The organism is Pectobacterium aroidearum, assembly GCF_015689195.1.
In the GTDB taxonomy this organism is placed as follows: Bacteria; Pseudomonadota; Gammaproteobacteria; order Enterobacterales; family Enterobacteriaceae; genus Pectobacterium; species Pectobacterium aroidearum.
Window position 1 is genome coordinate 1 of record NZ_CP065044.1, and the last position, 115343, is coordinate 115343.

The 115343-nt window shown below is 52.0% G+C and carries 88 protein-coding genes and 3 pseudogenes; 52 read left to right on the top strand and 39 right to left on the bottom strand.

Features of this window, described 5'->3' with window-relative positions:
* From dnaA to gyrB, 4 genes are read left to right on the top strand one after another with little or no spacing between them, the layout of a single operon-like run.
* Complete coding sequence (dnaA, locus tag I2D83_RS00005) at positions 1-1398, top strand: chromosomal replication initiator protein DnaA (RefSeq protein WP_180779437.1); 1398 nt, start codon at positions 1-3, stop codon at positions 1396-1398.
* A 4-nt stretch (positions 1399-1402) separates the two neighbouring features.
* Entirely contained in the window at positions 1403-2503 is a 1101-nt protein-coding gene (gene dnaN / locus I2D83_RS00010; protein WP_039307574.1) for a DNA polymerase III subunit beta, read from the top strand.
* Between the two features lie 49 nt (positions 2504-2552).
* Positions 2553-3638 carry a DNA replication/repair protein RecF gene (gene recF / locus I2D83_RS00015; protein WP_010281217.1) on the top strand — a complete coding sequence of 362 codons (1086 nt, stop codon included), beginning with the start codon at positions 2553-2555 and terminating at the stop codon, positions 3636-3638.
* A gap of 18 nt (positions 3639-3656) precedes the next feature.
* Positions 3657-6074: a DNA topoisomerase (ATP-hydrolyzing) subunit B gene (gene gyrB / locus I2D83_RS00020; RefSeq protein ID WP_205947318.1), complete on the top strand. Its 2418-nt coding sequence runs from the start codon at positions 3657-3659 to the stop codon at positions 6072-6074.
* A 118-nt stretch (positions 6075-6192) separates the two neighbouring features.
* On the opposite strand, the gene I2D83_RS00025 is transcribed toward gyrB, so the two are convergent.
* Positions 6193-7383 (bottom strand): MFS transporter, encoded by a 1191-nt coding sequence (locus I2D83_RS00025; RefSeq protein ID WP_012772751.1) that lies wholly within the window; start codon positions 7381-7383, stop codon positions 6193-6195.
* Between the two features lie 164 nt (positions 7384-7547).
* Here I2D83_RS00025 and I2D83_RS00030 point away from each other — a divergent pair, with 164 nt between their 5' ends.
* Complete coding sequence (locus I2D83_RS00030) at positions 7548-7916, top strand: GFA family protein (RefSeq protein WP_205947319.1); 369 nt, start codon at positions 7548-7550, stop codon at positions 7914-7916.
* A 49-nt stretch (positions 7917-7965) separates the two neighbouring features.
* Here the strand turns inward: I2D83_RS00030 and I2D83_RS00035 are convergent, their stop codons facing one another.
* Complete coding sequence (locus I2D83_RS00035) at positions 7966-9969, bottom strand: methyl-accepting chemotaxis protein (RefSeq protein ID WP_369986884.1); 2004 nt, start codon at positions 9967-9969, stop codon at positions 7966-7968.
* Positions 9970-10253: 284 nt separating this feature from the next.
* Positions 10254-11267 (bottom strand): LacI family DNA-binding transcriptional regulator, encoded by a 1014-nt coding sequence (locus I2D83_RS00040; protein WP_205947320.1) that lies wholly within the window; start codon positions 11265-11267, stop codon positions 10254-10256.
* A gap of 214 nt (positions 11268-11481) precedes the next feature.
* Between I2D83_RS00040 and I2D83_RS00045 the strand changes: the two genes are divergently transcribed.
* The 5 genes from I2D83_RS00045 to yidA all read left to right on the top strand — a co-directional run bounded on the left by I2D83_RS00045 (position 11482) and on the right by yidA (position 16243).
* Positions 11482-11787, top strand: a complete 306-nt coding sequence (locus tag I2D83_RS00045) for a PTS sugar transporter subunit IIB (RefSeq protein WP_012772755.1) — start codon at positions 11482-11484, stop codon at positions 11785-11787.
* Positions 11788-11803: 16 nt separating this feature from the next.
* Positions 11804-13117, top strand: a complete 1314-nt coding sequence (locus tag I2D83_RS00050) for a PTS sugar transporter subunit IIC (RefSeq protein WP_180779433.1) — start codon at positions 11804-11806, stop codon at positions 13115-13117.
* The gene (locus I2D83_RS00055) at positions 13107-13433 is read left to right on the top strand and encodes a PTS lactose/cellobiose transporter subunit IIA (protein ID WP_180779432.1); all 327 of its coding nucleotides are present in this window, start codon (positions 13107-13109) and stop codon (positions 13431-13433) included. Before I2D83_RS00050 ends, I2D83_RS00055 begins: the two co-directional genes overlap by 11 nt.
* A 32-nt stretch (positions 13434-13465) precedes the next feature.
* A complete protein-coding gene (locus I2D83_RS00060) occupies positions 13466-14908 on the top strand; it encodes a 6-phospho-beta-glucosidase (protein ID WP_205947321.1) in 1443 nt (480 codons plus the stop codon).
* Positions 14909-15427: 519 nt separating this feature from the next.
* The gene (gene yidA, locus I2D83_RS00065) at positions 15428-16243 is read left to right on the top strand and encodes a sugar-phosphatase (RefSeq protein ID WP_012772759.1); all 816 of its coding nucleotides are present in this window, start codon (positions 15428-15430) and stop codon (positions 16241-16243) included.
* 145 nt (positions 16244-16388) lie between these two features.
* On the opposite strand, the gene I2D83_RS00070 is transcribed toward yidA, so the two are convergent.
* Positions 16389-17285, bottom strand: coding sequence for a LysR family transcriptional regulator (locus tag I2D83_RS00070; RefSeq protein WP_012772760.1), 897 nt, complete (start codon positions 17283-17285; stop codon positions 16389-16391).
* 142 nt (positions 17286-17427) lie between these two features.
* Here I2D83_RS00070 and I2D83_RS00075 point away from each other — a divergent pair, with 142 nt between their 5' ends.
* The 7 genes from I2D83_RS00075 to I2D83_RS00105 all read left to right on the top strand — a co-directional run bounded on the left by I2D83_RS00075 (position 17428) and on the right by I2D83_RS00105 (position 25717).
* Positions 17428-18978: an ABC transporter substrate-binding protein gene (locus tag I2D83_RS00075; RefSeq protein ID WP_181830462.1), complete on the top strand. Its 1551-nt coding sequence runs from the start codon at positions 17428-17430 to the stop codon at positions 18976-18978.
* Between the two features lie 69 nt (positions 18979-19047).
* Entirely contained in the window at positions 19048-19932 is an 885-nt protein-coding gene (locus I2D83_RS00080) for a dihydrodipicolinate synthase family protein (protein WP_012772762.1), read from the top strand.
* 101 nt (positions 19933-20033) lie between these two features.
* Positions 20034-20987 carry a nucleoside hydrolase gene (locus I2D83_RS00085; RefSeq protein WP_205947322.1) on the top strand — a complete coding sequence of 318 codons (954 nt, stop codon included), beginning with the start codon at positions 20034-20036 and terminating at the stop codon, positions 20985-20987.
* Between the two features lies 1 nt (position 20988).
* The gene (locus I2D83_RS00090; protein WP_205947323.1) at positions 20989-21996 is read left to right on the top strand and encodes a nucleoside hydrolase; all 1008 of its coding nucleotides are present in this window, start codon (positions 20989-20991) and stop codon (positions 21994-21996) included.
* Positions 21996-22973, top strand: a complete 978-nt coding sequence (locus I2D83_RS00095; RefSeq protein ID WP_012772765.1) for an ABC transporter permease — start codon at positions 21996-21998, stop codon at positions 22971-22973. The genes I2D83_RS00090 and I2D83_RS00095 overlap by 1 nt, the downstream gene beginning before the upstream one ends.
* The gene (locus I2D83_RS00100) at positions 22970-23878 is read left to right on the top strand and encodes an ABC transporter permease (RefSeq protein ID WP_012772766.1); all 909 of its coding nucleotides are present in this window, start codon (positions 22970-22972) and stop codon (positions 23876-23878) included. The genes I2D83_RS00095 and I2D83_RS00100 overlap by 4 nt, the downstream gene beginning before the upstream one ends.
* Positions 23879-23917: 39 nt before the next feature.
* Positions 23918-25717 carry an ABC transporter ATP-binding protein gene (locus I2D83_RS00105; RefSeq protein ID WP_205947324.1) on the top strand — a complete coding sequence of 600 codons (1800 nt, stop codon included), beginning with the start codon at positions 23918-23920 and terminating at the stop codon, positions 25715-25717.
* Between the two features lie 36 nt (positions 25718-25753).
* On the opposite strand, the gene I2D83_RS00110 is transcribed toward I2D83_RS00105, so the two are convergent.
* Positions 25754-26053: a helix-turn-helix domain-containing protein gene (locus I2D83_RS00110; protein WP_180779427.1), complete on the bottom strand. Its 300-nt coding sequence runs from the start codon at positions 26051-26053 to the stop codon at positions 25754-25756.
* The gene (locus tag I2D83_RS00115) at positions 26040-26426 is read right to left on the bottom strand and encodes a type II toxin-antitoxin system RelE/ParE family toxin (RefSeq protein ID WP_180779426.1); all 387 of its coding nucleotides are present in this window, start codon (positions 26424-26426) and stop codon (positions 26040-26042) included. The genes I2D83_RS00110 and I2D83_RS00115 overlap by 14 nt, the downstream gene beginning before the upstream one ends.
* A 215-nt stretch (positions 26427-26641) precedes the next feature.
* Here I2D83_RS00115 and I2D83_RS00120 point away from each other — a divergent pair, with 215 nt between their 5' ends.
* Positions 26642-27139 carry a GNAT family N-acetyltransferase gene (locus I2D83_RS00120; RefSeq protein WP_205947325.1) on the top strand — a complete coding sequence of 166 codons (498 nt, stop codon included), beginning with the start codon at positions 26642-26644 and terminating at the stop codon, positions 27137-27139.
* Positions 27140-27338: 199 nt separating this feature from the next.
* Here the strand turns inward: I2D83_RS00120 and bhsA (I2D83_RS00125) are convergent, their stop codons facing one another.
* The 5 genes from bhsA (I2D83_RS00125) to I2D83_RS00145 form a co-directional block, all read right to left on the bottom strand.
* A complete protein-coding gene (gene bhsA / locus I2D83_RS00125; RefSeq protein ID WP_012772768.1) occupies positions 27339-27596 on the bottom strand; it encodes a multiple stress resistance protein BhsA in 258 nt (85 codons plus the stop codon).
* Between the two features lie 172 nt (positions 27597-27768).
* On the bottom strand, positions 27769-28569 hold the full coding sequence (gene ssuB, locus I2D83_RS00130; RefSeq protein WP_205947326.1) for an aliphatic sulfonates ABC transporter ATP-binding protein: 801 nt from the start codon (positions 28567-28569) through the stop codon (positions 27769-27771).
* Positions 28566-29360: an aliphatic sulfonate ABC transporter permease SsuC gene (gene ssuC, locus I2D83_RS00135; protein ID WP_180779424.1), complete on the bottom strand. Its 795-nt coding sequence runs from the start codon at positions 29358-29360 to the stop codon at positions 28566-28568. The genes ssuB and ssuC overlap by 4 nt, the downstream gene beginning before the upstream one ends.
* A gap of 10 nt (positions 29361-29370) precedes the next feature.
* Positions 29371-30513, bottom strand: coding sequence for an FMNH2-dependent alkanesulfonate monooxygenase (gene ssuD, locus I2D83_RS00140; protein ID WP_180779423.1), 1143 nt, complete (start codon positions 30511-30513; stop codon positions 29371-29373).
* Between the two features lie 58 nt (positions 30514-30571).
* Entirely contained in the window at positions 30572-31594 is a 1023-nt protein-coding gene (locus I2D83_RS00145; RefSeq protein WP_205947327.1) for a sulfonate ABC transporter substrate-binding protein, read from the bottom strand.
* Between the two features lie 512 nt (positions 31595-32106).
* Between I2D83_RS00145 and I2D83_RS22535 the strand changes: the two are divergent.
* Positions 32107-32238: pseudogene (locus I2D83_RS22535) on the top strand (hypothetical protein); the annotation flags it as partial.
* Between the two features lie 40 nt (positions 32239-32278).
* On the top strand, positions 32279-32458 hold the full coding sequence (locus tag I2D83_RS22270) for a hypothetical protein (protein ID WP_241007253.1): 180 nt from the start codon (positions 32279-32281) through the stop codon (positions 32456-32458).
* A gap of 102 nt (positions 32459-32560) precedes the next feature.
* Here the strand turns inward: I2D83_RS22270 and bhsA (I2D83_RS00160) are convergent, their stop codons facing one another.
* Entirely contained in the window at positions 32561-32818 is a 258-nt protein-coding gene (bhsA, locus tag I2D83_RS00160; RefSeq protein WP_205947328.1) for a multiple stress resistance protein BhsA, read from the bottom strand.
* A 701-nt stretch (positions 32819-33519) separates the two neighbouring features.
* Here bhsA (I2D83_RS00160) and I2D83_RS00165 point away from each other — a divergent pair.
* The 5 genes from I2D83_RS00165 (at position 33520) to I2D83_RS00185 (ending at position 41903) form a co-directional block, all read left to right on the top strand.
* The gene (locus tag I2D83_RS00165; RefSeq protein WP_205947329.1) at positions 33520-36309 is read left to right on the top strand and encodes an HD domain-containing protein; all 2790 of its coding nucleotides are present in this window, start codon (positions 33520-33522) and stop codon (positions 36307-36309) included.
* Positions 36310-37055: 746 nt separating this feature from the next.
* Positions 37056-38501, top strand: a complete 1446-nt coding sequence (locus tag I2D83_RS00170; protein WP_205947330.1) for an MFS transporter — start codon at positions 37056-37058, stop codon at positions 38499-38501.
* Between the two features lie 336 nt (positions 38502-38837).
* Positions 38838-39161, top strand: coding sequence for a PTS sugar transporter subunit IIB (locus I2D83_RS00175; protein ID WP_012772774.1), 324 nt, complete (start codon positions 38838-38840; stop codon positions 39159-39161).
* Positions 39158-40480 carry a PTS cellobiose transporter subunit IIC gene (locus I2D83_RS00180; RefSeq protein WP_012772775.1) on the top strand — a complete coding sequence of 441 codons (1323 nt, stop codon included), beginning with the start codon at positions 39158-39160 and terminating at the stop codon, positions 40478-40480. The genes I2D83_RS00175 and I2D83_RS00180 overlap by 4 nt, the downstream gene beginning before the upstream one ends.
* 25 nt (positions 40481-40505) lie before the next feature.
* Positions 40506-41903: a glycoside hydrolase family 1 protein gene (locus tag I2D83_RS00185; RefSeq protein WP_194431339.1), complete on the top strand. Its 1398-nt coding sequence runs from the start codon at positions 40506-40508 to the stop codon at positions 41901-41903.
* 165 nt (positions 41904-42068) lie between these two features.
* On the opposite strand, the gene bhsA (I2D83_RS00190) is transcribed toward I2D83_RS00185, so the two are convergent.
* Positions 42069-42326 (bottom strand): multiple stress resistance protein BhsA, encoded by a 258-nt coding sequence (gene bhsA, locus I2D83_RS00190; protein WP_012772777.1) that lies wholly within the window; start codon positions 42324-42326, stop codon positions 42069-42071.
* A 236-nt stretch (positions 42327-42562) separates the two neighbouring features.
* Between bhsA (I2D83_RS00190) and I2D83_RS00195 the strand changes: the two genes are divergently transcribed.
* Positions 42563-43843, top strand: coding sequence for a YidR family protein (locus I2D83_RS00195; protein ID WP_205948115.1), 1281 nt, complete (start codon positions 42563-42565; stop codon positions 43841-43843).
* Positions 43844-43878: 35 nt separating this feature from the next.
* On the opposite strand, the gene I2D83_RS00200 is transcribed toward I2D83_RS00195, so the two are convergent.
* Positions 43879-44289, bottom strand: a complete 411-nt coding sequence (locus I2D83_RS00200; protein WP_180779420.1) for a YceK/YidQ family lipoprotein — start codon at positions 44287-44289, stop codon at positions 43879-43881.
* A 384-nt stretch (positions 44290-44673) separates the two neighbouring features.
* Between I2D83_RS00200 and ibpA the strand changes: the two genes are divergently transcribed.
* The 8 genes from ibpA to I2D83_RS00240 all read left to right on the top strand — a co-directional run bounded on the left by ibpA (position 44674) and on the right by I2D83_RS00240 (position 54345).
* Positions 44674-45087 carry a small heat shock chaperone IbpA gene (ibpA, locus tag I2D83_RS00205; RefSeq protein WP_205947331.1) on the top strand — a complete coding sequence of 138 codons (414 nt, stop codon included), beginning with the start codon at positions 44674-44676 and terminating at the stop codon, positions 45085-45087.
* A gap of 155 nt (positions 45088-45242) precedes the next feature.
* Positions 45243-45692, top strand: a complete 450-nt coding sequence (gene ibpB, locus I2D83_RS00210) for a small heat shock chaperone IbpB (protein WP_205947332.1) — start codon at positions 45243-45245, stop codon at positions 45690-45692.
* A 177-nt stretch (positions 45693-45869) separates the two neighbouring features.
* Positions 45870-47528, top strand: coding sequence for a putative transporter (locus I2D83_RS00215; RefSeq protein WP_012772781.1), 1659 nt, complete (start codon positions 45870-45872; stop codon positions 47526-47528).
* A 584-nt stretch (positions 47529-48112) separates the two neighbouring features.
* The gene (locus I2D83_RS00220; protein ID WP_012772782.1) at positions 48113-49525 is read left to right on the top strand and encodes an anion permease; all 1413 of its coding nucleotides are present in this window, start codon (positions 48113-48115) and stop codon (positions 49523-49525) included.
* 190 nt (positions 49526-49715) lie between these two features.
* Entirely contained in the window at positions 49716-51344 is a 1629-nt protein-coding gene (locus tag I2D83_RS00225; protein WP_180779418.1) for a sensor histidine kinase, read from the top strand.
* The gene (dcuR, locus tag I2D83_RS00230; protein WP_010281107.1) at positions 51337-52059 is read left to right on the top strand and encodes a two-component system response regulator DcuR; all 723 of its coding nucleotides are present in this window, start codon (positions 51337-51339) and stop codon (positions 52057-52059) included. The genes I2D83_RS00225 and dcuR overlap by 8 nt, the downstream gene beginning before the upstream one ends.
* A gap of 116 nt (positions 52060-52175) precedes the next feature.
* The gene (locus tag I2D83_RS00235) at positions 52176-53081 is read left to right on the top strand and encodes a hypothetical protein (protein ID WP_205947333.1); all 906 of its coding nucleotides are present in this window, start codon (positions 52176-52178) and stop codon (positions 53079-53081) included.
* Positions 53082-53451: 370 nt separating this feature from the next.
* Positions 53452-54345 (top strand): hypothetical protein, encoded by an 894-nt coding sequence (locus I2D83_RS00240; RefSeq protein WP_205947334.1) that lies wholly within the window; start codon positions 53452-53454, stop codon positions 54343-54345.
* 363 nt (positions 54346-54708) lie between these two features.
* On the opposite strand, the gene I2D83_RS00245 is transcribed toward I2D83_RS00240, so the two are convergent.
* Positions 54709-55113: a MoaF-related domain-containing protein gene (locus I2D83_RS00245; protein ID WP_205947335.1), complete on the bottom strand. Its 405-nt coding sequence runs from the start codon at positions 55111-55113 to the stop codon at positions 54709-54711.
* Positions 55114-55156: 43 nt separating this feature from the next.
* A complete protein-coding gene (locus I2D83_RS00250; RefSeq protein ID WP_205947336.1) occupies positions 55157-55711 on the bottom strand; it encodes a flavodoxin family protein in 555 nt (184 codons plus the stop codon).
* A gap of 104 nt (positions 55712-55815) precedes the next feature.
* On the opposite strand from I2D83_RS00250, the gene I2D83_RS00255 reads away from it, so the two are divergent.
* Positions 55816-56214 (top strand): winged helix-turn-helix transcriptional regulator, encoded by a 399-nt coding sequence (locus I2D83_RS00255; protein ID WP_012772786.1) that lies wholly within the window; start codon positions 55816-55818, stop codon positions 56212-56214.
* Between the two features lie 37 nt (positions 56215-56251).
* Here I2D83_RS00255 and I2D83_RS00260 read toward each other — a convergent pair whose 3' ends face one another.
* Positions 56252-57595, bottom strand: coding sequence for a 2-hydroxycarboxylate transporter family protein (locus I2D83_RS00260; RefSeq protein ID WP_180779415.1), 1344 nt, complete (start codon positions 57593-57595; stop codon positions 56252-56254).
* A 1400-nt stretch (positions 57596-58995) separates the two neighbouring features.
* Here I2D83_RS00260 and dppA point away from each other — a divergent pair.
* From dppA to I2D83_RS00290, 6 genes and pseudogenes are all read left to right on the top strand, one after another.
* Positions 58996-60603: a dipeptide ABC transporter periplasmic-binding protein DppA gene (gene dppA / locus I2D83_RS00265; RefSeq protein ID WP_180779414.1), complete on the top strand. Its 1608-nt coding sequence runs from the start codon at positions 58996-58998 to the stop codon at positions 60601-60603.
* A 233-nt stretch (positions 60604-60836) separates the two neighbouring features.
* Positions 60837-61856, top strand: coding sequence for a dipeptide ABC transporter permease DppB (gene dppB, locus I2D83_RS00270; protein ID WP_012772789.1), 1020 nt, complete (start codon positions 60837-60839; stop codon positions 61854-61856).
* A 13-nt stretch (positions 61857-61869) separates the two neighbouring features.
* Positions 61870-62772: a dipeptide ABC transporter permease DppC gene (gene dppC / locus I2D83_RS00275; protein ID WP_205947337.1), complete on the top strand. Its 903-nt coding sequence runs from the start codon at positions 61870-61872 to the stop codon at positions 62770-62772.
* Positions 62773-62785: 13 nt separating this feature from the next.
* Complete coding sequence (dppD, locus tag I2D83_RS00280; RefSeq protein WP_181830475.1) at positions 62786-63766, top strand: dipeptide ABC transporter ATP-binding protein; 981 nt, start codon at positions 62786-62788, stop codon at positions 63764-63766.
* The gene (gene dppF, locus I2D83_RS00285) at positions 63763-64773 is read left to right on the top strand and encodes a dipeptide ABC transporter ATP-binding subunit DppF (protein WP_180779413.1); all 1011 of its coding nucleotides are present in this window, start codon (positions 63763-63765) and stop codon (positions 64771-64773) included. Before dppD ends, dppF begins: the two co-directional genes overlap by 4 nt.
* A 171-nt stretch (positions 64774-64944) precedes the next feature.
* Positions 64945-66055, top strand: a pseudogene (locus tag I2D83_RS00290) (IS3 family transposase).
* Positions 66056-66251: 196 nt separating this feature from the next.
* Here I2D83_RS00290 and I2D83_RS00295 read toward each other — a convergent pair.
* Positions 66252-66668 carry a hypothetical protein gene (locus I2D83_RS00295; RefSeq protein ID WP_205947338.1) on the bottom strand — a complete coding sequence of 139 codons (417 nt, stop codon included), beginning with the start codon at positions 66666-66668 and terminating at the stop codon, positions 66252-66254.
* A gap of 17 nt (positions 66669-66685) precedes the next feature.
* Positions 66686-67750, bottom strand: a pseudogene (locus I2D83_RS22465) (RHS repeat domain-containing protein); the annotation flags it as partial.
* Here I2D83_RS22465 and I2D83_RS22285 point away from each other — a divergent pair.
* Entirely contained in the window at positions 67681-67860 is a 180-nt protein-coding gene (locus I2D83_RS22285; protein ID WP_205948116.1) for a SymE family type I addiction module toxin, read from the top strand. The pseudogene I2D83_RS22465 and the gene I2D83_RS22285 overlap by 70 nt on opposite strands.
* A gap of 50 nt (positions 67861-67910) precedes the next feature.
* On the opposite strand, the gene I2D83_RS00310 is transcribed toward I2D83_RS22285, so the two are convergent.
* The 6 genes from I2D83_RS00310 to I2D83_RS00335 all read right to left on the bottom strand — a co-directional run bounded on the left by I2D83_RS00310 (position 67911) and on the right by I2D83_RS00335 (position 77420).
* Positions 67911-68354: a DUF6386 family protein gene (locus I2D83_RS00310; RefSeq protein WP_205947339.1), complete on the bottom strand. Its 444-nt coding sequence runs from the start codon at positions 68352-68354 to the stop codon at positions 67911-67913.
* An 8-nt stretch (positions 68355-68362) separates the two neighbouring features.
* Positions 68363-72718, bottom strand: a complete 4356-nt coding sequence (locus I2D83_RS00315) for an RHS repeat-associated core domain-containing protein (RefSeq protein WP_241007254.1) — start codon at positions 72716-72718, stop codon at positions 68363-68365.
* 11 nt (positions 72719-72729) lie between these two features.
* A complete protein-coding gene (locus I2D83_RS00320) occupies positions 72730-73137 on the bottom strand; it encodes a DUF1795 domain-containing protein (RefSeq protein ID WP_181847325.1) in 408 nt (135 codons plus the stop codon).
* A gap of 8 nt (positions 73138-73145) precedes the next feature.
* A complete protein-coding gene (locus tag I2D83_RS00325) occupies positions 73146-74999 on the bottom strand; it encodes a type VI secretion system Vgr family protein (RefSeq protein ID WP_205947340.1) in 1854 nt (617 codons plus the stop codon).
* A 90-nt stretch (positions 75000-75089) separates the two neighbouring features.
* Positions 75090-75608, bottom strand: coding sequence for an Hcp family type VI secretion system effector (locus I2D83_RS00330; RefSeq protein WP_012772797.1), 519 nt, complete (start codon positions 75606-75608; stop codon positions 75090-75092).
* A gap of 561 nt (positions 75609-76169) precedes the next feature.
* Positions 76170-77420, bottom strand: a complete 1251-nt coding sequence (locus tag I2D83_RS00335; protein WP_012772798.1) for a valine--pyruvate transaminase — start codon at positions 77418-77420, stop codon at positions 76170-76172.
* A gap of 393 nt (positions 77421-77813) precedes the next feature.
* Here I2D83_RS00335 and I2D83_RS00340 point away from each other — a divergent pair, with 393 nt between their 5' ends.
* A complete protein-coding gene (locus I2D83_RS00340) occupies positions 77814-79022 on the top strand; it encodes an aldose 1-epimerase family protein (RefSeq protein WP_205947341.1) in 1209 nt (402 codons plus the stop codon).
* 163 nt (positions 79023-79185) lie between these two features.
* Positions 79186-80097: an EamA family transporter gene (locus tag I2D83_RS00345; RefSeq protein WP_180779079.1), complete on the top strand. Its 912-nt coding sequence runs from the start codon at positions 79186-79188 to the stop codon at positions 80095-80097.
* A gap of 73 nt (positions 80098-80170) precedes the next feature.
* Here the strand turns inward: I2D83_RS00345 and I2D83_RS00350 are convergent, their stop codons facing one another.
* Together I2D83_RS00350 and I2D83_RS00355 are read right to left on the bottom strand one after the other, a co-directional pair.
* Entirely contained in the window at positions 80171-81616 is a 1446-nt protein-coding gene (locus I2D83_RS00350) for a tagaturonate reductase (protein ID WP_181847333.1), read from the bottom strand.
* Positions 81617-81629: 13 nt separating this feature from the next.
* Positions 81630-82652, bottom strand: a complete 1023-nt coding sequence (locus I2D83_RS00355) for a zinc-binding alcohol dehydrogenase family protein (RefSeq protein ID WP_181847335.1) — start codon at positions 82650-82652, stop codon at positions 81630-81632.
* Positions 82653-82793: 141 nt separating this feature from the next.
* Between I2D83_RS00355 and I2D83_RS00360 the strand changes: the two genes are divergently transcribed.
* From I2D83_RS00360 to ggt, 3 genes are all read left to right on the top strand, one after another.
* The gene (locus I2D83_RS00360; protein WP_012772803.1) at positions 82794-83708 is read left to right on the top strand and encodes a GntR family transcriptional regulator; all 915 of its coding nucleotides are present in this window, start codon (positions 82794-82796) and stop codon (positions 83706-83708) included.
* 213 nt (positions 83709-83921) lie between these two features.
* Positions 83922-85271 (top strand): MFS transporter, encoded by a 1350-nt coding sequence (locus I2D83_RS00365; RefSeq protein WP_012772804.1) that lies wholly within the window; start codon positions 83922-83924, stop codon positions 85269-85271.
* Positions 85272-85535: 264 nt separating this feature from the next.
* A complete protein-coding gene (gene ggt, locus I2D83_RS00370; RefSeq protein WP_012772805.1) occupies positions 85536-87314 on the top strand; it encodes a gamma-glutamyltransferase in 1779 nt (592 codons plus the stop codon).
* Between the two features lie 116 nt (positions 87315-87430).
* Here the strand turns inward: ggt and I2D83_RS22290 are convergent, their stop codons facing one another.
* From I2D83_RS22290 to eat, 6 genes are all read right to left on the bottom strand, one after another.
* Positions 87431-87757, bottom strand: a complete 327-nt coding sequence (locus I2D83_RS22290; RefSeq protein WP_241007255.1) for a zinc ABC transporter substrate-binding protein — start codon at positions 87755-87757, stop codon at positions 87431-87433.
* 71 nt (positions 87758-87828) lie between these two features.
* Positions 87829-88293, bottom strand: a complete 465-nt coding sequence (locus I2D83_RS00375) for a DUF4279 domain-containing protein (RefSeq protein WP_205947342.1) — start codon at positions 88291-88293, stop codon at positions 87829-87831.
* Entirely contained in the window at positions 88293-93380 is a 5088-nt protein-coding gene (locus I2D83_RS00380) for a DUF637 domain-containing protein (RefSeq protein WP_205947343.1), read from the bottom strand. The genes I2D83_RS00375 and I2D83_RS00380 overlap by 1 nt, the downstream gene beginning before the upstream one ends.
* A gap of 39 nt (positions 93381-93419) precedes the next feature.
* Entirely contained in the window at positions 93420-95102 is a 1683-nt protein-coding gene (locus I2D83_RS00385) for a ShlB/FhaC/HecB family hemolysin secretion/activation protein (RefSeq protein WP_205947344.1), read from the bottom strand.
* A gap of 265 nt (positions 95103-95367) precedes the next feature.
* A complete protein-coding gene (locus I2D83_RS00390) occupies positions 95368-96711 on the bottom strand; it encodes an aspartate aminotransferase family protein (RefSeq protein ID WP_205947345.1) in 1344 nt (447 codons plus the stop codon).
* A gap of 32 nt (positions 96712-96743) precedes the next feature.
* Complete coding sequence (gene eat / locus I2D83_RS00395; protein WP_012772811.1) at positions 96744-98105, bottom strand: ethanolamine permease; 1362 nt, start codon at positions 98103-98105, stop codon at positions 96744-96746.
* 258 nt (positions 98106-98363) lie between these two features.
* On the opposite strand from eat, the gene I2D83_RS00400 reads away from it, so the two are divergent.
* Together I2D83_RS00400 and qhpR are read left to right on the top strand one after the other, a co-directional pair.
* Positions 98364-99371 carry a phosphotransferase enzyme family protein gene (locus I2D83_RS00400; protein WP_205947346.1) on the top strand — a complete coding sequence of 336 codons (1008 nt, stop codon included), beginning with the start codon at positions 98364-98366 and terminating at the stop codon, positions 99369-99371.
* Positions 99372-99543: 172 nt separating this feature from the next.
* Complete coding sequence (qhpR, locus tag I2D83_RS00405; protein ID WP_180779095.1) at positions 99544-100602, top strand: AraC-like transcriptional regulator QhpR; 1059 nt, start codon at positions 99544-99546, stop codon at positions 100600-100602.
* A 5-nt stretch (positions 100603-100607) separates the two neighbouring features.
* Here the strand turns inward: qhpR and bcsC are convergent, their stop codons facing one another.
* The 6 genes from bcsC to bcsR all read right to left on the bottom strand — a co-directional run bounded on the left by bcsC (position 100608) and on the right by bcsR (position 111244).
* Complete coding sequence (gene bcsC, locus I2D83_RS00410; protein ID WP_205947347.1) at positions 100608-104102, bottom strand: cellulose synthase complex outer membrane protein BcsC; 3495 nt, start codon at positions 104100-104102, stop codon at positions 100608-100610.
* Positions 104084-105199 (bottom strand): cellulose synthase complex periplasmic endoglucanase BcsZ, encoded by a 1116-nt coding sequence (gene bcsZ, locus I2D83_RS00415; RefSeq protein ID WP_205947348.1) that lies wholly within the window; start codon positions 105197-105199, stop codon positions 104084-104086. The genes bcsC and bcsZ overlap by 19 nt, the downstream gene beginning before the upstream one ends.
* 6 nt (positions 105200-105205) lie before the next feature.
* Positions 105206-107524: a cellulose biosynthesis cyclic di-GMP-binding regulatory protein BcsB gene (bcsB, locus tag I2D83_RS00420; protein ID WP_205947349.1), complete on the bottom strand. Its 2319-nt coding sequence runs from the start codon at positions 107522-107524 to the stop codon at positions 105206-105208.
* A gap of 74 nt (positions 107525-107598) precedes the next feature.
* Positions 107599-110298, bottom strand: a complete 2700-nt coding sequence (gene bcsA, locus I2D83_RS00425) for a UDP-forming cellulose synthase catalytic subunit (RefSeq protein WP_205947350.1) — start codon at positions 110296-110298, stop codon at positions 107599-107601.
* Complete coding sequence (gene bcsQ, locus I2D83_RS00430) at positions 110295-111032, bottom strand: cellulose biosynthesis protein BcsQ (protein WP_012772820.1); 738 nt, start codon at positions 111030-111032, stop codon at positions 110295-110297. Before bcsQ ends, bcsA begins: the two co-directional genes overlap by 4 nt.
* Positions 111033-111034: 2 nt before the next feature.
* Positions 111035-111244: a cellulose biosynthesis protein BcsR gene (bcsR, locus tag I2D83_RS00435; RefSeq protein ID WP_012772821.1), complete on the bottom strand. Its 210-nt coding sequence runs from the start codon at positions 111242-111244 to the stop codon at positions 111035-111037.
* A 330-nt stretch (positions 111245-111574) separates the two neighbouring features.
* Here bcsR and bcsE point away from each other — a divergent pair, with 330 nt between their 5' ends.
* The 3 genes from bcsE to bcsG are packed head-to-tail and all read left to right on the top strand — an operon-like array spanning position 111575 to position 115057.
* Positions 111575-113179, top strand: a complete 1605-nt coding sequence (gene bcsE, locus I2D83_RS00440) for a cellulose biosynthesis protein BcsE (RefSeq protein WP_205947351.1) — start codon at positions 111575-111577, stop codon at positions 113177-113179.
* The gene (bcsF, locus tag I2D83_RS00445) at positions 113176-113394 is read left to right on the top strand and encodes a cellulose biosynthesis protein BcsF (RefSeq protein ID WP_012772823.1); all 219 of its coding nucleotides are present in this window, start codon (positions 113176-113178) and stop codon (positions 113392-113394) included. Before bcsE ends, bcsF begins: the two co-directional genes overlap by 4 nt.
* A gap of 1 nt (position 113395) precedes the next feature.
* Positions 113396-115057, top strand: coding sequence for a cellulose biosynthesis protein BcsG (gene bcsG / locus I2D83_RS00450; RefSeq protein ID WP_205947352.1), 1662 nt, complete (start codon positions 113396-113398; stop codon positions 115055-115057).
* Positions 115058-115343 lie beyond the last annotated feature (286 nt).

A 115343-nucleotide genomic window follows, 5' to 3' on the forward strand; every position in this document is an offset into this window, starting at 1 on the left:
GTGTCACTTTCGCTTTGGCAGCAGTGTCTTGCCCGTTTGCAGGATGAGTTACCTGCCACAGAATTCAGTATGTGGATACGCCCGTTGCAGGCGGAGCTGAGTGATAACACTCTGGCGCTCTACGCCCCCAATCGTTTTGTGCTGGATTGGGTTCGTGATAAATACTTAAATAATATCAATGTCCTGCTGAATGATTTTTGCGGGATGGATGCCCCTTTACTGCGTTTTGAGGTGGGCAGTAAACCGCTGGTTCAGGCCATCAGCCAGCCCGCGCAACCGCATCATAAGCAGGTCAGTGCTGCGCCTCAGCAGCAGGTACGCTCAGCGCCAGTACGTCCAAGCTGGGATAACTCACCCGCGCAGGCGGAGCATACCTACCGTTCCAATGTGAACCCCAAACATACGTTTGATAACTTCGTTGAGGGTAAATCGAACCAGTTAGCACGTGCGGCGGCGCGTCAGGTGGCTGATAATCCAGGTGGTGCTTATAACCCGCTGTTTCTTTATGGCGGTACCGGCCTGGGTAAAACGCACCTGTTGCACGCAGTGGGGAATGGCATCATTGCCCGTAAACCCAACGCGAAGGTGGTCTACATGCACTCCGAGCGTTTCGTGCAGGATATGGTGAAAGCGTTGCAGAACAATGCGATTGAAGAATTCAAACGCTACTACCGTTCTGTTGATGCGCTGCTGATCGATGATATTCAATTCTTTGCTAATAAAGAGCGTTCGCAGGAAGAGTTCTTCCATACCTTCAATGCGCTGCTGGAAGGCAACCAGCAAATCATTCTGACGTCAGACCGCTACCCGAAAGAGATTAACGGCGTGGAAGATCGCCTGAAATCCCGCTTCGGCTGGGGGTTAACAGTCGCAATTGAACCGCCAGAGCTGGAAACCCGCGTGGCGATTCTGATGAAAAAGGCAGATGAAAATGACATTCGCCTGCCTGGTGAAGTAGCGTTCTTTATTGCCAAGCGCTTGCGTTCTAACGTGCGTGAGCTGGAAGGCGCACTGAACCGCGTCATCGCGAACGCCAATTTTACCGGTCGCTCCATCACCATCGATTTTGTGCGCGAGGCGCTGCGCGATTTGCTGGCGTTGCAGGAAAAACTGGTTACTATCGACAATATTCAAAAGACCGTGGCGGAATACTATAAAATCAAGGTAGCCGACTTACTGTCTAAACGTCGTTCCCGCTCGGTGGCGCGTCCGCGCCAGATGGCGATGGCGTTGGCGAAAGAACTGACGAATCACAGCCTGCCGGAAATCGGCGATGCCTTTGGCGGGCGTGACCATACGACGGTGTTGCATGCCTGCCGCAAGATTGAGCAGTTGCGTGAAGAAAGCCACGACATCAAAGAAGATTTTTCCAATTTAATCAGAACTCTATCGTCATAACACTATGAAATTTATTGTTGAACGCGAACGTCTGTTAAAGCCATTACAACAGGTCAGCAGTCCGCTGGGCGGCCGACCGACTTTACCGATTCTGGGCAACCTGCTGATTCAGGTGACGGAAGGCGCGCTGTCGCTGACCGGTACCGATCTGGAAATGGAGATGGTGGCGAAAGTGGCGCTGACGCAGCCGCATGAGCCGGGTGCCACGACTGTCCCTGCCCGCAAGCTGTTCGATATTTGCCGGGGGCTGCCGGAAGGCGCGGAAATCACCATTATGCTGGATGGCGATCGCATGCTGGTGCGCTCTGGCCGCAGCCGTTTCTCGCTGTCTACGCTACCTGCGGCGGATTTCCCTAATCTGGACGACTGGCAGAGCGACGTTGAATTCTCGCTGCCGCAGGCGACGATGAAGCGTTTGATCGAAGCGACGCAGTTTTCGATGGCGCATCAGGACGTACGCTACTACCTCAACGGTATGCTGTTTGAAACCGAAGGCGAAGAGCTACGCACGGTCGCGACAGATGGTCACCGTCTGGCTGTCTGTTCTATGCCGGTTGGTCAATCTCTACCATCACATTCGGTGATCGTACCGCGTAAAGGCGTGATGGAACTGGTGCGTCTGCTGGATGGCGGTGATACGCCGTTGCAGCTGCAGATCGGCAGCAACAATATTCGTGCACACGTCGGCGATTTTATTTTCACGTCGAAGCTGGTCGATGGGCGTTTCCCTGATTATCGCCGCGTATTGCCGAAAAACCCGGATAAAACGCTGGAAGCCAGCTGCGATTTACTCAAGCAGGCCTTCTCCCGTGCGGCGATTTTATCGAATGAAAAATTCCGCGGTGTGCGTCTGCACCTGATTCAGAATCAGCTCAAAATTACTGCCAACAACCCAGAGCAGGAAGAAGCGGAAGAGATTCTGGATGTGCAGTACGACGGCACCGAGATGGAAATCGGCTTTAACGTCAGTTATGTACTGGATGTGCTGAACGCGCTGAAGTGCGAAGGTGTACGTTTACTGCTGACCGATTCCGTTTCCAGCGTGCAGATCGAAGATAGCGCCAGCCGGGCGGCGGCCTATGTCGTTATGCCAATGCGGTTGTAGAATTATCGGGCAAGTTTACTTGCCCTTTCATTATTAAGATAACTGCAACATGGCTCTCACTCGTCTTCTCATCAAAGATTTCCGCAATATCGAGGCGGCCGATCTGGCGCTGGTTCCCGGCTTTAATTTTTTAGTGGGTGCCAACGGCAGCGGTAAAACCAGCGTGCTGGAAGCGATTTATACGCTAGGGCACGGGCGGGCGTTTCGTAGCATTCAGGCGGGGCGCGTCATTCGGCACGATCAGCCGGAATTTGTGCTGCACGGTCGTATTGACGGTACGGAAACAGAGCGATCTGTCGGGCTAAGCAAAAACCGTCAGGGCGATAGCAAGGTGCGGATCGACGGCAGCGATGGGCACAAAGTCGCTGAACTGGCGCAACTGCTGCCGATACAGCTGATCACCCCGGAAGGGTTTACCCTGCTCAACGGCGGTCCGAAATTTCGTCGCGCCTTTCTCGACTGGGGTTGTTTCCATAATGAACCTGGCTTTTTTGCAGCCTGGAGCAATATGAAACGCCTGCTGCGCCAGCGTAATGCAGCGCTGCGCCAAGTGAGTCACTATGGGCAACTGAGAGCCTGGGATCAGGAACTGGTGCCGCTGGCGGAACGTATCAGCGAATGGCGTGCGCAATACAGTGCGGCGATTGCCAATGATATCGCCACGACCTGTACGCAATTTCTGCCTGAATTTTCTCTCAGTTTCTCTTTCCAGCGCGGCTGGGATAAAGAAAGTGAGTATGCCGAACTGCTGGAACGGCAGTTCGAACGCGACCGTATGTTAGGTTATACGGCGCTGGGGCCGCATAAAGCCGACTTCCGCATCCGCGCCAGCGGCGTGGCGGTTGAGGATATGCTGTCCCGTGGTCAGCTCAAGTTGCTGATGTGCGCGCTGAGGCTGGCTCAGGGTGAATTTCTCACCCGTCAGAACGGACTGCGCTGTCTGTATCTGATCGATGATTTTGCTTCCGAACTGGATAGTACCCGCCGCCGTTTGTTAGCCGAACGGTTGAAAGCCACCCATGCACAGGTTTTTGTCAGCGCGGTCAGCGCCGAACAGATAGAGGACATGGTTGGTGAAAAGGGCAAGATGTTCCGCGTAGAACAGGGTAAAATAACGGTTCAATCACAGGACTAAAATGAGCGAGAAACGTTGATGTCGAATTCTTATGACTCCTCAAGTATCAAGGTATTGAAAGGGCTGGATGCGGTACGTAAACGCCCAGGTATGTATATCGGCGATACGGATGACGGTACCGGCCTGCATCACATGGTATTCGAGGTTGTGGACAACGCTATCGACGAAGCGCTCGCTGGCTATTGTAAAGACATTATCATCACCATCCATGCCGATAACTCGGTGTCGGTGCAGGATGATGGCCGTGGTATTCCGACGGGGATTCACCCAGAAGAGGGCGTGTCTGCGGCTGAAGTGATCATGACCGTTCTGCACGCTGGCGGTAAGTTCGATGATAACTCGTATAAAGTCTCCGGCGGCCTGCACGGCGTAGGGGTTTCCGTGGTTAACGCCCTGTCAGAAAAACTGACGCTGATTATCCACCGCGACGGGAAGCTTCACGAGCAGACTTATAAACACGGCGTGCCGCAGGCACCGCTGGCAGTGACGGGTGACACCAACAGAACCGGTACCACGGTGCGCTTCTGGCCGAGCCATGAAACGTTCACCAATGTGGTGGAGTTCGAATATGAAATTCTGGCCAAGCGCCTGCGTGAGCTGTCGTTCCTGAACTCCGGCGTTTCTATTCGCCTGATCGACGAGCGCGAGAAAGATAAAGCCGATCATTACCATTATGACGGTGGTATCAAGGCATTCGTTGATTACCTGAACCGTAACAAGACCCCGATTCACCCGAACGTGTTCTATTTCTCGACGGTGAAAGATGACATCGGCGTGGAAGTGGCGTTGCAGTGGAACGATGGTTTCCAGGAAAACATTTACTGCTTCACCAACAACATTCCACAGCGTGACGGTGGTACGCACTTGGCCGGTTTCCGTGCCGCGATGACCCGTACGTTGAATACCTACATGGATAAAGAAGGCTACAGCAAGAAGGCCAAAGTCAGCGCCACCGGTGACGATGCGCGTGAAGGGTTGATTGCCGTGGTTTCCGTGAAAGTGCCGGATCCGAAATTCTCCTCGCAGACCAAAGACAAGCTGGTTTCTTCCGAAGTGAAAACCGCCGTCGAATCGCTGATGAACGAGAAGCTGGTGGATTATCTGATGGAAAACCCGTCAGACGCCAAAATCGTGGTCGGTAAAATTATTGATGCTGCACGTGCCCGTGAAGCGGCGCGTAAAGCGCGTGATATGACACGCCGTAAAGGCGCGCTCGATCTGGCTGGTCTGCCGGGCAAACTGGCGGACTGTCAGGAACGCGATCCGGCGCTGTCCGAACTGTACCTGGTGGAAGGGGACTCAGCGGGCGGCTCTGCCAAGCAGGGGCGTAACCGTAAGAACCAGGCGATTCTGCCGCTGAAGGGTAAAATCCTGAACGTTGAGAAAGCCCGTTTTGACAAGATGCTTTCCTCGCAGGAAGTCGCGACGCTGATCACCGCGCTGGGCTGCGGCATTGGCCGCGATGAATATAACCCGGACAAACTGCGCTACCACAACATCATCATCATGACCGATGCTGACGTCGATGGTTCGCACATCCGTACCCTGTTGTTGACCTTCTTCTATCGCCAACTGCCTGAAATTGTTGAGCGTGGCCACGTTTATATTGCGCAGCCGCCGCTGTACAAGGTGAAAAAGGGTAAGCAGGAACAGTACATCAAAGATGATGAGGCGATGGATCAGTACCAGATCATGCTGGCACTGGACGGCGCGACGCTGCATACCAATGCACAGGCTCCAGCGCTGGCGGGTGAACCGCTGGAGAAGCTGGTTTCTGAACACTATGCCGTACAGAAGCTGATTGGCCGTATGGAGCGCCGTTTCCCGCGTGCGTTGCTGAACCGTCTGATCTATCAACCGACGCTGTCAGAAGCCGATTTGAACGAACGTGAAAACGTGCAGGCGTGGGCGGAGTCACTGGTTAACAGCCTGAACGAAAGCGAATTGCACGGCAGCACATACAGCTTTGTCATTCATCATGATGAAGAACGTGGCGTATTTGAACCAGCGCTGCGCGTGCGTACGCACGGTGTGGATACCGATTATCCGCTGGGGGCAGGCTTCGTAGCGGGTAGCGAATATCGCAAATTGAATCAGCTGGGCGAAAAACTGCGTGGCCTGATTGAAGAAGATGCATACATCGAACGTGGCGAGCGTCGTCAACCGGTTGCCAGCTTTGAGCAGGCGCTGGAGTGGCTGGTGAAAGAATCCCGCCGTGGTCTGACCGTACAGCGTTATAAAGGTCTGGGTGAAATGAACCCGGATCAGCTGTGGGAAACCACGATGGATCCAAACAGCCGCCGCATGCTGCGCGTGACGGTGAAAGACGCCATTGCTGCCGATGAGCTGTTCACAACGCTGATGGGTGATGCCGTTGAACCGCGCCGTGCGTTTATCGAAGAAAACGCCCTGAAGGCGATGAATATCGATATCTGATTCGGTTTATGTTGCTATCGTTACCTGAGCCAGCTCCCTGCGGAGCTGGCTTTTTTTATGGTGAGCTTCCTGCCCGCCACCCTTTGGGCCGTCGCGAGTGACGTTGAAAAACGTTTTATCAGGCTAATGCACGGCGTTTGGCGCTGCGCATTTCCTGTAGCAGCGTGATAAAAGCGGTAATCAGCATAAATATGACGGCAGACCAGAAAATAGCGTGAGGGTGACCGTGATCCAGCAGCCAGCCGAACAGCACGGGTCCCGCAGCACCGCCGATGTTGAAGCCAGTAGAAACAATCCCAAAGACCCGTCCTTCCGCCCCTGGCGGTGAGGCAGCGCGTACCAGCATATCCCGGGAAGGGGCGATCATACCGGAGAGGAAACCAGCGGCGGCCAGCAACGGCACCAGCACGATAGTCGGTAAGGAATACATGGCAACAATACTGACGAGCACAGCGGTCACGGCCAACGCCGCCGTCGCTACCAGCCCGTGGCGTTTGGTTTTATCCGCCAGTGAACCACCAGCCAGTACGCCAAAGGCGCTGGCGAACAAGAACGCGGTAAGCGCCACGTTAGCCTGCGACAGCGACAAATCGTAGCCCGTGACCAACGCCGTCACGGAGAAATTCTGGATTGAACCCGTACTTAAATTCAGCAGCAGGAACAGAATCAGCAGCGCCAGAATCGGCAGCGTGAACACGGGGGCGCGCGATTTGCCCGGCTGGGTGCCTGTTGCCGCTGCAGGTTTCACTCGGCTAGGTTCATCGCGATCCGTCAGAAGCAGCGGTATCGTCAGTAAGCCGATGACGCCGGAAACGATGAAGGCGCTATTGATGCCGGAAAAGGCGGCGATGGACAGCAAAATACCGGGCGCAATGGCCGTGCCCAGAAAGCCGGAGAAGGTATGCACTGAGAACGCGCGGCCCATGCGTTTTTCATCAATCCCGCGCGACAATAAGGCGTAATCCGCCGGGTGATAAACCGCATTTGCCACGCCAGCCAGCCCCATCGCGGCAACCAGCCAAACATAACTGTCTGAGAAACCGAGCGAGAGAAAACAGAGGCTTCCGAGTGCTAAACCTGCGGTTAACGTACGGCGCGCGCCGATGCGATCCACCATAAAACCAATTGGCGTCTGCACACAGGCGGAGACAATGTTGAATACGCTGAGTGCAAACCCGAGCTCGACAAAACTGATATCGCGCTGAGCTGACAGCAGTGGAATAAGTGCAGGCAGCACCATCATATGGAAGTGACTCACCAAATGCGCTGATGAGATTTGCGCCAGTAGCGGTAATTTTATGAATTTCATATTATCTTTGCAGCTTACGGGTCTGTAGATTTTATTATCGTGAGAGCTGGCGCAAGAACAGGGCGTCACTCCCTGGCAAATGGATCATAAGGTTAGCATATTACTTATATCATCGATGGCGAATATTGATACCCGCCTTTTCGGCAGAATAGGGAGAGAACGGAGTGACGATAAAATCATATTTGGGCGGGTGTTTATGTGGTCAGATTCGGTTCAGGGCTTCGGGCGAACCGGGCAATCCACATGCCTGTTCCTGTTCTTTTTGCCAGCAGCATTCCGGTGCGCCAACGCTGTTGTGGGTTGAGTTTCCCCGGTCGGCAGTTGAATGGATTGGTGAAGGCGGAGAACCCGCGCGCTATCGGTCGTCTGATTACTCCAGCCGGGCTTTTTGCCCGCACTGCGGCAGCACGCTGGGCGCGATTGATGATGAGCCAACCATTGCGCTGACGATTGGAAATTTTGATGAGAAAAACAGCCCGGAGCTGAAGCCAACGTCACATTCGTTCGAGGACTGCTGCCCGTGCTGGGAATAATGCACAGGCCGTTGCCGGCCCGTGCAGGGGAATGGATGAAGAATGATGATTACGAGAGCTTGAATACCAGCACCGTTTGCGCGAGCTGTCTGGCCTGTTCTTCCAACGAGGCGGCAGCCGCTGTGGCTTCCTGCACCAGTGCGGCGTTCTGCTGGGTAACGCCGTCCATCTCGTGAACGGCCTGCGTCACCTGACTGATCCCGCGCGATTGTTCATCCGATGCTGAGACGATCTCATCCATGATGTCTTTAACCGACGTGACAGCACGCAGCATGTCCTGCATGGTCTCGCCAGCGCTCTGAACCAGCGTGACGCCGCTGTCGACGCGGCTGGCGGATTCCGTTATCAGCGCGGTGATATCTTTTACGGCACTGGCGCTACGCTGCGCGAGGTTGCGCACCTCGTTGGCAACCACTGCAAAACCGCGCCCTTGTTCGCCCGCTCTGGCTGCTTCTACCGCCGCGTTGAGTGCCAGAATATTGGTCTGGAACGCGATACCGTTAATGATGCTGGTAATGTCGGCAATCTTCTTCGAACTGTCGTCGATCTCACTCATGATGTGAACAACCTGACCGACAATCTTGTCACCTTTCTGAGCGATGTGGGCCGCGTTCTGCGCCAGCGTTGTGGCGTTATGGGCGTTATCCGCATTTTGTTTCACCGTCGCCGTAATCTGTTCCATGCTGGCGGCGGTTTCTTCCAGCGCCGCCGCTTGTTGCTCGGTACGGGAGGCTAGATCGGTGTTGCCTGCCGCAATTTCTGTTGCACCGTGGCTGACGGATTCGCTGGTGCTAATCAACTGTTCGGCGATGTCTCGCAGCTGTGACTGCATGGCGTTCATAGCGTAAAAAATACTGCTATCGTCTTTTGGCTGCACAGGAATGGTCTGCGTTAAATCCCCCTGCGCGACGGACAGCGCGATCTGTGCAGCCTGAGCCGGTTCCCCACCGATAGGCCGAGCGACTTTGCGGTTAAAGATGATGCCCAGTACGCCAGAAACCACCACGATACTCAGTACCATAAGCAGTAGCCCTATGTTGCGCTGCCGCACCGTTTCCGCCATCACCACATTAACGGGGGCGGACAGGCCGAGCATCCAGGGTGTACCGGTATTGCCGATGGTGACTGGCACATACACGTTAAACGCTGGCGTGTTCAGCACTGCATTATCACGTTCAATCTGATAAGGCTGCCCTGTGGTGACATGCTCAAGCAGCGTCGGGTCGTTTTCAATTTTTTTAGTCACCCGGGCTTTTTCGGGGTGAGAGATGTAGGCGCCGGAGTGCGACAGCAGCTGGGCGTAGCCCGTACCCTCATAGGGTTTGATGTTATTGGTGAGCTGTTGCAGCGTATCCAGCGAAAAATCCGCGGTGACGGAGCCGTAAAACTTATTGTTGATAATGATAGGCACGGCAATGGAGGTCAGCAGGACATCGACACCGTTGTAAGGGTAGCTATACGGTTCCAGAATCACTTCTTTCTGGAGTTTCTTCGGCAGCAGGTAGTAATCGCCGCTACCGGGCGTTTCATAATCCACCAGATTATGCAGAGCAACGTTGCCTGCGGTATCTCGGTCGACATAACGGACGAAGCGACCTTGCGGGTCCTGATCGGGCTGACCAGCGTACTCCCGATCTTTGCCGTCGAACGCATCAGGTTCCCATGCCAGCGACATCGAAAGGAAATCGGGGTGGCTCTTCAGCGCATTCTTCAGCAGCGTTTCTGCGGTTTTCCGATCGGCATTGCCTGCTTCTTGCAGACTGACAACGCTCTGCACCAGATTGCGCGCCGCATGTAGCGCGACATCCAGCTTTTGCTGAATAAGGTAGCTGTTGGTATACGCTGTTTGCTCAAGATAATGCTGTGCGATGGTCTTTTGTTGCTGGCCGGATTGCCAGATCAATAGGCCGATAGTGAGAATAAAACCGAGTGCGATAGTGCTAACGCCCGCCAGGAGCATCAGCATCCGTGTGCTGAGTTTTCTTTTTGACGCGGTTGGTGAGGAGTGAATGGATGGATTGCTGTGGTTAACCGGTAACAGTGTTGTAGACATATGCGTAATATCCCCTGGGATATAAGCGCCAATACCCGTCGATTTAGGGTATATAGGTGCTTTTTTCATAAAAGAATCAATTGATTGTCTTCCTTTCTGTTTTATGGGCATTCCCTTTCGCGACTCACCCTTATTTGTGATGTAAGTCACAAATAAATTATCGGCGGGAAACACTACCTCTTTAGGCTATTCACGAAAATGTCACAAATCGGCGCGGTCATAAACCGCATCAGTGTGATAGCGGATGAGATATGAGGCATGACGCCTCACCGTGTGAACGAGGGTTAAGCGGCAGGGCCTTTGCTGACTGAATCGCGGATAATCAATTCGCCCTTGAAGTCAGGCGCAGGCTCGACGGTTTCACCCTCCAGCCGGCACAGCAGTTTCTCAAGGGTATAGTTGATCATTTCGGCGACCGGTACGTGCACGGTAGTGAGCGGGGGATAGAACCATGAAGCCATCGGTAAATCGTCGAACCCCAGCAGCGAGACATCCTGCGGAATCGCAAGGCCGTGTTCGCGCAGCGCTTTTGCCGCGCCAATCGCCATGTCGTCATTGCTGGCGACCAGTGCACTGAAAGTGGTCGACCGCTGAAGCAGGGTTTTTGCTGCCGAATAACCACTGTCATGCGTCCAGTCGCCAGGCGCAACCAGACTGTCACTATAGGGAATTCCGTTTTCCTCCAGCGCCTGACGGTAGCCCACAAGTCGGCTCGTGCCGGTGGGTGAATTCGGCGATCCGCAGATAAACGCGATATCACGATGACCCTGCGTAATCAGGTAATTGACGGCATCATGGCAGTGTTGCTGGTGGTCAGCACAGATACCGTTGTCACCGTGCCGATGCAGCGTGCGGTTGACGACCATAATCGGCTGTTCATGCTGTTCGATAATGCTTTCCAGCGCATCGATAGAAAGAAAGCGTGGATAGATAATGACGGCATCGCAGCGTAAATCGAGCAGGAACTGGATCGCTTCTCGTTCTTCTTCCGCACTGTGTTTGCCATCCGCCATGATGAGCTGCCGCCCGTATTTTTCCGTCATCGTCGCCGTTTGGAACAGCAATTCGCTGAAATAGGGGCCGCTGTATAGCGTGTTGGTCACGACCAAGCCAATGATTTGCGATTTGCTTGTGGCGAGCTGGCGCGCCAGCAGGTTGGGCCGGTAGCCAATCTCTTCAATCGCCCGGAATACCCGATCCCGCGTGGTTTTACTGACGTAGTTATTCCCTGTCAGCACGCGTGATACGGTGGCTTTGGAGACACCGGCTTTTTTCGCTACATCAAGCATGGTTACCATCGTACTTTCCCGTTCTCCTTTTGCGCCGCTTTATGCCGTCATTATAGGGAAAAATCCTCCTTTTTTATCACCAATAACGCGTGTAGGGATAAAAATATTCCCCGATTGTGCTATTTATGATCGCCTTCAAAAAACAGTAAAAACAATATGAAACCGGTTGCATATTATTTTTCGTCTTGCTTGAATAATAAAAAAACAGACGGTGAGGTGCAGTATGAATAAGATTTTACTCTGTTGCGCAGCAGGAATGTCTACCAGCATGCTGGTACAGCGGATGGAAAAGGTTGCCGAGCAAAAGGCGATCGCTGTTGAGATAAAAGCCGTAGGTTTTGAAGAGTTTAGTGAACTGATTGATGAATATGACTGTTGCCTTTTGGGGCCGCAGATTAAGTATAAACTGCCTGAATTCAAAGTGATAGCTGACGAGAAAGAGAAGCCGATTGCGGTTATTAATATGGTTGATTATGGCATGATGAATGGGGAGAAAGTCCTTAACGATGCCCTGGCGATGATCGCGTAATATAACGGGAGGAATAATGAGTAAATTAACCGAGTCATTATTCAGCGTTATCGAAAACCGTATTAGCCCAATCGCGGCGAAACTTTCCAGTCAGCGTCATGTTGTTGCCATTAAAGATGGGTTCATTGCGTCAATGCCCTTTTTAATTGTCGGCTCTTTTATGATGTTATTCGCTCATCCGCCTTTTAGCCCGAATAGTGAATGGGCTTTTGCCCAGTGGTGGCTGGGGATGGTGGAACGCCACGGCGAACAAATCATGATGCCCTACAATATGACGATGGGCATTATGGCGGTGTATATCACCAGCGCTATCGCCTATAACCTGGCACAGAGCTATAAAATGAACGGTTTTATGGCCGCCAGTCTGGCGCTGATGTCGTTTATGGTCGTTGCAGCGCCGCAAATCGATAAAAGTCTGCCGGTTGGGTCGCTGGGTGGCGAGGGGATTTTTACCGCGATTATCGTGGCGATCTATTCGACGGAGCTGATGCATTTTTTGCAGAAGCACAATATTGGCATTCGCCTGCCAGAACAGGTACCGCCGAAAATCCGCCAGTCTTTCGATCTGCTCATCCCGATTCTTGCCATTTTCCTGACGCTGTTCCCGCTTAGCCTGTTCATGCAGAGCCAGTTCGGCATGCTGTTGCCGCAGGCGATCATGGCCGTCTTCGCGCCGATTATCTCGGCATCCGATTCGCTCCCTGCCATCTTGATCGCGGTGCTGCTCTGCCACCTGCTGTGGTTTGCCGGGATTCACGGCGCCGTTATCGTCGGCGGCATTTTGCAGGCGTTCTGGCTGACCAACTTAGGAATCAATCAGGAAGCGTTTAACGCGGGCGCACCGATCACCAAAATTTTCATTGAGCCCTTCTGGCAGTTCTTCATTACGGTGGGGGGATCGGGGGCGACCATGGGGCTGGTCTTTCTCTATCTGCGCAGCCGTTCTGCTCACCTTCGCTCCATCGGCAAGCTGGCCGTGGTGCCGAGCATGTTCAACATCAACGAACCGGTGATTTTTGGTTCACCCGTCGTGATGAACCCGCTGCTGTTCATCCCATTTATTACCGCGCCGCTGGTGAACGCCACCCTTGCCTATATCGCGTTAAAAACCGATTTGGTGCATCGCGTCATTTCGCTTGCGCCCTGGACAACGCCGGGCCCGATTGGCGCAGCCTGGTCTACGGGATGGGACTGGCGTGCGGTGGTGCTGGTGGGGGTACTGATTGTCGTCTCATCCTTAATCTATTACCCCTTCTTCAAAATGTATGAACGTCAGTTGATCGAACAAGAAGTGGGCACAGCAGAGGAGGCAGTCAGTGATGCTCGATGAAACCACGATAATGGAATTGATTATCTATGCGGGAGAGGCGCGCTCCAGCTCAATGGAGGCGCTGAGCGCCGCCAGAAAATATGACTGGGACAAGGCTGAAGAACTGCTGAACGCGGCTTCTGTGGCGGCGCGCAAAGCCCATCAAATCCAGACAGCTTTGATTGGTGCCGATGAGGGCAGCGGAAAAATCCCGATCAATCTGATTCTGGTTCACGCGCAAGATCACCTGATGAACGCGATGCTATGCCGTGAACTGGTGGAGGAGCTGATTCAACTGCATCGGGAAATCTCCTCCCTGAAACAGCTTATAAATTAATAATATGCAAACCTGAATAAGAAGGAAACAAGATGTCTGTTCAACAATTACCGAAAGACTTTCTGTGGGGCGGCGCGGTAGCGGCGCATCAAGTTGAAGGTGGTTGGGATCAAGGCGGCAAAGGCGTCAGCATCTGTGATGTCCTGTCCGGCGGCGCCCACGGCGTTGATCGTGTGATTACCGATGGCGTACAGCCTGGTGTCAGTTATCCAAATCATCAGGCAGTGGAGTTCTATTCCCACTATAAGCAGGACGTCGCCCTGTTCGCCGAAATGGGCTTTAAATGCTTCCGTACCTCGATTGCCTGGACGCGTATTTTCCCCAATGGCGATGAGCTGGAGCCGAATGAGGCGGGCTTGCAATTCTATGATGACCTGTTTGATGAGCTGCTGAAATACAACATCGAACCAGTGATTACGCTGTCTCACTTCGAGATGCCGCATCATTTGGTTAAGCAGTACGGCGGTTGGCTGAACCGTAAAGTGGTGGATTTCTTTGTTCGCTACAGCGAAGTGGTCATGAAACGTTACCAGTCCAAAGTGAAATACTGGATGACTTTCAATGAGATCAACAACCAGCGTAACTGGCAGTATCCGCTGTTTGGCTATTGCTGTTCCGGCGTGATTTTTACCGATCACGACAAGCCAGAGCAGGCAATGTACCAAACGCTGCACCACCAGTTTGTCGCCAGTGCGAAAGTGGTGAAGCTGGGTCATGAGATTAACCCGAACTTCAAAATTGGCTGCATGCTGGCGCTGGTACCGATCTACCCGTGGTCATGCCACCCGGATGACGTGATGTTTGCACAGGAAGCGATGCGTGAACGTCACCTGTTCGGCGACGTGCAGTTGCGCGGTTACTATCCGTCTTACATCCTGAAAGAGTGGGCGCGAAAAGGCTATCAGATTGATATGCAGCCGGAAGACGAACAGACTCTGCGCGATGGTTGCACGGACTATCTGGGCTTCAGCTACTACATGAGCAGCGCAGTGCAGTTGGCGGCAAAAGGCCAGAAAAAAGAAGATTCAATTACGGGCTTTGACGGCGGCGTGAAAAACCCGCATGTGAAGGCATCGGAATGGGGCTGGCAGATCGACCCGGTTGGCCTGCGTTATACGCTGAATAGCTTCTACGAACGTTATCAGAAACCGATGTTCATCGTCGAAAACGGTTTTGGCGCGGTAGACAAGGTGGAAGCCGACGGCAGCATTAATGATGATTACCGCATCGAGTACCTCAAAGCGCATATCGATCAGATGAAGAAAGCCGTCGTGGAAGATGGCGTGGAGCTGATGGGCTATACCCCGTGGGGCTGCATCGACTGCGTGTCGTTCACCACCGGGCAGTACAGCAAACGCTACGGTTTCATTTACGTGGATAAACACGACGATGGCATCGGCACCTTCAACCGCTCGAAGAAAAAGAGCTTTGACTGGTACAAGAAGGTGATCGCCAGCAACGGTGCCGAGCTATAACGGCGATTGCAGAAAACGTTGGCCATAAAGCCGTGCTTAACCGCACGGCTTTTTCTTGTCGGTGTTAATCTCTTCCCCAAGATGAGCTCTTATACACAAAGAATGTAGTGTGTAAGCGGGGTTGCCGTTATCCCCAGCGTAAGAAATTATGCTGAGGAGGTAGCAGGCTTAGGATGAGCCGCATGGACGCGGCTCAAGCTTGCGCCACGTCAGGAGCGTGTCGCAAGCGTTCCGTTAAGCCTGATGCCGACGAAGGTATCGCGTAGCGACATAATTTAGCGGGCAGCCGGGTTCATAGGGGGCTGGCGCTTGAGCCCCCTATGTCGGGCGCGTGCTATAAAGTAGCATGAGAAGGATGGCATTGTGGCGCACGAAATGACTCCGCGTTTGCAGAGGTAGCCTTCAGAAAGATGGTTCGTTTTGTACTGTAATACGCCTGTCACCCTGCCGTATTTCACTAACGACTTCATCGCTGAATCGCGTTAGCATGAAAACAGATAACTTGATGCTGGAAAAACTATGTCTGTAAAACTGATCGCTATTGATATGGACGGGACGTTGCTGACGCCCCAAAATCAAATTTCACCTGCGGTAAAAGCCGCGATTGCCGCCGCCAGAGAGAAAGGCGTGCAGGTCGTGCTGGCTACTGGTCGTCCTTACATCGGCGTTGAACGCTATTTGATGGAGCTGGATTTGCAGCAGGAAGGCTGTTATTGCATCACCAACAACGGTGCGCTGGTTCAGCGTACGGTCAACGGTGACTGTGTGGCGCAAACGGCGCTGAGCTTCGACGATTATCTCTATTTTGAAGCGCTGGCCTGCAAATTGGGCGTTCATTTCCACGCGTTGGACTTCAATTTCGTCTATACCGCCAATAAAGATATCAGCCCTTACACCATTCACGAATCCCACCTGACCGGAATGCCGTTGAAGTATCGCGCGGTTGAGGAAATGGATCGCAGCCTGACGTTCCCGAAAGTGATGATGATTGATGAGCCAGAGATCTTGGATCGCGCCATCAGCCAGATTCCACCGGAAGCCTTTGAACGCTATACCATCATGAAGAGTGCCGAATACTATCTGGAAATTCTGGATAAGCGCGTCAACAAAGGTGAAGGCGTGAAGATGCTGGCAGAGCACCTCGGTATTCCACGCGAAAGCGTCATGACGCTAGGTGATCAGCAGAACGATCTGGCAATGATTCGCTATGCGGGTATCGGCGTCGCGATGGGTAATGCCATCGACGAAGTGAAAGAAGCCAGCCAGTTTGTCACCAAAAGCAACACGGAAGACGGCGTCGCCTACGCGATCGAGAAATTTGTGCTGAATGCCTGATTATTTACAGATAAAGCCGAATAGCCATCAATGATGGCTATTTTTATATAAGATAATAATCGTGCTATTTATTTTATATAAATCTATTCCCTGATATTCATTATTCAATAAATACATTAATAAAAATAACGACTTCGACTGGAAATTATTTTAATTCCAGACTATCCGCTATTTTTTCTTTCATTACCTGAGTGATGTGATTCACCACCTGGCTGCGGGGAATTTGGGGGGGGTAAACCGCGCAATACGCCATTTTTATATCAGGATTGAAAGGCTTAACGATAACCGGGGAAGGGCTGTTCAGGGCGGTAATAAAATCCACCACGCCGATGCCGACGTTTCTTGACGCCAGTACGCAGCAGTTCGCCATCGAGGTTTCAATGGGGTTATGCAAATAGATTTGTTCTTTTCTGGCGGAGATATCAATCTGCGCCCGCAGCGGCGTGGTTCTGCCGGGCAGAATGGCGCGCGTGCCAGCCAGATCGGCGAGTGTAATTTCATCCGCCGTGGCAAGCGGGTGACCCATCGCTAACACCGCGACAGCACTGGCGTCAGCCAGTGGTTCGGCCTCCAGTCCTTTGATGCCGGGCTGGCCAAAAATAAAACCCACGTCATAGTGATTCTCAGCAATCGCGTCCGTAATACGGCTGCTGCTTTCGATATCCAGAAACAGGGAAAGATCGGGGTATTTCTTGAGTAAGGTAGGGAGAACCTGGTCGGAACAAAGGAACGAGAGCGCCTGAACGGCGGCGATGCGCAGTACGCTGCCCTTGGCGTGGCGAATTTCGTCGGCAATCAGCCCGATTTGATCCAATCCTAAATAAAGACGTTCGACTTCCCGGTATAGCTTCATCGCCTCGGCGCGTGGAATCAGGCCGCGTCCGTCTCTATCAAATAGCTTCAGATTCAGCGCGTCTTCGAAGTCTTTAATGAGCCTGCTGACCGCGGGCTGGGTGATATACATCATGTTGGCGGCAGCGGTGATGCCTCCGGTGAGGATGACTTTATGAAAGGCTTCAACCTGACGGGGATTGATACGCATGCTCGTCACCTTAAAACATAACATTTAGTTATCAATTTAACACAAAATGCAATTTTTCATTATCCAATCTGGCGCATAGACTCACAATCATAAGATTTAATACACTTCATCAGTACTCAATCATGGAATAGAGGGTTAGTGAATGAAGAAATCGACTCTGGCGTTATTGTTTACCGTTTTATTTTCATCTTCACCTTTGGTTTATAGCGCGGACCTGAATATCGGTTTGGCTTCCTCCACCACATCAATGGATCCGCAGTTTTATGTGAGTGGAGCGAATAGCGCAATGGCGCGCAATATTTTTGACGGTTTGGTTGTACAGGATGAAAAACAGCAGATTGCACCTGCCCTGGCAACCAGTTGGAAAGTGATTGACGACAAGACGTGGGAATTTGTATTGCGTCCTGGCGTTAAGTTTCACGACGGCAGTGATTTTACGGCTAAAGATGTGATTGCCAGCATTAAGCGTGTTGCGCTGGCATCGAAAAACAGCCCTAGCTCTTACGCACCTTACGTCAGCGACATTGCTGAAGTAATAGAAGTTAATCCACTAACGGTGCGGATTAAGACAAAAGAGGCTTCGCCACTGCTGCTGAATAATTTAAGTCGGATTTCGATTTTACCGGCCCGACTTGAAAACGTCCCGACGGAAACGTTGAATTCAGGAAAAGATGTGATTGGTACAGGGCCATTCAAGTTTGTTTCCTGGGTGCCGGACGACCGGGTAGTCCTTAGTCGTAATGACGATTACTGGGGAGGAAAAGCAGAGTGGGACAACGTTACTGTCCGTGTATTTAAAAACAGTAGTGCACGTGTAGCAGCAGTATTATCCGGTGATGTGGACATGATCGAAAACGTTCCAACAGCCGACAGCAGTAATATTGAAAAAAATCAGCAGTTAAAAACGATTTCAACACCAGGGAATCGTGTTATTTACCTTCACATGGACCAGCAGCGAGAGGAATCACCGTTCGCCAAAGGTCCTGATGGTAAAAACCCATTACTAAAAAAAGAAGTACGCCAGGCGATGTCTTTAGCTATTAATCGTCAGGCAATCGTCGACCGTGTGATGGAGGGGCAGGCTGTTGTTGCCTCTCAGCTTGTACCGAAGGGGTACCCAGGCTATTCCGCTTCCATTCCTGCGCCGGTTTATAATCCGGAGAAAGCCAAACAGGAACTGGCGGCGGCGGGTTACCCCGACGGCTTCACGCTGACCTTCCACGCGTCGAACGATCGTTATCCTAATGATTCTAAAATTGCTCAGGCCATTGGCCAAATGTTTACACGCGCCGGCATCAAAACCGAAGTCGTTACGATGCCCGGCAGTGTGTACTTCTCACGCGCGTCTCGTCTCGAATTCAGTTTGATTATGGGCGGGGCCGCGATTGAAACCGGGGAAGCTTCTGGCGTATTGGGGCCATTGTTAGAAACCTTTGGCCCTAATGCAGGACAGGGTAATCGTGGTCGCTATTCCAACCCTGCCTTTGATAAAGCGCTAAGTGAAGCGCGTGTCACATTGGATGAAACTAAACGTGATGCGCTGCTGGCTGATGCGATGAACATTGGCATGAACGATCTGGGTGTCATTCCGGTGATGTTCCTGTCCAACACTTGGGCGATGAAAAAGCAGTATACCTATGTGGGCCGTTCCGATGCCTACACGCTGCCGTACTTCGTCCGTTCCGCAAAATAGTTACCTTTCAGTGATGACCCAAAAGGGGTGAGGTTTTCACCCCTTATTACTTATAACAAGGAGAGCGGTGTGAATACGTTTAGCGGTGTTTTTCCCTATCTGGTGTCACCCGTCAGGCCCGATGGTCAGGTTGATAAGCCCGTTTTGGCGCAGCTCACTGAACATCTGATTCAATGCGGTGTACATGGCGTCGTGCCGTTAGGCAGCACCGGTGAATTTGCCTATCTCTCTGCGGCTCAACGTCTGGATGTGGTCAAAACGGTAATTGAGACGACGGCTGGCCGTGTACCAGTTATCGCTGGTGTCGCGTCGACAACGATTCAGGATGCCGTTGAGCAAACGAAACGCTACGTCGAACTGGGCGCGGATGGCATTCTGGCTGTACTGGAAGCCTATTTCCCCCTGAAAGACGAGGGCGTCGAGCAGTATTTCCGCGCCATTGCCGAAGCCGCACAGGGTAAACCGGTGGTGCTTTATACCAATCCTCAGTTCCAGCGTTCCGATTTGAGTTTGCCCGTCATCGAGCGCCTGAGCCATGTCAGTAATATCCGCTATATCAAAGATGCCTCGACCAATACCGGGCGCTTGCTTTCCATCATTGAACGTACCCGTGGCCGGATGGACGTGTTCTCCGCATCTGCCCATATTCCCGCCTGCGTCATGCTGATTGGCGGCGTGGGGTGGATGGCTGGCCCAGCTTGTATCGTTCCCAAACAGAGTATTGCTTTGTATGAAGCCGCCCGCGCGGGTGACTGGAACAAAGCAATGGAGCTTCAGCGCCCGCTATGGCGTATCAATGAAATCTTTGCCCGTTATTCCATTGCTGGCTGTATTAAAGCGGCGCTGCAATTGCAGGGGTTTGCGGTAGGCGATCCGTTGCCGCCTCAACTGCCGCTGGATGAAAAGGCACGTAAGGAGATCGCTGACGTTTTAGCGTCTGTCGATTCCCTTTAACACCAAATAGATTTTTATTTTTCACGCTCTAGAGGTGTGGGGCTTTCTGCACCTTGAAGTTTGGCTGTACCTATTAAAAAGAGAAAAGGAATCATCAAGGGATGAGCGCGTTACCTATTATTATTGATTGTGATCCAGGGATAGATGACGCGATTGCGTTATTAAGTGCATTTGTGGCGCCAGAGTTGGATATTCGCGGCATCTGCACGGTGTGCGGTAACCAACCGTTGGACAAGACGCTGCGTAATGCGCTGCAAATTGCTGAGCTGGGTCAGCGCACGGATATTCCTGTTTTCGCCGGCTGCCATCGGCCGCTGCTGCGCGACCCTATTCATGGCCAGTTTCATGGTGAAAGCGGGCTGGGCCAGACCGTGCTGCCTGCGCCGCAAAAACAGGCCGAAGCGCAGCATGCGGTGAGTTTTATTATTGCGCAGTGCAAGCAGGCGATCGCTGACGGCACGCCGATTACGCTCTGTACGTTAGGGCCGCTAACCAACGTAGCAATGGCGCTGCGTATGGCGCCTGAGATTGCTGACGGTATTGCGCGCATTGTGATGATGGGCGGCGCCTACCGCGAAGCAGGCAACCGCAGCCTGACGTCTGAATTCAATATGATCGCCGATCCACAGGCGGCGAAGGTGGTGTTTGATTCGTCAATCGCCCTTGTCGCGCTACCGCTGGATGTCACGCATCAGGTGATTTTGACGCCGGAATTAGTTGCACGTTTTATCGCGCTATCCGGACGGATTTCCGCGCCGTTGGGTGAAATGATGGCGTTTTGGGATCGTAATGACATCCGTCGCTATGGATCACGCGGCGGTCCGTTACACGATCCGTTGGTCATCGCTTGGGTGCTGGCACCGCACTTCTTCACGACGGAAAAAGCCAGCGTTTACATTGAGCAGGAAAGCGAGCTGTGCATGGGGCAGACCGTTGCCGACTGGTACGGAAAAACTGACCGTCAGCCGAATGTGGATGTGGTGACGGGGGTTGATGCCAAACAGGTTGTTGAGCTGTTTGCTGACCTATTGAGCCGCTATGGAGAGGGTGTCTGACATGGTTCAAGAACGCATTATTATTGATACCGATCCCGGCGTTGACGATGCGATAGCCATCTGGCTGGCGTTGGCTTCGCCCGAGCTGGACGTACTGGGGATTACCGTTGTGGCAGGCAATGTGCCGCTTGCCGCCACGCTATCGAATGCGTGCAACGTGGTGGGTGTGACGGGCAGAACCGATGTGCCCATTTTTGCGGGTGCGTCTCGTCCACTGATCCGCGATCAGGTTTTCGGTAAATACGCTCATATCGGCAAATTTTCTGCTGATTCGGTGCCGGAGAGCACGCTGTCGCCGGAACAGGAACACGCCGTTGATTTTCTGGTGCGGGTGACGCGTCAGGCGGCTGCCGATAATAATCCCATCACCATTTGCGCACTTGGCCCACTGACGAATCTGGCATTGGCGCTGTGCTTCCACCCTGATGTCGCGCGTGGCATCAAACAGATTGTGTCCATGAGCTGTGCCTTTACCGCAATGGGAAATCGCGTACCGTGGGCGGACTTTAACGTCTATGCCGATCCCCATGCGGCGGAAATCGTGTTTTCTTCCGGTGTACCCATTGTCATCATGCCGTTGGATATGACCTTTCAGGCGCTGATTCAGACGGAACAGGTTGATGACATCGAGCGTAGTGGCGGTGCGCCGGGTAAGTCGATGGCAGCACTGCTGCGTATGTTTGACCGTAGCGAAGTGGATCGCTTTGGCCGTGAAGGTGGACCGATTCATGATGCGACCGTCATTGCGTGGTTGCTGAAACCGGAGTTATTCAAATCAAAACGCGCGCGCATCGGAGTAGAAGTTGCCGGTAGAACGGCGGGTTACGCGTTTGCCGATTTTTATCACAAACTGGGTGAACCAGAGAATGCGCTGGTCATGCGGGAAATCGACGAGCAAGGGTTTCTCGGGCTGATTGCCGAGCGCCTGCGCCGCTATGGCTCTGAAGAAATAGAGGGTTCTGAAAAGAAAGATAGCTCCGAAGCACTAAACGGTTCCGGGGGGCGCTGATGATAGCCTACCTGCTGAGCCGAATCGGACAAACGCTGCTGACGCTGGCTGTGATGTCGGTGCTGGTGTTTGTGGGTGTCTATCTGGTCGGTAATCCGGTCGATATGTTGTTGGGCGCGACGGCCACGCCAGCGGAACGGCTGGCGGTGATTCAGTCCTTCGGCCTGGATAAGCCGGTCTGGGAACAGTATGGGTTGTTTGTCTGGAACGCCTTTCAGGGCGATATGGGCAACTCTTTCATCTTTAATCAACCCGCGCTGACGCTGATTTTTCAACGCATGCCCGCCACGCTCGAACTGGCGATGGTGGCGTTTGTGATGGCGCTGATTGTCGGCATTCCGTTGGGGATTTACGCGGGTCTGAAGCCGGACAGTGCGGTATCCAAATCCATCATGACCTTCTCCATCCTCGGTTTTAGCCTGCCCACGTTCTGGATCGGGCTGGTGATGATCATGCTGTTCAGTGTGAAGCTGGGCTGGCTGCCGTCATCAGGCCGGGGCGATGTCCATGAGCTGTTCGGCATCCCGTTTAGCTTTCTGACCCGCGATGGCCTTGAACATCTTCTCCTGCCTGCGTTTAACCTCGCGCTGTTTAAAATCTCGCTGGTTATCCGCCTGATGCGTGCGGGCGTGATGGAGTGTCTGCAACAGGATTATGTGCAGTTTGCTCGCGCGAAAGGGCTGTCGGAAACCCGAATCGTACTGGTACATGTGCTGCGCAACACGCTGATTCCGTTGATTACCGTGCTAGGGCTGGAACTCGGCTCGCTGATCGCGTTTGCGGTGGTGACGGAAACCATTTATGCCTGGCCGGGTATGGGCAAGCTGATTATCGACTCGATCGCCGTGCTCGACCGTCCGGTTATTCTGGCTTATCTGATGATTACCGTCGTGATGTTCAGCGTGATTAACCTGCTGGTCGATTTGCTGTATGTGCTGGTCGATCCGCGCGTGCGGCTGGGAGGAGACAAGGGATGACAGGGAATACCATACACCAGCCCGCCGCCGTGCAAAAAGCCGTACATCCGGTGATGCGCGTGGTGATGGCGCTGATCAACGATCGGCTGGCGCTGTTTGGGCTGATCATGCTGGCGATTTTCGTGCTGCTGGCGCTGCTTGCCCCGCTGCTGTCGCCGCAGAACCCTTACGATCTGATGCAGCTCGATATTATGGATGGCCGACTTGTACCGGGTTCCTCCAGTATGTCGGGCATGACGTATTGGCTGGGAACGGACGATCAGGGGCGCGACCTGTTCAGTGCCATTCTGTACGGCACCCGCATCAGCCTGATGGTGGGATTCACCAGCGCGGTGTTTGCGCTGCTGATTGGCGCCTCGCTCGGGCTGATTAGCGCCTACGTCGGTGGAAAAACGGATGCGACAATCATGCGCATCGTCGATATCCAGCTCAGTTTCCCGCCCATCCTGATTGCGCTGATCCTGTTGGCGGTACTGGGACAGGGGGTCGATAAGATCATTATGGCGCTGGTGGTGACCCAGTGGGCTTACTACGCGCGGACGATTCGCGGTTCGGCACTGGTGGAACGTCGTCGCAGCTACGTGGACGCGGCGCGCAGCATGGCACTGTCCAACCGCCGCATCCTGTTTCGCCATATTTTACCCAACTGTCTGGCTCCGCTGATCGTGGTGGCAACGATGCGCATCGCCTACGCCATCATGCTGGAAGCCACGCTCTCATTTCTGGGGATCGGGCTGCCCGTGACGGAGCCGTCGCTGGGGCTGCTGATCTCGAATGGTTTTGAATACCTGATGTCGGGCGACTATTGGATCAGCTTCTTTCCGGGGCTGACACTGCTGCTGCTGATTGTGGCGATCAATCTGGTCGGGGATGCGCTGCGCGACATCCTCAACCCACGGAACTAAGCCGTGGGAACGCCCATGGGAATAAGGGGTAATGAACACATGACAGCGCCGATTATGTCTGTTTCGCATCTGACCACCGCCTTTCAGGTGAACGGCGAGTGGATGAACGTGGTGCGGGATTTATCCTTCACGATTGGCGAGAAAGAGACGGTCGCCGTAGTGGGAGAATCCGGTTCAGGGAAAAGCGTGATGGCGAAATCCATCATGCGCTTGCTGCCGCCCGGTCAAAGCCGGATTGAAGGGCAGATTCATTTTGGCGACACCGAACTGCTGTCGCTCCCCAGTAAAGCGATGCAGGATGTGCGCGGCAACCGTATCGGCATGATTTTCCAGGAGCCGATGACCAGCCTGAATCCGGTCTTGCCGATTGGCTACCAGATTACGGAAGTGCTGCGTCGCCATCGCGGCATGGGGAAAGCCGAAGCGCGTGCCGAAGCGGTACGACTGCTGGAAAAAGTACGCATTCCGGCGGCCAAATCACGGTTGAACGAATACCCACAAAGCTTCTCTGGCGGGATGCGCCAGCGTGTGGTGATTGCAATTGCGCTGGCTTGCCACCCGAAGCTGTTGATTGCCGACGAGCCGACGACGGCGCTGGACGTCACGATTCAGGCGCAAATTCTGACGTTGATAAAAACCCTTCAGGAAGAAGAAGGGATGTCGGTGCTGTTTATCACCCACGATATGGGCGTGGTGGCAGAAGTGTCTGACCGCACGCTGGTGATGTATCAGGGAGAGATGGTAGAAAATGCCGTCACGCGAGAGATCTTTCATCATCCGCAACAGCCCTACACCCGTATGTTGCTATCCGCGGTGCCCAAACTCGGCTCGATGTCCGGCAGCGCATGGCCACAGCGTTTTCCGCTGATCGATCTCAAAACGGGCGAACGCCAGTCGGTGCCGGACGCGGTGAATACCGTGTCGGGCGAGGAACCGGTGCTGACGGTAAAAAATCTGGTCACCCGATTTGATATCCGATCAGGATTTTTCCGTCGGCTGTCTGGGCGGGTTCATGCGGTGGAAAATGTCTCGTTCGATCTCTGGCCGGGCGAAACGCTCGCGCTGGTCGGTGAATCGGGCTGCGGTAAATCTACCACTGGCCGGTCAATTATTCGTCTCAACGATGCCGTCAGCGGCGATATCCAGCTTCTGGGCAAAAATATCCTGACGGCGGATAAGCGTGAGCTGACCGAGTCGCGGCGGCAGATTCAAATGGTGTTTCAGGATCCGTATGAAAGCCTGAATCCGCGTATGCGGATAGGGGAAGCTATCGCCGAGCCGATGCTGCTGCACGGTCTGGCGACCCGACAGAATGTGAGTGCGCGAGTGAGCGAGCTGCTGGAACAGGTGGGATTATCCGGCGATATGGCTTCGCGTTTCCCGCACCAGTTCTCCGGCGGGCAGCGGCAGCGAGTGTGTATTGCGCGTGCGCTGGCGCTGGAGCCGAAAGTGATTATTGCCGATGAATCGGTGTCGGCGCTGGATGTGTCCGTCAAGGCGCAGGTGATCAACCTGATGCTGGATCTCCAGCAGAAGCTAGGGCTGTCATTCCTGTTTATCTCGCACGATATGGCCGTTGTCGAGCGTATCAGCCACCGCGTGGCGGTGATGTATCTCGGCGAAATTGTGGAGATCGGGCCACGATCGGCGATCTTCGACAATCCACAGCATGATTACACCCGACGTCTGATTTCTGCGGTACCCGTGCCTGACCCGGATACTCGTCCGGTGCGTAATATCACCAATGATGAACTGCGCAGTCCGGTACGCGCCCCTGATTTCCATCCTCCGGTACGCCGCTATAAGCAAGTCGGGGAGGGACATTTTGTTCTTGAGTGAACGAATCGCGTTTACTGAAAATCCTGAACGACTTAATTACAAAGTAAGCGCGATACGCTTACCATCAGGCAAGGTCACATCTAGCGTAAGCTTGCCGCCTAGGGCTGTGACATAGCGTTTCAGCGTTGACAGTTTTGGGTCATTCTCGACCTTCTCCATCTTAACAATAGATGGCTGCTTGACGCCCAGAGCTAATGCAAGCTGAGTCTGCGACATGTTCAGCTCTTCGCGTAGTTTCGCTAAAGTGATTTCCTGACGGATCTCAGCCGTGCGCGCTTCAATGCGGGCGCGGCTCTCCGGTGAACGTTTAGCCATCATTTCTTTAAATGTCGCCATCTTCTTTTACCTCCGGTGATATCAGATGCGATGTAAACTCAGCGTCTGCGATCTTAATCATACGTTCGTAGAACAATTTTTCATTTTCGCCTTTCTTATCTCCCGCACATAAAACAATCGCTTTACGTGTCCGGTCAAACGCGAAGAATGTTCGGAATGGGTGGCCGCCAACCTGAACTCGAAGCTCCTTCATATTTTTGTATTGTGAGCCTTTAATCTGATCAACCTGTGGTCGTCCTAGCTGTGGGCCATCTTCTTCGAGTATACCGAGGTGTGCCAAAACCTCTTCCTGTACCGTTTCGGTTTGCTCATCAAACCACGTATCGAATAGCGCCCGTGTGACAATTTCCCATGCCAATCTGTAAACCTCCATGTCCTGCACTCTGTAAGTACAATATAACCTTAAGGCTATATTAGCAAGCGTTCCTCGTTAGCAATAGTGGGTATATGACTAAGTGAGCTATCCCTAGCCTGGACGAAAAATATTATCTGGTGGACGGCATGGACAACGATGATTTTAAGCTAACGTTCTATTTTACAACGCAATAGTATTATGGGTCTTTTCAAGGTGGCAGGAGGGCTGTAGGAATGGCGACTTTTGCAGTACGTCGTATAAACAATAGCGATCTAGACGATTTCAGGCGAGTAAGGCTCGAAGCACTTAAGCTTCATCCAGAAGCATTCGGTGCGTCTTTTGAAGAGGAAAGCCAGAAGCCAGAAACGTTCTTTGCTGAACGCCTCCGTCTAAACTTAGTTTTTGGAGGATATGACCTTCAAAATAGGCTGCAGGGTATCGTGGGTGTAAGTGGTAACACTGCGCCAAAACTGTGTCATGTGGCAATGATTTGGGGAATGTATGTCCGAGCTGAAATGAGAGGAACTGGCCTGTCTCGATCGCTTTTGGAAGCGGCATTACAGGCATCTCGCAATGCGAAAACAGTGAAACTTTCAGTCGCTGCAACAAACAAATCGGCACAAGCCCTTTATTGTTCTTTTGGATTTAGAGTGTGGGCAATAGATACCGCTGCACTATACATTGATGGTGAATATCATGACGAAATCTTGATAAGGCTTGATATTAATTAGATAAGTCGTAATCCCAGACTTTTTTGCACTGGCTACTACGTACTTGCTAAAACACTCGCGGAGACACTTCGTGCTGCGCCACCGAATGGCCTACGGGATCGTCTCAAAGTGAATTTGGCATTATTATCCCATAAAAAAACGGACTTTCCTTTTTAGTGAGGAAAGTCCGTTTAATTTTTTGATTGTTTATCGGCAACCATTATTTGTAGATAACGGCGACGCCGCGCAGTTGATTATCACCTGTTGCAGACGTGATAGTGAAGGCGCTGGCACCGGCTTTTTCTGCTTTCTGAGCCAACTGTGCTTGCAGTGAGTCCAGGCTACGGGCGGTAGCGCTAACTACGCCAACTTTTTCCAGACCTTGTGCCTGTTGTGAGGACACCTGCTCGGCAGCGAAAGCACCGAAAGACAGGGTAGAAAGTACGACAGCAGCGGCGAAGAATTTTACGTTTTTCATGTGATATATCCTGTTCAATGTTGTTTGGAGTGAAAGGGCATTTCCTTTCGATGAAGAGGATATTACGCCGATGCAGACAGAAGGAAAAACGGAGTGTTTTGAGAATATCTGTCAATATTTTTGATGTTAAATCTGGCGATAAGATGCACAGTCTCGATCGCCAGAAGGAAGGTTATATTGCGGCCTGCTGGGGCAGAGGAGACGAGGCCGGAGCCAGCACGCGTTCCAGCACGCGGGCTTCCAGTTCCGCCAGCTTTGCCGATCCACGACGCCGCGGCCGGGGTAAATCGACTGTAATATCCAGCCCCACGCGCCCTTCTTCAATCAGAATCACCCTGTCAGCCAGCGCAATGGCTTCGGAGACATCGTGCGTCACCAGCAGTACGGTGAAGCCATGCTGGAGCCACAGATTTTCGATCAGGCTTTGCATCTCGATGCGGGTTAAGGCATCCAGCGCACCGAGCGGTTCATCCAACAGCAGCAGACGCGGATGGTGAATGAGCGCGCGTGCCAGCGCGACGCGTTGTTTTTGACCGCCGGACAGCGCTGCTGGCCAGTCGCTGGCGCGATCTGCCAGCCCGACGGAGGCCAACGCCTCCTGCGCTTTCTCACGCCAGTTGCCGCGCAGTCCCAGCCCGACATTATCGATCACCTTTTTCCACGGCAGCAGGCGCGCTTCCTGAAACATCAGCCGCGTGTCGTCTTTCGCACTGCTGAGCGGTGCGGTGCCGGTCAGCAGTTCGCCGCTGCTGGCGGCTTCCAGCCCCGCAAGCAGACGCAGCAGGGTGCTCTTGCCGCAGCCGCTGCGGCCGACAATCGCAACAAACTGCCCGGAAGGAATACGCAACTGCACGTTATTCAGCACGGTGCGGTGGCCGTAATGCTTGGTAATGGCATCCAGCGCCAGCGGCGTCCCCTTGGTGAGTGGCGACGGCGAATGCGCGCGTGTTGCAGAATCGGTAAAAGCGGTCATGATGCGTCCCCCGATGAGGTTTGATAAGCCGGATTCCAGCGCAGCCATATGCGCTCCAGCCCTTGAGCGCTGATATCGGCCAGCTTGCCGAGCAGGGCGTAAAGGATGATGGCGACCACCACCACGTCCGTTTGCAAAAACTCACGGGCGTTCATGGCGAGATAGCCGATGCCGGAGTTGGCAGAAATGGTTTCCGCGACGATGAGCGTCAGCCACATAAAGCCCAGTGCGAAGCGGATACCGACCATGATGGACGGCAGTGCACCGGGCAGCACCACCTGATAAAACAGGCTCAGACCGGACAGCCCGTAGCTGCGTGCCATTTCCAGCAGGCCGCGATCGATGTTTTTAATGCCGTGATAAGTGTTGAGATAAACCGGGAACAGCGTACCCAGCGCTACCAGAAAGATTTTGGCCGCCTCATCAATCCCAAACCACAGAATCACCAGCGGAATCAACGCCAGATGTGGAACGTTGCGGATCATCTGCACCGAGCTGTCCAGCAGGCGTTCGCCCCAGCGTGACAGCCCGGTGATAAAGCCGAGCGTCAATCCGATAGTGCCGCCGATAGCAAACCCAATCAGGGCGCGCCAGCCGCTGATCGCCAGATGCTGCCACAGCTCGCCGCTGTAGATGAGCGACCACCCTGCGGTAATCACGGAGCTGGGGGCAGGCAGAATCCGGTTGGATAGCCAGCCGAACTCGACGGCGACCTGCCACGCGACCAACAGCGTCACGGGGAGCAGGAAAGGTGCCAACCGCTGTGCCAGGGAAGAGAGCGTTCTTGCCATGAGCGGTTCCTCAGCTTTGCGAGACTTTGCGTGGCACATAGCGGTTTGCCACCACTTCTCCCGCATTGTTCACCGCATGCAGCGGCGTGGGCTGTTGCGCCAGATCGAGGTGCGGGAACAACAATTCACCCACGCGGTATGCCTCTTCCAGATGCGGATAGCCGGACAAGATAAAGGTATCAATCCCGAGATCTGCATATTCCTGAATGCGTTCGGCAACCGTCGGGCCATCGCCAACCAGTGCTGTGCCTGCGCCGCCGCGTACCAGACCGATGCCAGCCCACAGATTGGGGCTAATCTCCAGCTTGTCCTTTTTGCCGCCGTGCAGGGCGGCCATGCGCTGCTGGCCGACGGAATCGAAACGCGCCAGCGCCGCCTGTGCGTCGGCGATGGTTTTTTCATCCAGATGGGAAATCAGCCGATCGGCGGCCTGCCAGGCTTCTTCGGTGGTTTCCCGCACGATGACGTGCAGGCGAATACCGAAGCGAACCTCACGCCCCTGCGCGGCCGCTTTGGCACGGACTTCCGCCAGCTTTTCTTTAACTTGCTCAGGTGGCTCACCCCACGTCAGGTAGAGATCGACCTGCTCTGCCGCCAGGTTCTGCGCAGCCTCGGAAGATCCGCCAAAGTAGAGCGGCGGGCGCGGCTGCTGCACGGGCGGATAAAGCAGTTTGGCGTCTTTGACCTGAATATGTTTGCCTGCGAAATCGACGGTTTCGCCTTCCAGCAGCCTGCGCCAGATATGGGTGAATTCCGCCGAAGCTTCGTAGCGTTCTTCATGACTGAGGAACAGCCCTTCGGCGGCCAATTCTTCCGGGTCACCGCCGGTCACCAGATTGAACAGCGCTCGACCGTTGGACAGCCTGTCCAGCGTCGCGGCCTGGCGTGCGGCGATGGTGGGGGAAATCACGCCGGGGCGCAGGGCAACGAGAAATTTTAGCCGCTGTGTCACCGGAATGAGCGATGCCGCAACCAGCCAGGAATCTTCGCAGGAGCGGCCCGTCGGCAACAGGACGCCGCCAAACCCTTGCCGCTCGGCGGCTTGCGCCACCTGCTGCAGATAGCCGTAGTCAACATGACGTGCGCCCTCGGTGCTACCAAGATAGCGACCGTCTCCGTGGGTGGGCAGAAACCAGAATACGTTAAGACTCATGGTGTGAACTCCTTAAACAGTCTTGTTTGAGGTAAACAAAAGGGGGGCGATAGGCGGATTAGTTCGCCTTGGGACGCCAGACGCGCTCTGCGATATTGACCTTCACCGGTACCAGACGGTTTTCATAAAACAGGTCGGCCGTGGATTGCTGTGCCTTGATCGTGGCGTCATCCAGCGGTTCTATGGTGGTCGGCGGGCGATGGTCGAGCGCCGTTTCAATCACTTTTTCCGGCAGCCCTACCGCGTTTGCCAACAGCGTGACGCTTTGCGCCCGGTCGCTGATCGTTAAGGCATCGGCTTTTGTCAGCTCGTCCAGTACCTGGCGAATAAAGGTGCCGTGCGCCTCGGCGTAAGGACGACCAGCCAGATAGAAGGAACCGGTTTTCTCCAGCCCGCTGCTATCGACCAGCACGCGAACGCCGCCTTCCAGCAGCGCGGCGGAATAGTAGGGATCCCAGATTGCCCATGCATCGACGTTGCCTTGCTGGAAGGCCGCGCGCGCATCAGCGGGAGTCAGGTAGGTCGGTTTGATATCGGTGAATTTCAGTCCATCACGTTGCAGCGCCCGCAGCAGCGTGTTGTGTGCGCTTGAGCCTTTCTGGAAGGCGACTTTGCGACCTTTTAAATCAGCAACGGTTTTCACCGGGCTGTCTTCCCGCACCAGAATCACTTCGGCTTGAGGCTTCGGCGGCTCCACGCCGACATACAGCAGGTCTGCGCCAGCAGCCTGCGCAAAAATCGGTGGGATATCGCCAGTGCCGCCCAGATCGATGCTGCCAACGTTGAGCGCTTCCAACATCTGCGGGCCAGCGGGGAACTCAATCCAGCTGATTTTGGTATTGGGGAACTGCTTTTCCAGCAACTGGTGTGATTTTGCCAGCACCAGACTGATCGAGCCTTTCTGATAACCGACGCGTAACTGCGTGGGTACGCTGTCTTGTGCATAAGCCGTGGACATGAACAGCACTGCGCTGGCAGCCAGAAGCGTAGGGATCCGGCGTAGCTGCGTCGCTACGTTTTTCCATAATGGCGTGCGTTTCTCACGTATTTCCGTGACCGATTTTTTCATCATCAATGACATGCCTATGACCTCTCCCTTATAACGAAAAATTAAAATGCGGCGAGAAAATGCAACATCAGGTGATAAACATAACAGGGGGGCGGTGGGCTTTTTAAATCTCAATTTGTCGTTTTTATAGCCAAAAGTAGAAAATGCCTGAAATCAGCACACTAAGATCCTATCCCAATAGGATTTTAGTGATTCCACTTTGTCTTCGATGGGAGGAGTTCCACTGCCCTATCCAAAGCACGTCTGTGTCAACAAGCGAGCAGTAGATCGGCGGCTGGCGATAAGCAATGCGTGCTGCCTGAGACTCAGTTCCGTCACAGAGACGCGTGCCCAAATCTGATTTTTCAACGAAGCCTCACAGACATTGAAAAGTCGTTATCAGCCAGTTTGTTTATTTGGTATAACAACTTTCCATCTTGTCACGCCTTTACCACGTCGTGACGAATCGCTGAGGGCAGTATGTGGCTTTAACAGATTCATCCCGGGACAAAGCGCCTCGGCAGGAACACTCTGACTCTGGGCGGATTTCAGGGCTGGCGCTGCTGGTTGCCAGCGCTTTTTTTATGGAGTTTCTTGATGGAACGGTGATTGCCACGGCTCTGCCAGATATGGCAAAGGCGTTTGGCGTCACGGCGATAGACCTTAATATTGGTATCCGGTTCGATGGTGCTGGCCGTGTTTGCAGGCAATTTGGCGATGAAGCCTGCGACCACGCCGCTAATTCGCTACTTTGGTTTCCGCAAGCTACTAATCAGTAATGGTATTGCCTGCGTATTGACGCTGCTGCTGTGCGCGCTGCTCTATATTGCCGGCGTAGCGTTGGTTGGTGCACTGTCCTACATCGTACTGGTGGGCGAAGTGAAGCGTGTAGGGTAATTCATCTGGGTGTTTAAGGCTTGGGCGAAAGCCATAAAAAAACGGACTTTCCTCTTTAGTGAGTAAAGTCCGTTTAATTTTTTGATTGTTTATCGGCAGCCATTATTTGTAGATAACGGCGACGCCGCGCAGTTGATTATCACCTGTTGCAGACGTGATAGTGAAGGCGCTGGCACCGGCTTTTTCTGCTTTCTGAGCCAACTGTGCCTGCAGTGAATCCAGGCTACGGGCGGTAGCGCTAACTACGCCAAATTTTTCCAGACCTTGTGCCTGTTGTGAGGACACCTGCTCGGCAGCGAAAGCACCGAAAGACAGGGTAGAAAGTACGACAGCAGCGGCGAAGAATTTTACGTTTTTCATGTGATATATCCTGTTCAATGTTGTTTGGAGTGAAAGGGCATTTCCTTTCGATGAAGAGGATATTACGCCGATGCAGATAGAAGGAAAAACGGAGTGTTTTGAGAATATCTGTCAATATTTTTGATGTTAAATCTGGCGATAAGATGCACAGTCTCGATCGCCAGAATACAGTTGGTTTGACTTCTAACGTTTCTTTATTGCTCTTTTGGCTTTTAGGCTAGGGGTGGTTGAAAGTGTCTCTAAATGTCGATATTCTTAATTTTTACAGTTGTGAAAGTGAAGACATAGAAAGATTTTTCTTATACGGCATGGCAATTATCTCAGCGAGATACATGCCCTGATGAATTTTAATATACTTTTTAATAAATGATTTTATTAAAATTTATTCCAATACTTAGTGTGTCTTAAAGTAATGGATGACAAAATTATGATTATATTCTCAAAATTAAAAACATGTTCTATTTTCTATAGAATAGATTGAAGACTTGTGTATCATACATAGATTTAGTGTCCTTGCGTATAAATGAGGCCAGAGCAATTTTTTGCGTGAATATATAAAAGGCACACATGTTCCTAATTTATTATACAGGTTGGCAGAACTTATTAAAATATCAGAGTGTTATTTTTATTCTATGGAATGTTATTTTCAAAAATCTTTCCAATATAAAATTGTCTATTTTTGTTATGAAAGTTAAGGAATAATGATGCGAATTGAACAAAGACTTAAAAAACTAGCGGATGAAAATCCTAATTACTCTCTTTTGTGGGCTCAATGGGAGTTTGATAAAAAACTTCTTTCTAGAGCATTAAATACAATTTCTCGGGATTTTCCACACTATAGTCTTCATGATGCTTCCCATTCATCGACTATCATTACCCAGATTGAAAAGGTTATATCCTCAAATATAGAGAATTTATCGGCTACTGATTGTTGGCTATTACTTGAGTCTTGTTATTGGCATGATGCAGGAATGATTATTACAAGTGAGGAAAAAAAAGGATTATTAGCAAGTGCTTCTTTTTTAAATTACTTAAAAGATCTGTCAGAAACAAACCATGAGCTTTCCACTCATGCCCAATTAATCTTACAAAGTAAAGAAGAAAATGATATAGTCAAAGCTCTTAATATATCTAATTCATTGACATTTGTGATTGCTGACTATTTTCGTAGTATACATGCTGAACGTTCAGGGTTAAATGTCAACGATCCTACAAGAATAAATGTTTTTTCCCCAAGAACATCTTTGATCCCACAGCGACTTTTTAATTTTGTTGCCCAAATAACACAATGTCATGGAAGAAATAGAGAGTCGATCTTAGGTTTAGCTAAATATAATGATGGGATGGATGCTGAAGATTATGCACATCCGCGATATGTAGCTGCTTTATTGAGGGTTGGGGATCTTTTAGATATTGATGATGGTCGTTTTTGTCCAACATTATTACATAATATCGGAGATGTCCCTCAATCATCACTTGATCATCAAGAAAAACATGCATCAATAAGGCATTTATTGATTAATAGTGAGGTCATAGAGATAAGGGCAGAATGTGAGGGGTATGGTGCATACCATGCTCAACAAAGTTGGTTCAACTATATTCAGGACGAATTTGATTATCAAAAGAGGATATGGAATGAGATTGTTCCTGATAGCAACTATAGAGCTCTTCCAACTATAGGGTTACTTTCTTGTGAAATAAAAGGTTATATTGCAATTGATGGAAAAGTTCCTAAATTAACATTAGATTCTCAAAGAGTATATAGTTATATTACAGGAGCTCAGATTTATAGCGAACGATATCCTTTTGTTAGAGAGATTATTCAAAATTCTATAGATGCGACTTATTACAAAGTGTGGGAGGATTTAATCTTTGATAATAATGAATATGAAAATAATGGTAATGAAATACGAGAGATATTTAATGATAAACTTATTGGTTATAGTATTGATGTTTCTCTCCATGAACAAGATCTAGATGATGTAACCCTGAACTCTTTTAAGGTTCGAGATTATGGTACGGGGATGAATCTTAAAGATATTAAGAAAATATTAGTTGTCGGTTCAGAATCTACAGACTCGAGAAAAAAACTAAATCAGACTATGCCTGATTGGGCAAAGCCTTCTGGCTATTTTGGTATTGGGCTGCAAAGTGTATTTAAACTTTGTAGTAAGGTAGTTATTAAAACAAGGATGGTAGAAAACCCTTGTTATGAAATTACTGTGATCAATGATTCTTCTTCTAAATTTTATAATATTGCTATAAGAGAGATTGATGATGTAAGATTTAAAGGTACTGAAATTACAGCTATATTTACCGAGAAAAAATCTGATGCGTTTAGTAATGTCGATATGTCATATAAAATACTACGACAAGGTTTTGATCCCTTAGCAGATACAGAGGTGAGTCTTTTTCGTAAATATTTGATGAATACTTTATCAGACGATTTTGACTGTAGTAATGTAGTCGTAAGATTTGAAGATAAGGCTTTTTTTAATGATGTAAGTAAAAAGAAATTCAATAGTGGAAAAGACAATAATATAAATATTACAGATTATGACATGGGTGTGGATATCAGTGTGGCTATAGATATTGAATCTGATAGTTATTCTTCTATTGATTATAAGTATAAAGGTGTGGAGTTTGATTTGCCAAAACCCATTATGGGTTTATATGGTGAGATAAATATATTCAAATATGATGCAGGATATTGGCTTACTATTGACAGAAAGAAAGGGAGAACCGATCGGGAACCTGAATTGTATCTCCTTAAAAAGGAGATAATTGAAAAACATTCAGACTATTTAAGAAAAAACACAGTGGATAAAAACCAGGCTGATTTTTTAATTTATGCCTATACTGGAAATTCAGTTTCTGACAACTGGAGAGATTTTGAAATAAAAAATATAAAAGTTAGCGATTATCTTGAAGGTCGTAGTGAGTTATTATCTATAATGGATCGATATCCGTACCGTAACAATACAAACCTTGTTAGCATAGATTCACTGCAGATGAACCTCTTGGCTGAAATTTCACGGCGACAAAAAGTAAGTATAGACGTTGATTTTAGCAGTTCAACTAGAAATAAAAAAATGAATAAAAATGTAGGGCAAATATATAATTTTAAGTTTCGCAATGATAAAAAATCTAATTTTAAAGCTAATTATGGCTTGATAAAAAACGAACTTTCTTTGGATAGAATGTATGCTTGGGGACGACAAAGTATCCCTTGTTATTCTGATGATTACTTAGATGTTTCTATTTCAAAGGACATGCTTCCTAATGGTATATATTCATCTTCTTCATTAAATCAATGGGTAAGTAGTCATTTATTTTCTCCTAAACTTTCTCCAAAGGAGGATAAAATAGATGTTGAGAAGGAACTTGATGTTTTATATATGTATTATAAAAAGCTTTCTCTTCTCAAGGTAGATGAAGATGAATTCAAACGAAAATATCTGGAAGTCTGGCGTGATTTAGATTTTATTTAGTGATAAAGAAAAGTTATTTATATCTTTTTTATTATCAGTCTAAAACTGAATTTTGACGGCTTTGTTGTTTATTACAAAGCCTCATTACATATTGTTATTCTTGGGTTTTACATATAAGAACTGGCAGAAAAATACTTTGTCATAGAAGGAACCGGTTTTCTCCAATCTTCAGCATCGTTTAGGGTCTGGGCGGATACGAGCAGCAGGGCGCCGGCGTAGCCGCGCTGTCAGGTTGCTCCATAATGGCGCGCTTTCTCCACGCCCTTCCGTGACCGATTTTTTCATCATCAATGACATGCCTATGACCTCTCCCTTATAACGAAAAATTAAAATGCAGCGAGAAAATGCAACATCAGGTGATAAACATAACAGGGGGGCGGTGGGCTTTTTAAATCTCAATTTGTCGTTTTTATAGCCAAAAGTAGAAAATGCCTGAAATCAGCACACTAAGATCCTATCCCAATAGGATTTTAGTGATTCCACTTTGTCTTCGATGGGAGGAGTTCCACTGCCCTATCCAAAGCACGTCTGTGTCAACAAGCGAGCAGTAGATCGGCGGCTGGCGATAAGCAATGCGTGCTGCCTGAGACTCAGTTCCGTCACAGAGACGCGTGCCCAAATCTGATTTTTCAACGAAGCCTCACAGACATTGAAAAGTCGTTATCAGCCAGTTTGTTTATTTGGTATAACAACTTTCCATCTTGTCACGCCTTTACCACGTCGTGACGAATCGCTGAGGGCAGTATGTGGCTTTAACAGATTCATCCCGGGACAAAGCGCCTCGGCAGGAACACTCTGACTCTGGGCGGATTTCAGGGCTGGCGCTGCTGGTTGCCAGCGCTTTTTTTATGGAGTTTCTTGATGGAACGGTGATTGCCACGGCTCTGCCAGATATGGCAAAGGCGTTTGGCGTCACGGCGATAGACCTTAATATTGGTATCAGCGCTTATTTATTAACTCTGGCAGTGTTGATCCCGGCCAATGGGTGGGTTGCGGAGCGCTTTGGTGCGCGAAATGTATTTACCCTGGCGCTGTGCATTTTCACGCTCTCATCCCTATTATGCGGCCTGAGTCATAACGTCACTGAGTTTGTTCTGATGCGTATCCTCCAGGGGGTCGGTGGTGCCATGATGGTTCCGGTAGGACGTCTGGTCGTTCTGCGTACCACCCCGAAGGATCAGTTGATTAAGGCGATCGCAACGCTAACCTGGCCCGCGCTGGTGGCACCGATCATTGGGCCACCGCTGGGTGGATTCATTACCACCTACGCCAGCTGGCACTGGATTTTCTTTCTCAATGTCCCTCTTGGGCTGATCGCCATCGTGCTGTCATTGCGGATGATGCCTAACCAGTCAGCGAACGAGAGTAGGCCGTTTGATTTCCCTGGGTTTGTCGCTACAGGCGTAACAATGTTGTGTCTGGTCGTAGGGCTGGAAATGCTCAGCCAGCAAAATGTCAGCCTGACCGGAGCCGCGGTCACTATTGCGATTGGCCTTGCCACGTTGGTGTGGAGTGTCCGTCATCTTTTGACCTGTAAAACGCCGCTGATTGGCCTATCTTCGCTTTCGGTGCCTTCATTTCGCATCAGCATGCGTGGGGGATTTATTCTTCGTGCGACGATCAGCTCCGCGCCCTTTATGTTGCCACTGATGTTTCAGGTTGGCTTCGGGATGAACGCGTTTGAAGCCGGTTCGATGGTGCTGGCCGTGTTTGCAGGCAATTTGGCGATGAAGCCTGCGACCACGCCGCTAATTCGCTACTTTGGTTTCCGCAAGCTACTAATCAGTAATGGTATTGCCTGCGTATTGACGCTGCTGCTGTGCGCGCTGCTCACGCCAGACTCACCGCATCTGATAACGCTGACGCTACTGTTCCTCGGCGGGCTGAGCCGTTCCATGCAGTTTACCGGCATCAGTTCGCTGGCGTTCGCTGAAGTTCCGTCGCAAGAGATGAGCTCAGCCAATACACTGTTCAGTACCTCACTCCAGCTCGCCAGCGGCTTGGGGGTAACAATGGGGGCGCTGAGCATACGCTTAGGCAACATCCTCAGCGATGAACTGGGCTATACCGCCGTGCCTGGCATGGGGTTTCGCCTGGGATTTGTGGTCATTGCGATTATTACCGCCTTCGGAGTGTATGATATGACGCGACTCGCACCAAATGCGGGTATCAACGTCTCGCAGAAAAAATAGAGTAGCGTCAGCCAACGGATTGCTTTGCTATTACCTATTAAATGACAACGCCTATCCGGGATAGATTCTTAGTGTAATAAGCGTAGCAATAGCGCGTTTTCCCCCTCCTTCACGTCTGAAACACGTTTTCCATGACCTGCCTCACATTGTTTCCGGCAATGTCTATCATTTCGTGAACCTATTCTCATATCTTGGTTTTTTTCATGGAAAACGGTTTCCGTTGTGTTTCCATAGAGGTGTTTCCAATGGACGTGTTTATTCACGATGCTTTTATTGATGCTGTTTTTTTATTCATAACGCTTTTTATTCATAACGTATGACGACGGGGTACTGAAAATGAAAAGGATCATGCTTTGTTGTTCCGCTGGGATGTCTACCAGCCTTTTAGTGAAAAAGATGAAGGAGGCGGCCAGCACTCGTGGTCTGGACGTTGATATTGCCGCCTACGCTGCCCATGAATTTGATGAGCAGGTCGGGAAGTATGACGTTGTGCTGCTGGGGCCACAGGTGAAATATATGCTGGCGTCCTTTCAGGAGAAAGCTGAGGGAAAAGGCGTGCCCGTGGCAGCGATAGATATGATGGATTACGGTATGCAGCGCGGTGACAACGTGCTGGATTTTGCCTTTTCACTGATCGAAAAATCAGGACAACCGCTATGAGTGGCCTCTATCAGTCGATGGTTAATATCATCGAGCAAAAAATTACCCCGCTGGCGGGTGTGGTGGGACAGCAGCGCCACATCATCGCGATTCGTGATGGTTTTATCGCCGCTCTGCCTTTTATGATCATCGGTTCGTTTATGCTGGTGTTCATCTTCCCGCCGTTCGCGCCGGATACCACGCTGGGGTTCGCCCGCGCGTGGCTCGATTTCTCCGTTGCCTACCGTGAACAGCTGATGCTGCCGTACTACCTCAGTATGGGAGTCATGACCTTCTTTATCTCGGTGGGGATAGGAGCCAGCCTGGGCAAACACTACAAGCTGGATCCCATCATGACCGGCCTGCTGGCACTGATGGCATTCTTGCTGGTGGCCGCGCCTTATCACGACAAGCAAATTTCCACCCAGTACTTCTCCGGAGAGGGGATTTTTACCGCGATCCTGACATCAATTTATGCGGGTGAGGTGTATGCCTGGCTGAAGAAACGCAATATCACGATTCGTCTGCCGAAAGAGGTGCCGACCGGCGTGGCGCGTTCGTTTGAAATCCTCATCCCCGTGCTTGTCATCGTCGCGACGCTGCATCCGTTTAACCTGTTCATCCAGTCTGCGACCGGCATGATTATCCCCGAAGCGATTATGCATCTGCTGGCACCGCTGATTTCGGCGTCGGATTCACTGCCTGCGATTCTGATTTCGGTGTTTATCTGCCAGATTCTGTGGTTTGCCGGGATTCACGGTGCGCTGATCGTCACCGGGATTATGAACCCGTTCTGGATGACCAACCTGGCGCTGAACCAGGCCGCGCTCTCGGCCGGTGCGCCGTTGCCGCATATTTATTTGCAGGGCTTCTGGGATCACTACCTGCTGATCGGCGGGGTCGGTTCCACACTGCCGCTGGCATTTTTGCTGCTGCGTAGCCGTGCCGTCCATCTGCGAACGATTGGCCGCATGGGCGTGGTGCCGAGCTTTTTCAATATCAACGAACCAATTCTGTTTGGTGCACCGATCATCATGAACCCGCTGCTGTTCCTGCCGTTTATTTTCGTGCCGATGGTTAATGCCGTCATTGCCTATACGGCGACGAAGCTCGGCTGGATCGCACAGGTGGTTTCCCTGACACCGTGGACGACGCCGGCACCGATTGGCGCATCATGGGCGGCGAACTGGGCGTTCAGCCCGGTGATCATGTGTCTGCTCTGCATGGTGATGTCGGCCGCGATGTATTACCCGTTCCTGAAAGTTTATGAGCGCACGCTACTTAAACAGGAGCAGGAGAAACAACAGCAGGCCGCAGGCGAAGCCAGCGCCAGCGCATAAATACGAGTGAAGTAGAGAGGAACGTATGCACGATCATCTTCAGAAGGATTTTCGCTTTCCTGCGAATTTTTGGTGGGGCAGCGCCAGTTCGGCCCCGCAAACGGAAGGCGAAAGCCTTAATTATGGTAAAAGCGCCACCGTGTGGGACGAATGGTTTGCCACGCAGCCCGGTCGTTTTCACCAGCAGGTTGGGCCGGCGGATACCTCCACGTTTTATCAGCACTGGCGTGAAGACATTGCGCTGCTGAAGACGTTGAATCACAACACGTTCCGCACGTCGATCTCGTGGGCGCGACTGATTCCCGATGGCGTCGGGGAACCGAATCCGCAGGCGGTGGCGTTTTATAATCAGGTCATTGATGAAATGCTGGCGCAGGGCATCACGCCGTTTATCAATCTGTTCCATTTTGATATGCCGATGGTGATGCAGCGGCTGGGCGGCTGGGAAAATCGGGCGGTGGTGGTGGCCTATGCGGGCTACGCGGCGACCTGTTTCCGTCTGTTTGGCGATAGGGTAAAACACTGGTTTACGTTCAATGAGCCAGTGGTGCCGGTGGAAGGCGGGTATCTGTATGATTTCCACTACCCGAACGTCGTGGATTTCAAGCGAGCCGCGACGGTGGCGTATCACACCATGCTGGCGCATTCGCTGGCGGTGAAAGCCTATCGTGAACAGTCTCAGGGCGGGGAAATTGGCATCATCCTCAATCTGACGCCTTCCTATCCACGCTCTCAGCATCCGGCTGATGTTAAAGCAGCCAACATTGCCGATCTGATGTTTAACCGCAGCTTCCTCGATCCCGCTTTGAGGGGCGAGTACCCACAGGAACTGGTCGATCTGCTACAGCGATACGGCCAACTGCCGAGCTGCCAGCCAGACGATCGTGCGCTGCTGGCCGATGGGGTTGTCGATCTGCTGGGGATTAACTACTACCAGCCGCGCCGTATTCAGTGTCGTGACAGTCTGGTCAATCCTGATAGTCCGTTTATGCCCGAATGGTTTTTCTCCAGCTATGAGATGCCGGGACGAAAAATGAATCCCTATCGCGGTTGGGAAATTTATGAACCGGGTATTTATGACATTCTGACCAATCTGCGGGTGAATTACGGCAATCCGCGCTGCTTTATTTCGGAAAACGGCATGGGGGTGGAGAACGAGCAGCGTTTCGATGCCAACGGCCAGATTCAGGATGATTACCGCATCGATTTTGTCCGTGAACATCTGAAGTATGTCCACAAAGGCATCGCGGAAGGCAGCAACTGCCTCGGCTACCATATGTGGACGTTTATCGATAACTGGTCGTGGTCGAATGCCTACAAGAATCGCTATGGCTTTGTGCAGCTTGATCTGGCAACGCAGAAGCGCACGGTGAAGAAAAGCGGGGAATGGTTCGCGACTATAGCGGCTGAGAATGGTTTTTGACCAAAAGCACACATAAAAAAACGTAAGGAATGTTTTTCAACGTCGCTTGCGACGGCCCGCCATAAAAAAACCGGCTTGCCCTGATGAGGAGGCAAGCCGGAAAGAGGGTAATACGTGATGCTTACAGGATAGCTAACTGGGATAAAAACTCAGGGTAAACAATGATTAGTTGAAGATTACCGCAGAGCCACGCAGCTGATCGTTACCGGTCGCAGACGTGATGGTATAAGCTTTAGCGCCTGCTTTTTCTGCTTTCGCTGCGAGCTGAGCCTGTAGTGAGCTTAGGTCTTGAGCGGTAGCGGTAACGACGCCCACTTTTTCCAGGTTCTGTGTCTGTGAAGGCGCAACATATTCAGCAGCAGAAGCACCGAAAGTCATGGTAGCGAGAACAACAGCAGCGGCGATGGTTTTTACGTTTTTCATGATGTCTTATCCTTTTCTGATTTGATAGGTGAAAGGGGGCTGCCCTTTCGATATGAAGAATGTTACGCCGATGCTAATAAATTAAAAAACGGATGTTATTGAGGTAGTCTTTCTATTTTTTTGAATGACATTTATTGATGTTGTTTGTTTTTTTTAAATTAAAAACAATAAGTTATACATAAAACTGAAATTGATTTACAAAAAATTGACTGATGTTGAATGAGTGGGGTGATGTCTTGTCTGTTGAGGTTCAACTAACGTTTAATGCTGCTGGTCATCAACTTACCAACATTAATTGCTGGTCATGCGATGGGGATTGGCTGGTTTATGACATAAGACCCTATGGATCTTCATTCACAGGGCTGACAATTGAGCGAGTACACCTGACAAGCCGGGAAACCGAGGTGATTTATCGGGCGACAGCGGGCGCACATGTGGGCGTAGTGACCTGTAGCCCGCAGGAGCCGCTACGCTATGTCTTTATCCACGGGCCGGAAAATCCAGACGGCGAGTGGCAGTATGATTTTCACCATCGCCGTGGAACGATAGTGGCGGATTGCCAGCGCGATGAAGCCATCACGCTCGATGCCTTCTCCATTACGTCGCCTTATCAGGCCGGTGCGCTGCGCGGTGGTACGCACGTTCACGTCTTCAGCCCGGATGCCAGCCGCCTGAGCTTTACCTATAACGACCATGTGCTGCATGAGCGCGATCCGGCATTGAACTTGCGCAATGTCGGCGTAGCCGTGCCGCTACAGGCCGTCACCGTTGAGAAACGCCATCCGCGTGAATATGACGGCAGCCACTATTGTGTGTTGGTCAGCCAAACGACGCCGCAGCCACAGCCCGGCAGCGATGAAATCAACCGAGCTTATGAAGAAGGCTGGGTGGGAACGGTGGGCTATATCCGACAGGACGGTTCGCGCCAGCGTTGGGCGCTGGCGTTCATCGGCGATACGCGTGCGGCGGACGGGACAACGGTGCCGGAGATCTTTATCGTCGATTTGCCGGACGCGCTGGAGGATTACGCCAAAGAGGGGGATGCGCCTCTGGCAGGAACGGCAACCTCAATGCCTTCACCGCCAGCGGGTGTGCAGCAACGGCGTTTAACCTTTACGCATTCGCGTCGTTACCCTGGCCTGGTCAATCAGCCGCGCCACTGGCTGCGAGCTTCGCCCGACGGTAGCGAGATTGCTTTCCTGATGCGCGATGAGGCGGGTGTGGTTCAGCTGTGGACGATTTCCCCGAATGGCGGTGAACCAAGGCAGGTAACGCATACGGAACACGGTGTACAGTCTGCCTTTAACTGGCATCCGGATGGGCGTTCTCTGGCGTTTGTGTGTGACAACAGCATCATGCTGTGTGAGGCGAAAAGCGGTGAACTCGTGCGGCTGACGGCGCGGACGGACAGCGCCCCGAGTGCGGATGCCGTGGTTTTTTCCCCTGATGGGAAACACATTGCGTATATGCGAGAGATTGACGGCTTTAATCAGCTTTTTGTTGTGACGAGCGCCTAACCCGTACGAACTGACTCATGCTACATGCAGCGTTATCACAGTTGGTTATGTGGCATGGTGTTGTTATGGGGCATCGTGTCGTTGTGAGGCATAGTGTCGTTATGAGGCATAGTGGCAAGCTGTGAGCTGGCTGTCTGGTTTTGCTCTTCGCTGTGCGAAATGCGTTCGCGCGTCGACATTTTGTTCTTATCGCTGCCCGAGCGATAGTAGTCGTAGGGCAGCAGCACCGTATCGGCAACCGCTGAGAACGGCAGGTCGATCACCACCAGCGGCATCATGGCCCAACTCGTGTCGTCGTCACGCAGCATATCCATGCTGGCGCGCGTGCCGGAATAGTATCCTTGATCGCTTCCGGTATGCGTCATGACGCTGGAACAACCGCTGGTTGCCACCGCGCCGCTACCGGTAATAATGAAAGAGAACAATGCGCTTTTCAGTAAGGTCATATTACCTGTCCATTAATAACCTGCTGCCAGAGCGGGTCAAGAGCCTAATATCGGTCACTTAAGTCCGTTGTTAGGGGAAACGGAGGTTCCCGCAGGGACGCCTCACCCCAGTGATCGCCCCGTGTATCTCGATGCTTAAACGATCGGCACTAGGCCAAAACCTGCCTATCTTGAGTGTATGTGATAACGCTCGAAGTGTGAGTGAATATTGCATGAAACGTAGTGATTTTTCTTTTTTGCCTCTTGAAAGTCTGAAGGGGGTCACCATATTGATAATAAGCCGGAAGAAAACGATACGCCGTCAGGGTATCCGTTCCGGCTGTGAGCCTGTCCTTATAGGAAGGCAAAGAATAAATCCTCGCTGCATGTTTAGGAGGCTGCTTTATGCGTAACCCCGATTTTTCCCCACTGTACCGTTCCGCTATTGGTTTCGATCGTCTGTTCAATCTGTTAGAAACCGGCCAGACCCAGAGCAACGGCGGCTATCCTCCCTACAACGTCGAGCTGGTTGACGAGAACCAATACCGCATCGCGATTGCCGTAGCCGGCTTCGCCGAGCAGGAACTGGACATCACAGCGCACGACAACCTATTGATTGTAAAAGGCGCCCACGCCGGTGAGCAGGTTGCCCGCAACTACCTGTATCAGGGTATTGCCGAGCGCAACTTCGAGCGTAAATTCCAGATGGCCGAACATATTCAGGTAAAAGGCGCCAATCTGGAAAATGGACTGCTGTACATCGATCTTGAGCGCATCGTGCCGGAAGCGATGAAGCCGCGCCGGATTGAAATCAAGTAAATCAATATCAAATTAATGGTGCATTGCCTGAAACGGCAATGCCGTGAATGAACACATCGTCTGCCGCTTGGGGACGACGCCAGCTATTGAATGTGGCTGGCATAAGGTACGCCCGAACGGGCATCTTAATCTCGCTTCTTAGAAGGAGTCATATCATGCGTAACTACGACTTATCACCTTTACTGCGTCAGTGGATCGGTTTCGACAAATTAGCCAGCTCAATGCAAGGCAGCCAGGAACCGATTGATTTTCCTCCGTATAACATCGAGAAGAAAGACGACAACCACTACCGCATCACGCTCGCGCTGGCGGGATTCCGACAGAGCGATCTGGATATAGAAGTAGAAGGCCCTCGCCTGACCGTGAAAGGTAGTCCGGCACCGACCGAGAAAGCCGTGGAATATCTGCATCAGGGGCTGGTGTTTAAGCCTTTCACGCTGAGCTTTACGCTGGCCGAGCATCTGAATGTGTCCGATGCACACTTTGAAAATGGCCTGCTGCATATCGATCTGGTGCGTGACGTGCCGGAAGCCTTGCAGCCGCAGCGCATCGCCATCGGCGGTGGCCGCCCGGCATTGAACCAGCAGCCTGCTGAAGATGCATAATAACGCGACATCTGCGTTATTAACCTGATGATTTCCCGCGCCCGTCTCATTACGGGCGCGGTTTTGTGTTGCCCGCCACGTTTCCTTCCCCGGCATTCTGCCAGAATCAAAATAAACTCGTAATAGAGTGAACGGCAGTGACATTTCCCAATAAAAACGTCCGCAAAGGATACGGGTATGAGTGATATCGCACTTACCGTGAGTATGCTGGCGCTGGTTGCGGTTCTGGGGTTATGGATCGGCAACTGGCGGATTTATGGCGTCGGTTTAGGGATTGGCGGGGTCCTGTTCGGTGGGATCATCGTCGGGCATGTTGCTCATCAGTACCAGATTCAACTGAATGATGACATGTTGCACGTCATTCAGGAGTTCGGACTGATTCTGTTTGTCTATACCATTGGCATTCAGGTCGGGCCGGGCTTCTTTTCCTCTTTGCGCGTATCTGGCCTGCGCCTCAATGCATTCGCCTTGCTGACGGTGTTTCTCGGCTGCGTGGTGACCGTCCTGTTGCATAAACTGCTTAATATTCCTTTGCCTATTATCCTCGGTATTTTTTCCGGTGCGGTGACCAATACCCCGTCGCTGGGTGCGGGTCAGCAGATTTTGACCGATCTCGGTTCGAGCGCGGCATTGGTTAACCAGATGGGGACAGGCTACGCGATGGCGTATCCGCTCGGGATCTGCGGCATTTTACTGGTGATGTGGCTGATGCGTGTGCTGTTTCGCGTCGCGGTGGAGAACGAAGCTAAGCAGTTTGAGGTCAGTAACGGCCAGCACCATGAACAGCTGCACACCATGAATGTGTCGGTGACGAATACCAATTTGCAAGGGCTGGCGATTCAGGATGTGCCAATTCTGAACCGCGACACCATCGTCTGTTCCCGTTTAAAACGCGGCGATGAGCTAATGGTGCCGTCGCCGCAGACGCTCATCCAACTGGGTGACTATCTGCATCTGGTTGGCGCGAAAAACGATCTTGAGCAGGCGCGGCTGGTTATCGGTCATGAAGTGGAGACATCGCTCTCGACGCGCGGTACGGATCTGCACGTTGAGCGCGTGGTGGTGACGAATGAGAAGGTGCTGGGACGCAAGATTCGCGAACTCAATCTTAAGCAAAACTACGATGTTGTGATTTCACGCCTGAATCGTGCAGGCGTTGAGCTGGTCGCCAGCAACCAGGCCAGCCTGCAATTTGGCGACATTCTGAATCTGGTCGGGCGGAAAACGGCGATCGATGCCGTTGCGGATATCGTGGGGAACGCGCAGCAAAAACTCCAGCAGGTACAGATGCTGCCCGTTTTTATCGGCATTGGGCTGGGTGTGTTGCTGGGTTCTGTCCCGCTGATGATTCCCGGTTTTCCCGTCGCGCTGCGGCTCGGTCTGGCGGGCGGGCCGTTGGTGGTGGCGCTGGTTCTGGGACGCATTGGCGGTATCGGTAAACTGCACTGGTTTATGCCGCCCAGTGCGAATCTGGCGCTGCGTGAACTCGGTATTGTGCTGTTCTTGTCGGTGGTAGGGCTGAAATCCGGCGGTGATTTCATTGATACGTTATTGAACGGCGACGGCGTGTGGTGGATTGGTTACGGTGCGCTGATTACCATTGTGCCGCTACTGCTGGTCGGCATACTGGCGCGAACGCTCGGCAAGATGAACTATTTAACGCTGTGCGGCATGCTGGCGGGTTCCATGACCGATCCGCCCGCGTTGGCGTTTGCCAATGGGTTACACCCAACCAGCGGTGCGGCGGCACTTTCTTATGCGACGGTTTATCCACTGGCGATGTTTCTACGTATTATGTCGCCGCAGTTGTTAGCCGTACTTTTCCTTACCCTCTAAATGTTATCAGCTGGATAAAAAATAATATTTTCTCGCTGGAACGTGGCTATTTAATTTCTTTATTTATGAATAGGGAAATACCTGAGTAAATAAATAAGGAATGGATAACTAGCTGTCTGGGAAAGAATTATATTACCACTATTAGGTATAAGGTTTTTTTATCACATCCTCGTCGTTAACTTCGTTAATTTTATGTTCCATAAATGTCAATTATTATTGAATTTAAACGGTTTTTTATCGGGAAATTAAAACCATGACAGTTTCTTAAATAAATTAATGAACCCCTTTAGTAACTAAAGTTACGCTATTTTGCCGGCGCATTATAATACTATCTCTTCATTAATCACTTGATTTGATCAGACGAGAGAAGCACCCTGAACCCTTGTTTTCTCGTCTTTTTTTCCGCAGATGATTCCTGTTGCGTTGTTTTCAGCAGGGTGACGAAGGAAGAATAACGAAATACCCACTCCTCCGCACTGGACATCCGTCGTGAATATCTCCTGAATAATTCGAGAGCTGCACAAACTCGGCTCGAAGTACGACGGGGAATACAGAATTCCGTTTTAATGAAGAGTGGTGTTCTTATGTCTGCGAATAACAGCAGGTTTATAAAGCTTCTAATTATCCTTTGTATTGCCGGTGGCTTATGGTTATTGCCGGTTCCTGATGGGGTTAAACCCGATGCCTGGCATCTGATGGCGATTTTCATTGCCACCGTTGTCGGTCTGATTCTCTCTCCTTACCCGCTTGGCGCGATGGCGATGTTCAGCCTGACCTCGGTCGCTATATTAGGGTTATTGTCCATTAAAGATGTGCTGGCGGGCTTTAGCGATCCCACCATTTGGATGATCGCCTGCGCCTTCTTTATCTCGCGCGGCTTTATCAAAACCGGTTTTGGTCGGCGTATTGGTCTGCTGTTCATCAGCAAGCTGGGGAACAGCTCGCTCGGTCTGGCGTATGGTCTGGTGTTTACCGACCTGCTGTTTGCCCCGGCTATGCCTTCCACATCTGCACGCTGCGGCGGGATTATCACACCGTTGTTCCGCTCGATTGCCGAAGCCTATGACTCCACGCCGGAAAAAGGCACGCAGCGCCGCATTGGTGCGTTCTTGGTGCAATCTATTTTCCAATGTAACGCCGTGACCTCCGCGATGTTCATGACCTCCATGGCGGGTAACCCGATGGTGGCGAAGCTGGCTTCCCAGTTTGGTATTCACATCAGTTGGACGGACTGGGCATTGGCGACATTGCTGCCGGGTTTCCTGTCGTTGGCGCTGATTCCTTATCTGATCTACCGCTTTTATCCGCCTGAATTGAAGAAAACCTCGGAAATGCGCGCCATCGCTGTCGAAAGACTGCGTGAAATGGGCAAAATGACCCGCGACGAGTGGGTGGTACTGGGCGTGTTCCTGGGGCTGGTGACCTTCTGGGTGCTGGGCTCCACACTGAATATCGATGCGACCCTGACCGCACTGGCTGGCCTGAGCGTGCTGTTGCTCAGCCGTGCGCTGAGCTGGGATGATGTGGTGGGTGAGAAAGAAGCCTGGCACACCGTGGTGTGGTTTGCTGTGCTGATGACGCTGGCGGGTCAGCTTAACAAAATGGGTCTGATTGCCTGGCTGGGTGGTCTGGCTGGCAGCGCGGTGAGTGGCATGCACTGGCTGCCGATGCTGGGTCTGCTGCTGTTGGTTTACTACTACAGCCACTATCTGATGGCGAGTGCGATTGCCCATATCAGCGCCATGTATGCGATTTTCGTCTCTATCGCGTTGGCTGCCGGTGCGCCGCCGATGCTGACCGTGCTGGTGTTCGGTATCTTCAGTAACCTGTTTATGTCCACGACGCACTACTCCAGCGGCCCGGCTCCGATTCTGTTCGGTACAGGCTACATGCCGCTGGGAACCTGGTGGAAGATCGGTTTCTCCATCAGCCTGGTCATCATCCCTATCTGGCTGGGTGTTGGTAGCATGTGGTGGAAAGTGCTCGGCTTCTGGTAAACGCAGGTACTGCTGGCTTTCCTGATGCGGGACATGCCTGAGGCGAAAAATGTACCGCAATACGTTAAGCCTGATTCCTTTCTTCACGCCTACGCCCTGTCCCTGTGACGGGGCGTATGCATCACGACACGCGAAACGCGACGAAACAGTATAAGATAACGGTGTGATGATGTTTGTTTCGGAGAGTGACATGGGCAAGAAAAAGGCACCGCTAAAGCTGGGAACATCGGTGTTTCTGATGGTGTCAGTTGTGCTTGGCGCGGTGTTGCTGGTGGTCTATTCCTTGCTGTTTTTTCGCATTAATCAGCTATCAGAAGACCATCTGCGAGAAAAAGCCTTTGCCATTGCTCGCACATTTGCCGCCTCTCCCGTCGTTATTGATGAACTTAAAGGCATTGGCCGACCTGAGGAAGTGCAGATTGCGGCGGAGACGATTCGCCAGCGCAATCAACTGCTTTTCGTCACGGTAACTGACATGGATACGGTGCGCCATAGCCATCCTGAGCCGGAAAGAATTGGCGAGCATTTTGCCGGTCGGGATATCTACCCGGCGCTGCTGGGTATGGAAAATACCGCCATTAATCGGGGAACGCTCGATCCCGCGCTGCGGGTCTTTACGCCGGTTTTCGACAGCAACCATAAGCAGGTTGGCGTGGTCGCGCTGGGGATTGCCTTAACCAGCGTGCAGAAGGTGATTAGCGATAACCGCTGGATGATCCCCTGGACGCTGCTGGCTGGGGCGCTGGTCGGCTGGCTCGGCACGTTGATTTTGGTGAAGGTGCTCAAGCGCATTATGCTGGGATTCGAGCCGTTTGAGATCTCGAATCTGTTTGAACAGCGCAACGCGATGCTCAAACACATCAAGGAAGGCGTTATCGCGGTCGACCAGAATGGGCGAATTACGGTAATTAATGATGAGGCGCGACGGCTGTTCCGGCAGAATAAGCCGCAGGGCAGCGAAACTCCGTCGTCGAAGCCAGCCGAACGCGTCAGTGAGCAGTGGCTGGAACATCTGCACCTGAAACAGGTGCTGGAGAGCGGCACACCACGGCGCGATGAAGAGATTAACTTTAACGGCCACCTGCTGCTGACCAACACCGTTCCGGTTTTTGTGAAGGGCGATATTATCGGTGCGATTGCGACATTCCGTGATAAAACGGAAATCAGCCAACTGCTGCAACGGTTGAGTGGGATGTCGTACTATGCGGATGCGCTACGGGCACAGTCGCACGAGTTTATGAACAAGCTGCACGTCATTCTGGGGATGCTGCACTTAAAGTATTACTCGCAGCTGGAAGATTATATCCTGAAGACGGCCAATAATTATCAGGCGGAAATTGGTTCAATTATTCGTAAAGTGAAATCGCCAGTGATTGCCGGCTTCCTGTTGGGTAAAATCAACCGCGCGCGCGATCTCGGCATTACGCTCTCCATCAGTGAGGAGAGTCTGCTGCCAGATACCGATGATGTCGATGCCACCAATGAATTGATTACCGTATTGGGTAATCTGATTGAGAATGCGATGGACGCGATTGATGGGCAGGAAAACTGCGAAATCAGCGTGAGTTTCCATCATCAGAATGGCCGCCTTCACTGTACCGTGGGGGATGACGGTCCCGGCATTTCGCCGGAGAGTCAGGCGCGCATTTATGAACAGGGATTCTCTACCAAAGGCAGCGGGCGCGGTATCGGCCTGTTCCTGACCAAACAGAGTCTGGAGAAGATTGGCGGCACTATCGAGTTTGAATCAGAACCTGAGGTGTACACCCAGTTTTTCGTTACTATTCCTTATCAAGCAAGGCTGTTTGACCATGATTAATGTACTGATTGTTGATGACGATGCCATGGTTGCAGAGCTTAACAAATCTTATCTGAACCAGGTTTCTGGATTTAGCTGCTATGCGACCGTCCCTACGTTGCAACAGGCGCGAAACCTGCTGATGCAACCTGACTCGGAAATCGATTTGGTACTGCTGGACATTTACATGCAGCAGGATAATGGACTGGATCTGCTGCCGACTATCCGTGAATTCAGTGAAAAGACGGACGTCATCATCATCTCTTCTGCCAGTGATGTGTATACCATCAAAAAAGCGCTGCACTATGGCGTTGTTGACTACCTGATTAAGCCTTTCCAGTTCTCGCGTTTCGAGCAGGCGCTGACCGCCTATCGCGAAGAGGCGAACTTGTTCAAGCACCGTGATTTTGTTGGGCAGTCGGATATTGATAACCTGATTCGCCGCACCAGTAGTAGCACGGTCAGCGAACGTAAAAAATTGCCGAAAGGGCTGACCAGCCTGACGCTGCGTACCGTCTGCGAGTGGATTGAAGGCAACCAGGGCATAGAGTTCTCTACCGAAATGCTGGCGAATGCGATTGGCATTTCCCGCGTATCCTGCCGTAAATACCTGATCTATCTGTCTGACACTGGCATCCTGACCACCAACATCCTGTACGGCTCGACCGGTCGACCGGTTTATCTGTATCGCCTGCTGCCGGAAAAACAGGACTCGCTGCGCCAGTACTGTGAATAAATCGTTGTAAATAGCTAGCGGTGAATGAGGCTGGCAGAAATGAAAACGAGGCGGGAGCGATCCCGCCTCGTGCTATATACAATTCAGTGATGATGAAACCACATGGAGCCGGTTGAGTGGAACACGATAAATTTATGCAATATGGTCGTGGGTTAGGGTTGTGGCGTAACCCACGGGAAAATATTAAGCCCGAACCAATAAATTACTTCAGTGATGACCCGATTTATCTCACGTCCTCAAAAGGAGAATGGGTTAATCAAATTCAAGAGTGCAAGAAAGAAAATAACCCGTTAGAAAACGGTGTATTTATTTGGACAGAAATTAAGGGTACAGGTCACGCCTTTGTCTCTGTACATGAGGGTAATAATGCTTCTGTTTTTACCTATGGCCGCTTTGGTAGACGGTCTGGTGTTGTCGGGGCTGTCGGTGATGGCATCTTAAACTTTTTGCAGTTTGAAGATGCCAGAACATATTACCGAGAAGAGCTGTACAAGATGGAGGCGAAGGCATTCGTCATTACGGATGCAGATCCTACGATTGCAAGGCTGTATTTTGAAAAGTTGTGGCATTCAGGAGGAAAGGCAAAAGAAACTCCATCTATGAGGGAGAGTACCAAAAGAAATGGCCACACAATTGATCAATATGATGTGACAGGCGTGAACTGTACAACCCATGCAACAAAAGGCGTGAAGATTGCGGGATCACAGATATTTGAGGGAGGATATACAACTCACTCTCAGATGCGGATTAATTACGAAGAAGATTTTGCCGTGCCGGTATCGCTACAGCGGTATTTAGAACGAAAAAGCGCTGAATCATCGATGCTTGTTGTTGATATGACCAGTGAGTTTAGAAAGCAGTATCCGAATACTGATAACTACACACCGATAAGTGAAAAAAACCTTGAGATGGTTGTAAATAGAGGCGCTTCTGAAATTGTCTCTGGTGTTGGCAGGGTGTCGCCTTATTCTGGTGGTACTATCGGTGGCGTATTAGAAGGGATGCATGATGTTAACAAGTAAGTGCAAGGCATTTATTCGATGGGTCAGTATTGCCCTTGTCTCTCTATTTTATTATCTACTGGTAGGGGGGGTTGGTGCGATTTCCTTTGATAAGGATATTATGTATTTTTCAGAAAAAACGATATCTGTTGAATATCACAGGGCTAGCCTGGAGATTATGCAGGAACATACTAATGCGGTGTATTTAGCTGCGTTCATAGCTTTCCCCATCTGCGTGGCCCTGATTCTGATCATTTTCAAGAAGGTTAGATAGTGGTGGTAAGCAAACGGAATTGAGTGTCATGTGTGGAATGAGATAAACGAGGCGGGAGCGATCCCGCCTCGTGCTATATACAATTCAGTGATGATGAAACCACATGGAGCCGGTTTAGTGGAACACGATAAATTTATGCAATATGGCCGTGGGTTAGGGTTGTGGCGTAACCCACGGGAAAATATTAAGCCCGAACCAATAAATTACTTCAGTGATGACCCGATTTATCTCACGTCCTCAAAAGGAGAATGGGTTAATCAAATTCAAGAGTGCAAGAAAGAAAATAACCCGTTAGAAAACGGAGTGTTTATTTGGACAGAAATTAAGGGCACAGGTCACACCTTTGTCTCTGTACATGAGGGTAATAATGCTTCTGTTTTTACCTATGGCCGCTTTGGTAGACGGTCTGGTGTTGCCGGGGCAGTCGGTGATGGCATCTTAAATTTTTTGCAGTTTGAAGATGCCAGAACATATTACCGAGAAGAGCTGTACCAAACAGAAGCTAAGGTTTTTCTCATTACAGATGCGAATCCTGCGATTGCTCGATTGTACTTTGAAAAGCTATGGCGTTCAGGGGGCAAAGTGAAAGAAACCATCAAGATGGGAGAAAGCACTAAAAGAAACGGTCGTACAGTCGATCAATATGATGTGACAGGCGTGAACTGTACAACCCATGCGACAAAAGGCGTGAAGATTGCGGGATCACAGATATTTGAGGGAGGATATACAACTCACTCTCAGATGCGAATTAATTACGAAGAAGATTTTGCCGTGCCGGTATCGCTACAGCGGTATTTAGAACGAAAAAGCGCTGAATCATCGATGCTTGTTGTTGATATGACCAGTGAGTTTAGAAAGCAGTACCCGAATACTGATAACTACACACCGATAAGCGAAGATACCGCTTTAAGAGTCGTGTCCGAGGTGGTTTCTGGTATAGGTAAAATTTCACCTTATTCTGGTGGTACTGTCGGTGGGTTATTCGAAGGGATGCATGATGTTAACAAGTAAGTGCAAGACTTTTATTCGATGGTTCAGTATTTGCTTTGTCTCTTTTTTTTATTTGATAAGCATTGCTCTTTTTTCTTTTGGACATGTTCAAGATAAGGAAAGAATGGTTTTTTTATCTGATAAAACAGTGCCAGTTGAATACCATTTTGCGATATTAGCTGATATGCGAGAATCTATGGATTCCATGTATTCAGCCGTATTAATTGGTTTCCCCATCTGCGTGGCTCTAATTCTGATCATTTTCAAGAAGGTTAGATAGTGGTGGTAAGCAAACGGAATTGAGTGTCATGTGTGGAATGAGATAAACGAGGCGGGAGCGATCCCGCCTCGTGCTATTTGTACCGATACTAAAACGGTAAACGCTTACTTGATCTCGATCAGCGTACCCTGACGGCGAGAAATGGAGCCATCTGGTAACACGATGTTGGTATAAGAGACACCGTTTTTGAAGTCGTCGACGTGAACCACGTGTTGCCCTGCACGGCGTGACCAGTAGATCATATACACCCCATCACCGACCTCCGTGGTTGTGATTGCAACATCTGCCTTGTTTTTTCCATCGGGAGACGTGAACGTCATTTCAGAGGGGGATTTGAAATCCAGACGGAATTTCTGATCGCCGAAATCGACGTTATAGGACTTGCCGGTAGCGATGAATTCCGACGCGGTTGCCAGCGGAACGGCATGAGGATCGGTCTGTTGCGCTGAAACCGTTGCGCTAGTGACCAGCAGACCGCTCAGCAATAAAACAGAAAGTGCTTTTTTCATGTTTGGTGACGCCTTTGGTTAGGGTTAGGGTTAGTGTTCGTAATTAGTCTTTGAAGCGGCGTGCAATGTCTGCAACACGCTTGCCGTAGTGTCTTGCGGTATCCAGATCGCCGGAGGGGATCGCCTCTGCGCCTGCATCCGATGGAGATTGCGCAAGAAGGCCGACGGAGCCACCGAGGTTGTTGACATCATTCCGCGTCGCGGCAAGGGTATTTGATGGTGCAAGCCCCAGACTTACCCAAATCCCGCCATGCTGAGACGCCAGGGTTTGCAGGTAAATCAACGTAACTTGCTTATCGCCGTTAAGGCTGGCGCTATTGGTAAAGCCGCCAAAAATTTTGTCCTGCCATGCGCGTGTAAACCACGCTTTGGAAGTCGCGTCGGCAAATTTTTTGAATTGCCAGGGAACGGAACCCATGTAAGTTGGCGCTCCGAAAATAATGGCGTCTGCCGCATTCAGCGTTTCCCATCCCTGTTCATCGACATGGCCATCGTCATCAATCGCAACGAGTACCGCATCAGCGCCTTCGGCAACGTCTTCCGCGATACGCCGGGTATGCCCGTATCCAGAGAAGTAAACAACGGCAACGTTCGTCATGGTGTTTCCTTATTCAGGTTAGGAGTTAACGGCAATAAGGTATATATTAGAAACCAACATAACAAGAAGTTACCTTGAATCTACTAAGTTTACTCGGGTATACCATGACCAAAAATTCAGCGACTGAGAGAAAGGAAACTGAGGCAGGTGAGCAGCGTTATAACGTTTATTTACAAGGCTGTCCGGCGAGAATGGTGCTTGAACGTTTGGCGGATAAATGGGCGTTGCTGATAGTCGGTTTGCTGAGAACAGGGCCGCTGAGATTTAACCAACTGCGGCGGGAAATTGAAGGGGTATCGCAGAAAGCGCTGAGCCAAACGCTGAAGAAACTGGAGCGGGACGGTCTGCTTTCCCGAAAGGCATTCCCGACGGTGCCGGTTACGGTGGAATATGCGCTAACCCCGTTGGGTAAAACGTTATCGGAAGCCGTTGAACCGCTGGCCAGGTGGGCCGAGAAAAATATCGAAGACGTTTTATTGGCGCAGTCGCACTATGATCAATAAGGTTTCCCCCTGATTGGGGGAAACCGTGATACTGAGATTAAGCAAACCAGCCCAGCAGCAGCGTTGCGGCGATGACGGTAGACGCGCCGCCGATACGGGTGGCGATCTGTGCGAACGGCATCAGAGACATGCGGTTAGAGGCGGACAGAATCGCGACGTCGCCTGTACCACCCAGCCCACTGTGGCATGTGGTCACGATAGAAGCCTCAATCGGGTACATGTTCAGGTAAGGCGCAATCAGGAAGCTCACCAGCGCCATAGACAGCACCACAGAACCGCAGACGATGACGTAGCCGACAGAGAAGACCGCGACGACGCTCTCCAGTGGGATATACAGCATGCCAAGCCCGATCATCAGCGGCCAGACCAGAGAGCTGGAAACGAATTTGTAAACGCTGTGCGCGCCGGTTTCCATAATGGCAGGAATAACGCGTCCGTATTTACAGAACACGGCGATCAGAATCATCAACACCGGGCCAGGGATGTGTACCAGTTTTTCAAACAGGCCACCGACGATGAAGAAGGCGCAAATCATCAGCAATCCGCCGCCCATCAGATGAAAATCGACCGGTTTTGGTGCTTCATTGACGGCAAACATCGCGTTGTCTTCATCGCTGCGAACCAGACGGCCTTCGCCATTCAGATCCTTGCGGCGCATACCCAGACGAGACAGCACGCCGGCACACAGAATCGCGAAGATGTTACCGACGACGGCAGCAGGCGCTAACTGAGCCACATACACATCTGGGGTTTGTCCCAGAATGGCAGAGTAGGCGAGAGATAATGGCAGGATGCCTTCACCAATCCCGCCGCCGATGATTGGCACGATAATGAAGAAGAAGGTGTGATAGAAGCTGTAGCCGCACAGTTTACCAACCAGCAAACCGGTTGCCAGTGCTGTTGCCGTGCCGATGACCAACGGGACGAACATGCGCACCATCCCCTGAATCAGGATCTTACGGTTCATGCCCAAGATACTGCCGACCACCAGACAGGCGATGACGAAATACAGGAAGTTCGCCTCTTTCATCAACAGGTGCACAGTTTTCATGGTGTTGTCATTGAATAGATCAAAATACACCATCACGGAAGGCACCATCAGGCACAGAATCGCCGGGCCACCGATGTCTTTGAACACGGGAATGTTGCTGCCAATGTGCGCCAGTAAAAATCCCATGGTCATGATGACGGCGAAACCGCCAATCATGTTTTTAGGCAAATATCCCTCGTAGGCGGCGATAGCGACAATGGCGGCAATCGCCATAAAAAGCGCAACGGGAACGGAGCCGACTTTCTTTTTAAAAAAGCCGCCGATAAACGATTCTTGTGTTTCCAGAGCGAGATTGTTCTCACATAGAATATCAGTTTCAATTTTTTTCATTATATTCACCCTGCTAGGACAGTTGGTACAGAAAGAAATTACATGCCTGCCGCGTAATGTCGCTTCGATATTGATAGTGCATCGTTATCGACGTAGCTGATTGACGTTTTGCTCATCGATATCGGTATGTTTATCGAACGTCGCTAATGCCAATGGCGGCGGGATGTTTATTATCAGAAAGCAGAAAAATACGTTTTTTTGTTTTTTATCAATTAGTAACAAAATGGTAAGGAATGATGGATGTTATTTAACAATGAATCACTTCTGAGGGTAATCTAGCATGATGAAATGTTAAAAATAATACGTTAATTACGTATTTGTGAACTTATCAGCAACTCCAATTTAAATAACTTACGTCATTTTTTTGTAATTAAAATAAATTATTGAGCGCGTTGGAGGGGGATTAAAGGAGGGGGGGAGGTAACTCACAGAATGAAAATACCACTTTATGGGAATAAGTAAATAGCCTACTTTTATTTTAGTGAAAATATTTATTTAATTAAAATAGCCAGTTAATCATTGAGTAATATCATTTTCTCGCAGGTATATGTTTCTGACGACAACGTAACCACTTTGCTCCCACCTCGCCCACGGTAACAGCATCTAGCCTTATGATGAAACCCGTAGAGAAACACGATTTAGCACGCCCTTTTACCAATTGATGTTAGGGACAGCAAAGTTCTTTTATGTAGCGTAGATAGTCATTTATCTGCTTATGGTGACGGGGTAAATATCAGAATTTCTTATTATCCGTCAGGATTTTCACCTGCTGTTAACGTTTTTAACAAAAAATAGTGCTCAAATCTTGGACATGTAAGACCAGATGACTATAGTTTTTTTAATGGTGATAATTTCTTTATGTCCGCAATGTATCGGTTTTTATCGCTGTTTTTTCATAAAAAGGCAAAACATCTACCTTTTGTAAGGTGATGAGCTTGTATTTTCTCTTTTAAGAAAATGTAAGGAAATTTTGTAAATCCTTACTGCTTATATTGACGTCACCGCCATCTGTTGAGAAATTGAGGGCGTCATAGGGATATAAGGAGGAAAGCAGCGGCTTGTCTGAATGATTCTACGTCTTCATCCAGCATCCGTGAGCGGGTTGTGGCGCTTCGAGGTATAGGTTGTAGTTATTATGACTATATCTAACAGTGTGCGACTATCGGTTGTGGTAATCACCATTCCTCTCCCCATTATTTTGATTTTGCCTTCGGGCGACAGGGTACAGACCGCAGCACATAAAAATACAGGTCTGGCCAACCATACCCAATTCATTTCGAGATGCAGGACAGGACATCAGCGTTGTTAACATCTGTGTTTTTAACAACAGTATTAACGCGTATGCAGCTTGGATTCGGGCGGGTATAGCACACAACATCATCCACAATGGAGCATAAGTAATGGAAAAGTCCCTGGTTAAATCAAGGGTGTTGAAGTTCGGTCTTGGCTTGCTCGCCATGTCCGTCGCTGCAGGCGTTCAGGCAAAAACGCTGGTCTACTGCTCAGAGGGCTCCCCGGAAGGTTTTAACCCACAGCTGTTCACCTCCGGTACGACGTTTGATGCCAGCTCTATTCCTATTTATAACCGTCTGGTGGAATTTAAAGACGGCACCACGGACACCGGTCCTGGGCTGGCTGAAAAATGGGATATTAGCGAAGACGGCAAAACCTATACCTTCCATCTGCGCAAAGGCGTGAAATGGCAGGACAGCAAGGATTTCAAACCTTCCCGTGAATTCAATGCCGATGACGTGATTTTCTCCTTCATGCGTCAGCAGGATGCCAACCATCCGTACCACAAAGTGTCTGGCGGCAGCTACGAATACTATCAGGGTATGGGCATGCCAGAGCTGGTCAGCAAAATCGAAAAAGTTGACGACTACACGGTCCGCTTTGTGCTGAACCGTCCTGAAGCGCCGTTCCTGGCAAACCTGGCGATGGACTTCGCTTCCATCCTGTCAGCAGAATACGCGGATCAGATGCTGAAAGCCGGTACACCGGAGAAAATTGACCTGAACCCAATCGGTACGGGCCCGTTCCAGCTACAGCAGTACCAGAAAGATTCCCGCATTCTGTACAAAGCTTTTGAAGGCTATTGGGGCAGCAAGCCGGGCGTTGACCGTCTGGTCTTCTCCATCACGCCAGATGCTTCCGTGCGTTACGCCAAGCTGCAAAAAGATGAATGCCAGATCATGCCGTATCCAAATCCGGCCGATCTCGCGAAAATGAAAGAAGATAAGAACATCACGTTGATGGAACAGCCTGGCCTGAACGTTGGCTATCTGGCTTACAACGTTGAGAAAAAACCGCTGGATAACGTCAAGATTCGCCAGGCGCTGAACTATGCGGTTAACAAGACTGCCATTATCGAAGCGGTCTATCAGGGAGCCGGCCAGGCCGCAACTAACCTGATCCCGCCGACCATGTGGGGCTACAACAACGACGTTAAAGACTACAGCTACGATCCTGAGAAAGCGAAAGCGCTGCTGAAAGAAGCGGGTATGGCTGACGGTTTCTCTATCGACCTGTGGGCAATGCCGGTACAGCGTCCGTATAACCCGAACGCGCGTCGTATGGCGGAAATGATTCAGTCCGACTGGGCGAAAGTTGGCGTGAAAGCCAAGATCGTCACCTACGAGTGGGGCGAGTATCTGAAGCGTGCGAAAGACGGCGAGCACCAGACCGTGCTGATGGGCTGGACAGGCGACAATGGGGATCCAGATAACTTCTTCGCGACCCTGTTCAGCTGCGATGCGGCTAAAAATGGTTCCAACTACTCCAAGTGGTGCTACAAGCCGTTTGAAGATCTGATCCAACCGGCGCGCGCCGTTTCCGATCACGAAAAACGTATTGAACTGTACAAGCAGGCACAGGTTGTGATGCACGATCAGGCTCCGGCGCTGATTGTCGCGCACTCTACCGTGTACGAACCTGTACGTAAAAACGTGAAAGGCTATGTGGTTCAGCCGCGTGGTGTGCATAGCTTCAACAACGTGACGTTGGATTAAGTCAGCCGCTCGATTTTCACGGACACTAAAAACCCCGACCTTGCGGTTCCTCTTCAGAGGAGCCGTGGAGGCGGGGTTTCTTGCCCGTTAAAGTCTTATGGCGGGCTTCCCTGTCCGCCACACAGCGGGCCGTCGCACACGACGTTAAAATCGCATCTGGCGATTTTTTATCTGTGAGCAATGATAAGCCTGATGGCCAATGAGCCAACGGGCATGAATAGAGAGTTCGGGATATGTTGCAGTTCATACTCCGGCGTTTGGGGCTTGTGATCCCAACGTTTATTGGTATCACCCTGTTGACCTTCGCATTCGTGCACATGATTCCGGGCGACCCGGTGATGATCATGGCGGGGGAACGCGGTATTTCCGCCGAGCGCCATGCGCAATTGCTGGCTGAAATGGGGCTGGACAAGCCGCTTTGGCAGCAATACATCCACTATATTGGTGGTGTGCTGCAGGGCGATCTGGGGATTTCCCTCAAGAGCCGCATCCCCGTGTGGGAAGAATTTGTGCCACGCTTTAAGGCGACGCTGGAACTGGGTATCTGCGCGATGTTGTTTGCTATCGCGGTTGGGATCCCGGTTGGTGTGCTGGCTGCGGTTAAACGCGGTTCTATCTTCGATCATACGTCTGTTGGCCTGGCGCTGACGGGTTACTCCATGCCTATCTTCTGGTGGGGCATGATGCTGATCATGCTGGTTTCCGTCCAGCTCAACCTGACGCCCGTTTCGGGGCGCATTAGCGACACGATTTTCCTCGATGACAGCATGCCGCTGACTGGCTTTATGCTGATCGATACCCTGTTCTGGGGTGAGAAAGGCGACTTTATCGACGCGGTTGAACACATGATTCTGCCTGCCATCGTGCTGGGTACCATTCCACTGGCGGTGATTGTGCGTATGACGCGCTCCGCGATGCTGGAAGTGCTAGGCGAGGATTACATTCGTACCGCCCGCGCCAAAGGGCTGAGCCGCCTGCGCGTGATTGTGGTGCACGCGTTACGTAATGCGATGTTGCCGGTCGTGACGGTAATTGGCCTGCAGGTCGGCACCATGCTGGCTGGGGCAATCCTGACGGAAACCATTTTCTCCTGGCCGGGACTGGGACGGTGGTTGATCGATGCGTTGCAGCGTCGTGACTATCCGGTAGTTCAGGGCGGCGTGTTGCTGGTAGCAACCATGATCATTCTGGTTAACCTGCTGGTGGATGTGCTCTACGGTGTGGTTAACCCACGCATCCGTCACAAGAAATAAGGGGAAGGCTAAGATGACACAAGTCACTGAACCTGTTGTAAATAGCGCACCGAAGCCGATGACCCCGCTACAGGAATTCTGGCACTATTTTAAACGTAACAAGGGGGCGGTCGTTGGCATGGTGTATGTCGTGCTGATGCTGGTGATCGCCATTGGCGCCAACGTACTGGCACCACATGCGCCTGCTGAGCAGTTCCGCGATGCGCTGCTGCGTCCGCCGGTATGGCAAGAGGGCGGAAGCTGGCAGTTTATTCTGGGAACGGACGATGTTGGGCGCGATGTCCTGTCCCGTCTGATGTATGGTGCACGCCTGTCGCTGCTGGTCGGCTGTCTGGTGGTGGTGCTGTCGCTGGTGCTGGGGGTGATCTTCGGTTTGCTGGCCGGGTATTTCGGCGGTGTGGTTGATGCGCTTATCATGCGTATCGTCGATATCATGCTGGCGCTGCCAAGCCTGCTGCTGGCGCTGGTGCTGGTGGCCGTCTTCGGGCCTTCGATTGTGAACGCTTCGCTGGCGCTGACCTTCGTAGCATTACCGCACTATGTCCGTTTGACCCGTGCGGCGGTGCTGGTGGAAGTTAACCGCGATTACGTCACGGCTTCACGCGTGGCAGGAGCCGGTTCGGCGCGCCAGATGTTCGTCAACATTCTTCCTAACTGTCTGGCGCCGCTGATTGTGCAGGCGTCTCTCGGTTTTTCTAACGCCATTCTTGATATGGCTGCTTTGGGTTTCCTCGGTATGGGCGCACAGCCGCCAACGCCAGAATGGGGCACCATGCTGTCGGATGTTTTGCAGTTTGCGCAAAGCGCCTGGTGGGTGGTGACGTTCCCCGGTCTGGCAATCTTACTGACGGTATTGGCGTTTAACCTGATGGGGGACGGCTTGCGTGATGCTCTCGACCCCAAACTCAAGCAGTAACAGAGGTAGAGAGATGGCGTTGCTCAATGTAGATAAACTGTCGGTTCACTTTGGTGACGAGGATCTGCCGTTTCGGGCGGTCGATCGCATCAGTTATCAGGTGGAAGAAGGGCAGGTGGTCGGTATCGTCGGGGAATCCGGCTCCGGTAAATCTGTCAGCTCGCTGGCGATAATGGGGCTGATTGACTATCCCGGCAAAGTGATGGCCGACAAGCTGGAATTTAACCAGCGCGATTTAAAGAAAATTTCCGAGAAAGAACGGCGTAATCTGGTGGGCTCTGAGGTCGCGATGATCTTCCAGGACCCGATGACCAGCCTGAACCCGTGCTACACCGTGGGCTACCAGATTATGGAAGCCATCAAGGTGCATCAGGGTGGTAACCGCAAAACCCGTCGTCAGCGGGCGATTGACCTGCTGACGCTGGTCGGGATTCCCGATCCGGCTTCGCGTCTCGATGTGTACCCGCATCAGCTTTCCGGCGGGATGAGCCAACGCGTGATGATTGCAATGGCGATTGCCTGTCGACCGAAGCTGCTGATTGCCGATGAGCCAACGACGGCGCTGGACGTGACCATTCAGGCGCAGATCATTGAACTGCTGCTCGAACTGCAACAGCGCGAGAACATGGCGCTGATCCTGATTACGCACGATTTGGCGCTGGTGGCTGAAGCGGCACACCACATCATCGTGATGTATGCCGGTCAGGTGGTGGAATCGGGCAAAGCGGCGGATATTTTCAGCGCGCCGCGTCATCCGTATACCCAGGCATTACTGCGTGCGCTGCCGGAGTTCGCGGCGGACAAATCCCGACTGGCATCGCTGCCGGGCGTGGTGCCGGGCAAATACGATCGCCCGAACGGCTGTCTGTTAAACCCACGCTGCCCCTATGCGGAGGACCGTTGCCGTCAGGAAGAACCTGCACTGCGCGATATTCCTGGTCGTCAGGTGAAATGTCATACACCGCTGGATGATGCGGGGAGACCGACCCTATGAGTGAACTGAACGCTACATCGCAGCCGTATTTACTGCATGCGATTGATTTGAAAAAACACTACCCGGTGAAGAAAGGCTTTTTCGCACCGGAGCGGATGGTGAAAGCGCTGGACGGCGTTTCCTTTACGCTGGAGCGCGGTAAAACGCTGGCGGTGGTGGGAGAGTCTGGCTGTGGGAAATCCACGCTGGGCCGTCTGCTGACGATGATCGAAACCCCGTCTGACGGCGAGCTGTACTATCAGGGGCAGGATCTGCTGAAACCCGATCCTGAAGCGCAGAAGCTGCGCCGTCAGAAGATCCAGATCGTGTTCCAGAATCCTTACGGATCGCTGAACCCACGTAAGAAAGTCGGACAGATCCTCGAAGAACCGCTGCTGATCAACACTGAATTGTCAAAAGCCGAGCGTCGTGAAAAAGCGCTGGCAATGATGGCGAAAGTCGGGCTGAAAACGGAACATTATGACCGCTATCCGCATATGTTCTCTGGCGGCCAGCGTCAGCGTATCGCTATCGCTCGTGGGCTGATGTTGGATCCGGATGTGGTGATTGCCGATGAACCGGTTTCGGCGTTGGACGTATCGGTGCGCGCACAGGTGCTGAACCTGATGATGGATTTGCAGCAGGACTTGGGGCTGTCTTACGTCTTCATCTCGCACGATCTGTCAGTCGTCGAGCATATCGCTGATGAAGTGATGGTGATGTATCTGGGTCGCTGTGTCGAGAAGGGCAGTAAAGAGGCCATTTTCAACAACCCGCGTCACCCTTATACACAGGCGTTACTGTCCGCGACGCCGCGTCTGAACCCGGATTTACGCCGCGAGCGCATCAAGCTGACTGGTGAGTTGCCCAGCCCGCTGAATCCACCGCCAGGCTGCGCGTTCAACGCCCGCTGTCAGCGCTGCTTCAGCACCTGCACACAGTTCCAGCCGCAGTTGAAAACCTACGGCGAACAGCAGGTTGCCTGCTTCGCTGTCGATCAGGACGAACAAGGCATCGCCGTCGCCTAGTTTGCCTTTGATTCCCCACGCCGCTTTAACGGGGCGTGGGAGCTTTGGTGTTTTGCCCAACCCGTTGAGCGCGAAAGACTGGTGATTGGGACTGTAAGTATCCCGCTTAATCGGACCATTCACATTTAGAGATCTTCCGGCATACTGAATATGTCCCTGGAGGAGATCGCTATGCGCAAAGCACGATTCACCGAACACCAGATCATCGCTGTTCTGAAGTCCTTCGAAGCCGGACGCACCGTTAAAGACGTCTGCCGCGAGTCCGGGATCTCTGAGGTCTCGTACTACAACTGAAAAGCAAAGTTCGGCGGCATGGAATCCTCTGATATCAAAAAGATGAAGGGCCTTGAGAATGAAAACCGCCGGCTGAAACAGATGTTTGCGGACCTGAGTCTCGAGTGCCGCGCCCTGAAAGACGTTATTGAAAAAAGCTTTAAAACCAGCGATAAAGCGTGATCTGGTCAGCCATCTGACCGCGCAGTTTGCCATGAGCTCACGTCAGGCATGCAGGACACTGTCGCTGAGCAGGACGGTATTTCGTTATCAGCCGGATACGCGACGTGGTGAGCCGGTCATTATGGCGCTGACCGTGGCGGCTGAACGCTATCCACGATACGGATTTAAAAAGCTTTTTCAGGTGCTGCGCAGGCAGGGCAATATCTGGAACCATAAGCGTGTGCACCGGATTTACTGCCTGCTGAAACTGAATTTTCGCCGTAAGGGAAAACAGCGCTTGCCGGTGCGTAACCCGGCTCCGCTGGCGACGCCAGAGGCGATGAACCAGAGCTGGTCCATCGATTTTATGCACGATGCGCTGGTGTGCGGCAGATGCTTCCGGACCTTCAACGTGGTGGATGATTTTAACCGGGAAGCGCTGGCGATCGAAATTGACCTGAATATCCCGGCGCAGCGGGTCGTGAGAGTGCTGGACAGGATCGTGGAAAACCGGGGATATCCACTGAAAATGCGGATGGATAACGGTCCGGAGCTAATCTCACTGACGCTGGCACAATGGACAGAAGAGCATGGTGTGATGCTGGAATTTATCAGGCCTGGCAAGCCCACGCAGAATGCCTTTATCGAACGGTTCAACCGGACGTACAGGACAGAAATACTGGATTTTTATCTGTTCAGAACGCTGAATGAAGCACGGGAAATTACAGAGCGCTGGCTGGCTGAATATAACAGCGAGCGCCCTCATGAATCCCTGAATCACCTGACGCCGGAAGAATACCGGCTGATGGCTGAAACCCCGGAAATCTCAAAAAGTGCGTGGAACTAAAACGGGTGCGCTTACAGTTACATTACGGCTTCGGCTATTTATACTGATTTTAAAGTATGAATAAAATTCGTTATCTACTCAGTTCATAGACTAATGCTATGTTTCATAGTTATAGAGGAGAGGTTGGAGTTTATTAATATTTCGTGCAATGAAAAAATGGGAAGTTCTTCCATAGAACTTCCTACTATTAATGACTTTACATGTCATTTAATATTTCATCAAGCCAGCTACTATTCGAACGTTCACAAGTAACATGCCCACCGAAGGAAAGTACACCATTAGATTTTACTTTTCCTTTATATTCGAATTCTGGTAATGCAAAGAGGTAACTTATCTTATCAACATTTTTTTTCTCCAAAAGAAGAGATACTTCAGACGTTATAAAATCAAATTCTTCTTCTAGTATGGTGTTTTTTTTTCTAGAAAGGTCACCTAATTCTCCTTGTTCTTTTCCATACCATATAATAATCGCATGATCGTAATCGATGAATCTTCTTTTTAAATGAAAGTCTCTTTCAAATTTACATTCATTATCATGGATAATAAAATTATCCATGATAGCTTCATAATCATTCGAAATAGAGTACCAGATTGCGTATTTTTCCTTACTCATTATTTCAACACCTATTATTAAAATGGAAGATCAAATGGCCCAAATGGAAGTCGTTTACTAGACCATTTTCTAACGGCATCCAAATAGCTATTAATATCTTTTGCTTTAGCAGAGATTTTAATAAGTTCACTATGAGCTAATGAGGATTGAGTCGTAACACCACCGCTATGTGGTAGAGTATGCGTCCCCATAACACCAAAATCGTCCAAGAACTTGACCTGGCCAGTCGGTGTTCTCCACTTCATATAGTCGTTAAACGAAACACCCATTTGTTTAAATTTGTCAGCTTGAGAGACAGGTAGCCATTCATGGAACCCACCGCCTTTTGAACCACCTGCTTTACGAAGTCGATCCATGATATTTTCTTTAAACTTTGGATTACTCCAAGCGTCCCTGAATTGCTTCTGTGTCGAGTTATTCCAGAATTTTTCAAATCCTGCTTTTCCTCTTCCCCATTCTTTTAGGTACTTACTGCATCCAGCTAATCCTAATGGGTCGATTAATTCATTGGGATTCGGCACGTAAGCGTAGTTATTATCTCCCCCCAGCACCCCTATCGGGTCAGGCGAGACGTAGCATCCACCATTCGGGTCGTAGTACCGAAAACGGTTATAACATAGCCCGCTTTCGCTGTCACGGTACTGTCCGGCAAAGGCAAGTCCCGGGTCGGCAGAGTCTTCCGTGGAGCCTGGTCGCTGGCCCCAGAGGGTGCTTTTCGGTGCCTGCCAGCGCAGGGTGCCGTCGGGTTTGTACAGGGCCTGTGGTTCACCGTTCTGGCTGCTGGTGACAAAATCGGTTTCCCAGCGTCCGTCAGTATTCTGCCGTTGCTGAACCAGCAGCTCCCAGCCGTTGTGTACCCAGTGGCGACGGGCAATCTGTTCACCGTTGCGATAATGCCGTACCTCGGCGATTTGGTCGCCGTCCCACAGGTAGCGGATATCGTCCTGTGTCTGTTCACAGCGTTTGCCGGTCCGTCGCCCGAACGGGTCATAGCGGTAGAACCAGCGTTCGCCTGTCGGAGTATCGACGACTCGGAGCTGGTTACGGCTGTCCCAGCGGTAGTGCCAACCCGCCGTCCGCCATCAACCTCAAGGGCCGCTGGCTTGAAGCGTCGGGGTTTATGACCGAGATGCCTATCGCCATTACTGTTGAGTGTGGGAGACTGGTGATTGAGACCGAGATTAATCTGTAGGCGGCGGATAATAAAAAGCCGGAAGGATCTTTACGATCGCTTCCGGTTTATTATAACCTAAAAGATTTTTTTATATTATTTTTACTTTCTTTTGATAGAGCAAACGATATGTATATATTGTTATCAACTCTCTTAAATTTCACTGCATAATTTTCTGGTAGCAACTTGATAAAAGATCCAGATACACTATTTATATCATCAGGCTCTAGATCGCCACCTGTAGTATCTTCACCTGCCCCAATGAATATATTTCCTGATGGAGCATTAATGTACGCAACACCGTCATAATCATTTAAATATTCAACAATATTTATTAAATATTCGCCATCGCTGCCTAAATTTAAAAAAACAGCGTTACCATTATTGATTTCATCTATTTCATCCTCCTCGATACTCCACCAATCAGCCGTATCCGTAATGCGATGCTTAAGTGATTGTAAATCAAATATAACTATCGTTGCAGTATCCGTGAAAATATTGAAGTTGATATTCATTTCATGCCTCAATTAAATATTATCGCACTTATTTTATCACCAGGTTGAAGTCCTGCTTTTCTTCCTGCATTTTTAAGAGCACTACCAACACTTTTGTTGATGGTTTCATTCAGCATTTGCAATCGCTGTGTTGCGGAACCTCCCACGATTAGATCAACAGGGTGGTCAGCATTTAATTTTGATAGATCCGGTGCTTTACCAAACATTCGTTCGTAACGCTCAGAAACAGCCTTTCTATATGAACTCTGGACAGAGGATATTCTTACATCATGTGTGCCCGGAGACCAAACTAATTCCCCTCTCTTGGCCGCTCTATTGAGTGCATTTTGTTTTTTCATGAACTGGCGTTCTAAGTAATTTCTTTCGGTTGAGGATAAATTACCTTTGCTTAAGATTTTAGGCTTACTTGCACGTAGTATATTTTCACAACCAGCCAACCCCAGTGGATCAACCCACGTATTGGGATTCGGCACATATCCATAGTTGTTATCTCCCCCCGCTATCCCTATCGGGTCAGGCGAGACGTAGCAACCACCGTTCGGGTCGTAGTACCGAAAACGGTTATAACATAGCCCGCTTTCGCTGTCACGGTACTGTCCGGCAAAGGCAAGTCCCGGGTCCGCAGAGTCTTCCGTGGAGCCTGGTCGCTGGCCCCAGAGGGTGCTTTTCGGTGCCTGCCAGCGCAGGGTGCCGTCGGGTTTGTACAGGGCCTGTGGTTCACCATTCTGGCTGCTGGTGACAAAATCGGTTTCCCAGTGTCCGTCAGTATTCTGCCGTTGCTGAACCAGCAGCTCCCAGCCGTTGTGTACCCAGTGGCGACGGGCAATCTGTTTACCGTTGCGATAATGCCGTACCTCGGCGATTTGGTCGCCGTCCCACAGGTAGCGGATATCGTCCTGTGTCTGCTCACAGCGTTTGCCGGTGCGCCGTCCGAACGGGTCATAGCGGTAGAACCAGCGTTCGCCCGTCGGGGTGTCGACAACCCGGAGCTGGTTACGGCTGTCCCAGCGATAGTGCCAGACCTGTGGGCGGTAGCCCGGCTGAACCACCTGTTTACGGATGAGTCGCCCGGCTTTGTCGTACTGGTAATGGGTATCGTCGTGCTGAGTCAGCCTACCCGCCTGCCATTCGGTGAGTCGGGAAGTCTCCTGCGGCAGACCGTTGCGTGTATAGCGATAGGCTTCGTCAGTATCGACCGTGTGCCCTGCGCCACCGCTCAGGACGGACAGCACCCGCCCGGTGGCATCCAGACGGTAGCCACGGGTTTCACGATTGTGGCGAACGCCAGCCAGATTGCCCGCACCGTCGTACAGGTATTCCTTTGTCTGTGTGGCATGGAGTCGACCGTCCTGCTGCTGACCGCTCATCTCGCGCGCCAGCCAGCCCATCACGTCATATTCGCGGTGTTGGACGAACGCCCCGCCTGAACGGGACGATTCCCGTCCGGCGGCATCATGGGCAAGGGTGAGCTCCGCACCGTCCGGCAACTGCACCTGTTGCAGTTCACCTGCCGCGCTGTAGCTGAAGGTGCTGACCAGCGCGTTGTCGCTCTCGTTTTCCCAGACCAGCGTCCGCGTCACGGTGCGTGCGGTATCGTCAAACTGGCGGGTGAGCAGGGTGCCGTTCAGCCACTCCCGCACCACCCGGTCACGGAGGTCATATTCCAACTGGACGTGACTGGTGGCAGAGGTGACCTCGGTCAGCCTGCCTGCGGCGTCATAGCGGTAATACTGGGTATCGTCCGGCGCAGTTTCTTTAATGAGCAGCCCACGTCCGTCATACAGAAAGTGGCGAGTTTCGCCTTCGCCATTACGGATGGCGATGCAGTGGCCGTCTTCGTCGTAGGTATAGTGGGTGTCGGTCCCTGCCATATCCCGCTCACGGATAACCCGCGCATCGGCATCCAGCCACCATTGCCAGCGGCTGCCATCTGGGGCGATAACGGCGACCAGCTGCTGGCTCTCTTTGTCATACTCGTAACGCCAGGTACGCTCCTGTGCATCCGTGCGTGAGGTGAGCAGGTCAAAAGGACCGTAGCTTTGTCGCCATAGTGCGCCGTTGCCGTCCACATAGCTCAGCAGGTTGTTATGCTTGTCGTACTGACGTTTTTCTTCTTTCTCATCAGGACGGACGAGTTGCTCCGGTAGCTTCCAGCTCGCACGACGATAGCCTAGCCTGTATTGTGCGCCGTCCGGCCGCTGCCACTGCACCACTCTGTCCTGCTGGTCATAGCGCAACTGCTGGGTGCGCCCCAGCGCATCGCTGGCGCTCAGCAATCGTTGGCGATGATCGTAACGCAGTCGCGCCTGAACCTCGCCGGCCTGATCGCTTACCTGCGTCAGCAGGCCATGGCGGTTCCAGGTAAATCGGACTTCGCGGGTATCTGGTCCCGTGAGTTTCTCCGGGTTGCCTGTCTCATCGAACGCCCATTGCCAGATGCGCCCCAGCGGATCGGTGATGCCACATAACCGCTGCGCCTCGTCGTAGTCATAGGCCCAGGTATGGCCGCTGCCGTCAGTGAAGGCGCTGACCAGACCGCTATCGTCCAGATACGTGAACTCAACCACCCGGCCAGCTGGGGAAATCTCACGTAGCAAGTTGCCGTGGTCGTCGTAGTCGTAGCGGGTGATGTGCCCTAACGGGGATTTCTCCCAACTCATTAGCGACAGCGCGTTAAAACCAAATTCGCTGCGCTGACCTAGTCCGTCGGTCATCACCACGCGATCGTCGAGATACTCAAAATGCGCCGTCAGGTAGCCGTCGGCACAGGTGGTATAGACGCAGCGGCCTTGATAGTCATATTCGTAACGCGCCCAGGTCTGGTCGTTGTCATGCCAGCGCGTGAGTCGGTTTTCGCTGTCGTAGTCGTAGAACAGGTGATAGGCATGGGCGGCATCGGCTTCGATTAGGCGACCCAGTTCGTCCTGTCGGTATTCAGCCAGCAGGGTTTTCTGCCCAGTATCAATACGCTGTATCTGGTGCAGATATTCCCCTCGCCACACCAACAGTAGCTCGATATCGTCGCTGTGGCGGATCTTGCGCAGATAGCCTTTTGGATCGCGGATCAGGGTAATGCGGTTGTCATGCGGGTCATGTATCGAAGACAGAAGTAGCCGATCGCCCTGAGGCACATCGAATTCACGCCAGGTGAGACTGTCGCGATCCCACAGGCTAAAGCCCTTTGCCCGCCGATACAGGGTAAAAGCCGGATAGAGCGGACAAAATACCGACTGCACATCCTGATGGAACGTAAAATCGATGTCATATCCCTGCGCCAGCGTGATGACAACGTGGGTATTGAGACCATCACGGCTGACTTGCGCTGTTTCGCTCCAAGTGTCATACCAGCCGCGCCCCAGCAACCCGGTATGGGTGGAAGAGGATCGATACGTGCGCTCAAAAAGTAGGGGGAGTGTTTGCCCTAGTTCAATATCCTGACGCATTTCGATGACATCCCCGCTGGGAATGTAGACCGGATCTTTCAGAAAGCCTCGAGTGGCTTCCTTAATGCGCGCTAACCCTTTGTTATTTTTAAAGCCTTTGCTGGCACAGCGAACCGCTTTTCGTAGCCCTACCGCTGTTCTTAGCGCCCCCATCCGAATGCCTTTGAGCACGGCAGTGGGGCCACGGGTAAACAGCTTGCCTAGCCCTTTGAACATGCCCCGGCTTGGCGGCACCAGAAACTCCACCGCGATCAGTAGCGCTTTTTCCCACCAACTGAATTCGTCACTAATCTTCAGGCAGGTTTGCTGTCCGGAACCAAAAAAGACGGTTGATGCTCCTTCCTTGATAGTGGCACCACAGACGGTTTTATCGTCGATACGCGCAGCCGGAGAGCCATTGACGTAAACGGTCTCACTGCCTTGTGCAATCAATTGAGGCGAGTTGTGTTTGGTACAGGCGACCGTGTCAACCTCGGCGCGGGAAATCTTCTGCTTCTCCGCAAACACCGTTCCTGAGCCTGAAGAAACCGGCCCAAACGGCGGGGATCCGCTGTCTACCATGGCGGAAACTTTGCTGGAGACGCTGCTAATTAGCCCTCCCAGTAGGCTGACTGCACCAAACCCCACCGCCAGTTTAACTGCCCCGACAACCAGCGCCGCCCCCATGCCGCCCGTCCCGACAACGGCGACGGCAATCGCTCCTGCGACAGCCGCTGCGGCGGCAAAAACCACCGCAGCAACGACCGCCCCAGCGATAGCGCCGGCCAGCGCGCCGAGAAAGCTTTTGTGCTTGATGGTTTTGCCCGGTGATGTCGGCGCTTTTCCCTGGCCCGGTTGAGGACGTTCGGCAGGCGGCGTCGGGCCTTTGCCTGCGTGCATAGCACCGACGCGGGCAACGCGGTTCAGAATATCACTCAGCATGATGACTCCTTTCAGGTGGCGGCTTTAAAGGTCTCGACCACCGCCAGCATTGCTGTTTTCTGCTCCGCACTGAGCTCGCCTGCTACGGTTACGGTAAACGTCAGTAATAACTCACCGCGTACCTGCATCACGACAACCTGATGCATTGGGCCTTCCGGTGACCGCCAGGTATATTCCAGACCGTGTGCGGGTTTCCCATCCAACGTCAATGTCCAAACGCCACGCTCTTCATACCCTTTCAGGTGTGCCGCAAATTGAGCCAGTGTCTGCTGATAAACCGTTTCTGCCGTCAGACCGAAATCAATCGGGGTGCGGTTGACAACCAGATTGATGGCATCTCCCGGAAGAACAAAAACGTGGAGTGATTCATCGCGCCAATCGGCAGGGATAGCCAGTGTCCCTTCATTCATCTGATACATATTCATCCTTAATTCAAATCGATACGGGTGCCGTTCAGCGTCAGGTTATTCCCGACGATCTCAATATCCCCGCTGTGCTTGATTGATATATAGCCCGCACCCGTACCAATCTGAATGCTGCCATCTTCGGCGTGGATAAAGATGTTGTTCGTCACCCTCAGCGTTTCATTGTCTTCCACGACGGTGCTTCGGTTTTTCTTCACCACCACCGTCTGCTCCCCCTGGATCTCGGTAACCTGATCGGCAATAACAGAAACCGTCTGGTTTTGCTGCACGACGACAGTCTGATCGCGGCCAATGTTTTCGTTGTGATCCACATTCACCGATGTACTGCGGTTATTCAGCACCACGGTGTTCATGTCCTTCTGGGCATGGATAAACACTTCTTCCTGACCGGCCTGATCCTCAAAGCGCAGTTCGTTGAACCCGGCGCCTTTGTGGGTCGTGGTGCGCAGTGTCGTGCGTGTCTTGTTGGCGGGCAGCGGGTAGGGTGAGGGATTGGTGGCGTGGAAGGTTCTGCCCGTCACGATGGGCTGATCCGGGTCGCCTTCGAGGAAGCTGACGATGACCTCATGGCCGATGCGCGGAATAGCGATCAAACCATACTGACCGCCTGCCCAACCCTGGCTGACGCGTACCCAGCAGGAGCTCTGGTCATCGTTTGCGCCATAGCGGTCCCACGGGAATTGCAGTTTCACCCGGCCGTACTGGTCGCAGTAAATTTCTTCACCCGCCGGGCCGACGACGGTGGCGATCTGCGGGCCGTCTACCATTGGTTTGTATGGCAGGTCGGCGCGCCAGGTCGTGCTGGCTTTCACAACTTCAAAGCTGTTGCTGTAGGTGGTCGGTTCGCCGCCGCTTTCCTCTTCCAGCGCCTGCGGCTGTTGTCCGCTGTGGGTGATGGCGACCAACTGCCAGCCGATATTGAGTGCCAGATTGGGGTGTTCGGTTAAGGTAAAACTGCTGCCCGGCATCAGTTCCGCGGCATTCGATTCGCCCGAGCCGGTCATCGCCCCTACTCGCAGTGCATCCAGCCGATAGCCGGTAAAGGCTTTACCGCTCGGATCTTGTTTAAAACGACCGGGGTAGTCGAAGTGTTGGTAACTTTCGCGCTGGTGTTCCAGTTCTCCGCTGATTTTCTGGTGCAACAGGCCATAGGCTGGGGTTTTGAAGCTGTAGTCTTTGAGTGCGACTTCTGCTGTGCTCACCGCCTCGGCATAGCGGAAACGACGCACATATGCGCCTTCACTCAGCCCCTGTGTCGCCAGGTTGAAAAACAGCTCAGGGCCTTTTGCCAATGCACCTGCATCGTCGGCAAAGACGACGCGGTGTTTGCCTTCCTCAAACTCATGGAAGAAGAACAGGCCTTCTTCGGCAGCCAGTCGTGCAATAAAGGCCAAATCGCTTTCGCGGTACTGCACGCAATATTCCCGCACTGCGTGCTCGTTGCGCAGCGCAAAGGCGTAGTCGGTGATGCCCGCTTCTTCCAGCAGGGCGCCGATAATTGCCTCAGGCTTCTGCGCCTGAAATATACGAGCATTGGTACGTAGCCCCAAACGCCACAGGGCCGGACGGACTTCTGCCTGATAGCGCGTGCGGCGAAAGCCGGTATCGCCCTGCGCAAACGCGCTGACAATGCCGCTTACTCGTCTTTGGAGTTCACCTTCGTACCACACCAGGAGTTCGCAGGGCTGGTCGAGAACCGCACCAAAATCGATCCCCGGTAAGGGGCTGGCCAGATTCAGCGACAGGGCAAACGGCTGGTTGAGCGCCTCGCTGAGCTGAAAATCCACCACGGCAAAGGTCGATGCAGGCAATGCGCCGACCTTAACGGTGAACTGTAATCCTGTACTGTTTGCCATCCGTCCTCCTGATGCTGTCATCCACACTCAGGCATGGCGTGGACCATGGCTCAATGCAGAAAACCCGGGCAAGCCCGGGTTAGAGAGAAATTACGCTTCGATCGGCGCACGCCAGTCATCAGAACCGGAGGTACCGGCAACGGTGTGTTCCCAGTCAATTTTGCGGTAGGCCAGTGACACTTCAATCAGTTGGGTGTAATCCAGTTTTGATGGATCCTGGCAGTGTGGCATCTGGCAGTTGATGTCAACGATGGTGGAATCGGTCAGCACGGTAGAGAAGAAGTGCTCCTGCTTGCCTTCAACTGACGTGCGGTACCACTTCAGGGTGACGGTCGGCAGCATTTCACCGGACGCCAGGGCGTTGTACATCAGCGGAACCGCTTTGTTCAGCGCAACGGTGAATTTGAACGGCTTGTGTACGCGCTGGCCGGATGGCTGACCAGACTGCGGGTCGGTTGGTACGGTGACGATGTGTTTGAATTCCTGTACCAGCATTTCGTCTTCGTGGCCTTCCACATAGATGTTGCCGACAGAATCAGACGTGAAAGCACCAGCGGTGATGTTGCCCTGCGTTTTACCTTCGATGCTGATATAGCATGGAGTTGGCATAGTCTTGCTCCTTGTTATTGAACGGAATGAGTAACTTCGCCGTTCACATAGCAATCCGTGTGCCAGAATTTATGTGTTTGTTTTTTAATGAAAATTACTTAATTCAAATTTTACCTAAGCGAAATTTGAGCAAAAAATTGCGCAGACTTTGCGAATCGTTTGCAGACATTGCGTAAAAAGTGATTTTCACCAGAAAGTGAGCAATAAGTTGCGCAGAATGCGCATTTATTCTGAAAATTTTAGTTAGTGTTGAGAGATGGCCGTCTTTTTTGAATGAATCAGCGATTAATCAGGGCATAAACCAATGTTATTACCGATTAAAAGGGAAAAATAATCCCAATAATGAATCGTTAGCCGACTTATGTTGTGGGTGACTGTAATATGGGTGATGGCAATGAGATGGCGAAATCAGGTGAATAAATCGAGGGAATGTCGGTCGCAGATTTGGCACTGCTATCACGACGTGCTGAAAGATAGTCGGTGACAAAATAAAAACAGTGGGGCAAATGTGCCTGTACCCCACCGTATTTCGTTTAATGACGAGTCTATTGTGGCGGCGAATTAGCCTTCCTGCATCGCCTTTTCAACTTCTTCCGCCAGAATCGCAATACCCTGTTCGATTTTCTCCGGTTCCGGCACATAGTTCATGCGCATACATTGATGAGCGTGCGGCCAGCCTTGATCCAGACCGGGGAAGAAATAGTGTCCCGGCACCATGAGGACGCCGCGTTTTTTCAGGCGCTGGTACAGGATTTCCGTCGTGATAGGCAGATCCTTAAACCACAGCCACAGGAAGATTGCGCCTTCCGGTTTATGAATCAGGCACTGCTCAGGCGACAGGTAACGACGAATAATCGCGATCGTTTCCATCACGCGCTGCTGGTAGAACGGGCGTATGACGTCGTTAGATAAGCGCAGCAGATCGCCACGTTGAATCATCTCATGCGCCAGCGCCGGACCAACTGCACCCGGAGACAGACTAATGATGCCGTTCATGTTACCGATCGCGGAAATCACCTTTTCATCCGCAATCACGATACCGCAGCGTGAACCGGGCAGACCCAGCTTGGACAGGCTCATGCACAGGATGATATTCGGGTTCCACAGCGGCGTCGCGTCGGTGAATATAATGCCGGGGAAAGGTACGCCATAGGCGTTATCAATCAGCAAGGGAACCTTGTGCTGCTGCGCCAGAATATCCAGACGCATCAGCTCGTCGTCGGTCAGCACGTTACCGGTCGGATTCGTTGGACGAGATACGCAGACCAGCCCGATATCATCAGTAATCGACAGGTTATCGAAATCAACGTGATATTTGAATTGTCCTTCAGGCAACAGTTCGATCTGTGGGCGAACGGAGACGAACATGTTGTCGTCCAGCCCGGAATCCGAATAGCCAATGTATTCCGGTGCCAACGGGAACAGCACCTTTTTCAGGCTGCCATCGCTGTGGCGACCTGCGAACAGGTTAAATAAGTAGAAAAACGCACTCTGGCTGCCATTTGTCAGCGCAATATTCTGTGGTCCAATCTGCCAGCCTAATTCATTACTCAGCAGTTCGGCCAACGCTTTAAGCAGCGTATCCTTACCTTGTGGGCCGTCGTAGTTGCATAGCGCTTCCGTTAATTTCCCTTGTTCCAGCATATCCTGACACAGCTGCTGGAAGTAGCTATCCATCTCTGGAATGTGTGCCGGATTACCGCCTCCCAGCATGATTGCGCCTGGCGTCCGCAGCCCTTCGTTCAGGTCGTCCATTAATTGGGTGATGCCAGCGTGGCGCGTGAATTTCTTGCCGAAAAGAGAAAAGTTCATAGTTTATTTATCAGTGGTCGTACACAGGTTAGCGGCAACCATAGCGCTTGCGCCAATAGGGTGCAATGTGGTCAAAAAACAATCTGATGATTTTTTATCTCGTCATATAATTGAAATTTAGCATGAATGTCTGAGTTTACCTTCGGCAGGGAAATAGGTTTTATACGACATGATTTATGTTGCTGAAACGATGTCAGCTTTTGCCGATCAATATCTCAATAATTCTGCAACTATAGATTCTATTCATGATGATTTAGTGATGCTAATCAGATAAATAACGCGGCAATGCTGAGCTTTTCCATCTGGTGATAGCTATCACATTCTGACCATCAGCTGATTTGTAGTCTTTAGCTCGCATTAGCTAAAACAATTCAGCAAAGAGGGATGGTTAACATGAAAAAATTACTGGCTATAGGCATTACACTGGCGCTGACATCATGGCAACTATCGGCGCAGACGTTTGTGCTGACAGATGTTGAAAGCAGTGTAGAAAAGGGAAACTGGCAAATTGGTAGTGATGCTCTGAAGATCAAAAATCAGCATTTCAGCATTGAGCAAAAAGTCCTGCACGGCGGACGTCAGGAAGGCAGCAAAGTGATTACGATTACCAGTCAGGACGGTCTGAAAATTGCTCTCAGCCCGACGCGAGGGATGAACTTACTGCATGTGACGGGGAAAAACATCCGTTTGGGGTGGGATTCACCGGTTGATGAGGTCGTAAACCCGAACACCATCAATCTGGAAAGCCGTAACGGACTGGGCTGGCTGGAAGGTTTCAATGAGATGATGGTGCGCTGCGGCTTCGAATGGACGGGGCACCCGGTCGTCAGCGAGGGCATGATCTACACCCTGCATGGCCGCGCAGGCAACACACCGGCTTCAAAAGTGGTGGTGGAAGTCAGCGATAGCGCACCGCATACCATTACGGTGCGGGGCCTGCTGAAAGAAAACAGCTTCAAGAAGTCGAATCTGGAAACCTGGACCGAGCTGCGCTACGTTCCCGGCAGCGAGTCGTTTACCGTGCATGATGTGTTGACCAACAAAGCCGACTACGCGCGCGACTATCAGATTATCTACCACAGTAATTTCGGCACGCCGATTCTGGAGGACGGTGCGCGTTTCATCGCGCCGGTGAAAGAGATTTCTCCGTTTAATGACCACGCTAAAGCGGGTCTGGCAACCTGGCAAACCTACAAAGGGCCGACAAAAGATTTTGATGAGATGGTGTTTAACATTACGCCGTATACGGATGGGCAGGGCAAAACTCTGGCGGCGCTGGTGAACAAGGCGGGAGATAAGGGCGTGTCGATTGCTTTTGATACCCATCAACTGCCGCTGCTGACGCTGTGGAAAAACACGGATACGGAAAAACAGGGCTACGTCACAGGGATCGAACCCGGTACTAATTACGCCTACCCGGTTACGATTGAACGTGAGCAAGGGCGGGTCAAAAAGCTTCAGCCTGGTCAGAGCACGACGTTTGAACTGACATACAGCTTGCTGAGTAGCGCAGAAGCGGTACAGAAAACGGAACAGAAAGTAAAAGCCATTCAGGGTGATAACAAAACCACGCTGACAGAAAAACCGATCGCCATCGAGTAAACGCTCTCTAGACCGGCCACCGATTCAGGTGGTCGGCTGTCCCATGTCATGGTTCCGCTTAGTCATTGTCACGTAACGTCATAATTATCTTTTCTTATCCGTTTTTTCATTTTACGCGTACCTTGAGGAAGGTATTTGTTACGTATTTGATCAGGGGATGAGAATGTCGGTGAAAGATGCGCTACTCGCGCTTTGTGTCGTGGTGTTATGGGGTGTGAATTTTGTGGTGATCAAGGTCGGCCTGAATGATATGCCGCCCTTTTTACTGGCAGGGCTGCGTTTCTCGCTGGTGGCGCTACCGGCTATTTTCTTTGTTCCGTTCCCGCGTATTCCCCTGAAATGGCTGATTGCCTATGGCATGACAATCAGCTTCGGTCAGTTTGGCTTTCTGTTTCTCGCTATCAAGCTCGGTATGCCCGCGGGGATTGCCTCGCTGGTGCTACAGGCTCAGGCTTTTTTTACGCTGCTGGTTGGCGCGGTTTTGCTGTCGGAAAAGCTGCGTTGGAATCACGTTGTTGGGATTCTGGTCGCCGCGATAGGGATGGTGGTGCTGGCAGAAGGGCGCACAGCGCTGCAAATGTCCTCCGGTATGACCACTACCACGCTGCTGCTGACGTTGGCGGCGGCGCTGTCATGGGCGGTCGGTAACATCGTCAATAAAGTGATCATGAGCAAAAACAGCGATGTACGCATCATGTCGCTGGTGGTGTGGGGTGCATTGGTGCCTGTCGTGCCGTTTTTCATCAGTTCCTGGCTGTTCGAAGGCAGGGACGCGATTGTCCACAGTTTAACGACGATCCAACTGCCGACGATCTTGTCGTTAGCGTATCTGGCGTTTGCGGCCACCATCATCGGTTACGGGATTTGGGGAAGCCTGCTGGCGCGCTATGAGACCTGGCGTGTGGCGCCCTTATCGCTGTTGGTGCCGGTGGTTGGGCTGGTCAGCGCCGCCGTTTTTCTTGGTGAATCGCTCTCGCTGCTGCAAATCATGGGGGCGGTGTTGATTATGGCCGGCCTGTTGGTGAATGTGTTTGGCGCGCGGTTACGTTCATGGCTACCTGTGCGGCAGTCATAGCGGTGCAGTTGAACGATTTGGGTATGTATTATCTGAAAGGGAAAACAGCGCCTGGGGGCGCTGCCTATCGTTATTATCCTTGTGCTTTCAACGCCTGACGCATCCCTTGCGTCAGAATATTGCCCAGATCGGCTGCCACCTGCTCCACTAAACCTGAGCGCTGGGTGAGATCCTCTCCCCAGTGTGCGGTGTCTGCGAGTACTTCGTTGACTAACTCATGCACGGTTAGATCGGTCCCCACGCGTGGCCACAGCTGGCGGTAACGGGTGAGCCACTGCTCATCATCCTGTAAAGGATAAGTTTCGCCCGCTCGTTCTCCGCGGTAGAAGGCAATCAGTGCGGCCAGCGCAAACGTCAATCGTGCCGGAAAGCGCGCGTCACGGTGGCCTGCCAGCAACTGCGGCAGAATACGTGTGCGGAATTTAGTCATGCCATTGAGTGCGATGGAGAGCAACTGATGGCGAATATAGGGGTTCTGAAAACGTCCGGTGACGGCATCGGCAAATTCACGCAGCTCATTCGCCGGTAAATCGAGCACAGGGATGATCTCTTGATGTAGCGTATTTTCTACAAAGCGACGTACATCGGCGTCCTGCATCGCTTCACCTACTGTATCCAACCCGCAGAGCCAGGCAACCGGAACCAGAGCGGTGTGTGCACCATTCAAAATCGCCACTTTACGTTCTTTATACGGCCTGATGTCGTCAACAATGCGGATATTAAGCGGGCATTCCGCAAGTTTCAGCTCATCTGCCAGCCAACCGGGACCTTGAATGACAAAGAGATAAAAATGTTCGGCGGTATCCAGAAAGGCATCGTGGTAGCCCAGCTCCTCTTCCTGCGCTGACGACTCTTCACGTGGGTATCCCGTTACGATTCTGTCCACGAGCGTGGAACAGAAGGTGTTGGCTGTCTCAATCCAGTCGAGAAACGCGGGTGAGAGTTGCCATTCCTGAGCATAGCGCAGAACCAGAGCTTTGAGCGCCTCTCCGTTATAGTCGATCAGTTCGCAGGGAATAATGACCCAGCCTTTATCGCTCTCACCGTTAAAATGCGTAAAGCGTTCCAGCAACAGGCGTGTCAGCTTGGCAGGAAAACTGACCGGCGGCGTATCGTTGACGCTGTCGCCTGCGTGATAGCTGATGCCCGCTTCCGTGGTGTTTGAAAAAACAAAACGAATGGCGGCGTTATGAGCCAATGCCAGATAATCGGCAAAATGCTGATACGGGTTAATCTCGTTATTCACCGAACGGATCAGGCGCGCATCGCTGACGGCCTCACCCTGTTTGTTAAGCCCTCTAATGACCGTGGTGTAAAGCCCATCTTGCGTATTGAGCGACGGCGGAAAATCGGTATTAATAGGGCGCACAATCGTCACGCCCGCCTGAAGATCGGTCTTCTCATTCAGCACATCCAACTGCCAGTCTACAAAGGCGCGCAGGAAGTTGCCTTCACCAAACTGAATCACTTTTGTTGGATAGCATGCGCCGGGAAAGTTTTTCCGATTCAATGTCTTCATGATTATTCCCTCATCAGAATGTGATGACGCCTTTGATCAGCTCACGGTTGTTAATGACATCCTTTTCATAGATGTCAGCCAGTGTGGAAAAGGAATAACGGTGCGTCAGCATCATTTCTGCGGTGAGTTTACCTTCAGACATCAAACGACCCACTTTGGCGAAATCTTCCGGTGTGGCGTTACGACTGCCCATCATCGTGGTTTCTTTCTTATGGAAGTCAGGATCGGAGAACTGTAAATCACCTTTAAACAGACCGACAAACACGATGCTGCCACCGTGGCGGATCAGGTTAATGGTGTTGTTCATCGCATGCTGATTTCCCGTGGCATCGATGACTTTTTCTGCCAGTGAACCGCCAAATTCGGCACGTAGCTGGGCCTCAAAATCCTCGGCAGAGGGATCGACGACCGAAAGATTTAGGTGGGCAATAACGTGCTCGCGGCGGGCTGCACTGGTATCTGCGACAACCACGTGAGCGCCGTCTGCTTTGGCGATGGCTGCTGCGCCAAGGCCAATCGGTCCGGCACCGACGACCAGCACCTGTTCACCCTGTAGCACCTTTGCCCGACGAACGGCGTGCGCACTAATGGCGTAGGGCTCGATTAACGCCGCCGCCTGTGGGTCGATCCCTTCTGCAAGCAACACGTTTGTGGCGGGCACCGCCAGATATTCGCTAAATCCGCCATCCTGATGTACACCAATCACTGAAATTTTCTCGCAGCAGTTGGTACGGCCGCTCTTGCAGGCAGGACATTGCTGACAGGCGACATAGGGAATGACGGCAACCTGCTGGCCTTTTTTAAATTGATGTACATTTTTGCCCGTATCGACAACCTCTCCACATATTTCGTGGCCTAATACGCGTGGGTAGCTAAAAAAGGGTTGATTCCCTCCCCAGGCATGAATATCTGTGCCACAAATACCCACAGAATTAATTTTAATTAATGTTTCATCTTCACCCGGAATAGGTATTTCACGTTTTTTCCAGACAAGTTTTTTTGGTTCCTGGCAAATCAATATATTCATTGTTGACATGATTATTCTCTCCTGTTTTTTGTTTTTTCAGATATTGATGAAAAAAAATATTGATGAGAGACAGGAGCTATAAATTGTGAATGCGGACTCATAAAAATGTTTTAAATCGGTTTTTAATGTGCTCAAAAAAGGAGATCTCTCATGAGTCGTTCACAAAATTTACGTCACAATGTCATTAATCAGATTATCGATGATATGGCCCGTGGTCATATTCCCTCGCCTCTGCCATCGCAAAATGCGCTGGCAGAAATGTATAACATCAGCCGCACAACGGTGCGTCATATTCTGGTTCATCTGTGTGACTGCGGTGTGCTTATACAGGTTGGCAGCGATTATGTGATTGCCCGAAAACCCGACCACGACGATGGGTTCACCTGTATTACCGCCCCGATGGCTGAGCAAAACCGCATTTTCGAGCAGGCATTTTTCACCATGATTAACCAGCGTCTGCTACGTGTGGGAGAGACATTTTCAGAGCTACAGCTCGCACGGGATGCGGGTGTAAGTCCGGTAGTCGTACGTGAATATCTTTTAAAATTCGGGCGTTACAATCTGATTCAGAACGAAAAGCGTGGGCAGTGGAGTATGAAAGAGTTCGATCAGGCTTACGCGGAACAGCTGTTTGAATTACGGGAAATGTTGGAGACACATGCTCTGCAACACTTCCTCAATCTGCCGGACGACGACCCCCGTTGGCTAGAGGCTAAAACCTTGCTGGAGCGCCATCGCATGTTACGCGACAGCATTGGCAACAGTTTTCGCATGTTCTCGCAGCTCGATCGTAGTTTTCATGCGCTTTTACTTTCCGCTGCTGAAAATGTCTTTTTTGATCAGTCGCTTGAAATCATCTCTGTGATATTCCATTTCCATTACCAGTGGGATGAAAGCGATCTCAAACAGCGCAATATCATCGCGATTGACGAGCACATGACCATCCTCAGCGCACTGATTTGTCGAAGCGATCTGGATGCCACGCTGGCGCTACGTAACCATTTGAATTCAGCTAAACAATCGATGATTCGCTCAATTAATCAAACAGTGCGAGCTGACTATTAAAAACCAATTAAAAACCGTAAATCATTATCAAGAGCACGGTTTTATCAAAATAAAAACGCCTGAGAAATATCTCCTATCTATGCTCACGAGAAGTCGACTGTATTAATAAAAATTCGTGAGTGGTGATGACGTATTTCATTGCTTTCCGTTTAAAACCATTTTACTCAGCCCTGCGTTGAGTAAAGATAAAATTATAATATCCAGGAGCCAGACGTGGAAAAGAATAATATAACGCTAGACCCGCGTTCTTCGTTTGATACCCGTTCTTCAGCACCGCCAGAGGGAATAATTCAACGCAGTAGTCGCATTAAACGTATTCAGACTACGGCAATGATTCTGCTATTTTTTGCGGCGGTGATTAATTATCTCGACCGAAGTTCTCTTTCGGTCGCTAACTTAACGATTCGTCAGGAATTGGGGCTAAGTGCAACAGAAATTGGTGCATTGCTCTCCGTTTTCTCTCTTGCCTATGGGATTGCACAGCTCCCTTGTGGCCCGTTGCTGGATCGTAAAGGCCCGCGCATTATGCTAGGCCTTGGGATGTTTTTCTGGTCACTGTTTCAGGCACTGTCTGGCATGGTACACAGCTTCACTCAGTTCGTACTGGTCCGTATTGGTATGGGGATTGGCGAAGCACCGATGAACCCATGCGGCGTGAAGGTGATCAACGACTGGTTTAACATCAAAGAGCGCGGCCGCCCGATGGGATTCTTTAATGCGGCTTCAACGATTGGTGTTGCAATAAGCCCACCCATTCTGGCGGCGATGATGTTGGTCATGGGCTGGCGCGGTATGTTCATTACCATCGGCCTATTTGGTATTTTACTCGCTATCGGCTGGTATATGTTGTATCGCAACCGTGAGCAGATCGAACTCACCGCTGATGAGCAGGCTTACCTGAACGCGGGCAGCGTGAACGCTCGTCGCGATCCGTTGAGTTTCATTGAATGGCGCAGTCTGTTTCGTAACCGTACGATGTGGGGCATGATGCTGGGCTTTAGCGGCATCAACTATACCGCGTGGTTATATTTAGCCTGGCTGCCCGGCTATCTACAAACGGCTTATAATCTGGATTTAAAAAGCACGGGTCTGATGGCCGCGATTCCTTTCCTGTTTGGTGCCGCTGGGATGCTGGTGAACGGCTATGTCACGGACTGGCTGGTGAAAAGGGGAATGGAACCAATCAAGAGCCGTAAAATCTGCATCATTGCCGGTATGTTGTGCTCTGCGGCTTTTACCTTTGTTGTTCCACAGGCAACAACCTCAATAGAAGCGGTATTACTGATTAGTATGGCGCTGTTCTGCATCCACTTTGCGGGAACATCGTGCTGGGGGCTGATCCATGTTGCCGTTGCGTCGCGTATGACAGCATCGGTCGGCAGTATCCAAAACTTTGCCAGCTTCATCTGTGCATCATTCGCCCCGATTGTGACTGGCTTTATTGTGGATACCACGCATTCCTTCCGTCTGGCGCTGATCATCTGTGGTTGTGTGACGGTATTGGGTGCGCTGGCCTACGTCTTCCTCGTTCGTCAACCGATTAGCGATCCTCGTAAGGATTGATTCTCCGCCGCCCCGCATCTCTATCCCCTTTCTTCTGCGGGGCGGTTTTTTGTCACCTTGCCTTATGACGGTGCGTATTTATCGTGCAGCGTCGCAAAGATAAGCGGCTATTTTCGCAATTTCTCACGCCTTTCCTACGCTTCTTACTGCTGCTGATGAATCCGTTAAGCCGCGGTCGTTTATTGGCTCGGGCTTTGCAAGTTAGTTTTGCACGAGGGTAGACATAAAAGCAGTGAGTGAAATCAACGGGATAAAGGGGTCTTCATGAAAACAAAAAACACAACATCGGGAAAATGGTTGCTGTCGCTGAGCGTGGCAGCGCTGCTGGTGAGTGGAGCTGTGCAGGCGGCGTCAGCCCCTGCGGTGGAAGCGAAAAACGGTATGGTGGTTAGTTCACAGTATCTGGCTTCGCAGATTGGCGTCGATATCATGAAGATGGGCGGCAACGCGATTGATGCCGCGGTGGCTGTGGGCTATGCGCAGGCGGTAGTGAATCCCTGCTGTGGCAACATCGGCGGTGGCGGGTTTATGACGCTGCATCTGGCCGATGGAAAAGACACCTTTATCAACTTCCGTGAAACGGCACCGGCGGCGGCCAGCGCCAACATGTACCTGAACGCGGATGGGAGTGTGAAAAAGGATGCGAGCCTGTATGGCTATCTGGCCGCTGGCGTACCGGGTACGGTGCTGGGGCTGGATACCGCGCTACAAAAATACGGCAAATTGACGCGTGAACAGGTGATGGCACCAGCGATTAAACTGGCGCGTGAAGGTTTTGAGCTTACGCGGGCAGATACCGATATTTTGGATACTACGGTAAAACGCTTCAAAGCTGACCCTGAAGCGGCGCGCATTTTCCTGCGTCCTGACGGTAGCCCGTTGCAGCCCGGTGATAAGCTGGTGCAAACCGATCTGGCGAATACCCTGGCAGCGATTGCCGCGAAAGGGCCGGATGCCTTCTACAAGGGGGAGATTCCACAGGCGGTGGAGAAGGCGGCAAAGCAGGGCGGCGGCATTTTGACGGCGGCTGATTTTGCCGATTACCGTATTACCGAAACAGCACCGGTAACCTGCAACTATCGTGGCTATCAGTTTGTCTCTTCGCCACCACCTAGCTCCGGTGGCGTCACGATGTGTGAAATCCTCAATATTGTCGAAGGCTACGACATGAAATCGACAGGCTTTAATTCTGCTGCCACCGTTCATGTGCTGACGGAAGCAATGCGTCACGCTTACATGGATCGTAATACGTATCTCGGCGATCCCGCGTTTGTCAGCAACCCTGTCGAGCGCTTGTTGAGCAAAGACTATGCCGCCGAAATCCGCAAACAAATCGAGCCGGAGAATGCGACGCCGTCCAAAAACGTGCAGCCGGGGGTGGGTCCGCACGAGCGACCGGAAACCACGCACTACTCCATCGTGGATAATCAGGGCAATGCGGTGTCCACCACGTATACCGTGAACGGGCGTTTTGGTTCGGTGGTGATTGCGCCGGGAACAGGTTTCTTCCTCAATAACGAAATGGATGACTTTACCGTGAAAGTTGGCGAGAAAAACCTGTATGGGTTGGTGCAAGGAGAGCGTAATTCGATCGCCCCCGGTAAGCGCCCACTTTCGTCCATGAGCCCGTCATTGGTGACGAAAGACGGCAAGGTCTTCATGGTGCTCGGTTCGCCCGGTGGTTCGCGCATTATCACCATCACGCTGCAAACGGCGCTGAATATCATCGACCACGGCATGGCGCCGCAGGAAGCGGTAGACGCACCGCGCATCCATCATCAGTGGCTGCCGGACGAGGTGTATTATGAACAGCGCGGGCTATCTGCCGATACGCTGAACCTGCTGAAGCAGCGCGGCTACAAGATGGTGGAACAAACGCCTTGGGGCGCAGCGGAGCTGATTCTGGTCGGCTTACCGGGTGCGGCGGGTGTGACGCCTGCGGATTCGGGCAATGACTCAGCGGTATCCGGCAAAGTACGCGAAGGTTACCTGTACGGTGCCAATGATATCCGCCGCCCGGCAGGGGCAGCGATAGGGTATTGATTTGAATGCACGTCAGGAGAAGCGGTTTACTTCCCCCTACCTATGGATTATTTTTAACTATTCACAACATCCATGAATTAAACTTCATGGATGTTGTCTGAATTACTCTTAATCTCTTATTTTGGACCTTCCCACAAGAGTTTAGACTTCATTTCTTGTGGAACCATCTCAAAAAGAGATGATATAAGTTCTTTTTGACCGCTATAAGCTATTGAAATTTCATCGCTACAGTTTTCAATATAATACCTTGCTTGATTGTTAAGAAAGTAGATGTCGTGATCTTCAAAGTCTGGCGTCAAGATCGTGTAAGCCAGGTTATGGACAAGTTCTGCTTCATAGTAGCATGAACGATCGGTTCTTCCCTTATGTGACTGTATGTTCCGAATATAAGGGATCGCGAGGAGAAGCATTTTAACGTAGATTTCGTTTTTATTAATTTTCATTTTTTATTCGTTATTTTATTATAAAAATGCCTGGTTGTAAAACCAGGCGTTTTGTCAGTAATACGATTTACTTACTCGTCAGGGAAGAAATAAATATTAAGTGAGCACTCTAGATCTAAATCAGCTAATGCTCTCATTTGCTCTGGCCAGAGAACGGGGCCACCTTCACCATGTGCAGACAACCACACACACCTCAATGTCATTTGTACGCCAGAAGTGCTTTGCAATTCTCGTAATCCAGAATGAGAGGCGCTGAGTTTATCGATGACCCAGTCAATATGCTCTCTTAAATCTTTCGATTTAACATCGTTTTCAGACGAAAGAAACCATGATGATATTTTTACCTTTCGTGTACGTCCAAGGCTATTTGTTATTTCATCACCAACTATAAATTTTTCTGTTGGCTCGATGTTTAGTAATCCACTAATGTTATCCGGGTGCATTTCACCAGGGTAGATTGATAGCATTGCATGGCATTCTAGGCATGTCTGAAAATCAGGATCTACGGTGTTTATCCTTGAGTGGATAGGGTTCATTATAAAAAATCTCCGATGTTTCCGAGTATTTTACCAGTGTGATCAATATAGTCGCCATTGTCTAATATTCTTCCGTGAAAGTTATTATCTAAATTTTCATATTTTTTCAATGCCTCTAGAGCTCTTCCCCATTCTCTATTGGTCAGGTTTTTGTTAAATTCTTTATTTAAACCATTAGCTGTTCTCGCAGCCATTGTGTGTCCGCCAGTTTGTAATACAACGGGCACTCTTCCTGCCGCGCCAACACTTGGTGGAACAGGAAGTGGAAGCCCATTAGCATCCACCCATTTGCCATTCACCAGTCGATTAGCGGTTTCTTTAGCAGATAGTATGCCTGTTTCAGTAAAATATTTACCAATTAAGGGGCTTACAGCTTTCCCAATACCCCAAGAGAGTATCCCACCTAGCAGCTCTTCAGGTAGTTGGTCGGCCCACAATTTTAGGCCACACCCGTAACTCATATCCCCGCCACAGATATTGGCGCGGTCATAAGCATTTTGCCCCATTTCTTTATAAGAATTAGAGAGATCGAAGCCAATCAACCTGCCGAGCTCATCGTAACCTGATGCTTCGGAAATTCCATAAAGCATGTCATTAACACAAGTGGCATTACCTGCTGCTCGGCATCCTTCAAATATCTCTTGGTTCTTTACTGATGTTTGATTCATCTCCTTGCGTACGTTACTCTCACAATCGCTACTGCCTTTACATGCAGCGTATTTTTCGGCGAGTGTTTTTGGCTCATCATGCATAAGAAAGTTATATAGCAGGACACTTTCGGCAGCATTGGCTCCGCTATTAACACCACTGGCTTTGCCGGTAATAGCGGCTCCCGCCAAAGCACCAATAATTCTGCCAGTAGAGGTTATCTGTATTTCTCTTAAGGCTGGATCAACGAAAGTGTTGCCTAAACTGATTGCCGCTAGCTCTGCGGCCAACGCACCGGCCGCAGCCCCTTTAGCATTGCCCCCTCCGATTTCTGCTGCAACACCCGCAATAACCGCATGGCTGATTACTCGTCTAGGGTCATCTATCGGCAAGCCGAGGACTTCTCCCTTATCCCCAATAAATTTTGCCCCTTCAGCATTAATCTGGCTGCCGACGTTACTCAAGAGTGCCGTGGTGAAATTATCTTTGAAGCTACCGCCGTTAATCGCAGTGCCGAGGCTGGAGCTGATCACTGACTGTCCAGCGACACGCTGCGCGACCTTGCTCCAGTCACCGTTGCTGAGCATGGGCAATTTGGCTTTAGCGGGATCGATGGCGGTTGTACCGTTAGCAGCCTTACTAAATTGCATGATTTCATCGAAGCCTGCTAATGCGCCGCCGATCACCATTGAGGTAACCAGAGATTTAACAGAATCGCTGTTGCTCATGGCCTGGATCGTTTTAGACAGGTTGCCTTTGTTATCAACCAGTGCGACTGCCGCCTGTGAAGTTAATGCCGTCATGCCTGAATAAACTGCACCGTTTACTACAGCGATTGTTGTCGCGCTGGCTCCAGTACCCACAGCACCAGCAGCCAACTGACCCGCTGCTGCTGCCAATCCAGATCCTGCGGTCACTGCCGCAACGGCAATGGCAATTACGGCACCCACCACTGGATTCAAACTTTGGGTGGTATGATTCCAATTAGTGTAGGCATCTTGCACCGCGTTCCATTGCACATCTTTACGGGTATTCAACCCTTTTAGCCATGTTGCCCCTGGAGTATTGCTGAGAGTCAGCAACGCATTTTGCAGCGATTGAGCATTGCGTGTTTTTACGTCAGCAGAAATCCCTGTTGCGGCATCAACGGTAAACTGTCCGCCAGCGTGGATTGAGGGTAATAGCCAGGTGTCTTTGGTGTATCCCCTGTCGGAGTTTTTAATGAAGAAACCTTTCGATGAGGTGATGGTCTGTTCGAATGTGGTGTTTTTTACCGCCTTAAAGATGACTTTACCTTGAGTACTGGTGAGTTTAGCGTTCTTACCTGCCTCTATTTTGCTGGCTTCATAGATGCTGTCATCACGGCTCAGCAGATTGATGTCACTTCCAGCGGTAAACTCAGCCACCTTATTACTGACATTGTGGTAGGTCTGTTTACCCTTTTTCTTTTTTCCATACCAGGTACGGCTGCTGGATTCTTTTTCATAGTGGTTGGTTTCTTCCATGGCTTGCGCATACAGAAACCCTCCTTTAGCAGCCACGTCCATTGCGCCTTTTGCAAGTAAACTCGTGGCCTGAAATAAGATGCTGCTGCTAGATAAAAGCGTCAGCACACCACCGCTGTTTAACACGACATTTTGTTGTGTCGTTGATTCATTAAATTCGTTATTTCCTTCTCGCATCGAGTAATTTTTCAGTGCGTTAAATTCCATTTTCCCAAGAGAACTTAACGTCATATCCCCTATTGAGGACAATGAGCTTCCGGATGCAATGAGGGCGCCATTTGTCGCAAGGGTAAGATTTCTTCTCGCATTAATCTGAGTGATAACATGACGGTCGTCTTTATTTTCTTCGTCAGGGGTGGCGATGGCAGAATACGCGGTAGAGAGTAATGAAATAGTACTTCCAGCCAAAAGTGTAATATTACTGGCGGATAGATTTGCTGATTTAATATTAATTTCACCTCCCGAGTTTATCAATAAATCCCCAGTGCTAAGCCGGCTTGATAATGAAGGTGTACGTGTTGATGGCAAAAACTCATTGTAGATGTTACCTACAGTTTTAACATCAATGATTACCATGCCGTTGGCAATTAGATCAATACCTTTTCCGGCAGTGAGGGATACGCCTGATAAGGTAATATTACCTTTTGCTTTGGCAAGGATGTTATAGTCTGTAAATAAATAATTTAGCTTAAAAAAGGCATCATCAAATATTCTTTTATTATTTTCTGGAGTTGTTTCTATTCCTCGTTGGTGGGTAATTAGATCATATATTGAATTGATGATAGTAAGGTCTTTTCCTGCAACAAATACTGTGTTTTTGTTATTTCTAAAATTAACTCCTGACAGTTTTATATTTCCTCCTGCGTTTAGAGAGAGGGTGTCTTCAGCATGGAGTGAAGCATATAATCGATTCCCAGAATTGTTAAATATTGGTAATGACGTCGTTGCATAAACAATGTCTCCTTCACGGCTGTTAAGGTTAATATTCCTTGCTCTAAAAAATGAGGTTGTTGAACCAATAGTAGATGTGGCACTGATATTTATATCATTGCTGCTTGATGAGAAAATTGATTGATCAATAATAACTGAGTTTTTAGATATCAAATTTGCATTGTTTGATGATTCAATTATGCCATTTATTTTTATATCACCTGCACTTAGTAAAACATCATTTCCTTTAATATTTATTGTATCAAGTGACATGGCTGTTGGTGATTGCGGTTGTAGAGTGTTCTCTATTTTTATTAACCTGCCAAAATCGGCAATTACATTCCCAGTTGCCTGTACTTTTGCTGATAGCAGTTGCTCGCCTTTAAATTCGCTCTCTTTGTCTTTGACCCTATAATAAGCAAGGATAAGTGGTGTGCCATCATCCAGAATGGTTGTGCTGGCCGATTGTGGTGTATTAGAACGTCTAACAGCCTGTTCTTGTGCCGTTTCCGAACGGAAATTTGTTGTATGTTCAGTTTGTTTTAACAACGGAGAAATATTTAAAAAATCCTCTCCTGCCAGAAAGATATTTCCAAAGGATTTTAAACTGCTGGCGTTATTCTCCAGCCGTGTAGCATTAATATAGAGGTTTTTTGCTCCGTGAATTTCGGATTCAGACGTGGCAAAATCCCCTTCAAGCTCTTTTTTAACAATTAACGGAGTATACGTTTTCGCATCGGAAATTGAGCGAATTGGTAATTCATTGCCAATATTAAGGTTGGCGTAGGTTAAGTCTTTCTTTTCTTTTACGATGATCTTATCTCTAACGTTTTTAAGTGAACCCGTTCGAATCACCAAATCCCCGGTATTGGTTTTAATCGTCCCCGAGCGGTTTTCGACTTTAACGCCTTTGTTTCCCGTCGCGTCTTTTTGGATCCACAGGTTGTTGTTGGCCTGAATAGTGGCCTGCGTGTTGGTTAGGCTATCATTGAACAGGCGCATATCTTCGCCCGCGATGATATTCCCTCGGTTATTTAATACGGTACTGGCAAGCGTGATATCTCGGTCGCTTTTCACCGCATTGCCAGCAGCAATATCGACCTGCTGTGCGGTCAGATTAAGGTCGGTTTTCGCGTGCACATTACCGAGCTGGATTTTACCTTTGCTGTCCAGCGTAATGCCTTGCTGAGAGCTGGTCAGGTTAGCGACGTTAGCGCCGACTCCGTCCTCGGTTGCCACAAGCCGGATGCGTTCTGCATACATACCGCCGAGCGCTTTGGTATCCACCGCCAGCAGCGGTTTGGCACCTTCTCCGGCGATGGGGGCGACCGTGCCGGTTTTGAAATCGACCCGATTGCTGCCTTGAGTCAGCGTCAGGTTTTTTGCGTTGATTTTGCCGTTCAGTTCAGTTGCCCGGCTGAGGATATCGACATAATCCGTTGCTGAACCGTCCAGGCCTTTTCCACCAATGGTGATGCTGCCTTTTTTCACTTCCAACGCTTCCAGGGCGCCTTGCTGATCCAGCACCGGTTTACCCGTCGTCAGCGTGGCTGAAGGTGTGTTGATGAACCCACATCCATCACAGGTAATGCCATTCGGGTTGGCAATCAATACGTTGGCTTTATTCCCGAAGACTTCGATCTTCCCTTGCAGGTCTGAACGGGTTGAGCCCGTCACCTCGTTGATAATCAGCTCGGCCGCTTTGCCATTGAGGTTGGCGTTAGCGTTTAACTGCCCGGCCAACTGCGATTGGCCTGCGGCAATGCTGTTGTTGAGTACGGCACCGGGCGTCCCGACGCTAAAATCTTTATAGGTATTGTGAGAAACACCCGCTGCGTTTGGCGTCGCGATATTGATGACCGGGACGGCGCCCGCGTTGTTGACCTGCGTGCGTGGGCCGTCTGGTGTGAGTGCCGCGAACGCGGGGTGTAACGGCTGAATCGCGGTCAGATAGATCAGCAGATAGCTAAGTCCGCGTGTGGCGCGGTTATTGAATTTTTCCATGTGACTTTCCTTGTTTTCCTTTTGCTGTGAATAAAGCGCTTAATCAAAAAGTGCCGTAACGGGGAGGGTGACTTGCCAGTAAACAACGGCGTTATCGGGATGGAGATCGTCCGGGAAATGCAGCGGCACGCCGAGCGACACTGACTGGCTTACCCAACGTGAAGATGCAGACAAACCGACGGAAGTTCCGGTCATATTTCCACCATCGACTTTGCCGGTTTTCCCCGCGATCCATCCGCTATCCACTGCCGTTGTGAGTGCGATATCGCCCAGAAACGGCAGGGTGGTGAATTGCCAGTTCAGTTCGTTACGCCAGTAGAAGCCTCGGTTGCCGGTCAGCGTTTGTTCCTTAAATCCCCGGGCGGAATACTCGCCGCCGAGCGAGACACGTTCGCTGGTATACAGGTTGTCCGGCGTGGTCTGGCCATAAAGGGAGGTCAGGAAGGTCAGCGAAGGGGTAAGTGGGTAGAAATAGCTGCTGCTGGCGCTAAATTTGCGGAACTCGCTGCGCGGCAGGTCACGGTTTTCCTTTGTGTCATCCGTTGCGCCCCAACTCCTTAAGCCATGGCTGAGCATCGGGTTGAGCGTAAAATATCCGCCCGCCAGCGTCGTGCTATAGCTGAGTCCGATACTGGCGCTGCTGACCGTCGGGCTGCTGATCTCAAGGCGTTCACCCGCCATCCGGTTCTCGGTACGTCGGCGAGAGAGCGCGCTATCCAGCGCCAGCTTCTGCTTCCCATCTCGATAGAGCGTTCTGTTAAGGCTGAGCCGATGAGTATTACTTTGCCCTTCATAGCGATACGCGCTGCTGCCGATCGGGATCGGTTGGAAAAAGTCATTCCAGGCGTATTGGTAGCCGAGCGTCCAGTAGCCATAAGGCAAAGACATCCCGCCCGATAAGGCTTTGCTGCCGTAGCTATGGCTGAATGCGCTATCGCGACTGGCGGTCAGCCACCAGCGATCGGCGAGCCGCAATGGATTATCGAGGGTGAGGTGGGTGGAAAGCTGCTCGCGGCCCGTGTTTTTTTGTCCGCTGTTGTCAGCGCTGAGAGATAGGGTAGCAGGATGGGCTTTCGTGATGCGCTTGAGATAAACAATTGAACTCCCCGCTTGTTTTCCCGGTTGAATATCAATTGCAACCTGCCGTGAAGGCAGACGATTCAACTGTTCCATCCCTTGTTCGATATCACGCAGATTAAGAATACGTCCTTCCAGCCCGGGGAAGGCCATCTTGATTGAGAGTGGTGTTTCCCCTTCTATGCGAATGGCTTCTATCTTTCCCTCGCTGACGCTGATGATGAGCGTGCCGCTGGAGAGGTCTTGCTCTTGTAAATAGGCCTGACTGGTGACAAAGCCACGGTTGAGGTAGGCGTTGGTGGTTTCTCTCACGGCGTTATGGACTGTGGCTAAATCCAGGCAGCGGTTTTGGTAGCGTTGCTGAATGGCGGTCCGATCTTTTATCGAAAGCGCATCTGCATCGTGAAAGGTAATCCTTTGGATAGGGAAGCAGACAGCATCCTTTGCTGTTGAGGCGGTGACTGTCGGTATTGTTAAGGTGGTGCTGTTTTCCAACGATAAGCGCTGCTGTTTGGCCTGCTCCAATAATGACTTTTGCTGGAGTTCCAGCGCATCCCGATCCGTAGGGCTAATGGGGGTAGCGGCGAAGGTTGAGCTGCAGAGGCTCAAAAAAATAAGGCTTATAAAAGAAAGGGTTTTACACAAAATGAACGCGATCCTTACGTTGATTTACATTTTGCGCTTATATACACAAATGCCTTATTCCATGACTAGGTAAAATCGATACCCGATAGAAATTCGACAGAATGCATTGAGAAATTTAATTTATGAGAATAAAAATGATAGTCATTATCATTTTTATATAAGTAGGCAGGTAACTATATCGCAAGATAGTGTAATCTTGATATTTATCATAGGGTTTCCGCTGTGATGGAAACCCTATGAGGAGGAGAGGAGGAAATTCGCGAAATCAGGCGTGGGTTAGCGCCCCCAGGCAGTCATCCAGTGCGCCGACCAGCCAGTCGATGTCCTGCGTCTGGAACGCCAGCGGCGGGCGTAGTTTCAGCACGTTGCCATAAGGGCCTGCTACCGATGTCAGCACACCGCGATCGCGTAGCGCTTCCGTCAGATTTAGCGCCAGCGTTTTATCCGGCGTTTTACTGTCTCTGTCGCTCACCAACTCAAACCCGATGAAGAGTCCGGCACCGCGCACGTTGCCTACACTGGCGTATTTGTCTTGCAGGGTAGTCAGTTCCGCCAGCAACTGTGCGCCCACGACGCGGCTGTGTTCCTGAAGTTGCTCATCGTGAATCACTTTCAGCACCGCCTGCGCAGCGGCCATCGCCACTGGATTCCCGCCGAATGTGTTGAAGTAGGGGATCTGATCGCTGAAGGCGGCGAGCACATCACTTTTCGCCAGCAGCCCGGAAACCGGGATGCCGTTGCCCATCGGTTTTCCGGTAGTGATGATATCCGGCACCACGTCATGCCGTGCGAAGCCCCAGAAGGCGTCGCCAGTGCGTGCGAAACCGGGCTGGACTTCATCCGCGATGAAAATACCGCCATTGCGGTGAACCACATCAACCACAGGACGTAAAAAGCCGCGCGGATTGGGGTGTACGCCGTCGGAAGAGAAAATGGAATCCGCGAGAAACGCAGCAAATTTGATGCCGTGTGCCGCCATGTCGTCGATCTGTTTCTGGATTTCATTGGCAAACCACACGCCCAAGTCCGGCGTATTAACGCGGTAGGCGTCCGGTGGTGGCACCAGTCGGGTCGTTGCTGCCAGTGGTTGACCGCTGCCTAACGCTGGCGAGGCGCCGGAGGTCAGCTCGCTGGTGCCGTGGTAGGCTTCGCGCGTCACGATCACGCCTGTGCCGCCGCTCCAGGCTCGCGCCACGCGGATCGCCAGATCGTTGGCTTCCGAACCCGTGCACATATACATGGCACGGTTGATCGCCGCGGGTGCGGTGGCGAGGAGCTGCTCCGAATAGTCCAGAATACGCTCGTGCAGATAGCGCGTGTGGGTATTGAGCATCGTCATCTGCTGGTGTACCGCTTCTATCACCGCAGGGTGGCAGTGTCCGATACTGGCGACGTTGTTATACACATCGAGGTATTTCTTGCCGTCGGCATCCCACAGGTATTGCCCTTCGCCGCGCACCAGATGAACCGGTTTGCGATAAAACAGCCGATAGGATTCGCCCAGGATCCGGCTGCGCTTGTCGGTCAGCGTACGGATATCCGCGCTCAGCGCGTCGGCATGTTCGGCGCGGAAGCTGTTGGTATCCATGATGGTTGAACGTGTTGCCATAATCTCTCCCGTTATAAATGTGCGCCGCAGTGTTAGTTGGCATCGGCGACAAGCGGCTCAAGCAGATGTTCCCGTCGTGCTTTGGTCGTCAGGAAATAGAGGTAGCCGAGCAGCATAAAGGTGCAGAACAGCCCACCGATCACCGGGTTGAACCACAGCATCGCAATCAGGCAGATGATGGCGCAGACGAGGGCGAACGCGGGGACGATGGGGTAACCAGGGGCGCGATAGCTGCGTGCCATATTGGGGGCGCTACGGCGCAGGCGGAACAGGCTTAACATGCTCATGATGTACATGACGATGGCGCCAAAAACCGCCATGGTAATCATCGCTGCCGTCAGGTTCATGCCCTGTAGGTTAATCCCGTCGCAGAAGATGGCGGCAATCCCGATCGCGCCACCAGCCAGAATGGCGCGGTGCGGCGTGTGGAAGCGGGATAGTTTGGCAAGCCCCGGCGGAAGATAGCCTGCGCGCGCCAGTGCGAAGAACTGGCGAGAATAGCCCAGAATAATGCCGTGGAAGCTGGCGATAAGACCGAACAGACCAATCCACACCAGCATGTGCATCCAGTTGGAGTTTTCTCCGACGATGAGTTTCATTGCCTGTGGTAAGGGATCGTTGAGGTCGGAGAGCTGACGCCAGTCGCCTACGCCGCCCGCCATCAGCATCACGCCAATTGCCAGAACCACCAGCGTCAGGATGCCGCTGACGTAGGCTCGCGGAATCGTGCGTTTGGGATCTTTCGCTTCTTCGGCGGCCATTGCCGCGCCTTCGATAGCGAGGAAAAACCAGATGGCGAACGGTATCGCTGCAAACATACCGGAAATGGCCGCGGGTGAAAATTCATGTTGTCCCGCCCAACCGTGTGCCACGAAATTACTCAGGCTGAAGCCTGGCGCAACCACGCCCATAAACACCAGCAGTTCCATGACGGCCAGTAGTGTGACCACCAGCTCAAACATCGCCGCCAGCTTCACGCCGAGAATGTTCAGGCTCATAAAGATAAGGTATGCGCCAACGGCCGCGAATTTGGGATTCAACTCGGGGTATTGCACGTTCAGATAGGCGCCAATCGCCATTGAAATGGCTGGTGGTGCGAAAACAAATTCAATCAGCGTGGCCATACCGGCAATCAGGCCACCCAGATCGCCGAACGCGAGTCGGCTATAGGCAAAAGGGCCGCCAGCATGGGGGATCGCCGTAGTGAGTTCGGTAAAGCTAAAAATAAAACAGGTGTACATGGCGGCAATGAACAGCGTCGTGACTAAAAATCCCAACGTACCCGCGACACCCCAGCCGTAGCTCCAGCCAAAATATTCACCAGAAATTACCAGTCCTACCGCGATACCCCACAAATGCAGGGTGCCCAGCGTGGGCTTTAATTTGCTCGTCATCACATTATCCCCGTCAGTCTGCTCATGGTTATTCAGGGCCAGTACGGCAACCCCTGTTGGCTTGTGTAGCGATAATGCCCACGCTTGTTGGTGGAAAACTTGACGCTGGCGTATCGAATGCTGCGCGCTGAAGTCAACTTTTACGGTGGGTATCGCGCCAGCGCCTTCTGGGGTCAAACCGGGGTTCTGGTGCGTCAAGTTTCTCTGTACGACACACGCCATGCTGAACGCTCGTTGACTTGCGTCGGAGTGGGAACCATGAGTGCTAAACAATATGACACCTTAAGTAATGCAGAAATTACCGCGCTGGCGCACCGGGCGCTTGCCTGCTATCCGGCGGCGCTGCAAGGGGAAGTGCGGCTGCTGTGCCGCTCGGAAAATGCGACGTTTCTTGTTTCGTCGGCAGGTAAGCGTTATGCACTGCGGTTACATCGCAGCCACTATCACCAGAAAGCGGAGATTGAAAGCGAGCTGCTGTGGCTGGATGCGCTGCGAGAGACGGGCATTGCCGTGCCGGAAGCGGTTCGTAATGTGGACGGGGAGCGGGTGCAGTCACTGAGTTTATCCGACGGTTCCTGTCGCTATGCCGTGCTGTTTCACTGGATTGACGGCGAGATGCCGACCACCAGCATTGATCCGCGAGCGTTCCAGCAACTGGGCGAGATCACCGCTCGCCTGCACCAGCATAGCCGCCAATGGCAAAAACCTGACGGCTTCCAGCGTATTGTCTGGGATCATCACACGATGGTCAGTGCGCAGAGTCATTGGGGAAACTGGCGTGACGCGCCGAACCTATCGAGTGGCGAACACGGTATTGTCGAAGAGGCCATCGGGCGTATGGCGGCGGAAATGGCGGAATTTGGCAAAGCGTCGCACCGCTACGGGTTGATTCATGCCGACCTGCGCCTGACCAATTTGCTTCTGCATCGTGGCGAAACGCGAGTTATCGATTTTGATGACTGCGGTATGGGGTGGTATCTGCACGATCTGGCCGCGGCGATCAGCTTTGTTGAGCACCATCCGCGTGCGGCGGAGTGGGTTGAAAACTGGCTGTGTGGTTATGAACGTGTGGCGCACGTCAGCGATGAGGAATTGGCGCTGTTGCCGACGCTGTTGATCCAGCGGCGCATCCAGCTTACGGCGTGGGTAGGGTCGCACGCAGAAACCGAGATGGCGCAGAGTCTTGGGCCAGACTGGGCAAAACACAGCGTGCGCCTGTGTCGGCGCTATCTGGAAACCAGCGACCTGCCGATTGGCGTGGCCTGAATGCACCACGGGCGGGCAGCGTGCGCTATGGTAATGCCTGCTCGTCCCACAAGAGATTTGTAACCCATTGATTTCGCTTCCTCTCGCTCTGGTATGAAACTTGCTGGTATGAAGTCTGCTGATCGTTTCATGGCCCGTTGGCGGGCCGTGTGATACGGCGAGGTGAAAGGCAATGGAAAACGTGACGTACTCTTCGGCGCTGAATGCGGCGTTCTCCCGCAACTGTGGTGTGCTGGCGGCGGCGGCAACCGGACTCGGCGACTTTATCCATGATAGTGGCGGTGATGCCGATCGTATCTTCGGCATCAGCGGCGTCGATCCCGAGCAGCTCGCCAGCCCGACGCTCAGTCTGGGGCTGGTGAACTATTGCCGTGTGATGGAGGAAGCCGCGCGTAATTCAGGCGTTGATAATTTCGGTTTACGCTACGGCAAGCAGTTTAAACCGCAGTCATTAGGTCTGATCGGCTATATCGGTTTATGTTCGGATACCCTGGAGCAGGCGCTGCACAATGTGGTGAAGGCGTTTCCCTGTCATCAGCACGACACGCTGACGCGCATGGTGGATAAAGGCGACTGCTGGCGGCTGGATTATCAGGTGCGGCACGGCGCCATTCTGCATCGTCGGCAGGATGCCGAACTGACGCTCGGCATGTTTCTTAACCTGATTCGTCATGTTTTGGGCAAGCATTGGGCACCGCGCGAAGTGCACTTTGAGCATCCACGCCCAGAAATGTGGCATGAGCACTGTAAGGTGTTCGATGCGCCGGTTTACTTCGATCAACCCTACAATTCTCTGCTTATTCCCAAGCATCAGTTGGTCCGCACCATGCCGGATCGCGACATGACATTGCTGCTGGTGATGCAAGATGCCATTCGCCGTCTGAACGAGACGTCACCGCAGCAAAGTATTGTCGATCAGGTGCGTACGCAGGTTCATCTGTTATTGATGCAGAAAGAGCCGACACTGGAAGAGGTGGCGGAGAAGGTGGGGTTGTCCAGTTGGTCGCTCCAGCGCCGTCTGCGGGAGGAAGGACTCAGCTTCTCTCTGCTGGTAGACAAACTGCGCTGTGAAATGGCGACACACTATCTTCAACAGAAGCAACTACCGATTTCGGAAATGGCGCTGTTGCTCGGCTATTCCGAGGTGAGCGCCTTTTCCCGCGCATTCCGTCGCTGGTTTGGCATTAGCCCGCGCCAGTGGCGTAAAGGTGAAGCCCTCAATCTTTCCTGATGCCGCTATTTAAAGTCCGCGTACGGCGTAAGCGGCTGCGGTGGGCTGTCGAGGTCGCCCTGCCAGCCGGAGGCGGAGTAGCGCAGGTAGATGAGGCCGTGGCTTGGGGTGTAGTCCTTCGCTTGCTGAATGTCGATACCGACACCCAGCGTCCAGTGTGAACTGAGGCGGCGTTCGACAAGCGCTCGCGCCGTATAGCCGAAGCCGGAGCTGCTGCTACCCTGCTCGATGGTGTCTCTGTCGGTGAGCGCAGCGTTACCCAGCAGGCCGGTCAGTGGATAGCGGCGCTGGTCTTTGGTAGAAGAACGCGACCACGACAGCGATCCGCCGAGTTCCCACGACCAGTTTTCCGTCCGCTGCCGGTAATTCACTGGCACGCCCAGCGAGAAATATTGCTGCGGACTGTAGTAACCGCCCTGACCGAGCGAGTAGCCGCTGAGATCCTTCTGGTAGCGCCACCACATGCTGTTCAGACCGACCGTGACGCGTCGGTTATCCTCGTTAATCAGCTTGTAGTAATAACCTGCCATTGCACGGGCGCGATCGTTATCGGCCACATTTTTACCGGTGATCTGGTGGAGGCTGAAATCACTCCAGACGCCGTGCGCTTCGCCCCGATCGTAGCTCAGCCCGAGACTGACGCCCGTGGCTCGCACACCGCCCCAGGTTATGCCCGTGCCGGGGTCTTTGGTGCCGCCGAACGCCAGTAATGAGCTGGATATTGGGCGGCGGGAGGCCGTCGCCGTCCAGCCGATTTGTCGCCAGTCGCCGCTGTAGCTTGCGCCACCGACAACATCCACTACGTCGAAGCCGAGCGGTGTGGTGCCGAGATCCGCTGACCAGCGATCGTTTTTCCAGCCTGCGGCAACGCTGGTGCCGGTGGCTTTCTGTGATTTACCGTCGAAGCAGTCCCGCGTGGCGCAGGTGCCAAAGGTTTCCCGGTACGCGCCGTTACTGCCTGTCGAGAAGGAACCGGCGTTCATCTGTACGGTATCCGTGCGGAAGAAGGCGCGGCCGTCGTACAGCGGCATGTCCACCTGCAACAGGGTGTTATGGGCGCTCAGGTCGGAAATCCCACCGGTGCCGCTTGAACTCGAGTAATCGTGATCGAGGGTGACGGTAATATCCTGCTTGCGATACAGATCCGCTGCGTCAGCGCGGATGCTGCGTTGCAGCCAGTCATCGCTGCTTTTATTACGTGTCAGCCGGGTGTAGTCATCGTCGCTTTGCGGTAGCGCGGGAGCGATGCCGCTGGCGACCATCGCCTGTTTATAGTCCTGCTGCGCCTGCTCTGGTTGAGACTGCTGTTGTTCAACGCGTGCCGCATCGCGATAGATCAGCGCTGTCGTTTGATCGATAGGAGTTTGGCCGACCGGCCCTTTCTGCGCATCGATTTTTAGCTGGCGGAAAAGCGCCGCTGATTTTTGCGGATTGCCTACCGCTTGCCAGGCATTGGCGACGCGCCGCTGGCTGTTAAGTGTATCCGCCGCCTGTGTTGGGAGCTGGTTCAGGCGCTGGCGCGCATCATCTTGCCGACCCTGCGCGATAAACGCGTCGATCTCACCTAACTGGGCGTCGGGGTTCTGTGGCTCCCGTGTGCGAATACGTTGATACTCCGCCAGCGCTGTCGCGTATTCACCCCGTGCCAGCGCCCAGTCTGCCAGCAGCAGGTCGATACGGGTGTCAGCCGGTTGCTGGCGCAGGAATACAATAGCGGCAGGTTCGTCACCCGCATCGCGCATCGCTTCCGCTTTCGCCAGCGTGGTCTGAATCGTCAGGCGCTGGGACAATTCGCGCATGTCGTCGCTCCACTTTGCAGTGGGAAGCGTGTTCAGGTGAGCGAGTGCTTGCTCATCACGATTGGTAGACGACAGGTACAGTGAGTAAACATAGTTCTTCTCGGCGTTGGTGGGTGGCACGGCAGTTGCGCGTTGTACCACGCGGTCCGCCTGCTGCGTTTGTCCCAACTGGCGCAGCGTCTGGGCATAGTGATAAGCGAGCCATATATCGTTCGGATCCTGCTGGTTGGCCTGACGATATTTTTCTTCGGCCTGCGTCCACTGCTGCTGTTCCGACAACTGGTCCGCCTGCTGTTTCAGGATATTGAGTTGCAGGGCAGCAAGTGTCTCCCGCATCGTATTCTGCTGGCTGCGCGGCAGGCTGTTGAGGTAAGCGAGTGCTTTCTCCGGCGACTGCCGCTGGTAAATACCAACCAATCCGCGTAGGGCATTATCATTACCGGGTTCAAGGTGTAAAGCCTGCTGGTAGAGCGGCTGGGCGGCAGTATCATTTTTGCTGGCAACAGCCACGTCGCCCAAACCAATCAGCGCATAAGCATTGGTATTATCCATCTGGCGTGCCTGCTGATATTTCTGCCGCGCCAGCGATAGATTGTTAGCTTTCAGCGCGTTGTCACCTTCCGCAATGGTGGTCCAATATTGCGTGCTTTGGATCAGTCCTTCCCATTTGCCGCTGTTCAGGCGATTAACATCTGCCTGCAATGCCTTCTGGAACTGTGTCAGCGCTTTTGCCCGATCGCCTGCGCGCAGGTAAACCAGACCAATGGCACCGATGAGTTCAGGATCGTTTGGCGTGGCCGCCAGTGCCTTATTCAACTCGCTAAGCGTGGCGCTATTGCCGCCACCATCTTCAATCTGCGCCAGTGCACGCAGCCGCCCCTGATAAACGGGGTCGGCTAATATTCCCTGCTGGCGGCTGAGTTCTTTACGTGCCGTATCCGCCTGTTCGCCTTCATCAAACACGGTCAGAAAGCGGTTTAGTTCAGCCACGCTTTGTGGCGTGACCAGCATCCGGCCAATAATTTCCAGCCATAGCGATGCTGCCTGGCTACGCCCGACGGGGTCGTTAGAAAGCTGTTTGAGTAGGGGATAGGCTTGCTCATTGCGGTTCTGGCTGAACAACAGCCGTGCCAGCACCATGCGCAGCGGCACATTATTCGGGTAGACCTGATCTAACGTTTCCAGTTGTTTAATCGCCAGAGGCTGCTGGTCAGGTAAGCGAGAAACCAGACGCCAATATTCTACGGCGAGCTCAAGCGTTGGCGGATCGCCGTGAAAGAGCGCATCGTACTGCACTTTGGCTTCAGCATAGCGCCCGGCGGTAGACAGCAAGCGCGCCTGCTGTAATTGCTGGCGAGCGGCATCCTGCGTCAGTGCCAGCGTGGTGGCTGACTGACGGTAGGTGGCAGAGTCGGGAGCCACCGCCTTCAGCTTGTCCAGTTGCTGACGAGCCTGAGCCTGATCGCCTTGACGCAGCGCCAGCCGTAATCGGGCGGCGATAACCTCGGGGTTGTTTGGATCGATAAGTTCCAGTCGATAAAGCGATTGGCGTACGAGGTCGTCTTTGTTGCTGGCTTCTCCCAGACGCACCTGCTCCATCAAAAATTGCTCTGGCGATGCGATTTCCGCACTGTATGCCTGCGGCGCAGCAACCAGCAATAACGGGAGGAAGCGCAGCCAGTTTACGGTGTTGTTGTGCATTGGCTGCCCCGAGACGGTAAAAGTTGGCCTTGTGAAGTGAAGCGATAGCGCTTCTGATCCCATCCCTGACCAAAGAGCGTCAGAGAGGCGGAGAAATACGCATCATCCCCCGGAGGGTTGTCGGCCAGCCGCTGTCGTTGGGTAGCCAGTGCATCCGACTGACGAGAAAGCATCGGAAGCAGCGAAGCGGAAAACCCAACCGATCCCTGTCCAGTGACGGTGCCTGTCACGGTGTCGGTTTTTTCGGGTGGCAGACCTTGCTTTATCGTCTGCTGAACCATTGGCTGAAACTGTTTGATCAGATCGGTTTTCCCTTTGCTGCTGTCGGCCATCATCCCTGCCCACAGATAGACGCGGATGGCGTCGTAGCTGCCGATGTTGGGTTTGGTGGTATCAGGCTGCCAGCCCTTATCTTTTTGCCAGATGACCCAATCAGGCGAGAAGCCTTTTGGCGCGGTTTCCAACAGCAGGCGTTGCGTGGTGCGCTGCATCGCTTTCCACGTCTCGCTCAGTGGCGCAAAGCGAGCCAGCAGCTGTGGCGGAAGGTAACTGGGATTTAATCGCCAGCTCTCTTTCTCTGCGAAGCCTACTTTGCCGGGCAGCAACATCACACCTAGTCCTGGAATATTGACGACCTCTTCTTTGGCGATACGGGCGAGCAACGCGGTGCCAACTGTCTGATAGCGCGCCTCTTTCCACAGCCGACCAGCCTCAAGCAGGCTGTAGGCGATCCACAGGTCGGCATCGGAAGCGGAGTTGGGATCCAGCACCGTCCACTGCTTATCTTTGTTTTCTCCCCACAACCAGGCGGGCAGATGCGCACGTAAATCGCCTGCGGACAGGTTGTTTTCCGTCCATTGCAGCAGCCGATCAAACATCACGCGATCGTTGGCGACCAGAGCAAAGAACATGGCGTAGCTTTGCCCTTCGGACGTGGTGATTTTGTTGGGGGTAGAGGTATCAATCACCCGTCCTTCCGCACTGATGTAATGCTGTTTGTACTGCTCCCAGGCTGGCCAGTCGCAGACGGTGGCGGTGGCCTGGGAAGCCCATAGCCACAGCAACGTGGGGATCAGGTAGCGCAGCACGCGTGGCATGGTGCGTTAGTCCCTTTCATCCGGCGACAGGCGACGGCGACTGAAGAATTTCAGGCCACGCCACAGCAGCCAGGCAACAATAACGACGGTAAGCGTCGAGATGATGGCTAGCCAGACGGGATGTTGCGCCAATGCGTGCCAGATGCGTTCCCACCACGGCAGATGGCCGACGTAATAAATGTCTCCGACGCGGAGATTATTAATACCCGATTCGCGGATGACGGAAACGGAGCCGAACAGCGAGGCTCTTTTTTCGCTGTCGATCAGCGCGTTATTGAGCAGCGTATAGCCCTGTGGGCTATCGGCCAGCAGGGCGACAACGCTACGCTGGTCGTGATACGGAGACTGGAAGCCGATAATCGCCGACATCGGGCCATCACCGCTGACGGTGGTTTTGCTGTCTGGTTTTGCGTCAGCGTCAGGCGGGTCAATATCCAGGACCGCGGTCTGGCGTGTCGGTTGTTTAATCCAGCTTTGCGTTTGCTCGACCAGCAGGTTGATTTTGCTGTCATCGTGCAGCGCTGGCGGGATAGCGCCGATCATCAGAATATCGCTGTCCTGCTTGTCGATTTGCGTCCAGTCATCGCTGAGCTGTACCGCCAGCGCCGGATAGCCGGTTTGCGCCCCAATGTTACCGATGGCGTTCAGCATGGCGCTAACCTGCGCGGGCTGTGGTTGCTTGTTCACCAGCACCAGCGTTTGTGACAGGTCAGCCAGTCGGCTGAACGGGTAGCCAGCATTGGCAAAGGCGCGCAGATCCGGCATCGCCATAAAGTGGCGGTAGCCAGAGAAGTTAATCGTCGAATTGCTGTCGATGACGGCGTGATTCACGACGGGCGTATAGGTTTCGCAGCGGTCAGCGGTGCCGCTGGAGAGCAGCGTGGTGTAGTTGAAATCAAAGCGTAGCTGGTTGGTGGTACCCAGTTTCAGCGCCGGAATTGACAGGCTCTTGTTGGAATCCCATAGCCCCTGCGTCAGCGGCAGGCGCATTAACAGGGAATTCTGGTCGTGCTCCGGCGCCAGCGAGAAAGCCTGCACAAACTGATTGTTCAGGTTGATGCTCAGACGCGAACCGTCCTGAATCTGCGGCGCGGTGTAGCGGTATTTCAGGCGCATATCGATGCCCTGACTGCGGATCAGGAACAAGTCGGGCGGCAGGTTCATCGTGAGTGAAATAGGGCGGGGCACGATGCCGTCAGTTTGCAGTTGTTCGTTATATTGCTGAAGCTCGGCGAAGGTCATTGGGCGGTCGGTGCGAACCCAGTTTGGCGCATCATACGGCTGGCGTGGAGCAAGCTGCTCCACCTTATCGATGGTGACGCTCTGCCCACGGAACAGCGTGTTCCCCTGGGCGATGCCCTGTACGGCGGTGAGCAGCTCATTGTCATCACGCCCCTGAACCAGCAGCAGCTTAATGTGAGGATCGTTAGGGTGGCTGACGATAGATACCGTTGGCCCGTTTACGGCGGGGGTATCACGCAGGAAATCCGGCCGCTTATCGTTTGTGGCGAACACAATGCCGTGGCTCTCCGGTAACTGGTTGAAGAGCGCCGGGAAAGACTGCCCACGCCATTGCGCTTTGCTGCCAAACCAGGAGGCAAGCATCGCTGCGGCACGCTGCTGAACCAGATCCGGCTGGCCGGCAAAGACGATGGGCAGCGTCAGCGGGCGGGTATCGCGGCTGTCAAAAAACGGCGCAGGGAACGGCGACAGATCGTCCTTCAGCGTCAGTTTCTGGAATTGCAGGTTGAGTGTGCTGGCTTTACTGACATCCAGCCAGAGACTGGTACTGGCCGGATTTTCACAGATGTTCTGATAATGGCCGACGAACACCAATTGCAGGCGGTTAAAGTCCGTGATGTAGCGCGGATCGATAGGAATACGGACGCGATTGGATTTCCCCATCTGCTCTTTGCCAAGTGGCGTGACGCCCATTAGCTCATTGTTCAGGTAAACTTTGATATGCGACTCGGTGGGGATCAGCGCCGGCGACGGGGTAAATTCGAGATCGAGGGAAGCCTGTGTGACGACTTCGTCGCTGCGAACGCCGAACTCAATTTGCCCGTCGGGATTGATGCCGCGCAATGCAAAGGTGCCCGGTGCCGGTGCGATTTGCGCAAAGGGCAGCATCACGTTGCGCACGGCGGCATTAGTCGACGGCTGTGCAAGAGGAACCGCTGGCATGGCTGTCGCTGACGTTGCGGTAGCAGGCGGCTGGGCTGCGTCCCCTGTGGCCGGTGTCTGTGCGTGCGGCGCGGTGACAGCCTGAGATAATGAGCTGACGCCTAAAGCCAATGCGGTGAACCAGATTATTTTTTTCGTCATCGTGTCATCATCAATGTTAAGGGTCTTTCTCGTTGTCGGGAGAGAGACCGTTGATCACGGCCTGTGAATGGCAATCAAGCCACTGTCTTTTCTGCAAACAGGTTCTCTTGTGCAAATCGTGTTTCATGGGCAAACGGCGTCTTGCCCTGATGGGCAGCTTTTTCCGGCAGGGCAGTGCCCGACTGATCTGTTACGGTGCGTTTTCCTACATAGCGCGGGATGAATGACACCACCCACACCACGATATTGAGGAAGACCAGAATAATGCTGCGTATGATGGGCGGCGCGTAATCCGCCAGACGCAGGTAGCCGCGGAAGCCGAGAGCCAGCACATCAACCAGACTTTCGACCGGTTTATCCTGTGCAAAACTGTCTTGCCAGAGCGCCCAGGTATCGGCGCGGGCAAACGTACATTGAATAAAATCAATATGCTGGCGAATGGTCAGATTGGTCATGCGCAGGCCAATCTTGTTGTCGAACGCGCGGGTGACGCTGAAAGGGAAGGCATACTCCTGCTGGCCGCGTTTTAGCAACAGCGAGACGCTGTCCCCGACCTGAAGAATGCCTGATTCGCGGGTTTCAATACCGACGCCACCATCGGAATAGTCGCGCAGGATGCAGGGGAAAAGATGACCATCGGGGCGCAAAATCGCGGCGGACATCGACATTTCTACTCGATGCGCCTGACGTACCTGCTTGGCCTCGACCGCAACCGCAACGGCGCCACCGAGAATGGTCATGTTATACGCGACCCAGATCAGGCTGATGATCACCGTCATGAGCTCTTCCGATGGCCCGTAAATCAGACGCCAGACGCCATATACCACCCCAGCGATATTCAGCAGCACCAGTACCAGATAAGGCCGGGTGATCACCCAGTCAACGTGTTGTTCTTCAACCAGTCCGCCTTTGGCCGTCACGTTGAATTTCCCTTTGTGCGGGTTAAATAGCGCCACGGTCGTGGGGCGAGCGATGTACCACGCCAGCACGGTTTCATAAATCTCACTCCAGAAAGAGTGACGGTAGCGCCCCTGGATGCGGGAGTTGGTCAGACTGGCGTGCACCATGTGCGGCAGCACGTAGAGCGCGATGGCCAGCGCCGGGGCGAAAATGATGTAGGCGTGCAACAGGAGAAACGCCAGCGGCGCGGTGAGAAAGATCAACCGGGGAATACCGGACAGAAAGTGCATCATGGCGTTGGCGTAACACAGCCGTTGCCCCAGTTTCAGCCCTTTGCCTAACAGCGGGTTATCCAACCGGAAGATCTGTACCATGCCGCGCGCCCAGCGAATACGCTGCCCAATATGAGCCGAGAGGCTTTCGGTCGCCAGCCCGGCGGCCTGCGGAATACGAATATACGCCGAGCTGTATCCACGGCGATGCAGGCGCAGCGAGGTGTGTGCATCCTCCGTTACTGTTTCGACTGCGATGCCGCCAATTTCATCCAGCGGTTTACGCCGCAGGATGGCGCAGGAACCGCAGAAGAATGTGGCGTCCCACATGTCGTTACCGTCCTGAACCAGACCGTAAAACAGCGTGCCCTCGTTGGGCGTGCGGCGAAAGCGACCCAGATTGCGCTCAAAGGGGTCGGGCGAGAAGAAATGGTGCGGTGTTTGCAGCATCGCCAGCTTTTTGTCTTTGAAAAACCAGCCCATCGTTAATTGCAGAAAGGAGCGGGTAGGAACGTGGTCGCAGTCGAAAATGGCGACGAATTCGCCTTCCGCCTGCTTCAGTGCGTTGTTGATGTTCCCGGCTTTGGCATGTTCATGCGTGACGCGGGCGATGTAATGAACGCCGACTTCCTCTGCGAAGGCTTTAAATTCGGCGCGGCCACCGTCATCCAGAATATAAATATTGAGTTTGTCTTTAGGCCAGTCGATGCCTAGCGCGGCATACACCGTCGGTTTCACGACGCTCAGCGGTTCATTGTAGGTCGGGATCATGAGATCGACGGTCGGCCACGTTTTGCTGTCTTCCGGCAGTGAAACCGGATGGCGGTTCAGCGGCCAGATCGTCTGGAAATAGCCCAGAACCAACACGACCCAGGCATAGGTTTCCGCCGCCAGCAGTAACATACCGCAGACCAGGCTGAGGGGATCGTCCCAGTTCAGCGTTTCGGTGTAGCGCCACCACAGGTAGCGGCAGGAGACGGTGAAAGAAAGGGCGATCATCATGAGCGTCGGCATGCGTCCCGGCATGTTACGAACGAGCATGGCGATGCCCCACAGCAGCAGCATGAAAATAAACTGCGATAGCAAATCAAACGGCTGCGTGATGCACAGCAACGCCAGCGCCGCACACAGCAGGCTCAGTATCACCGTCACCAGCCTCTGTAGGCTGTTCGTTTTGGCGGAATCAGATTCACTGTCTTCGCGATCGTCAGCATTGGCGTGACTAAAGCGGACAAACAGCGCTTGCTGCGCGTTCATGTAGCGTTGCCGCCAGCGCGGTAGCGCCGAGAAGTAATTGCGGCGTGATGTCGGCAACTGGCCGTTTTTGATGGTCAGCAGCCAAAGACCTTGCGTCAGATAGCGAAGGATATCGGCCGGACGCGGGCGTTGAGGCAAGATGTGTGGGAACCAGTAGGTCCGTTGCGCGCGAATCTGTTGCCAGCCTTCAGACTCCAGCCGCAGGAAGATCCAGCCGAGTATCGCAAACAGCGTAGCGAAAAAGGCGGCGAAGGCGGAGGCACCCTGCTGACGATAGCCGCGGTAGCGCTGCTGTATCGCCTGCCTGGCGGGCGGGACGAGAAAGAGGCGCAGGATCCCGCTCATACGCCGCTTTCCTTAACGTGAATCAGGCACCAGTTTGCCAGCGTCATGATCTCTTCCGCTGCCACGCTGTCCGGGCGGCATTCGCCCAGCGGCTGTTTCAGCATCAGCGATTCTGCCAGGGCTTCGTCACGGTGTACCACCAGCGGCAGCAGATGTGAAAGCGTGTGCAGCCAGAGCTGGTGTAAATCCTGCTGGAGCGTGCTGAGGGTGGAAAATTGATTAACCAGAAAATGACACTGGCGCGGCAATGCCTGCTGATGTAAGCGTGAATGGCAGTTGGCATCCGCCACCACCACCTGAAAGACGGTATTCGCGGTGGCTAGCGCCTGCCGCGTGAGCGGACTATTGTCCGCTGGCACATCGATCAGTATCCAGCGATGGCGACCTGCTGCGCTGAGCTGCGCCAGCTTGTTTTGCCAGAGTGCGGGGTGCTGATGGTAATGCTGTTGAAGCGTAGCGACTTCCTGTGCGTTCAGGCGACCAAACGGCAGAAAATCCAATCCGGGCAGATATTGCATGGCGCCAGTTTGCCACGGCGCGTCGTCGGCTTCCGCCCGCGCCCAGCCGCGGCGTTGCTCAAACGGCATATTGAAGTTAATGCGCAGCAAATTGTCCGGCGAGAAATCAATCACCAGCGCGGGCTCGCCCAACCGTTGGAAGGCCCACCCCAGTGCGGCCGCTATTGAGGTTGTGCCCACACCGCCACGGATTCCCTGCAATGCAATCACGGGCATCGTCAGTCGCTCCCGGCCGGTTCTTTTAATTCATCCAGCAGCGGCCAACGAGCCATCATTTGGCTCAGACGCGCCTGACGGGCAATATCGATATAGTTTATTTCAGGTAAAGAAAAAGCCTGACTGAGAACTCGCAGGTCGTCCTCGGTTCTTGCATTTTCGGTTAAATCGGCGCGTGCGCTGGTATCTCTACGAGTCGGTTCGTTATTCATCCCATGCCTCTGAAATAGGCTATCCATTATCATTGAGATTGATAAAAGGGAAACATCTGCGTGGCAGATGTGGTCGCACCCATAACAGACAGTCTGGCAGATGACGGTTTACGCCTCTGCTGTCTTTAATAAGGTGTCAGGTGTGCCAATTAACTATAGCAATGAATTCATGATTGCAATGTGAATAGGAAAAAATAGTAATGGGCGATTTATTAACGAATAGGAATAATTCATAGCGTACGGTTGTGATCCCACAAGGGGCTGCTAGAGTTTATTTTGACTGTATATTTAAGGTGGCACGCCCGCCATTAACGGAAAAGAAATCAGTCTATGAAGCAGAACTTTTCATTAGGTATTCGTGACCTTTGGGATGAGCTGGTTACGCTCCAGCAGGCTGGCTTTTATTGGGTTAATATCGATCGGCAGGTTGATGCCGCATTATTTTGCCAGCAAATCATACACGTCCAGAATAATGACGCGAGAATGGCGTTAATAGGCTGTGGGGAGCGATCTGATTCGCTGCTGACAACGCTATTTTCTAATGAGATAAATGGTGCCGAAAAAAAACAATTATCTTGCTATATTTTGCCGGAAAATAAAGCCGCGCTGCTGAATTTAACCGATGATTTAATGCGTGCATTACGCCCCAAGAATCGCCTTCTGGTGCTTTATGCGCCGGCCAGCCTGTGGCGGGATATTTCGCCGGAAAGGCTGCAACGCTGGGTGGATGACACGGCAGCATGGCTGCATCAGCGCCAGTGTACGCTGGTGGTCATCGGCCACAGCACCGGTGTGACCCGTCTGAGAAATATGCTGATTTCCCAACACCGCGGACTCTACGGTTTGGCGAGCCTGCAATGGCAGCAGGATCGTGCCCAGTATCTGGTGTCATGGTGGGCAACAGAAAGAGGCGTGCGGGCGAATAAGGTACAGATGCTGCAATCCGATAACGACGGCTGGCACATGCTGACGGAAGAGCAGCCCATCCTCACGCCGTCTCTGGATGACGATGGGCTATTCCTGATAGAAAAGAGCGTGCTGGAAGGTGCGCCTGCGCTGTCAGAAAACTGGCAGTTGATGGACGACAACGCCATTTTGGTACAAACCGGCATGCTGACGCATGCGGCGACCCTCGTTTTTGCACTGAATCAGACCAGTCAGGTGGATACGCTCGTCAAACAGGTTCATAGCCTGCGGCGCCAGCGTGGTGAATTGCTGAAGATTGTGGTGCGGGAAATGAAGCCCTGCCTGCGTGCCAGCGACGAGCGTCTGCTATTGGCATGTGGTGCCAATATTATTGTCTCCCATTCCGAACCGTTATCCCGTTTTCTGGCGCGGATTGAAAGCGTGCAGGGGCAGCGTTTTACCAAGCATGTGCCTGTCGATGTCGAGGTCTTGCTGACCACCATGCGGCCGCTACAGATTAAGGGTTACCAGCCTCCAGAGACTTTTCGGCAGTCCGTGCAGATGTTGATTGATAGCACGCTCATGCCGGAAGGCAGCAAAGGCGTGCTGGTCGCATTGCGCCCCGTGCCAGGTGTGCGGGCGGCTCAGGCGTTGACGCTCTGCACGCTGCGACGCTTTGGTGATGTCGTCACGATCGTGCAGGATCGCCTGTTTTTGTTCTTGTCCAATTGCCGTCTGAATGAGCTCGATATCGCGCTGAAATCCATTTTTCGCCTGCCGGTGAATGAAGTGTTCAGCAATCGGATTGTCTGGTCGCAAGATCTACAGATTCTGGCAGAAGTGAAATCGCTGGCTCAGGATGGCACGCCGGGTCAGGAGCAGCAGCTTAACGATTATGTTCAATTGCAGAAGGCCGAATCCGCACCGCGCGGTCAGACGCCGCGGCGTGAACCGATTGCGATTGATTTATTAAACCCTGATTTACTGCAACCTGATCTACTGGCTCGCGCACCGGGAGAACCATTATGAACCTGCTTGATATTGTTCAACTGGTGTTATTGAGCGCGGTCGTCTTCTTTACGCTTGGGTATCTGGCGCACCGTGTGATTCCTCACTGGCTTCAGTACTGGAAAAACAGGCTGCTGTCGCCGCGCTACCTGCAACCTGCGAGCGTCTGGATGCGCAGCCCTTCTTCAACAAAGACGGTCTCAACCAAGCCGACTTCAGCAGAGACTAAAAAATAAAATGGACGAAAAAACACGCTCGCAGCAACCGCATATGCAAAAACAGCAGAATTTATGGCGCTACTGGCGTGGGCTCGGTGCCTGGAATTTGTATTTCTTGCTGAAATTTGCCCTGTTATGGTTTGGCTACCTGAATTTTCATCCGCTGCTTAATCTGGTCTTTCTGGCCTTCCTGCTGTTCCCGATCCCCAACGTTACGCTGCACCGCTGGCGGCATATTATTGCTATCCCACTCGGTATCGGGCTGTTTTACCATGACACCTGGTTGCCGGGTATCAACAGCATTGTTAGTCAGGGAACGCAGGTCGCTGGCTTTAGCGCGTCGTATTTGCTGGAGCTGTTAACTCGCTTCATTAACTGGCAAATGGTCGGCGCGGCGGTGGTCATTACCGTGGCTTACCTGTTCTTCGCGCAGTGGATTCGTATTACGGTGTTTACCGTGGCGGCGCTGGCGTGGTTAAACATCGTCAATTTGGCAGGGCCTGCTGTTTCGCTGATGCCTGCGGCATCGACGACGACGGCCCCCTCGGCGGCGACTTCCCCAACGGGGGGAGATGCGGCGTTACCTGAAGCGACATTACCGCCAACGAACGCGAACCTAACGGCTTACCTGAATCAGTTTTATACGCGAGAAAAAGCACGAACCACGGCGTTCCCTGCCGCATTGCCGCAGGATGCACAGCCTTTTGATCTCCTGATTATCAATATTTGTTCGCTGTCGTGGTCGGATCTGGACGTGGCGCAGTTGGACAATCACCCGCTGTGGAAGAAATTCGATATCCTGTTCCGTCAGTTTAACTCTGCCACCGCTTACAGCGGGCCTGCATCCATTCGCCTGCTGCGCGCAAGCTGCGGCCAGCAGTCCCACACTGATTTGTATCAGCCGGTGAATCAACAGTGCTACCTGTTCAGCAACTTGGTGAAGCTGGGTTTTGAAGAACAACTGATGCTCGATCATTCCGGCGTCTTTGGTAATTACCTGCGTGAAGTACGTGAAGAGGGCGATATTCAGATCCCAATGCTGTCGCAGGAAGGCATTAGCCACCAGATTACCTCGTTCGACGGCGAACCGATTTATAACGATCTGGAACTGCTAAATCGCTGGCTGGGCGAGCGGGATAAAGCGACAACGACGCGTAACGCGACCTTCTTTAACCTGATCCCACTGCATGACGGCAACCGCTTTGTCGGCACCAACCAGTCGGCGGACTATGCGCCACGTGCGAAGATTCTGTTTGACCAACTGGACGCGTTTTTTGATGTGTTGCAGAAATCCGGTCGCAAAGTGATGGTGGTGGTGGTGCCGGAGCACGGCGCGGCGCTGGCGGGGGATAAGATGCAAATGTCCGGGCTGCGCGATATTCCCAGCCCGAGCATCACGCATATTCCTGTCGGCGTGAAACTGTTTGGCCTACAGGCTCCGCATCAGGGCAACACGTTGGAGGTGACGTCGCCGAGCAGCTATCTGGCGATTTCGGAATTGGTGGCGCGAATGGTGGATGGCAAAGTGTTCACCGCGCCTTCTGTTGACTGGCAAACGCTAACGAGCGCCTTGCCGCAAACGGAAGCGATCTCGGAAAATGAGAACGCTATCGTGATGCAATATCAGGGAAAACCCTACATCCGCCTGAACGGCGGAGACTGGGTGCCTTACCCGCAATAATCTCATCTCGTGACGTTATCGGGCAGGCGAGAAGCCTGCTCGATTCTTTTCCTGACGTCGTCCGCTCTCTTCCGTCTGTTCCCGAATAGCCACACTGGCTTATGCAGGGGATATCCCCTATTCTGAGGCCGCGTTACTGCTGTTGCCGAGCGTCGCCTAGGATTAAGATGAAATCCCCCAGACATCAGCAGAAAACAGCGTTGAGGCGGCGATGAGCTGCCTTATACTAGTCGCCGCGCGTACCCGTGTTGCTGTGCGTAACGCGTGCGCGATTTCGCGTTGTGTA

What these genes read in the sequence shown, in the direction of transcription:
- I2D83_RS00025 (WP_012772751.1), bottom strand. Translation starts at nt 7,383, where the DNA reads ATGAAATTCATAAAATTACCGCTACTGGCGCAAATCTCATCAGCGCAT.
- I2D83_RS22270 (WP_241007253.1), top strand. Translation starts at nt 32,279, where the DNA reads ATGAAGCCTGCGACCACGCCGCTAATTCGCTACTTTGGTTTCCGCAAG.
- I2D83_RS00330 (WP_012772797.1), bottom strand. Translation starts at nt 75,608, where the DNA reads ATGCCAACTCCATGCTATATCAGCATCGAAGGTAAAACGCAGGGCAAC.
- I2D83_RS00245 (WP_205947335.1), bottom strand. Translation starts at nt 55,113, where the DNA reads ATGAAAAAAGCACTTTCTGTTTTATTGCTGAGCGGTCTGCTGGTCACT.
- qhpR (WP_180779095.1), top strand. Translation starts at nt 99,544, where the DNA reads ATGGAAAACGTGACGTACTCTTCGGCGCTGAATGCGGCGTTCTCCCGC.
- I2D83_RS00250 (WP_205947336.1), bottom strand. Translation starts at nt 55,711, where the DNA reads ATGACGAACGTTGCCGTTGTTTACTTCTCTGGATACGGGCATACCCGG.
- bcsC (WP_205947347.1), bottom strand. Translation starts at nt 104,102, where the DNA reads ATGCACAACAACACCGTAAACTGGCTGCGCTTCCTCCCGTTATTGCTG.
- I2D83_RS00295 (WP_205947338.1), bottom strand. Translation starts at nt 66,668, where the DNA reads ATGAGTAAGGAAAAATACGCAATCTGGTACTCTATTTCGAATGATTAT.
- I2D83_RS00340 (WP_205947341.1), top strand. Translation starts at nt 77,814, where the DNA reads ATGAAAAAATTACTGGCTATAGGCATTACACTGGCGCTGACATCATGG.
- I2D83_RS00100 (WP_012772766.1), top strand. Translation starts at nt 22,970, where the DNA reads ATGACAGGGAATACCATACACCAGCCCGCCGCCGTGCAAAAAGCCGTA.
- I2D83_RS00255 (WP_012772786.1), top strand. Translation starts at nt 55,816, where the DNA reads ATGACCAAAAATTCAGCGACTGAGAGAAAGGAAACTGAGGCAGGTGAG.
- ggt (WP_012772805.1), top strand. Translation starts at nt 85,536, where the DNA reads ATGAAAACAAAAAACACAACATCGGGAAAATGGTTGCTGTCGCTGAGC.
- I2D83_RS00225 (WP_180779418.1), top strand. Translation starts at nt 49,716, where the DNA reads ATGGGCAAGAAAAAGGCACCGCTAAAGCTGGGAACATCGGTGTTTCTG.
- recF (WP_010281217.1), top strand. Translation starts at nt 2,553, where the DNA reads ATGGCTCTCACTCGTCTTCTCATCAAAGATTTCCGCAATATCGAGGCG.
- I2D83_RS00055 (WP_180779432.1), top strand. Translation starts at nt 13,107, where the DNA reads ATGCTCGATGAAACCACGATAATGGAATTGATTATCTATGCGGGAGAG.
- I2D83_RS00120 (WP_205947325.1), top strand. Translation starts at nt 26,642, where the DNA reads ATGGCGACTTTTGCAGTACGTCGTATAAACAATAGCGATCTAGACGAT.
- ssuD (WP_180779423.1), bottom strand. Translation starts at nt 30,513, where the DNA reads ATGAGTCTTAACGTATTCTGGTTTCTGCCCACCCACGGAGACGGTCGC.
- bcsE (WP_205947351.1), top strand. Translation starts at nt 111,575, where the DNA reads ATGAAGCAGAACTTTTCATTAGGTATTCGTGACCTTTGGGATGAGCTG.
- I2D83_RS00060 (WP_205947321.1), top strand. Translation starts at nt 13,466, where the DNA reads ATGTCTGTTCAACAATTACCGAAAGACTTTCTGTGGGGCGGCGCGGTA.
- dppB (WP_012772789.1), top strand. Translation starts at nt 60,837, where the DNA reads ATGTTGCAGTTCATACTCCGGCGTTTGGGGCTTGTGATCCCAACGTTT.
- I2D83_RS00110 (WP_180779427.1), bottom strand. Translation starts at nt 26,053, where the DNA reads ATGGCGACATTTAAAGAAATGATGGCTAAACGTTCACCGGAGAGCCGC.
- dppC (WP_205947337.1), top strand. Translation starts at nt 61,870, where the DNA reads ATGACACAAGTCACTGAACCTGTTGTAAATAGCGCACCGAAGCCGATG.
- dcuR (WP_010281107.1), top strand. Translation starts at nt 51,337, where the DNA reads ATGATTAATGTACTGATTGTTGATGACGATGCCATGGTTGCAGAGCTT.
- I2D83_RS00075 (WP_181830462.1), top strand. Translation starts at nt 17,428, where the DNA reads ATGAAGAAATCGACTCTGGCGTTATTGTTTACCGTTTTATTTTCATCT.
- yidA (WP_012772759.1), top strand. Translation starts at nt 15,428, where the DNA reads ATGTCTGTAAAACTGATCGCTATTGATATGGACGGGACGTTGCTGACG.
- ibpA (WP_205947331.1), top strand. Translation starts at nt 44,674, where the DNA reads ATGCGTAACCCCGATTTTTCCCCACTGTACCGTTCCGCTATTGGTTTC.
- I2D83_RS00040 (WP_205947320.1), bottom strand. Translation starts at nt 11,267, where the DNA reads ATGGTAACCATGCTTGATGTAGCGAAAAAAGCCGGTGTCTCCAAAGCC.
- I2D83_RS00325 (WP_205947340.1), bottom strand. Translation starts at nt 74,999, where the DNA reads ATGGCAAACAGTACAGGATTACAGTTCACCGTTAAGGTCGGCGCATTG.
- I2D83_RS00345 (WP_180779079.1), top strand. Translation starts at nt 79,186, where the DNA reads ATGTCGGTGAAAGATGCGCTACTCGCGCTTTGTGTCGTGGTGTTATGG.
- I2D83_RS00380 (WP_205947343.1), bottom strand. Translation starts at nt 93,380, where the DNA reads ATGGAAAAATTCAATAACCGCGCCACACGCGGACTTAGCTATCTGCTG.
- bhsA (WP_012772768.1), bottom strand. Translation starts at nt 27,596, where the DNA reads ATGAAAAACGTAAAATTCTTCGCCGCTGCTGTCGTACTTTCTACCCTG.
- I2D83_RS00335 (WP_012772798.1), bottom strand. Translation starts at nt 77,420, where the DNA reads ATGAACTTTTCTCTTTTCGGCAAGAAATTCACGCGCCACGCTGGCATC.
- I2D83_RS00350 (WP_181847333.1), bottom strand. Translation starts at nt 81,616, where the DNA reads ATGAAGACATTGAATCGGAAAAACTTTCCCGGCGCATGCTATCCAACA.
- gyrB (WP_205947318.1), top strand. Translation starts at nt 3,657, where the DNA reads ATGTCGAATTCTTATGACTCCTCAAGTATCAAGGTATTGAAAGGGCTG.
- I2D83_RS00090 (WP_205947323.1), top strand. Translation starts at nt 20,989, where the DNA reads ATGGTTCAAGAACGCATTATTATTGATACCGATCCCGGCGTTGACGAT.
- bcsA (WP_205947350.1), bottom strand. Translation starts at nt 110,298, where the DNA reads ATGAGCGGGATCCTGCGCCTCTTTCTCGTCCCGCCCGCCAGGCAGGCG.
- I2D83_RS00115 (WP_180779426.1), bottom strand. Translation starts at nt 26,426, where the DNA reads ATGGAGGTTTACAGATTGGCATGGGAAATTGTCACACGGGCGCTATTC.
- I2D83_RS00215 (WP_012772781.1), top strand. Translation starts at nt 45,870, where the DNA reads ATGAGTGATATCGCACTTACCGTGAGTATGCTGGCGCTGGTTGCGGTT.
- I2D83_RS00180 (WP_012772775.1), top strand. Translation starts at nt 39,158, where the DNA reads ATGAGTGGCCTCTATCAGTCGATGGTTAATATCATCGAGCAAAAAATT.
- I2D83_RS00145 (WP_205947327.1), bottom strand. Translation starts at nt 31,594, where the DNA reads ATGTCATTGATGATGAAAAAATCGGTCACGGAAATACGTGAGAAACGC.
- I2D83_RS00390 (WP_205947345.1), bottom strand. Translation starts at nt 96,711, where the DNA reads ATGGCAACACGTTCAACCATCATGGATACCAACAGCTTCCGCGCCGAA.
- I2D83_RS00360 (WP_012772803.1), top strand. Translation starts at nt 82,794, where the DNA reads ATGAGTCGTTCACAAAATTTACGTCACAATGTCATTAATCAGATTATC.
- I2D83_RS00085 (WP_205947322.1), top strand. Translation starts at nt 20,034, where the DNA reads ATGAGCGCGTTACCTATTATTATTGATTGTGATCCAGGGATAGATGAC.
- I2D83_RS00050 (WP_180779433.1), top strand. Translation starts at nt 11,804, where the DNA reads ATGAGTAAATTAACCGAGTCATTATTCAGCGTTATCGAAAACCGTATT.
- I2D83_RS00310 (WP_205947339.1), bottom strand. Translation starts at nt 68,354, where the DNA reads ATGAATATCAACTTCAATATTTTCACGGATACTGCAACGATAGTTATA.
- dnaN (WP_039307574.1), top strand. Translation starts at nt 1,403, where the DNA reads ATGAAATTTATTGTTGAACGCGAACGTCTGTTAAAGCCATTACAACAG.
- I2D83_RS00220 (WP_012772782.1), top strand. Translation starts at nt 48,113, where the DNA reads ATGTCTGCGAATAACAGCAGGTTTATAAAGCTTCTAATTATCCTTTGT.
- eat (WP_012772811.1), bottom strand. Translation starts at nt 98,105, where the DNA reads ATGACGAGCAAATTAAAGCCCACGCTGGGCACCCTGCATTTGTGGGGT.
- I2D83_RS00200 (WP_180779420.1), bottom strand. Translation starts at nt 44,289, where the DNA reads ATGACCTTACTGAAAAGCGCATTGTTCTCTTTCATTATTACCGGTAGC.
- I2D83_RS00175 (WP_012772774.1), top strand. Translation starts at nt 38,838, where the DNA reads ATGAAAAGGATCATGCTTTGTTGTTCCGCTGGGATGTCTACCAGCCTT.
- I2D83_RS00320 (WP_181847325.1), bottom strand. Translation starts at nt 73,137, where the DNA reads ATGTATCAGATGAATGAAGGGACACTGGCTATCCCTGCCGATTGGCGC.
- I2D83_RS00185 (WP_194431339.1), top strand. Translation starts at nt 40,506, where the DNA reads ATGCACGATCATCTTCAGAAGGATTTTCGCTTTCCTGCGAATTTTTGG.
- bcsG (WP_205947352.1), top strand. Translation starts at nt 113,396, where the DNA reads ATGGACGAAAAAACACGCTCGCAGCAACCGCATATGCAAAAACAGCAG.
- bcsQ (WP_012772820.1), bottom strand. Translation starts at nt 111,032, where the DNA reads ATGCCCGTGATTGCATTGCAGGGAATCCGTGGCGGTGTGGGCACAACC.
- bhsA (WP_012772777.1), bottom strand. Translation starts at nt 42,326, where the DNA reads ATGAAAAACGTAAAAACCATCGCCGCTGCTGTTGTTCTCGCTACCATG.
- I2D83_RS00355 (WP_181847335.1), bottom strand. Translation starts at nt 82,652, where the DNA reads ATGTCAACAATGAATATATTGATTTGCCAGGAACCAAAAAAACTTGTC.
- I2D83_RS00095 (WP_012772765.1), top strand. Translation starts at nt 21,996, where the DNA reads ATGATAGCCTACCTGCTGAGCCGAATCGGACAAACGCTGCTGACGCTG.
- bcsZ (WP_205947348.1), bottom strand. Translation starts at nt 105,199, where the DNA reads ATGCCACGCGTGCTGCGCTACCTGATCCCCACGTTGCTGTGGCTATGG.
- ssuB (WP_205947326.1), bottom strand. Translation starts at nt 28,569, where the DNA reads ATGACCGCTTTTACCGATTCTGCAACACGCGCGCATTCGCCGTCGCCA.
- bcsB (WP_205947349.1), bottom strand. Translation starts at nt 107,524, where the DNA reads ATGACGAAAAAAATAATCTGGTTCACCGCATTGGCTTTAGGCGTCAGC.
- I2D83_RS00375 (WP_205947342.1), bottom strand. Translation starts at nt 88,293, where the DNA reads ATGAACCCTATCCACTCAAGGATAAACACCGTAGATCCTGATTTTCAG.
- I2D83_RS00035 (WP_369986884.1), bottom strand. Translation starts at nt 9,969, where the DNA reads ATGTCTACAACACTGTTACCGGTTAACCACAGCAATCCATCCATTCAC.
- I2D83_RS00315 (WP_241007254.1), bottom strand. Translation starts at nt 72,718, where the DNA reads ATGCTGAGTGATATTCTGAACCGCGTTGCCCGCGTCGGTGCTATGCAC.
- ibpB (WP_205947332.1), top strand. Translation starts at nt 45,243, where the DNA reads ATGCGTAACTACGACTTATCACCTTTACTGCGTCAGTGGATCGGTTTC.
- I2D83_RS00045 (WP_012772755.1), top strand. Translation starts at nt 11,482, where the DNA reads ATGAATAAGATTTTACTCTGTTGCGCAGCAGGAATGTCTACCAGCATG.
- I2D83_RS00260 (WP_180779415.1), bottom strand. Translation starts at nt 57,595, where the DNA reads ATGAAAAAAATTGAAACTGATATTCTATGTGAGAACAATCTCGCTCTG.
- bcsR (WP_012772821.1), bottom strand. Translation starts at nt 111,244, where the DNA reads ATGAATAACGAACCGACTCGTAGAGATACCAGCGCACGCGCCGATTTA.
- I2D83_RS00105 (WP_205947324.1), top strand. Translation starts at nt 23,918, where the DNA reads ATGACAGCGCCGATTATGTCTGTTTCGCATCTGACCACCGCCTTTCAG.
- bcsF (WP_012772823.1), top strand. Translation starts at nt 113,176, where the DNA reads ATGAACCTGCTTGATATTGTTCAACTGGTGTTATTGAGCGCGGTCGTC.
- I2D83_RS00070 (WP_012772760.1), bottom strand. Translation starts at nt 17,285, where the DNA reads ATGCGTATCAATCCCCGTCAGGTTGAAGCCTTTCATAAAGTCATCCTC.
- dppA (WP_180779414.1), top strand. Translation starts at nt 58,996, where the DNA reads ATGGAAAAGTCCCTGGTTAAATCAAGGGTGTTGAAGTTCGGTCTTGGC.
- dppD (WP_181830475.1), top strand. Translation starts at nt 62,786, where the DNA reads ATGGCGTTGCTCAATGTAGATAAACTGTCGGTTCACTTTGGTGACGAG.
- dppF (WP_180779413.1), top strand. Translation starts at nt 63,763, where the DNA reads ATGAGTGAACTGAACGCTACATCGCAGCCGTATTTACTGCATGCGATT.
- I2D83_RS00400 (WP_205947346.1), top strand. Translation starts at nt 98,364, where the DNA reads ATGAGTGCTAAACAATATGACACCTTAAGTAATGCAGAAATTACCGCG.
- I2D83_RS22290 (WP_241007255.1), bottom strand. Translation starts at nt 87,757, where the DNA reads ATGAAAATTAATAAAAACGAAATCTACGTTAAAATGCTTCTCCTCGCG.
- ssuC (WP_180779424.1), bottom strand. Translation starts at nt 29,360, where the DNA reads ATGGCAAGAACGCTCTCTTCCCTGGCACAGCGGTTGGCACCTTTCCTG.
- I2D83_RS00165 (WP_205947329.1), top strand. Translation starts at nt 33,520, where the DNA reads ATGATGCGAATTGAACAAAGACTTAAAAAACTAGCGGATGAAAATCCT.
- bhsA (WP_205947328.1), bottom strand. Translation starts at nt 32,818, where the DNA reads ATGAAAAACGTAAAATTCTTCGCCGCTGCTGTCGTACTTTCTACCCTG.